Origin of the sequence: Marinobacter sp. (genome assembly GCF_040882185.1) — a bacterium.
Classification (GTDB): domain Bacteria; phylum Pseudomonadota; class Gammaproteobacteria; order Pseudomonadales; family Oleiphilaceae; genus Marinobacter.
This window is the reverse complement of record NZ_JBBEBW010000020.1, coordinates 1-113196: the sequence shown is the minus strand read 5'-3', so window position 1 is coordinate 113196 and position 113196 is coordinate 1. Positions and strand designations below refer to the sequence as shown.

The following is a 113196-nucleotide window of genomic DNA, read 5'->3' as shown; positions in this document are numbered from 1 at the left end:
AGTTTTGCATTTCAACCCATCGTGGATGTGACAGATCGCTCCGTCTACGCGTATGAGGCGTTGGTCCGTGGATTGGGAGGCGAAAGCGCCTGGAGTATTCTGTCCCGGGTAACGTCTGAGAATCGCTATTCCTTTGACCAGATTTGCCGGGTCAAGGCAGTCAAACTGGCGTCACGGCTGGGCATGCAGTGCCGTCTGAGCATTAACTTCATGCCCAACGCCGTTTACAAAGCAGAGTACTGTATCCGGACCACCCTGGCAGCAGCCAAAACCTACGATTTCGATACTAGCAAAATCATCTTCGAGTTTTTGGAGTCTGAGGATCTGCAGGCATCCACCGATCACATTACGTCCATTATCAAGGCTTACCGTGAAATGGGGTTTCAGACCTCAATGGATGATTTCGGCGCGGGTTATTCACGCCTCAACATTATGGTCGCCAGTCCGCCGGATCTTTTGAAACTGGATATGGCCCTGGTTCGTAATATTGATGCCGAACCCAATAAGCAGGCGGTGGTGAACGGTATTATTACCATGATGAATGAATTGGGTGGCCGGATCGTTGCAGAAGGTGTAGAAACCGAGGAAGAGTATCGTTGGTTGAGATCCCGGGGCATTACCCTGTATCAAGGTTATCTGTTTGCCAGGCCTGGCTTTGAAACTTTGCCTGAACCCTGGTTTCCGGAGTATCCAGCCTGAATTCCCCTGTTGTAAACCGGGAGTAAGTATCACGTGTTCTATCGGATAGTGACATTGGCTGGCGGTATCGTATTCGTCGTCCTGCTTTTCTTGTTGATCCTGTTGTTTTGCCGCAAATTTCTCGCGCATCACGGAGTCGTTGAAAACCTGTCGGACCGCGCCATGGTGCTGGCTACCTGGACCTTTGCGGGAGTGAGCCTCGGGTTGGTGTTCGCGGTAGTAGGGGCGTTTGTACTGGGCCCCTGGGCATTTTACCGAACCTTACGCCCCTTTGATTTGCCTGTCTCCGGAGGCGCGGCTATCTGGTGGGGCTTTGGTATTGTGAGTAGTGCTCTTGCAATCACCCTCGCTGCCTTTGCAGCATTTCTTTATGCTGTGGGTGCACTCTGACGTCTGCGGGCTGTATCTTCAGGCGCTCGCGCCTGTCTGCCTGTCTCATGTCGTTCACTGTCAGCCCCCGGCGACAGCGTGTAACTGGTCCCGGAACCAGATCAGCGCCGGTTCTTTCTCGTAAGGTTTATGCCAATACAAATGCACGTCGATACCCGGCAGCTCCGCTGGTGGCGTCATGATATCCACTCGGGCATGTTTGGAAATAATCCGGGCATAGGTTTCCGGCATGGTCAGTAGCAGGTTGGTATTCTCCACCACGCGACAGGCGGCGTAATAATGCTGGCAACGTAAACGAATCTTTCGTTGTACCCCCATTCGCGACAACTCGAAATCCTCGATGCCCGGGCCTTCCGCCCTCGACGACACCAACACATGCTGGGCGTGAAGATACTCGTCCATCGTTAATGCGCGCGCTTGTTCCCCGTCCGCCAAAGCTTTTGCGATCACCACCAATCTGTCCTTACGAAGCAATTCGTGAGAGGTCTGAGTGCTGATTGGCAGCAGTACGTCAACCGCGAAATCCAGTTTGCCAGCCGCAAGCATCGTCTCCATGTCGCGCCTGGCGATGCGCTGACTGACTATCTCGATATCAGGGTACGGGTCCAGTCGAGGCATCAATTGCGGCAGAAAGGTCGATTCCAGAATATCCCGCAAAGCGAGGGAGTAGGTTTTCCGCTGGTTGGCGGGATCAAATGCGTGGAACTGGTTTACTGCGCTCTGGATCTGGGTCAGGCCCGGCCGCATCGATTCGGCAAAGCGACGGGCCAAAGGCGTGGGTACCATCTGATTGCCCTGGCGGGTAAACAGGGGGTCATCAAAGTGTTCCCGCAACCGTGCGAGGGAGTGACTCACCGCTGGCTGCGTCAGGTGTAGTGCATGGGCTGCGCGGGTCAGGCTACCCTCCCGGAAAATCGTATCAAATACGTGCAGCAGATTAAGATCAAGGCGGTTCAGCGCCATCGTGAAGCTCGCTTGGCAATAAGTAGACCTAATGATAAACGATAAGAATAATTCAGTCGCGTAATAGAGAGGGCGTCTTTAGACTGAATTCCATATCAGAACGACAACCGCCGGGGACAACTGTCATGGATTTTACCTTCTCTGAGAAAGGCCAGGATTATCTCAACCGCGTTAAAACCTTTATGCAGGAGGAAATCTTCCCCATCGAGGAGCAGTATCACAAGGATCTGATGGCCCAGGACAACCGCTGGGTAGTTCTGCCGATCATCAGGGAACTCAAGAAAAAGGCCAAAACCCAAGGCTTGTGGAACATGTTCTTCCCGGATGAAAAACACGGCTGCGGCCTTCTCAATTCAGACTATGCGCTGATTGCAGAGGAAACCGGCCGTAGCTTTATCGCACCGGAAATCTTCAATTGCAACGCGCCAGACACCGGCAACATGGAAGTGCTGATCCACTATGGCTCGGAAGAACAGAAAGCTGAATGGTTGCCCCGCCTGCAAAGCGGTGAGGTGCGCTCAGCCTTCTGCATGACGGAGCCTGCGGTAGCCTCATCGGACGCCACAAATATGGAAGCTACAGCCACTGTTGAAGGCGATGATGTGATACTTAATGGTCGCAAATGGTGGAGCACCGGCGTCGGACACCCCGATTGCAAGGTGGCCATTTTCATGGGCCTGACGGACCCGCACGGCCACAAACATCGCCGCCACTCCATGGTGTTGGTGCCGATGGATACACCGGGCGTTAAAGTGGAGCGTATGCTGCCAGTATTCGGTGCTTACGATGAGCCCTACGGACATGGTGTGGTTGCGTTCGACAATGTACGCCTGCCGAAAACTGCTTTTATTGCGGGCCCCGGCCGCGGTTTCGAAATCGCCCAGGGCCGCCTTGGGCCGGGTCGCGTACACCACTGCATGAGAGCGATTGGTGCAGCAGAGCGTACTCTCGAATTGATGATCAAGCGCGCTACGACGCGCGAGGCATTTGGTCGCCCGATTGCGAAGCTGGGTGGTAATCCGGATATTATTGCTAATGCACGGATGGCTATCGAGCAGGCTCGTTTGTTGACGTTGAAGTGTGCATGGGCGCTGGACACTAAGGGCATTGCAGGTGCACTGCAGGAAGTGTCGATGATCAAGGCGGTTATCCCCAAAATGCTCCAGCAGATCGTCGACGACGCGATTCAGATCCACGGTGGTGCGGGTGTCAGCGATGACGACTTCCCGCTGACTCAGCTGTTTGCCTATGCCCGAGTTCTGCGTCTTGCCGATGGTCCGGATGAGGTTCATCGTGGGATGGTGGCTCGGCTTGAGTTGGCTAAATACCGAAACTGATGTTTGGGTGCCTGTAATTTTTAAAGCGTGGCCTCGCGATGAGGTGCCTGGAGACGGCGGGAAGGTGTTTCAGAAACACGCTCAAGCACATCCATGTGGCGCTTGGGCTCCGCCATCCATGGCTCCGCACAGTTTCTGAATCACCTTCCCGCCGTCTCCTGAGGACTTTCGGAGTTGGCCTGGGTGTTGAAAACCGAATATCGAGTACTGAATACCGGGTACCGAGAACAGCTTATTGGAAAGTGGATCGGCTGATTGAAATGTTCGGGGCCGGCGGTGGGGAGTCCTTCTGAAACCCTGCGGAGCCATGGATGGCGGAGCGGAGCGTACAAGGATGTATTCACAGCGTGTTTCAGAAGGACTCCCCATTGGCGGCTCTGGCACCAGATTCAAAATCACCAAAACCAGCGGAAGACAACGATGACACAAAGAGTATTTATAACCGGCGGGGCCAGTGGCCTCGGTCGGGCGATTGCGTTGAAGTATGCCAACGAAGGCGCCAAAGTCTGTATCGGTGACATTAACCCGGAGCAGGGGGCTCTGGTTGAGCAGGAGATCATCACTGCCGGGGGCGAAGGCTATTTTGTCGAATGTGATGTACGCCGGTTGACCGATCTCGAGAAAATCTGCAAAGACCTGACCAGCAAATGGGGTGGAGTGGACGTTGTCGTCAACAACGCCGGCGTTGCCTCCGCAGGTTCCATTGAAGATACCACCATGGCCGACTGGGAATGGATCATGGATATCAATGTGCTGGGTGTGGTTCGTGGTTGCAAGGCGTTTACGCCGCAGTTCAAGAAACAGGGCTCCGGCGTCTTCGTGAATATCGCCTCGATGGCAGGTTTGATGCTTGCGCCGCTGATGGACAGCTACAATGTATCCAAGGCCGGTGTGATTGCGCTCTCGGAAACCCTCAGCCAAGAGCTGAGAGACTCCGGTATTCACGTCAGCTGTGTGTGTCCGGCGTTTTTTCAGACCAACCTGACCAGCAGCATGCGGTCGGATATTCCCGGCATCCAGCAGAATGTCAACAAACTGATGAAGCGCTCCAGTATCTCTGCCGAAGATGTTGCCGGAGACATTGTACGCGCAGTGAAGAAAGGCGATTTCTGGGTTCTTCCCCATGTTAAAGAACGACGGATGTGGATGCTTAAACGCCATGCGCCCAAGGCATTTGACTGGTTGATGCATCAGGAAAGCAAACGCTGGATGAAAAAAATGGGTGGTGGGGCCTGAGTTGCTCTGATCCATTGAACAGAATCACCAAAAGGAGAGTCCGTAATGACTCAGATAGACCAGGCTGTTGATATCCGTGAAGGGGAGGAGCTGGATGCCCTCGCGGTTGATCAGTTCATGAAGCAGGCAATGCCAGGCCTCCCCGGCGAGGCCTCCATCCGTCAGTATCCTGGTGGTGCTTCCAACCTGACCTATCAGGTCGATTACGGTAACCAGTCATTCGTATTGCGGCGGCCCCCGGTTGGCAAAATCGCCAAATCAGCCCACGATATGCTGCGCGAAGCGCGGGTGATGAAAGCGCTCAAGCCGGTTTATCCCTACGTGCCAGAGATTATTGCAATATGTGATGATCACGAGGTTCTTGGGTGCGATTTTTACGTCATGGAACGGCTTCAGGGCATCATTCTGCGCCAGGATTTCCCCAGGGATTTTGAGCTGAATGAGCGCGATACCCGCAAGCTTTGCCTCAATGTGATCGACAAGCTGGTTGATCTTCACCGGGTGGACGCTAAAGTAGCGGGCCTTGACCATCTTGGTAAAGGACCAGGGTATGTGCAGCGCCAGATTGGTGGCTGGAGCGACCGCTTTCGCAAAGCGCGCACGGAGGATGTGGGTGATTTTGAAGCGGTGATGAGCTGGCTGAATGAGAAAATGCCGGAGGACGTTGCCCAGTGCGTTATCCACAATGATTTCCGCTTCGATAATGTAGTGCTCAGGCAGGATAATCCCTTTGAAGTGATCGGTGTGCTCGACTGGGAAATGGCCACCATTGGTGACCCCCTGATGGACCTGGGTAACAGCCTGGCCTACTGGGTCCAGGAGGATGACGACGGACCTTTCCAGATGCTCCGGCGTCAGCCAACCCATCAGCCAGGTATGCTGAGCCGGGAAGAGGTGATCGCATACTATCTTGAGCAGTCCGGACTGCAGGTTGAGCGTTTTGATTACTATGAAATTTACGGGCTTTTCAGGCTCGCGGCGATTCTCCAGCAGATTTACTACCGCTATTTCCATGGTCAGACAAAAGATAAACGTTTTGCCGCGTTTGGACACGCCGTCCAGTACCTGGAGAAACGGTGTCTGAAACGGGTAGAGGCAAGTGATTTATAATGGCTAGTCTTTATCTGATTCGACACGGCCAGGCCAGTTTCGGCAAAGCCAATTACGACGAGCTTTCCGAACGTGGCTGGGAGCAAGGTCGGGTGCTGGGGCGATGGCTATCCGGCAAGGTAACGCCGGGCGTTGTGGTGGGGGGCAACCTTCAGCGTCATCGGGAAACCGTGGAGGCGATGGCCAGTGGTTTCGCCGGGCAATTACCCGGCATGCAATCGATGATGGGCTTCAATGAGTTTGACCATACTGAGGTGATAGAGCGATTCCGGCCCGAGTGGGCGGATCGTGCGGTTATGACAAGGGATCTGTCGGCTTTCCCCAAACCTGCCAGGGCATTTCAGGAAGCCTTCGTGATGGCTGTCGAACGTTGGGCCGGTGGCCGTAATGATCGTGAATACACGATCACCTGGTCGCAGTTCAAGACACGAGTTCTGGCTGCCATGGAGGAGCTGATCGAGTTTGCGGACGGCGCCGATGTATTGATTTCCACTTCCGGTGGCCCGATCTCTGTGATGGTTCAGGACCTCCTGAATCTCGATGACCGTAAAACTCTTCAGCTCAATGAGGTTATAGCCAATACCAGCGTGACCCGTGTGCTGTACTCCGGTGGCCGCCGGAGTCTGTCCGGATTCAATAATTACAGTCACCTGGAAGCAGAAGATCCTGCACTGGTGACATTCCGCTGACAGGTACATTTTTTACTAGGGAGCTTGGCCAGCAGAAAATTCGCGTCAACGCCTTGCTGCCCGTTACGCTCACTGAACTGTGGTCGTGGAACCCGGCGCCTGGGTCAGGGCGGTTCCTACCGGCGGGCTGTAATAAAGCGAGTAGAGCACCCGGTCCAGCAGGGCCTGGCCATTCCAGGCCGGGGAATGGTTGACCATCCCCACAACTACCCAGGTAGTCTGGGACTTGTCCCTGGTGAAACCCGCAATCGAGCGGACATCTTCCAGATAACCGGTTTTAATCCGACCTTCGCCTTCAAGAGCGGTGTTCCGCAGTCGCCGGATCATGGTTCCGTCCATCGCGATCAAAGGCATAGACGCCATCAGATCCGCTGAAAACTGACTGTTCCACGCGCTTTGCAGTATTTGCGCAGTTTGCCTTGCGGTAATGCGCTCGTATCGGGAGAGGCCTGCGCCATTGTCGATCACCATGCCCCGCGTGTTGATGCCTTTCGCCGCCAGCCAGTTATATATTGCGCGAATACCGGACACTCGGTCATCTTCCTCGCCCTCAATCCGGTTTTCGGCGCCTATGGTCAGCAACAGTTGCCGGGCCATGACGTTACTGCTCCACTTGTTGATATCGCGCACGACGGTGACCAGATCCGGTGAGGTGGACCGCATCATCAGGCGGGCATCGTCAGGGGTGGCTTCGAATCGATTGGTACCGGTCAAGACGCCGCCCATCTCGCGCCAGAGGCTGCGGATCAGCGCCGCACTGTATTGGCGGTGTGGCATCAATGAAAGATAGGACGAGGTGCGGCAACCCTGGGGTAGCGCTCCGGTTACGCGAACGGTGATACTGTCGTCTTCATGGAAGAACGGCTGCCATTCAAACCCACGGCGAGCCGGGCAGGGTGCTGCGGCAGTGGCGGTTACCCGGTTATCGATCCGGATGTTAGCAAGGGCTGGCGTACTCCAGGCCTGGGTGCCGCGTTCATCGGCACGAACTTCAAAATGCAGCAGGTTGAGGTTGGTCAGGTAAGCAGAGGGTTCGACCAGGAAGGGCGCGAATGGGTTGTTGCCATTGTCGTCAAATACCGGCAGGCCCTCGGGCAGACGGAAATAGCTACCATCGAGTACCAGATCTCCTTCGATTCTATCCAGACCCATGGCGCGTAATTCCCGGATGACGCTCCACATACGTTCGATGGTCAGTTTGGGGTCCCCACCCAGCTTGACGTAAAGATTTCCTTTAAGCGTGCTGCCTGAGAGCACGCCGTCGGTGTAAAAGCGGGTTTCCCAACGATGAGTGGGCCCCAGTATTTCCAGTGCTGCGTAGGTGGTAACGAGTTTCATGATAGAGCCAGGGTTCATCAACTCATCAGCGTTGATGTACTGTTCGATGCCGGGGCCATTCATGGGAATGGCCGCAACACTCAGACCCTTCTCGTCAGTCAGGGATTTATTGGCGTAAGAGGCGACCTTACCACTCCACGTGCTCGGTGATTTGGTGCCATCCGTATCATCCGCTGAAGCGATCGACGGTATCCCCGCGATACAGGCGAGTAGCAAAAGCCTGCGAACGCATCGGGATGAGGACGTCGAAACCGACGCTGTAACGCGACAAAACATAAAAGGCCATCCGAGAGAGCGAAAAAGGTGCGTTAACGATAGCCCATATTCTGCCCCCAGACTATGGGGATAGCCTCTACATGACGTTAAAAAATGCCAGTAGGGGCATTGTTTGTACTGCAGTTTTGTCACCGCCTGTAAGTGGTCCCGTTAAGCAAGCGCTGAATGTGGTCTTTCTGTTCAGGCATTGTTACCTGTCACTTGTTAAAGTGTTATTCAGGGCGAGCTCAGGGGCCTTATCTGGAAGACCCCGATACTGGTGGATTAAAGGGAGGCGATATGAAGGTCCGGCTATCCAGACGTCATTTTCTCGCGGGTATGGCGGCCACAGGGCTCAGCTTGCGGGTGCCTGCTTTGCTGGCCAACACACCATCGGAGGTCCTGACCCGCGCGATTCCGTCCACGGGAGAGTCGTTGCCGTTGATCGGCATGGGTACCTGGCGCACGTTTAATGTGGGTGGCGACCAGAAACTGATGGCCCAGCGCACAGAGGTGTTGAAGACATTTTTTGACCTCGGCGGCACCTTGGTCGATTCATCACCCATGTACGGCTCTGCCGATGCTGTGATGGGGCAGGCTCTGACAGCTTTGGCCGCCCGGGACCGTGTGTTTGCAGCCACCAAGATATGGACCGGTGACGAAGGGGCCACCCGCGAACAGGCGGAGAGGTCGCGCCGCAAATGGCAAGTGCCACATTTCGATTTGTTGCAGGTCCACAACCTGCTGGGCTGGGAAGGGCACCTGGAAACCCTCAAAGCCATGAAAGCCGAGGGTGACGTACGATATATCGGCATCACTACCTCCCACGGCCGTCGTCACCGGGATTTTGAGCGTTTGATGGAAAGCGAGCCGCTGGATTTTGTTCAGCTCACCTACAATCTGCTCGATCGCGAAGTGGAAGAACGGCTCTTGCCCCTTGCGCGTGAGCGCGGCATCGCAGTCATCGTGAACCGACCGTTCCAGGGCGGTAGTCTGTTCAGACGCTTTGATTCAGAGCCTTTGCCGCCTTGGGCAGCAGAGGTTGGCTGTAAAAACTGGGCGGAGTTTTTCCTGAAGTATGTGGTGTCTCACCCCTCCGTTACCTGCGTGATTCCGGCAACCAGCCGTGTTGACCATATGCGCGAGAATATGGGCGTGCTGCACGGCCAGTTGCCGGATAGTTCCCAGCGGGAACGTATGGCCCGATACGTGCGCAACCTTTAAGGCAGAGGGAGGCATCGTCTGTGGACTGGTCGAGCTATTCGTTGGCAGATTTCCTAATGTTTGGTCCTGACGTTTTTTTGAGACTTTATGTCCGCACTAACCAGGATATCTGGCCATGGCCGTTGCTGGCTGTCGTGCTCTCGGTAGTCCTGGCATGGCTGCTCACCCAGAGGCAGGCCTGGGCGAAGCGGGCTGTGTTAGCGCTGTTGGGGGTGGCCTGGGCCTGGAGCGGGGCAGTGTTCATGCTCCAGTACTACGGTCCGATTAACTCCCCAGTGGTTTATTTTGGTTGGGGGTTTATTGCCCAGGGAGCCTTACTTGGATTAATTGCTCCGACATGGCGTCCAATGTCATACCGCCGCATCAGAGGCTGGGACTGGCGCATTGCACTGGTATGGCTGGCCACCGTGGCAGCATTGCCCTGGCTGGTTGTAATGGAATCCGGTGAGTGGCGAGCGCTTGCGCTGTTCGCCATCACTCCGGATCTGACTGTGCTGGCGTCGCTACCCTGTCTGCTCATGCTACCCCGCAAGCTTCGCGGTTTTCTGTTATTTTTGCCTGCCCTATGGGCTATTTTCAGCGCGCTCACGTTATGGACACTCGGCATGACGACATTGATGATTATACCGCTGGCGGCACTGGTTTTGATGCCCTTCGCTATTTTCCTGAATCGACGCTAGACATCATGTCCAGATATTAGTTATTCACCCCGTACCATAGGAGTTAATCCCACTTTGGTGAAAATGAGGGGTTTGCTATACGCTCGCCCCGGTCGAGCCTGTCAATGTCGGCGATTTCTTCCTCGCTAAGCCGGATTTTGAGAGCTGCCAGGTTGGCTTTCTGGTGTTTCGAGCGCGTTGAGGAAGGAATCGGGATCACACCACGAGACGCCACCCAGGCGATCGCTATTTGAGCGGGCGAGGCGTTATGGGCCGCACCGATGCGTATCAGCGTTTCATCCTCCATAACTTTCCCGACCGCCAGTGGCATATAGCCTGTTACAGGAATACCGAGCTTCTGGGCGTGTTCCACCACCTTTCGATTGGCCAGGAACGGGTGCACTTCAATCTGGTTGGTGAAGATTGGCGTGTCACCCAGAATGCCTTTAGCCTCATCCATTTGCGCACAGGTGAAGTTGGACAGGCCGATGTGATGGGTCAGGCCTTCTCGCTGGGCGTCTTTTAAAGCGCCAAGATAGTCAGCCATAGGTACCTGATCATTCGGGGAAGGCCAATGAATTAATGTCAGGTCGACATGATCAGTTTTCAGGCGGTCGAGGCTTTCGTGGAGACTGTTGATCAGCTCGCTGCCCGCCAGGCGGTCGTGCCATATTTTAGTAGTGAGGAATATTCCGCGGCGAGGGATGCCACTGGAGGTAATGCCATCACCCACTTCCGCTTCGTTTTCGTACATCTGGGCGGTATCAATATGACGATAGCCCAGAGAAAGTGCACTCTTGACGGCATCCCGAGCCAGATCACCCTTCAGTCTGAAGGTGCCCATTCCGATATCAGGAAGTGTTTCAAACGACATTTTATACTCCTCCTACCTTACTTGCAGAATTGCACAAAGGACGGCTTAAACTAGTGTCCCGTCTGGTTAATTCGTAGTAGGTCAACGAATTAACCAGACGGGACACTAGTCTATAAGGTGGTGGTTCGGCGGACGTTCTTCAAGCATCCGGGGTGAAAGTTTCTCCACCTGATGTGCCCGTGTCACTCTTCACCACTTTGCTGGCTGATTTAACCTATCGCCGTTGCCAGCAACCCACTAAGCTGAGGGTTGATTCAGGAGCTATTCCACGGCTTCGCAATTTATCGATCACCGGCAAGGGAGTGAATGCACATGTTAAGCGCTCAGTACGATAAACGCGGGCGTACTGACCCTCGTCCGGAGAATGACCCATGCTGACAGGCCAATGTTTGTGCGGTGGTGTCCGTTTTGAGTATCCGGGGCCTTTGGGGCCCATTGCCTTATGCCATTGTGGCCAGTGTCGGCGCGCTCATGGCAGTGCCTTCTCAGCCAGTGCGCCGGTGCAGAAACTGCACTTTCGATTCACGGCCGGAGAAGAGCTGATCCGGGAGTTCGAATCCAGGCCCGGGAAGTATCGGGCGTTTTGCGCTGAATGTGGCAGCCCGCTCTACAGCCGGGTTGACGCTATTCCGGGTATCCTCCGGCTTCGCATTGGGGTAGTCAACGAAGCCCTGGGTAAACAGCCAGCGTCCCATGTGTTTGTGGGGTCCAAGGCTGACTGGTACACCATCAGTGACGATGTTCCTCAGTACGATAAGCTGGAGCGCACCAACGACCCCAACTGAAGTGATCAGGGGCGCATTTGGAAGCGTGCCCAGGGGAACTTGTACGGATCAGGGTGTCGTCGGGTGTAGCCGGATAACCTCACCGTTAGACCCGTCTGTCAGCAGCCACAGGCTGCCGTCAGGTCCCATCCGGACATCCCGGATACGTTTACCGAAATCCTCCAGCAGGTCTTCCTCCTCTGTCACTTCGCCGTTTTCGATGCTGAGTCGCACCAGCTTCTGCATCTTCAGAGCCCCCACAAACAGGTCTCCCTGCCAGGCCGGGAAGTCTTCGCCAGTATAGAACGCCATGCCGGACGGCGCGATGGATGGGTCCCAGTAATGCAGGGGCTGGGCCATACCGTCCTGTTCGGTCTTATCAGTGATAGGCATGCCGCTGTAGTCGATGCCGTAGGTGATTTCGGGCCAGCCGTAATTAGTGCCCGCGCGAATGATGTTAATCTCGTCGCCGCCCCGTGGCCCGTGCTCGTGGCTCCAGACTTCGCCAGTCTCCGGGTGCACTGTCATACCCTGGATATTGCGGTTGCCATAGGTATAGAAAGTGTCCTGCACGGAGCTATCGTTGATGAAGGGGTTGCCTGGCGCTGGTGAGCCGTCAATGGTTAGCCGGTGTACGCCGCCGGCGTCATCGCCGGTATCCTGTGCACGTTCCATTTCACCCCGGTCTCCGACGCTGACATACAGATTTTGCTCCGCGTCAAAAACCATCCGTCCGGCGAAATGCTGGCCGGTGTCAGAACGTGGCTCGGCCTCGAAGATCACTTCAACGTTGCTCAGTTTGCCGTCGTGATATTCGGCCCGGGCGACTCGGGTGGTCATTCCAGCAGACGTTTGGTGAGCGTAACTTAACATCAGCAGCCGGTTATCGGTGAAGTCCGGGTGCAGGACGATATCCAGCAAGCCACCCTGGCCTGCGACTACGAGATCGGGCACGCCGGTGACCGGCTTTTCAACGAGTTCACCGTCGCGGATGAGCCGAAGACGGCCAGCGCGCTCGGTGACCAGCTGGTCACCGTTGGGCAGGAAGGCCAGCGCCCATGGGTGTTCGAGCCCTTCAGCAACACTGTCGAGCTGGAACTCGTGGTCTGATGAGCGGAACGTTTGTGCCGTCACCACCAGTGGGGTGCACACCAGAATCAGGGAAGCCAAGTTACCCAGACGCGCCGGAATGATAGCCATACGGATTATCCTCATTTGTCGTCAATGTCTTACATGAATACGCAAAGACTTCATGAACCAACAGCAAAATCTTACCTCTACAGGTTACCGTTCCTTAATCCCGTTTTGGATGCAGCTTTGTGAGCTATGCCATACTGAACATACAAATTCCCGAATGGAGGTGTCCATGTCAGATCATCACGTTTATAAAAAAGTAGAAATTGTCGGCTCGTCCAAAGTAAGCATTGATGACGCGATAAGCAACGCGATAGCGGAAAGCAGTAAGCGCATCAAGAACGTGGAATGGTTTGAGGTCCAGGAAACCCGCGGCCATGTTGAGAACGGCAAGGTGGGCCACTATCAGGTCGTGCTTAAAGTGGGTTTTCGAATTGAGAACAGCTAGGTAACGGCCGAACTCACTATCTACCTACCTAACTATCCACGACTTTGGGTGCCGCTTTTAGCACCCAAAGTCTGGATTTTCTGCTAGTAGACCTCTGACGGGGCCTCAGTTTTAATGGTGCCGGTCTGAACCTGCCATTGCGCGAGGTAACTGCCTCGCTGGCTGAGCAACTCATCGTGAGTACCGCGCTCCCGCACCTGACCATTCGCAATGACGGCAATCTCATCAGCGTGCACAATGGTGGACAGCCGATGGGCAATCATAATGACGGTACGGTTGTGGCCGATGCGTTGTAGCGAGCGCTGGATAGCGGCTTCTGTTTCATTGTCGACGGCACTGGTGGCCTCGTCCAGCACCAGAACTGGCGGATCTTTTAACAGGGCGCGGGCCAGGGAAAGGCGCTGGCGCTGTCCTCCCGAGAGTCTTATTCCCCGCTCGCCCACAGGCGTGTCCAGGCCTTGAGGTAGCGCCTCAATAAATGACCAGGCTTCTGCGGTGCGGGCTGCATTGGTTATTTCGTCGTCACTGGCGTCCGGTTTGCCGTAGGCGATGTTTTCACGGATGCTGCCCTCGAACAGGTAAACATCCTGGCTGACCAGGCCAATGGCCTGCCGCAATGAGTTCAGGCTGACAGACTGCACTGGCTGTCGATCAATCCGGATTTCTCCCTGGCTGGGGTCGTAAAAGCGCAGCAACAGTTTTATCAGTGTTGATTTACCAGAACCGGTGACACCCACCAACGCGAGCGTATGACCCGCAGGAACATGCAGGTCGATTCCGCTTACACCGGCGCCGCTGCCAGGGTATTTAAAGTGGATATTGCTGAACGTTACTTCGCCCCTGACAGGCTGACTGAGCGGTTGGGTGGCGTTATCCCGCACCAGAACCGGTTCTGCCAGCAGGTCCAGAATACGGCGAGTGCTCGCCATCGCCCGTTCGAACAGGTCGATGACTTCTGCCAGCCCGGTCAGAGGCCACAGCAACCGTTGGGTCAGGAACACCAGAACCCCGTAGGCGCCAACGTTCAATGTGCCCTCCAGGGCCATCATGCCACCAACGGTAAAGGTCGCCAGAAACCCTGCCAGAATCGCCATTCGGATGACCGGTATGAAAGCGGAGCTGATGCGTATGGCTTTGCGGTTAGCGTCTACATAAGCCTCACTGCTCTGTTTCAGGCGTTCAGCTTCGCGCTGCTCTGAAGTGAAGCTCTTGATGGTGGCGATACCGCCAAGGTTGTTTGCTAACCGACTGGACAGATCACCCACTTTTTCCCGGACATCGGCATACAATGGGCCAGCTTTACGCTGAAAGTAGAAAGCGCCCCAGATGATCAGGGGGATGGGGGTAAAGGCAAGTACTGCGATCAGAGGAGACAGCACAAAGAAAACCGCCCCGACAGCAATAACCGTTACCACCACCTGAATCATAGCGTTGGCGCCGCCATCCAGAAACCGTTCAAGCTGGTTGACGTCATCGTTCATGGTGGCGACCAGTTGACCAGAGCTGCGTGCTTCGAAAAAGCTCATGTCGAGTTTCTGGGCATGCTCATAAGCATCCTGGCGCAGGTCAGACTGCAGTCGCTGAGCGAGGTTGCGCCAGAGGATCTGGAAGAGGTATTCAAAGATCGATTCACCGGCCCAGATAAAGAACGTCAGGCCCCCGAGGATCATGATTTGATCTTGTGCTGACTCGAACCCAAGTGAGGCAACAAAGCTCTCTTCCTGATTAACCACCACATCGATGGCGATACCGATGAGGATTTCAGGTGCGATATCGAATAGTTTGTTAATGACCGAGCAGGTGGACGCCGCAATGATCTGCCGACGATAACCCTTGGCATAGCGAAGCAAGCGGCCGAGTGCTGCAAAACTGCTCGTGGTGTTGGCTGATCGCGTTGTCATGAAGCACTCCGGGCAGGTGAAAAGCCGCCTAGGGTAGCGGATATTACCAGAGCATAAAAGAGAATCATTATCGTTATTCTCAGGCCAGACCTCAGTTGGAGGATCGGGTATTCTTTTGAAGCCAGCGGTCCAGTTGATCAGCAAAGTGTTTGCGGTCGCTTTGAGAAAACTCTGATGGTCCTCCGGTGACTTGTCCGGCATTGCGCATTTCTTCCATGAAGTTGCGCATGGCAAGCCGCTGTCGAATATTTTCTCGGGTAAAGGCCACACCTCTGGGGTTGAAAACGTCCGCGCCTTTTTCTATGGCTTCGGCGGCCAGGGGGATATCCTGGGTAATAACAAGGTCGCCGTGGCGCAGCTGCTCAACGATTTCGTTGTCTGCGACATCAAACCCCTGCATTACTTGTCTGGCCTTGATGAACGGGCTTGGCGGCAGGCGGATCACATGGTTGGCTATAAAGGTGGTGGTGATTTCCCAGCGGTCCGCTGCCCGGCAGAGAATTTCCTTTACGGGGACCGGACAGGCGTCGGCATCGACCCAGATTGGCATGTCGGTTTTCCATTTGTTTACGTTGGTTGGGAGTTTATCGGTTTTTTGGTGAGCCTGGGAGTCTTGCCCTGCGTATTTTATGGCGTATCGGGGCTTTGGGTGTTTGGCATCACCGGGAATACCTTGGCAAAACTCGCCCGCGAGTACTTCCTTGTAGGGCTCGATTCGGGCCATCCATGGCCCTCTACGGTTTTGCCAAGGTATTCCCGGTGATGCCTTTGGAGCTCTGGTGGTGGTCCAGCACCAGTTTTGTTTGCAGGTGTAAGAGCGACGAATCAGTGGGTGCTTTATAGGAGGCTTGGCGATGTTTGCTCTGAAAGCGGTGAGGAGTTGTTTGCGGGTACTGTGCTTCGTCTGCCTGTTATCGGTCGGCGGGGCAAACGCGGAGGATAACCGGGAAGCTTGGCAGGCGTTGGCAAACGGTAGCGCCGTGCTGATCTTGCGCCACGCACTTGCGCCGGGGATCGGGGACCCGGGGGCATTCAAGGTCAATGACTGTTCAACCCAGCGCAACCTTAACGAAGCGGGGCGCGAGCAGGCCCGGGCCTGGAAGCCTTTGCTTGCAGAAAACGGTATCGATGAGGCAAGGGTATTCAGCAGTCAGTGGTGCCGGTGCCTGGAGACCGCACGTGAGATGGATGTAGGGCCGGTTGAGGAGATGATGTCGTTAAACTCTTTTTTCCAGGGCCGGGGCGACGGAGCCATGCAGACCCAGCAGACGATCTCGATTGTGAACGTTCTTGAAGCGGGGAAACCGGTGGTGCTGGTATCCCATCAGGTTAATATTACCGCGCTTGCGGACATTTACCCGACCTCCAACGAGGGTATAATTTTAGCGCTTCCGCTGTCGGAGAAACCTACTTTGCTGGCGCGCGTGGCGCCTTGATGTGCGCCGCCAATGGGCCAGGCCGCCGGAGGCTTGCGCTCATCTCCCGATCACGCAACACTAACGCCCCCAAACTAACCATCACCTTCGAGGCACTATGACCCGCGTAAGTTCTTTCTGCATTGCGGTTCTTTTAACCGCTATAGCTTTGCCTTCAATCGCTCATGATTATCGTGAGGGCGAGGTTGAAATTGCCCATCCGTGGAGTCGTCCGACACCCCCCGGTATCATGATGGGCGTGGGTTACATGACTATTCACAATACCGGCGACAGCGATATTGTGCTCAAGTCTCTGGAAACGCCGAGGGCGGCCCGGGTCTCCATCCACGAAAGTATGAGGAAGGACGGCATCATGCGGATGCGACCGCTGGAAGATGGCCTGACGATCCCGGCCGGCGGTTCCGTCGAACTCAAACCTTTGAGTTATCACTTGATGTTGGAAAAGCTCAAAAAGCCTCTGAAAGTTGGCGAGCGGATTCCGCTGACTTTAAAGTTTAACAATGCTCAGGTCATGGAGGTTGAGTTATCAGTTGACTCAATGGAGGCTGGCCAGGAGGAGCAGGGTGCGTCGGGGGATCACGGAACTATGGACCCTGAAAACATGGATCATGAAGGCATGGACCACGGCTCTAAAGGTCACCAGGGCATGAAGCACGATCACTGATATGTCGGAGGAGTCGGGGTTTTCCTGCACCGTATGCCGTGACGACCAGTTACGTTTGCTGGATATCATCAAGGGAATAAGGTATTGGCGCTGCTGCCGATGCGAAGCGACCTTGATGGACCCTGCACACTGGCTTTCAGCCGATCAGGAAAAAGCGGTATACGACCTGCACGACAACCAGGGCGATGACCCCGGTTACTGTCGTTTTCTGGCAAAACTCGCTAATCCGTTATTGAAAAAACTCTCCCCCGGTGCCCGTGGGCTGGACTTTGGTTGTGGCCCAGGGCCAGTGCTGGCAGGGATGCTGGAAGCGACGGGTATGGAGATGGCGATTTACGACCCGCTGTATTTTCCAGATACGTCGGTGCTGGATGCGCAATATGATTTTATTACCTGTACTGAGGTTGCCGAGCATCTGCATGATCCGCTGGCGACCTTCACCTACCTTGAGCAGTCACTTCGGCCCGGTGGATGGCTGGGAGTAATGACCTGTTTTCAGACCGATGATGCCCGGTTCGCTCATTGGCATTATCGGCGTGATCCTACTCATGTCGTGTTTTATCGGGAGCACACTATGGGCTGGCTGGCTCAGAATCTGGGACTAAGCCTTGAGATTCCGGCCAAGGATGTAGCAATTTTCCATAAAGAAGCCCGGTAGGGTCGGCGCCAAGCCCTCATGGCTAGCTACCGGGGCTTATTCAGTCAAAATATCATCCTATGACCGTGGTCGACGGTCGCCTTCCAGAAAGTTGACGACAAAAACGGCTTTACCGTAGGTGTCGAATGACCATTTCATGATCTCTGACAAAACGCCCATGACGTCTTCAAACTCACCAAAAATCTGGGTGCTCATCCGATTGGGGTGTACCTCTAGCCCACTTAGTTCAAGGCGTTTGATGATATCCTTAATGGGCGCTTTGTAGTCGTTCGTTAAAGGGTAGTAGCTGATCTGTGCTGACAGGTACATAAGACCTCCGCATCTTTGCTAATCGGACTGTTCAGACAGATAAGGTGCCCCTGGACGATCAGGTTTTCAATGGGCGTGGCACAAAAGATGGTTACGATCCGGTAAGGCAAGCGTTTTCAGAAAGTTGATAGTCCGGTTGTTTCCATAAACCGGTAGCGCCAATACCGAATTCTTGAGTGGTCGGCATAGGTTTCATAGGGCAGGCTGAGTGCGGGCGTTTTACCAGGGCCTGCTTGCCATTGCCGGTCAAAAAAGCTACTGGCGTTTTCGAACAGTGGGGTGATAGTCGAGCCCCGAACGAGGATGTCGGTCTCAAGATTCAGATCATCCAGATTGCGGCGGGTGAAGTTTGCCGAGCCCATCAGGAGCTGCCATCGATCATCGGGGTCATGGCGTATCAGCATCTTGCTGTGACATTGCTCACCATGAGTATTGCACCAGCGCACCGTGATGTCTGCTTGAGTCAATTCCATGGCCACTTGACGATTGGGAATACCACTTTTTTCATGCCCGAAGGCTTCCTTGTTCGGGTCCAGTAAAACCCGGACATTCACACCTCGATCGTGGGCCTCGATGAACGCTGTCACCAGTTCGCGGTGAGCGAGGTAAAACATGGCCAGATCCAATTTCGCACCCTTTGGGGCAGAATTTACCATCGCCAGCGCCGAGTCGAGAATTTTCGCTTCGGTAACTACCCGGGCGACGGTGTCTTCAACCTGTCCGGGGAAAGCGTCGGGTAGAACGTCCGCGGCCAGGTTCAATGTCGCACCAGATAACGCCAGTACTGCCTGCTCGCTCACGAGTAAGTCATTTACGGCAGGGCCGGTGAAGCTCAAGGCAACGTTGCTATGCTTGCTGCTGCCGTCGTGGGGGTTGGCGGACGTAATCACTCCCCGTAAACGTTCGGCCTCATCCACGATCAGGACTTTGCGATGGTTTGCTTTGAAGTTTGGCAGCGCCAGGTAGCTGCGTAGGGTAACCTCACCGCCGTCCATCAGGTTCGGCAGCCACCCGGAGGTATCGGAGTTCCCGAACCATTGGCAGCAGAGGCGCCAACCTGCGGACCACAGCGGGTTGGAGTCTCTGAGCTCGTTGAGGGCGGTCTCGATCACCGGAATGCCCGCGTCCCTCAGACGCTCGAAATAGGGCGACTTCTGGCCGCCGTAAAAGGTATTCAGTGGATCGGTAATAACGGCAATGCGGAGTCCGTCCACCTGTTGACCGCGGGCGATCAGCGCCTCGGTGAGTTGTTCTGACAAGGGTCGGTAACTGTCGTCTGGCCGGCTATCGTTGAACAGAAACATATCCACCACAATCAGCTTTTCGGCCTGGCCGATCAACCGGATGACCTCATCAAAGATCTCATGCTCCATCTGAACGCGACCGCTGGCGTCCCGGTAGGTCATATCGGTCAGTAACCGGGCATCAAGAAGGGGGCGCTCCGGGCCTCTGAAACTCAGGTCCTGGGGCAGCGGTTTAAACACATGGTAGATGCCGGTGCCAGTGGCCAGAATAAAAATTACCAGTAGTACAATTTTCAAAGACATTACTCGTGGACAGGTTTAAAAAAAGCCAGCAACTCGGCGACAACGGCTTCGGGTACCTCTTCCGGCAGGAAGTGTCCGCAGTCCAGGGCTTTTCCCTGCACCTGCATGCCTCTTTCGCGCCATACCTCCAGCACGTTATAGGTTCGGTTTACAAAGCCCTGCGAGCCCCAGAGAACCAACAAAGGGCATTGTATTTTCTTCTCGATGTCGTGCTTGTCGTGTTCCAGGTCGATCGTGGCAGCGGCACGATAGTCCTCACAGGAGGCATGGATGGCATCAGGTTGGCTGAAGCAGCGAACGTATTCGGCAACCACTTCCTCCGAAAATTCGGCTGCCGGGGCGCTCCAGCGCTTGAGTTTCTCAGTCAGGTAATAACCGGGATCTGCGCCAATCAGATGTTCGGGCAAGCCGTCCGGCTGGATCAGAAAAAACCAGTGGTAATAGCCGGTAGCGAAGTTCTGGTCAGTGTGGCGGAACATATGGAGAGTCGGTGCGATGTCCATAATGCAGGCTTTTTGCACCCGCTCGGGATGATCCAGTGCCATGCGATGGGTAACCCTGGCACCTCTGTCGTGGCCCGCAATCATGAATTCGTCGTAGCCCAGGGATGTCATGACTTCGACCATGTCCTGAGCCATGGCACGCTTGGAGTAGTTTGAATGGTCCGGCAGTCCACCCGGTTTGTCGCTATCTCCATAGCCGCGTAGATCCGGGCAAACCACATGGAACTGGCGAGCGAGGGTTGGCGCTACGCGATGCCACATAGCGTGGGTTTCCGGGTATCCATGCAGCAGTAGCAAGGGTGGCCCCGAGCCGCCAAGAGTTACATTGATTCCAGTTTTGCCAGCCAGAAACCGTCTGCTTTCGAAGCTTTGCCCTAGTGTCATTCCGTACGTTCTCTTCTTCTTGTTCTGGTTTTTTTGTAGACAGCGTCCGCGAGCCGACTTACCTCAGATTGTGCGAACCCAGAAGTGCCCGCTAACGGATGCCTCTTCGGTTGCCCGCTTGCCACGGATGCAAGCCACTTTAGCGTAGAGTGTCATGAGCTAACCGTCCACTGGGACGATTTTTTCGTATTAAGATTTTATGATTTACCGTCAGGGAATAGTAAATTGATCCGATTGGCCGTCATTTTCTTGATTCTTAACCTGTTATTCAGTGGTCTCGTCTGGACTGATTATCCCTACCTGCCGCTACTGGCTGTGGAAGTTCTGTTTCTGTCTGCAGTCTTTTCCTGTCTGGGACAGTCGGCAGCTCGTAAAGGCCTGGCTTACTTTACAGGTGGGATCTACGCCTTGCTGGCGGCGTGCGCTTCGGCCGATGCGTTGATACGGCAAAGTCTTGGGCGGCCATTGAACCTGTACCTGGATATTGAGCTCGCCAGCGCTATTGTTGACCAGCTCACGAGTAATCTTGGGCTTGTGCTCGCCTGTGTGATGTTCGCCGGTGTGGCCATTTTGCTTGGCGGTTTGGCGTTCCTTGTTGGCAAGCTTTTGCTGGGCTTTGGCCCCCATCGCAGATTGGCCTTACCTGGCCTGACCGGGTTTGTTGGCAGCGTTGTCGTGCTGGGGCTTATCATTTTCTTCATGCCGTCGTCTCTGCCAAAAAAAATAGCGGGGGCCCCTCTGGTTGGTTTTGCCACCAAACAGGTCGAAAGGGCGGCGGGAACCCTGGAGGCTACCCGGGCTTTCGAGCAGCGCATGGCGACCATAGAGGACGGTTATTCGGTCGAAGCCAGAGCGCTGGACCGGTTTAGCACTGCCGACGTTGTTCTTGGGTTTATTGAGTCCTATGGCATAACGACGCTGGCGGATGAGCGATATCGTCCGCAAATCTCGAAGCGCCTGGATATTATGCAGCAAGCTCTCGACGCTGCAGACCTGCATGTGGTGACCGGGCGGCTTCGCTCGCCGGTGCAGGGCGGCCAGTCATGGCTGGCTCACGCCACTTTGCTGAGCGGGCTGTGGATTGACAGTCAATTGCATTACGAAACATTGCTAGCCAGCGACCACCCCACTCTGATTGATGATTTCATTGCGACCGGACATGACGCCGTAGCAGTGATGCCGGGGATCACCATGGCCTGGCCGGAAGGTCGACAATTTGGATACACCCGAATCCATGATGCTGACACTATGGATTACGAAGGCCCACCGTTGAATTGGGTCACTATGCCGGACCAGTACACCTGGTCCTGGTTTCAGAACAATGTGCGGGCGCCAGCCACTAAACCGGTTTTTGCAGAGCTCGCCCTTATAAGCAGTCACGCGCCCTGGGTGCCAATACTGCCGGTTATTGAGGATTGGGGCAGCATCGGTACCGGTGATGTTTTCAATCAGTGGAAAGATACCGGGGAAACGCCGGTAAGCCTCTGGCGGGATACGGAGCGGGTACGTGACCACTACGTGAGGGCGATTGATTATGCGCTCAATGTCACAACGCAGTATGCCATTCGGCACGTCGATGATAACACGCTGCTTATTGTCCTCGGAGACCATCAACCAGCACCGCTGGTGACAGGCGAAGGCGCTGGCCGTGATGTACCCGTGCATATTATCAGTGGTAACCCGGCGTTACTCCAACCCTTTGTAGGCAAGGCAGGACTGGCAGGATTCCGGCGCGGCACGCTCCCGGCGATGAGCTCAGGTGGCGTTGGCATGGACGACTTGCGGCCCTTTTTACACCAGCACTTCTCCTCGCCGTTATCGTTGAGCGCCGTAAATTGACCGCTGCGACAAATTGATAGTTGCACCAATCCCGAACTACGGCTTCACTTAGGGAGCCTCTGATTAACTCCTGGATCGCCTCTGGTTGGTTAATCAGAGGCTCCTTGGGGCAGGCGGCCTGAGCGCTATTGCCTGCGGGCCAGCGGGAAAGACCAATAACAATGCTCCTGGATCTGGACGTTTTGGAGGGTGTGTTCACCATGAAACTGGGTATTCCAAAGGAAATTTTCAAAGACGAGCGACGGGTGGCGGCAACGCCCGTGTCGGTCCAGAAGCTGATCAAACTTGGCTATGAGGTCATCGTTGAAACCGGTGCCGGCGAAGCGGCCCACTATGATGATGATGCCTACCAGAAAGCGGGAGCCAGCGTGGCAGTCGATACCCGGGCTTTCTGGGAGGAGGCGGACTTCGTTCTGAAAGTCCGGGCGCCCATGCGCAATCCTAAACTCAGAAAACACGAAATAGACCTGATGAAAGAGGGGGGCTATCTCGCCTGTTATCTCTGGCCAGCCCAGAACCCGAAATTACTCGAGCGCCTCGCAGAACGGAAAATTACCGGCTTTGCAATCGACAGCTTGCCCAGAATCAGCCGGGCCCAGAAAATGGACGCGCTCAGCGCCATGGCCAATATTGCCGGCTACCGTGCGGTGGTTGAGGCTGCCAACCATTTTGGCCGTTTCTTTACCGGCCAGGTGACTGCGGCGGGTAAAGTGCCGCCTGCCAAGATCATGGTAATTGGGGCCGGGGTGGCGGGTCTTGCCGCCATCGGTTCTGCAAATAGTATGGGGGCGGTTGTGAGAGCCTTCGATACCCGCCTGGAAGTTCGGGAGCAGGTGGAAAGCATGGGGGCGGAATTCCTCAAGCTGGATTTTGATGATGAAGATGGCAGCGGTACCGGTGGCTACGCCAAACAGATGAGCGATGAGTTCATCAAGGCCGAGATGGCATTGTTTGCGGAACAGGCGGAAGAGGTGGACATCATCATCACCACTGCACTGATCCCGGGCCGTCCCGCACCCAAGCTGATTACCGAGGACATGGTGAAATCCATGAAGCCGGGCAGCGTCATTGTGGATCTTGCCTCCGAGCGTGGCGGCAACTGTGAACTTACCGAGCCCGGTAAAGTGGTTGAACAGCACGGAGTAACGTTGATCGGTTACACCGATTTGCCCAGCCGTATGGCGAAAGTGGCAAGTGATCTTTATGCCACCAACCTGATGCATCTGTTGACTGAGCTGACGCCTGAGAAAGACGGTAAGCCCCTCGTCAACATGGAGGATGAAGTTATCCGTGGCTTGACCGTGGTCCAGCAGGGCAACATAACCTGGCCACCGCCCAAGCCGGAGGTCCAGGCCAAGGCAGCGCCTCCACCCGGAACCGAGGAGCCCTCGCCTGAAGCCCAGCGAGCAACAGCCAAAGCCACTGAGTCGCGCCGCCGCACCGGGAAAATGGTGCTTCTCGCTGCTACGGCCCTGGCCCTTTACGGAGTGGGTGCCCATGCCCCACAAAGTTTCTTGAGCCACTTCACGGTGTTTGTGCTGGCCTGCTTCATCGGCTGGCAGGTGATCTGGAACGTGACCGCGTCCCTGCATACCCCTTTGATGAGTGTGACCAACGCCATCAGTGGCATTATTGTCATCGGTGCCATGTTGCATCTGGCCCAGGCCGAGAGCGCTGCGGTGGGCATTATGGCGTTCGTAGCCGTGCTGATCGCAAGTATCAACGTTGGTGGTGGGTTCCGGGTAACCTACCGCATGCTTAACATGTTCCGGAAGTAGGAGACGCTATTATGGGTACAGGACTAGTCAGCGTCGCCTACGTGGTGGCCAGTGTGCTTTTTATTCTCAGCCTGGGTGGCCTCAGCCACCAGGAATCTGCCCGGCGCGGTAACCTCTACGGCGTCGCCGGTATCATCATTGCGGTGGTGGCAACTCTTGCGAGCGTCGGTGATGGCGGTGTCGTCGCCATTATTATTGCTGTGCTGCTCGGCGCGGGTATCGGTATTCCCATCGCCAATAAGGTCGAAATGACCCAGATGCCGCAACTGGTGGCGTTGTTACACAGCTTTGTGGGGCTGGCAGCGGTGCTGGTGGGTTTTTCAGGTTATATCGAGCCGTTGATAGAAACCTTCGGCGCAGAGCACACCATTAAACTGGTCGAGGTATATATCGGGGTATTTATCGGTGCGGTCACGTTCACCGGCTCGTTGGTGGCCTGTGGCAAGCTGGATGGTCGTATCGACAGCAAGGCGCTAACTCTGCCGGGTCGCCATGTAATGAATTTGGTTGCTCTGGTAGTGACGGTTTTCCTGGGGGCCTGGTTCCTCGGCACTGACAGCATGGCTTCCGGTCTTGTAGCTCTGATTCTGATGACGCTTATTGCAGCTGTTCTCGGGGCTCATCTGATCATGGCGATTGGCGGGGCTGATATGCCGGTGGTGGTATCCATGCTGAACAGCTATTCCGGCTGGGCGGCTGCATCCATCGGGTTTATGTTGGGCAATGACCTCCTTATTGTTACCGGTGCCCTGGTAGGCAGTAGCGGTGCAATCCTTAGCTATATTATGTGTAAAGCGATGAACCGATCGTTTATCAGCGTCATTTTAGGGGGCTTTGGCCAGACCACCAGCAGTTCTGGCGCCGTCGCCAGTGATCAGAAAGTCCAGGAGTTCTCAATTGAGGATGTATGCGATGAGCTTCGCAATGCCGATTCGGTGATCATTGTGCCTGGATACGGCATGGCGGTGGCCCAGGCCCAGAATGGCGTCAGTGACATCACCAAGCTGCTACGGGAGCGGGGAGTTAATGTGCGCTTTGGTATTCACCCGGTTGCAGGTCGCTTGCCTGGCCACATGAATGTGCTGCTGGCCGAGGCTCATGTGCCCTATGACATCGTGCTCGAAATGGACGAGATCAATGACGATTTCCCGAGTACGGATGTGGTGCTGGTGATCGGCGCCAACGATACGGTGAACCCGGCCGCCGCGGAAGATCCCACCAGTCCGATTGCGGGTATGCCGGTACTTGAAGTCTGGAAGGCGCGCCAGGTGGTGGTGCTCAAGCGCGGTATGGCTACCGGTTATTCCGGTGTCGAGAACCCGCTATTCTTCAAAGACAACACTCGTATGTTATTCGGCGACGCCAAGGAGAGCATTGATAAAGTGGTAAGCGGGCTGCGCGGCTGAGTATCAGGCCTTAATCGTCAGGCTACCCGCCTCCGGGTGTGCCGGTAGCCTGGACGGTCACTCCCCTGCTGGTAGCTCGGCGTTGTGGTAGACGTTCTGAACATCGTCCAGATCATTGAGCATGTCCAGAAACTTCTCGAACATCAAAGCGTCGTCACCTTCCACCGGGGTACTGGTCTGGGGCAGGAACTGGATTTCATCAACATCGAACTCGAGCTCACCGAACGTGTCGATCAGTGATTGCCTGGCTTTGGCGTATTCGGTGTTGGGTGCAAAAACAGTAATCTTGCCGTCTTCATTTTCAATATCTGTGACGTCAACTTCGGCTATCATCAGGGCTTCCAGGGCAGCTTCTTCGTCATCACCCGGAAAGGCAAGTATCGCGCAGTGGTCAAACATATGGCTGACGCTGCCCGGGGTGCCGATCTTACATTTCGTTTTCGTGAAGCATTGGCGCACATCGCCAAAGGTCCGGTTCGGGTTATCGGTCAGGCAATCCACAATGACCATGCAATTGCCTGGGCCAAAACCTTCGTATCGGGCCGCCGAGAAGTCTTCACCGCCTCCCCCCCGGGCTTTGTCTATGGCTTTTTCAATTACGTGGGCGGGTACCTGATCTTTTTTGGCGCGGTCAATCAGGCCTCTCAGGGACAAGTTGCCGTCCGGATCTGTGCCCCCGGCTTTGGCACACATGTAAATTTCACGACCGTATTTGCTGTAGACCTTGGTCTTGGCGTTCGCGGTTTTGGCCATCGAATCTTTGCGGTTTTGGTAGGCTCTGCCCATTGCGATTTACTCGTCCATCGTCAGAAGTTGGCCGATTTTACACGCTGGGCATCCGGCAATCTATTCCCCTGTTTTCCGGGGTGAGGATAGCCATCTATAATCAGAGGCTCCTTAGTTCAATTGGCAACGGAAGGATAGGATTATGGCGGCATATCTGGTGGGACATATCAGGGTAAAACAGCCGGCCCTGTGGCAGAAGTATGTTTCCGGAGTGGGGAACTCTCTGGCGGGTCATGATGCAGAAGTGGTGTTCCGTGGACGACTGCAGAAGGTTCTTGCTGGCCATGATGAGCGGGACCAAGTGGTCATTATACGGTTTGCCGACCATACCGCCCTTGACAACTGGTTCGATTCTCCCGGTTACCAGTCGTTAATTGCTGTTCGAGATCAGGCAGCGGATGTTGTTATTACGAGTTATGAAGAATAAAGAATGTTATGCCTCCCAGGCGTTAAATTTGCTAACATCGGACAGTTTCCTGAGCCTCTAGTGCCCCGTCTGGCTAATTCGCAGTAGGTCAACGAATTAGCCAGACGGGGCACTCGTATAAGAGGAGCGTTGGTTTGGTAATTGGGTTGGCCAGAGCGCTTTTGCCCTGTAGATTTTCAGGGAGACCTATTCATTGACCATAGTTTGAAACAGGTTTTCCCTATCATGATTCGGGCTTTATGAAACGGTATCCCTCATTTATAGTCATTTTACTCGCACTGATTGGCCTTGGATTCTGTGCTGCGCTCAGCCGGGGTTTGTACCTGGAAGAAAACGAGGCGATCATCAAAGAATTTCATTCCGATGTGACCCAACTTGCTGCCGCCTTTGAGCGTGAGGTTTTACTCAACCTTGAAATCCTGTTTGCGCTCAAGACTGCAGTAGGAATCATCCCCGAGATGGACGCAGTGCTTTTTGAGAAGTTGACCAGTAGGGTGCTCGAACGCTCTCCGGCGATAGGGGCGCTTGCATGGGCGCCGTTAGTGAATCAGGAAAATCGAAATGAGTTTGAGCAACAACAGCAGGATTGGTACCCAGGATTCGTGTTGACCGGAATGTCCGATGGTGCACTGGCCTCACCTGAGGAAGAGCAACCATGGCTGGTCCCGGTGCAGTTCATTCAGCCAATTGCAGATAACCGGCCTGCAATTGGCTTCGATCTGTCCAGCGAGGAGAAGCGACGAGCCGCTTTGGTGACGTCAAGGGACACCGGTCGAATGGTCGCTACTGCCGCTATTAAGCTGGTACAAGAGTCAGCCGATCAGAAAGGCCTGCTGGTTTTTTCACCGTTGTATCGAGGAGACTCCGATACAACTTCGGAGGACCGGGCGTCACGCCATTACGGCTTTTTAAATGGCGTATTTCGAATAGGTGGACTGGTTAACCAATCCATCAGGATAGCCATTGACGGCAATATTCTTATTCAGATTGTAGATCGCACGGAGAGTAATCACGACGTAATTTATAGCACCGGTCGATCCAGTGATCCACCGTGGCTAAGAGACTTGGCATATGAGGTGCCGTTAGCTCCCGTCGCTGGCAGACAGTGGGTCGTTCAGGCCATGCCCGCTGAAGCCTTTGTGAGTGCAAGGCGTGGATATTTGCCCGCCCTTGTTATCGGCTTCGGGTTTTCCTTCATCGCCGTGCTGATGTTCTTTGCAGTGCGCAGCTTGCGGCAGAACGCAGAGCTGAATCTGGCCAAGCGTGAACTTGAAAAAATTTCACTTACCGACGCACTGACGGGCCTGGCTAATCGTCGGCACTTCGACTTGTACCTTGAGCAGGAGTGGGCAAGGGCCAAGCGTGATGACCATCCCATCGCAATGGTTATGCTGGATATTGATAGCTTTAAAGCTTTTAATGATGAGTATGGTCACCCGGCTGGAGACCAATGTCTGAGAGAGGTTGCCCATGCACTGGAGCAGGTGGTGCGACGACCCACAGATCTGGTTGCGCGTTATGGTGGTGAGGAGTTCGCGCTGGTGTTGCCAAATACCGAGAGTGCCGAGGCGGTGGCCGAGACGTGTCGGGCGGCTATTCAAGCACTTAATATTGTTAACGAATTTTCAGATGTAGCGCCGGTTATTACGATCAGTGCGGGTGTTCGTAGCCTGGTGCCCAGTTCGGGAACTTCGCCAGCATCGCTGATACAACAGGCTGATGAAGCGTTGTACATGGCGAAAGAAAGCGGCCGGAATAGAGTGGTGAACGCTGATCAGAGTGCTGATCAGAGTTCTCAGAAATATTAACACTTGGTAGCATGGCTATATCTTTAGTCAGATAGTTGCGATCATCCGCCACCGATTACAAACCGATTACAATACGGAGAGCGGTTGTTCATGAGTGAACAGGAGCGTCGCAGTGCAGATCAACCCTTCTCTCCAGCGCAGGATGAGCGCCTGAAGGCGCTAACTGCTGCCGGTGCTATTAATTTCCGCACCACGGCACCAATGATACTTGCCGTGCTGGCCTCGATCGTCTTCATTGATTGGGCACAATCTGTACTACTGCCTTTGGTTGCAAGTGTGCTGATCAGCTATTCTCTGGATCCACTGGTATCAACGCTAGATCGGATCAAAATCCCCCGGCCCATCAGTGCGGCTGTTGTACTCCTCGGTGTGATTGCACTGATGGTTTTGGCGATGATGCCACTGCAGCGCGAAGCCGTGGCCATGCTCGATAAGATTCCTACAGCTTTACATCAGTTTCAGAGCAAATCACCGGTGACACAGCGGATCGCTGATGAAAGCTTTATGAAGAAAGCCGAGGAGGCCGCCAAGCAGATTGAAGAAACCGCTAAAGAAGAATCGTCTGATGAAGATGAGGCATCCCGACCACAGGCCACGGCGGTCAGAATTGTAGAAGATCCCTTTAGTTTGCGGGATTATTTGCTGACAGGATCGGGAACCGCACTCGTTTTGTTCACGCAGTGTTTCTCGGCGCTCCTACTGGTTTATTTTCTGCTTTCAATTGGTTCACTTTATAAGCGCAAAATGGTTCGAATCTCCGGACCTTCCTTTACGAGAATGCGAAAAGCGGTCCGTATACTGAACGAATTCCACCAGCAGGTCCGGCGTTTTATATTTGTCATGTTGCTTGGGGCTGTGTTTGTCGGCTTTTTTACCTGGCTGGCGTTCTTCGTCATTGGGGTCGAGCAGGCTGTGCTTTGGGGCGTTGTTGCTGGTGTTGCCAGCGCCATTCCCTATTTGGGGCCTGTACTGGTATTGATCGGGACCGGTGCAGCAGCGTTTATTCAGTTCAGTGCACTTGATATGGCAATCATCGTGGGGGGCATTTCACTTGCGATTACCAGCATACAAGGCTATTTGCTGACACCCTGGCTGACCAGCAGGGTTTCGAGCCTCAACGCGGTCGCCATTTTCGTCGGCCTGCTGTTCTGGGGTTGGCTCTGGGGGCCGGTAGGCCTGATTGTCGCCACGCCGATCCTGATGATCATCAAGACCTTGTGTGATCATGTGGAAAATCTCAAGTCGGTGGGTGAATTGCTGGGGAAATGAACCCCAGCAGGTGATCAACATAATAACCCGTCAGTCAGCGCCGGTTCAGGCGTTTGCGTAGATGTCTTTATAGGTTTCACGGAGCTGGTTTTTCTGGACTTTACCCATGGTGTTACGGGGCAAGCTGTCCACGAAGAAAACTCGTTTGGGCTGCTTATACTTGGCCAAATGGCTTTTAAGAGCGGCGGTGACGTCAGCTTCGTCAATGCTGGCGTCGGGTTGCAGCACGATCACGGCGGTAACGCCTTCACCGAAATCCGGGTGAGGTACGCCTATTACCGCGGATTCCAACACTGCGTCCATATCATCAATGAGTTGTTCTACTTCCTTTGGATAGACGTTGAAGCCACCCGAAATAACCAGGTCCTTGTCACGGCCGACAATGTGAACGTAGCCGCGCTCGTCAATCATCCCGAGGTCGCCGGTGACGAAGAAACCGTCATCAAGCAGTTCGGCTCTGGTTTTCTCCGGCATCCGCCAGTACCCGATGAACACATTGGGCCCCCGCACCTCCAGCATGCCGATTTCGCCCTGAGGGAGGGGCTGGTGAGTGTCGGTCTCAGGGTTGGCGACCCGTAGCTCGACCCCCGGCAATGGCAGGCCCACTGTGCCAGCAATGCGGTCGCCCTCGTAGGGGTTGGAGGTGTTCATGTTGGTTTCAGTCATGCCGTAACGCTCAAGAATTGCGTGGCCCGTCCGCTTTTCGAATTCCCTGTGGGTTTCGGCTGTGAGCGGTGCAGAGCCGGAGGTAAACAACCGCATATGGCGAGTCAGTTCCGGGGTCAGGCGATCATCCTGCAGCAAACGGGTGTAGAAGGTCGGTACGCCCATCAGTGTGGTGCCAGTGCCGTCTGCCATCGCCTCAATCACGGTATCAACGTCAAACCGGGACAGAAACAACATGCTGGCACCGGACATCAGAATCACGTTGCAAGCGACAAACAGGCCATGGGTGTGGAAAATCGGCAGCGCGTGAATCAGCCGGTCAGCCTCGCTAAAACGCCAGGTTTCCATCAGGGTTTTGGCATTGGACCCCAGATTCCTGTGAGTAAGCATGGCCCCCTTCGAGCGCCCGGTCGTGCCGGAGGTATACAGGATGGCTGCCAGATCATTTTCAGCCCGTTCCTCGATCCTCTCAAAAGGCTCTGCGCTGGTCGCTGTCGCCATCAGCGAACCGTCGCCTGTGACGCCCAGCGTAGCCACCTGAGGGCAACCGGTGTCGGCGGCAATTTGGCGTGCATCTGCAATAGATTCAGGCCGACAGACAAATAATGCTGGCTCGGCATCGGCGAGAAAGTAGCCGATTTCGGCCGCGGTATAGCCGGTGTTCAGGGGCAGATACACACCGCCCATACGCAAACAGGCAAGATACAGCAGAATGGCCTCGGGGCTTTTATCCACCTGTACCGCGACCCGGTCTCCGGGTTTCACGCCAAGGGCAATCAGCCCACCCGCCAGACGGGCACTCAGGGACACCGCATCGGCGTAGGTGAAGTCGCGGCCTTCCGGAGTAACGATAAACGCGGACTGGTTGCGGGCATTCATTCGCCGGGCAAAGGTCTCAAACAGGTTGTGGTTCATTTTTCGGTTTCTCCCTTGAGCAATTTGCGGCCGCGTCGGCTCAGATCACGAACAGCGGAGGAGCACACGATGGTGCCATCGGTGGTGTACTGTTCATGGTTGCGTTCGATGTTGTCCAACACATACAGATAATTCACCATCAGCCCGGCGGACTGCTTCATACCCTTGCCGGACGTGTCACCCAACCAGTTGATGCGATGCAGCTCTGCGCCATTGCCGAGATGAAAGCGAGCCACCGGGTTGAGAGGCTCGCCTTTGGCGGTTTTCTCTTTCAGCAGGTAACGGGCAGCGAGAGGCTTAATGACGCTTCCCAGTCGCTCCCTCAGGGCTTCATTGCTGAACCATTCGGGATCGTTAAGGTGCTTGATTACTTCCTGGGCCTCGGGCTCAAGTAGGCCGATGTCGTCAAGGTACGTGCTTTCGAGCCAGCTTCGGAAAGCTGGCAGCGGGGAGAGGGTGACGAAATTTTTCAGGTTGGGGAGTTCCTGTTTGAGCTCTTTCACCACTTGCTTGAGGAGAAAATTGCCAAATGAAATACCTCGCAAGCCGACCTGACAGTTACTGATGCCAAAGAATGCGGCGGTGTCTGCCGACTCCGGGTCATCTATATCGTAGCGATCACTGGCGAGGATCGCCTGAATCTGATCCGGCAGACCTTTGGTCAAGGCGACCTCCACGAAGATCAGGGGTTCATCGCCGATGGCCGGATGGAAGAAGCCGAAACAGCGGCGATCCCTGGCGTCGAGGCGGCGGCGTAAATCGTCCCAGTCCTGAATTTTATGAACCGCTTCATACCGGATGATTTTTTCCAGGATGGTGGCGGGGGTGTTCCAGTCGATGCGTTTGAGTACCAGAAAGCCGCGATTGAACCAGGAACCGAACAGGTGAATAAAGTCGGAGTTAAGGGCCTTGGAGTCCGGGTGGTCCGCCATCAGCGCCAGCAGGTCCTCTCTCATTCGGACCAGCTCATAAGTGCCGCCGCTGGCCAGGTTCAGGCGTCGAAGCAATTCCTGGCGTAAGGGTTCACAGGCCTCGAACAGCGTTTCGAGGTTGTCGTTAGTGCGCTCCGTTTGGTAGGCGGCGTACGCAGCATCGATCTGCTCCGGTATGGCGGAGAACTTTAAAGCGAGCTGCTCAAAAAACAATCGCTTTTGCTGCTCGTCCAGCAACGCATAGATTTCCAGCACCCGGCTCGCCAGCGCAATACTGGAGGCCTCGCCATCACTTTGCAGCAGCGCCTGACAGGCTTCGGTCAAATGGCTGTGATCAAAGTGACTGTTTTTACCCAATCGGCCCTTAAGCAGGGATTCCCGTTGGGTAATATTATTAAACAGTTCCTGTAGAAAACTCATGTTCATAGTACTTCAACCTTTTATCAGGAACCCATAAGCAGGTCAGGTAACCAGGTGACAATGCCAGGGAAAATACATAGCAATACAATGGCCAGCACCATACACAAGGCGTAGGGCAGACTACCCAACAAAATGTCTCTCAGGGCAATGTCCGGCGCTATGCCTTTGATGATGAATAGATTAAGTCCCACCGGGGGCGTTATCAGACCGATTTCCAGGTTGATGGTAAGGATGACCGCAAACCAGTAAGGATCGAAATTGGCCGCCAGGATGATGGGCAACAGAATCGGGGCTGCCATGACAATAACGGCCACGGGCGGCAGAAAGAAGCCGGCCACGAGCAGGAACAGGTTGATAACACCCATCAGGACCCAGCGATTGACCTCAAGGTCGGCTATGGCCCCGGCTACGGTTTGAGTGATAAACAGAGAAGACAACGCAAACGCGAAAACTTCAGCGGTGGCGATGATCAGCATGATCATCACGCTTTCCCTCAGGGCATCCCGCATGATGAGGGTCACAGGTTTTACCTGCCACATACGGTAGACAATTATGGCGAGCGCCAGGCACAGAAACGCGCCCACGCCAGCAGCTTCTGAAGGGGTGGCAACGCCGCCGTAAAGCGCAAACAGTATCCCCATAACGACAATCAGGAACGGCAGCACTCGTACCAGCGCCTTCATGTTACCTTCGACATTGGCCTTGATATTGGCGGCAGCTTCCGCGACCGGGTTCGGGGTGTTGTAGCCACCGGCCATTTTGCAGGCGATTAACGTCCAGACCATGAACAGGCCCGCCAGCATCAGACCGGGGATGGCCCCTGCGATAAACAGCCGTCCGATCGAGGTTTCCGTTGAAATACCGTAGACAATCATGGTGACAGAAGGCGGAATGAGAATGCCCAGGGTACCGCCTGCCGCAATACAGCCTGCTGCGACACCGTCCGGATAACCGCGCTTGCGCATTTCCGGAATGCCCAGCTTACCAATGGCGGCACTGGTGGCCGGCGAAGATCCCGACAGCGCAGCAAAGATCGAACAAGCTGCGATATTGGAAATGGCGAGGCCGCCGGGTAACTTGCCCATCCAGAGATCAAGAGATCGGTAAAGATCACGACCGGTCGGAGAAGAGGCCACCGCCGCGCCCATTAAAATGAACATCGGAATGGCGACAAAACCAAAAGAAGCCACGTTGCCAAAAAAGGTCTCACCGAAATAAATAAGTTCACCCATACCCCTGTCGAGGACCAGGGCGCCCAGGGAAACGGCCCCGAGAGCAAACGCGATGGGTGTGCCGATGGCCATAAGGACCAGAAGTGCGATAACAACCAAAATGCCACTGGTAACGGGATCCATACTCAAGACTCCCCACGAAGAATTTCAGCCACGTATTGCAGCGACAGTTGGCTGATGCCTATGGCCATTGGCAGCACCGCCGGCCAGAGCACCGGATTCCATGCGGTGCCAGTGGTCCAGCCCATGCTGAAGGCCTCGTAAACGTAGTACCAGGAGCCGTAAGCGAGGGCCAGGCAGAAGCCAAGGCCGACCAGATGGGCGGCAAGTTGCATGATGCGTTTGGGCAACCCACTGAGAGAGTCTGGTAAGACGGTGACTGCCACGTGGCCACCGGTTTTCAGTACATAAGGTGTACCGAGCAGCATCGCAGCGGTAATAGCAAAAGTAGTGAACTCGGTCTGCCAGACGGTGCTTTCAACAAGGACATAACGAACAAACACCATGTGGACCACGGCCAGAACGCCGAGCGCGAGCAGGGTTGCGGCCAGTAGGGCAGTGGCGACAGAGAGCGTATCCATGCACCGGATATAATTGCCGATCATGCTGCGTTCTGAGGTTTTGGAAACATCATAGGGTTGGGACATGCGGACCCCCGGGAAGCCATCTGGTCAACGTACAGTCTGGTAGAGACGCACTCTGGCGGTTGGAAAAGGCCGGAGCCGAAGCTCCGGCAATAGGAGGGCTGTTCTTACTTCACTTGCTCTTACTCAACTGCCAGAGCGGCATCAATGAGTGCCTGTCCGTTTGGCACGTTCTCCGCGAAGGTTTTGTAAGCACTCTTCTGGGCGATATCGAGCCAGGCGTTGTAGTTTTCTGACGTCATATTGACGACTTCAACGCCGTTTTCCTTGAATACGTCGATCATCTTCTGATCAAGTCCTGCAGCCTCTTCGGCAAAGTAGGCTTCGGCTTTTTCACCGGCGGCTGTAAGCGCTGCCTGCTGCTCTTCGTTGAGTTTGTCCCAGCTTTGCTCGGAGATCAGAATCGGCTCATACATAAACCACAGCGCGTTCTCACCGGGGGCCATCAGGCAGGTGACCTGCTCGTAGATGCGGTAAGACACGAACGAGCCTGAGGAGGTATTGGCCCCATCGAGCACGCCGGTCTGCATGGCGGTGTATATCTCGGAGGACGGCATAGAGGCGATTGACGCGCCAGCAGTGGCCAACATTTCGTCAAAGGCGGGGCCCGCTGCGCGCAGGGTTTGACCTGACACCGTGTCAGGACCGGTGATGCAGCGTTCACTGGAAGCGAACCCACCTGCCAGCCAGGCATCCGCCAGTACCCGGGCGCCAGCATCATTGATCACCTTTTTGATCATGTCCATGAATTCGGAATCATTCAGGCGCTGGGCCCGTTCGTGATTGCGGACCAGACCGGGCATCAAAGTCGCAGAGAACTCGGGGTGGCGTCCGCTGGCATAGTCAAGAGGCAGGGCGGTCATGTCCAGACGCCCACGAACCAAAGCGCCCCACTGCTCGCCAGCTTTGAACAGGGACTGACCAGGGTAAACCTGGATTTCGAGATCGACATCGGCCGCGTTGACTTCTTTCGCCATCAGTTGGACCATTTCGTCCCGGACGTCGCCTTTGCCTCCGGGGAACTGGTGTGAAGCGCGTAGTACGGTTTCTGCGGAAGCGGCGCTGATCATGGCGAGGGATAGGCCAGCAGCGGCCGCTATCTTGAGGACAGGATGTTTCATTGTGGTCTTCTCCGAACGTTTTGTTGTTGTGTAATATTCATCAGAAAGACTGATGTATATATCAATAGCGCTTGTATATACTTGTGTCAATCTGTATCGACAAAAGTATGCTATGTATTTTGGCATTTGGTCAGCGGGTTCTAACCGAGGGAGTAGTCGTGAAGCGTTCTAACACACAGAAACTCAAGGATGCCCTTGAAGACGACATTATTAATGGTCGCCTGATGCCTGGTGCCCGGCTTGACCCGGAAGAACTGGCGCTTAAATTCGGGGTCTCGCGTACGCCGATCCGGGAGGCAATTCAGCAATTGGCTGTCAGTGGCCTGGTGACGGTGGAGCCCAAGAAAGGCACGTTCGTGGCCAAGGTTGGTATAGAGCAGCTCATTGAAATGTTCGAGGTGATGGCGGAGCTGGAAAGCATGTGTGGGCGGTTGGCGGCTCGCCGCATCAGCGCGGTTGAGCTTGAGAATCTCGCAACCGCTCTGGCACGTTGTGAGGAAGCCATCAAACAGGGTGATTCCGACGAGTACTATTACGAGAATGAGGACTTCCATAACTGTATCTACCGGGCGAGCCATAATGCCTTTCTGGCCGAAGAAACCCGACAGCTCAAGCAGCGCCTGAAACCCTACCGGCGCCTGCAACTGCAAGTGCGCCAGCGGATGGTGAATTCGATGCAGGAGCATCGTGAGATCTTTAGTGCAATCGAGTCAGGAGATGCGGCCGTGGCCGAAGACCGCCTGCGGCAGCATGTCTTGATACAGGGGGAGCGCTTCAGCGATTTTGCTTCCAGTGTGAAGAAGTTCTCGCTACAGGCTGAAAAAGCGGTTGAGGAAGCCAAAGGATGACGTCGGTTCACCAGCCCTCGACGACCTCTAACCTGGTGCTTATCGGGATGCCGGGTTCCGGTAAGAGTACAGTAGGTGTTCTGTTGGCAAAACACCTGGCTCTGGGGTTTGTAGACACCGATCTGTTGATCCAGGCGGCGGAAGCCTGCACCTTGCAATCCATCGTTGACGATCACGGATACAAGGTGCTCCGAGGGATTGAGGAGAGGGAATTGCAAGCATTGACGCTGCAGCACCACGTCATCGCCACCGGAGGCAGCGCCGTCTACAGCACCAAGGCAATGGCACATTTGAAGACGAGCAGCACCATTGTATTTCTCAAAGTGACGCTGGAGACCGTAGAGCAACGAATTGGCGATTTCAGTCTGCGGGGGATATCAAAGCGGGAAGATCAGTCTCTCGCAGAGCTGTTTGCCGAGCGGCATGAGCTTTATTCCCGCTCTGCGGACATCGTTATTGCCTGCGATGGTCTGAGCCATGAGCAGGTCTGTAATCAGATTCTTGAGGCGTTGGAAAGCCTCTGAAAATCAGAAGAGACACGGGAGTTGTTCAAAGTCTCTCCGTGAACGCGCCAGCCTCTCAGGCCAGCTTCGGAACGCGCTTCATGCCCCTGAGAAGTGCTTTTTCAAGGGCTGAATGAATCAGCGCGCCGGTGAAGGGAATGACCTCTTCGAAGGAAATGGTGTAGTGGATTTCAGTCTGACCTGCAAGGGTTTCCGAAAAGCGGATACGCCCCTGATGGTGTCTGATCGGACTCAGGCTGGTAATGGTGTATTCAATCAGACTATCAGGCTCGAACCCGGTTACGGTCTCCTCCAGAGCGATCGGCCCGATACCGATCTTGCGAACTGAGCCAAGGCCATTCGGGTCGGCTTCGTCACTGTCTTTGATGCGCTTTACCGGAGCGCCCAACAAATTGCCAAATCGCACGTGATCGGAAAATAACGCAAAAACCTTTTCTCGCGGAACATCAAAAGTGTCTTCGATCTGAATGATATAGGTCGCCATAATGGTGCCTTGTGTGGATGCCTGCTCTGATTCATTAATGAACAGCCTATCGAGTTATGGATAACAAAAAAAGCGGTCTTGTCTGCTTCGCCAATTCTGGTCTTTCAGCCCAGGGTATACCCGTTTCAGTGTCGGCTGGTGTGACGATAGTCGGTTGGCGACAGGCCCATCACCTTTTTGAACAGTCGCGAAAAATAATAATTGTCATCGTAGCCGAGCTGAGTGCTGATCTGGGTAAACGATTGGTCAGTGGTGTCCAGCATCTGGCAAGCATGCTCCACCTTGAGGTGCAGGAAGTGCTGAATCGGGGACACGCCGGTCAGCTCGCGATAACGGGTTGCGAAGTGCGTAGCAGACAGGCCAGTGAGGTCTGCCAACTGGCTGAGGCTGACCCGTTCATCAAGATGTTCCCGCATAAAATTGTGGATGACGTCCAGGTCGGGCTGTTGCGATCGATCGGATTCTCCCATGCAGAGGGGGATCGCAGCTAGCAATTGGCGCAACCGATTCGCCACATGCACTAGCCCCGGGGTCCGGAAACCGGTCTGTTGTACTGATAATAAACCGTTGAAGTCCACCAGCAAGCGGGGCTGCCGACCCAGGTGGAGAATCCGGACGCCATCCGTAAATCCCATGTGTCGGCGGAAATCAGCTGCCAGTGGACCGGTGTAATGTATCCAATGGATTGTCCAGGGGTTGTCCGGTACCGCCGTGTAGCGGTGCGAAGCCCCTGCAGGTATCAGCACCAGATCGCCCGCTTTGACCAGGCAGGGTTCGTCTTCAATACTGAGGAACGCCTCGCCTTCAGTGCACAGGATCAAAAGCTCATCATTATGTTTTTCACGATGCATGTGATGGCCTGCTGCCCGCCGATAGTGGCCGAAGGCGAGCGGATACAGATCCCGTGTCAGCGGATGCCGGGACAGAGTCCTGATGACGGGGTCCGGGATGACGTAACGGATGCTGTCCGTCGGCACCGGCCATTGCGAGGTTTTTGTCATTGAATACGCAAGTCTTGTTTTGATTTCGAAAGATAATCCATCACGGACGAAATTTAGTCAATCATGACGCGGTGTGGTCATGTGCTAGGATCTAGGAAAGCCTGAGGGCAATGCCCCCGAATGACCACTACAACAATGCTAGGGAACCCATTATGAAAACTGTACCCCTCTATATTGGCGGCGAGTTCGTCGAAAGCCAGACTGACCAGTGGATTGACGTCACCAACCCGGCCACCAACGAAGTGATTGCCCGTGCACCCTGCACGACCGATGCGGAAATGCGCCGTGCGATTGACTTCGCTGGCGAGGTTTTCAAGTCCTGGAAAGAAACACCGGTATCCGAGCGTGCCCGTGTGATGATGCGTTACCAGGCCCTGCTCAAAGAGCACCATGACGACATTGCCGAAATTCTGTCCCAGGAAACCGGCAAGACATTTGAAGATGCAAAAGGCGACGTCTGGCGCGGTATTGAAGTGGTCGAGCATGCAGCCAACATCCCCTCCCTGATGATGGGCGAGACGGTTGAGAACGTTGCCCGTGAAATTGATACTTATTCCTATATTCAGCCCCTGGGTGTCTGCGCTGGCATTACGCCGTTTAATTTCCCAGCCATGATTCCGCTGTGGATGTTCCCGATGGCGATTGCCTGTGGTAACACGTTTATCCTGAAGCCATCAGAGCAGGACCCGTTAACACCGACTCGCCTGGCGGAATTGTTTGAAGAGGCTGGGGCACCAAAAGGCGTGCTGCAAGTCGTCCACGGCGGTAAGGAGCAGGTCGATATCCTGCTGACCGACCCCGCCATCAAAGCGGTCTCTTTCGTGGGTTCTGTTCCGGTGGGTCGTTACATCTACGAAACCGGCACCAAGAACATGAAGCGGGTACAAAGCTTCGCTGGCGCCAAGAACCACATGGTTATCCTGCCGGATGCCGACAAGCAGCAAGTCGTCAACGCCCTGGTGGGGGCTTCCGTAGGCGCTGCTGGTCAACGCTGCATGGCCATTTCGGTTGCTGTCTTTGTGGGTGAGGCCCAGGAATGGATTCCTGATGTTAAAGAGGCACTGGCGGCTGTTAAACCCGGCGCCTGGGACGACAAGGGTGCCAGCTATGGCCCGGTCATCAGCCCGCAGGCCAAGAAGCGCGTGGAATCCCTGATCGCCCAGGGCGAAGCTGAAGGGGCGAAACTGCTGCTGGATGGCCGTGGCTGTGAAGTGCCTGGCTTGCCTGACGGCAACTGGGTTGGCCCGACATTGTTCTCCGGTGTCAAGCCGGAAATGGAGGTCTACAAAGAAGAAATATTTGGCCCGGTTCTGGCCTGCATGGAAGTAGACACCTTTGGTGATGCCATTGAACTGGTCAATAACAGCCCCTATGGCAACGGTACCTCCCTGTATACCAGTTCCGGCGGTGCGGCCCGTCGTTATCAGCATGAGATCGAAGTCGGTCAGGTAGGTATCAATGTGCCCATTCCTGTACCCCTGCCGTTTTTCTCCTTCACCGGTTGGAAAGGCTCTTTCTACGGTGACCAACACGCCTACGGCAAGCAGGCGGTCCGTTTCTACACCGAAACCAAGACCATCACTGCGCGCTGGTTCGCCAAAGACGCGATCGCGGAAACCAACTTCTCCATCCGTATGCGGTAAGGGGAGCTACCATGAACTTCGATCTGACCGAGGACCAGTTAGCATTCCGGGACGCTGCCAGAGCCTTTGCTGAGAAGGCCATGGCGCCCCACGCTGCACAATGGGATGCGGAACACGAATTCCCGGTGGATATGATTCGGGAAGCCGGAGAGATGGGGTTCTGTGGTATCTATACGCCGGAAGCTCAGGGCGGCATGGGGCTTTCCCGGCTCGATACCACCGTGATTGTTGAAGAGCTGGCGGCGGCTTGTCCCTCCACGGCGGCCTATATCACCATTCATAACATGGCGACCTGGATGGTCGCCATGTTCGGCAATACCCACGTGCAGGACACCATTGCGCCACGTATGGCCAGCGGTGAGTGGTTGGGCTCATACTGCCTGACCGAACCTGGCGCGGGTTCTGATGCCGGTAATCTGCGCACCAAAGCTGAGCTGGACGGGGACGATTACATCCTGAATGGCAGCAAGGTGTTTATCTCCGGTGCTGGCAGTACCCAGGTGCTGGTGGTAATGGCCCGGACGGGTGCTCCGGACAGTGGCGCCAAGGGTATCAGTGCTTTTGCGGTGCCAGCGGACAGCGACGGCATTCATTACGGCAAAGCAGAAGAGAAAATGGGGTGGAACAGCCAGCCCACTCGGCAGATTACCTTTGAAAACGTGCGGGTACCCTCGAAAAACCGCCTGGGCGAAGAAGGCGACGGTTTCAAGATTGCCATGAAAGGTCTTGATGGCGGTCGCCTGAACATCGCGACCTGCTCCCTGGGTGGCGCCCAGGCGGCGTTGTTGCGAAGCCGCAATTACATGCATGAACGCGAGCAGTTCGGGCAGCCTTTGGCGGGCTTCCAGGCGTTGCAGTTCAAGCTCGCGGACATGGCTACGAATCTGGTGGCGGCGCGTCAGATGGTTCGCCTTGGGGCCTACAGCCTCGACCAGCGCAACACTGAAGCCACCATGTTGTGTGCGATGGCAAAGCGGTTCGCCACTGACGCCTGTTTCGAAGTGTGTAACGACGCACTGCAACTCCACGGAGGGTATGGCTATATCCGGGAATATCCACTTGAGCGTTATGTACGAGACCTGAGGGTACATCAGATTCTGGAAGGCACCAACGAAATCATGCGGCTGATTGTTGCCCGCCGACTGTTGGAACCGGGGGTTGTTGAAGCCATTCAGTAGTCCCCGGAACAGTAGCTGACAAAACAAGAGAGAATCCTATGAGCGACCTGATTCAACTGGAAAAACGCGACCATATCGCGATTATCACCATCAATAATCCCCCGGCGAATACCTGGACACTGGATTCGCTGCATGCCCTTACTGAAACTGTCGAGGCCCTCAACGCCGACGATAATATTTTTGCTCTGGTGGTTACTGGCCAGGGTGAAAAGTTCTTTTCCGCTGGTGCGGACCTCAAAAGCTTTGCCGATGGCGATGCCGGTAAAGCCAACGTCATGGCCCAGGCCTTCGGCAAGGCGTTCGACGCACTGACCCGTTTTCGTGGTGTATCCATTGCGGCCATTAATGGTTACGCCATGGGCGGTGGGCTGGAGTGCGCCTTGTCCTGCGACATGCGTATTGCCGAGGAACAGGCCCAGATGGCGCTGCCGGAGGCCAGTGTTGGATTACTACCGTGTGCTGGCGGCACCCAGAATCTGCCCTGGCTGGTGGGCGAGGGCTGGGCCAAACGCATGATCCTATGTGGCGAGCGCATCAAGGCAGACCGCGCTCAGGCCATCGGACTGGTAGAAGAGGTCGTTGCTACCGGCACAGCCCTGGACAAGGCGCTTGAGCTGGCAGCCATGGCCTGTAAACAGAGCCCGTCTTCAACGGCCCGGTGCAAGTCGCTGGTGATGAGTGCCCGCGAGGGTCGCAGTCATACTGATGGTTGGCGCATGGAGCGTGAGCTGTTCATTGAGTTGTTCGACACTGAAGATCAGCGCGAGGGTGTCAATGCGTTTCTGGAGAAACGTGCGCCCCAGTGGAAGAATCGATAAGGAAAACAGGGCAAGCCTATGACTGACCAATCTGTAGTTTTTGAAGAGCTCTCTATAAACGATGGAGGCCGCATCGGTGTCGCGCGTCTGAACGTGCCGCGGGCCATGAACGCGCTGTCACTGGACATGATTCACCTGCTCAAAGACCGTCTTGATGACTGGGCGAAAGATCGCGAAATCAAGGCCGTTTGGCTGGAAGGTGAGGGTGACAAGGCCCTGTGTGCAGGGGGTGACATTGTCGCGCTTTATCGTGACATGACCGAGCCTCGTTCTGATCATCGCACCCCCAGTGTGGGCGAGCAGTTCTTCACCGACGAGTATGAGCTGGATTACCTCATCCATACCTACCCCAAACCGTTTATTGTCTGGGGTAACGGTATTGTTATGGGAGGTGGTCTCGGTTTAATGGCAGGTGCCTCTCACCGAATCGTAACCGAACAATCGAAGATTGCGATGCCGGAAATCAGCATCGGACTCTATCCGGATGTAGGGGCGGGCTGGTTCCTTAGCCGGATGCCAGGACGCACCGGGTTGTTCCTAGGTTTGACCGGAGCACGAATGAATGGAGCCGATGCGCTGTTTGGAGGGTTGGCGGACCGTTTCATTTGCCATGAACGCCGTCTCGAAGTAAAGGCTGCTCTGCAACAGGCGAATTTTCGAAATGGAGCTGATAAAGCCATAAATGAGGTGCTCAGACGGTTTGAAGGGGAGTCTCATGAAAGGCTGCCAGAATCGGTTGTTCGCAAGCATTTCGATGTTATCCAGTCGATAACAGATGGGGACACCTTGATCGATGTCGTGAATAATCTGGCTCTTATGCAGAGCGACGACCCGTGGCTCGTTAAGGCGGCTAAAACTGTGGAGGCAGCGTCCCCGACATCGCTGTCGATTCAATGGAAGCATTACCACGATACACCCCGTGACAGCCTGGCGGATGTGTTCCGAAAAGAACGCAGGCTTTCAATTCATTGCCTTAAAAAAGGCGAGTTCGCAGAGGGTGTCCGGGCGCTGCTCATAGATAAAGACCTGAAACCGCGCTGGCAATATCCGACTCTTGCCAGTATTGACCCGATGTGGGTGGACGAGTTTTTTCTGAAAACCTGATCTGAACCCTTCAGCCCTGAATACCGAAAACGGAGAACAATAATCATGGCGAATATTACATTTATCGGACTTGGGAACATGGGCGGGCCGATGGCCTCCAATCTGCTCAAAGCTGGACATGCTGTTACGGTGTTTGATCTATCCGAAGACGCAGTACGCACACTGGTGGGTGAAGGTGCCAAGAGTGCTGCCAGTGCCGAGGAAGCAGCGCGCTCAGCCGAATGTGTGATTACCATGCTGCCGGCGGGTAAGCACGTCGAGTCGGTGTACCTGGGTGATAACGGCCTGCTGGCAAGCCTGTCGTCCAAAACGCTGGTTATTGACTCATCCACCATTGCGCCGGAAACTGCCCGTAAAGTGGCCGACGCTGCGGTTGAAAAGAATATTGCGTTCATGGATGCGCCGGTGTCTGGCGGTGTTGGAGGTGCAAAAGCCGGTGCTCTGACGTTTATTTGTGGCGGTGAAAAAGCAGCCTTTGATCAGGCCAAGCCGATTCTTGAGAGTATGGGAAAGAACATTTTCCACGCGGGGCCCCATGGCGCTGGCCAGACTGCGAAGATCTGCAATAACATGTTGTTGGCGATTCTCATGAGCGGCACGAGCGAAGCATTGGCGCTGGGTGTGAAAAACGGTCTTGATCCCGCCGTGCTGTCTGAAATAATGAAACAGAGTTCAGGTGGAAACTGGGCGCTGAACGTATACAATCCCTGGCCGGGTGTTATGGAGGCAGCGCCAGCATCTCGCGAGTACCAGGGTGGTTTCCTGGTTGACCTGATGAATAAGGATCTGGGCCTGGCAATGGACAATGCTGTGCAGAATCACGCTGCTGTTCCTATGGGCTCCTTGGCGCGCAATCTGTTCGAGTTGCACGCATCGCAAGGTCATGGCGCACTGGACTTCTCCAGCATCCAGCGCTTTTATTACCATCAACCAAGCTGAATTTTCGCGGCTGATCAGTGAGCGGCGACTCCATTTATAGATAGAGAAGGCCGCTCAGAACCCATGGAAGATCATCCCAATACTGATCAGAATACCGATGACGGGACCCCAGCCAATAAGCACCAGAACCACCGGCTTCAGGTCCCGTCGGATATCATAACTCCGCTGTATGGACTATTTGCGCTGGGGGTTCTGTATACCCTATACCTGGCTCATGAAATTATTCTGCCTATTATTCTGGCCTTCCTGACCAGCCTGCTATTGTCCCCGCTGGTGAAAAAGGCCTACCACCGGTTCGGTATTCCAAGGGTAATCACCTCGCTGGTGCTTATCCTGTTGCTGGTGGCGGCGCTGGCAGGACTGGGGTGGACGGTCGCCAAGCCCGTCACGGAATGGGCCGGTAAAGCGCCGGAAGGCATTTCAAAGCTGCTGGTGGGCGAAAGCGCGTTCAAAAAGCAGATCGAGAAAGTGACTGAGTCTGCAGCCAAAGTTGAAGAGTCCGTTGAAGAACTCTCGGACAGCGATGGCGCCGGAACTGAAACTACCAGTACGGTCGTTTTGCAGACCGACTCATGGCGTACGAAACTGTTTAACAAGGTGAAAAATGGTCTGGCTGGCCTCGCTCTCGCCTTGGCGCTGACTTATTTCCTGCTGGTTAGCGGTGATCGTCTGGTTCAGAATTTTGTGCGCCAGTTGCCGCGGGGACAGCGGCGTAACGCTCTGCATATTGTCCGTGACGCCCAACACGAAATTGCCCGGTATCTCGCGGTTATTGGACTCAGTAACCTGTTCGTCGGGATTGCTACCGGCTTGCTCGCCTGGGCCGTAGGGCTGCCATCTCCTGCCGTGTGGGGGTTGGTCGCAGGGTTGGCGCGGTTTATCCCTTATCTCGGGGTAATACTGACCATCTCCCTGTTGGCGGTGGTGTCTGCCACCAGTCTTGATGAACTCTGGAAGATGGCCATAGCGCCGGTAGGATACCTGGGCCTGACAGCGATAATCGGCTTTTTTCTGGAGCCCTATATTCATGGTTTCCGTATGGCGATCAATCCCGTCGTCATTTTCGTGTCGATCTTTTTCTGGGGTTGGCTCTGGGGCCCAGTGGGCGTTTTGCTCGCGGTTCCGCTGACAACGGTCATTCAGGTGGTGTTGAAGCAGATACCCCGGCTCAAGCCAGTGTATCGGGTCATTGCGCGCTAAGGAACTGACGTAGAGCAAAAAATGACCTATCCTGAGCTGATATTCGATGGCACAGGAGCAGGCATGCGATGATTGCGAAGAATGTGAGGTCTCGCGAATTCAAGCGGTGTGGAGTCTGGTGTGATAAAACAACTGTTTAGCTACCAGAATCATGAACGTATGCGCGCCGTTGAGCTGGTCGACATGCAGTCCGGCGGAGATGTCAGTCGTATAGTCACCAGGGGGGTCAGCCACCTACCGGGGGGTTCGGTACTTGAGCAAATGCGCTATATACAGAAGTATGGCGATGGCTTCCGCCGTTGGCTCCTGAATGAACCCTATGGTGATCCGTTCATGTCAATCGACCTGATCGTGCCGCCGGATAATCCGAAAGCCCAGGCCGGTTATATTATCATGGAAGCGATGGGGTACCCCCTGTATTCCGGCTCCAATACGATCTGCACCGCCACTGCGATTCTTGAAAATGGCATCGTCCCCATGGAGGATGGCGAGCAATTGCTGATTCTGGAATCTCCAGCGGGCCTTGCCTATATCAACGCCCACAACCGAAATGGGCGGGTTGAATCCATTACCACCCGCAGTGAACCAGCGTTTGTTTATGCGCAAGACCTGGTCGCGGACGTGCCAGGCTTTGGTCGAGTGCCTTTTGATCTGGTCTGGAGCGGGGCCTACTTTGCCATGGTGGACGCCAGCGCCCTCGGATTCGGGTTGGTATCGGATGAGATGCCCGCTATGGCAGCCTTCGGTCGGGCATTTGTCGAGGCTGCACGCCCGGCAGTGACTCAGGACCATCCGACTCTGGGCCACGTCGGCCCACTGCCGTTTGCACATTTGATGGGACCGGTGGCGCGCACGGATAATGGGGGTTGTCGTTCCCGTTCAGCGACCTATGTCCACCCCGGTGTGATCTGCCGTAGCCCAACCGGCACGGGTACATCTGCCCGATTAGCGTTGATGTATCACCGGGGCGAAATACGGGACGGTCAACGTCTCGAAACGATATCGCCACGGGGCAGCATGTTCACCGGCACCGTTCTTGGTCCTGCCCAGGTTGGCTCCTATCGCGGTATGAACAGCGAAATAACGGGCCGGGCCTGGACCATTGCGCGCTCAGAAGTGCTATTGGATCTGGATGATCCGATGGTGGATGTGTCTGACCTGGAAGGCGTGCTCAATTCTCATCAAGTGTAGCGTCCGTGGCTCCCGCTCCAGAGTTCCCGTGCCTGAAGGTTCCCGGAACTGTTTTTCTCCCACCCGTTCGAACTATTGGTCTACCGATGTGGCATTAAAGTTGCGTTCAGAAGATGACTGACACAGGCAGGAAGCCGGATCAGGAAATCTCCCCTCCTGCGCTCCTGTTCAGTGCATACGCCGGTAAACACGTGACCAATGAGGATTTAATCATGATGACCAAGGAACTGATGACCGCAAAAATACTGGAAGCCAAGGCCACCAAAGGCATTAGCTGGGAGGCACTGGCGGAATCCATCGGGATGTCGCCGGTATGGACAACATCTGCCTGCCTCGGGATGAACAGCATGAGCGAAGACAAAGCCTTCATGGCCTGTGAAACCCTCGGTCTGGATAAGACCGTGGCAGAAACCCTGCAACTGTGCCCCTATAAAACCTGGAATCAGGCGGTGCCGCAGGACCCGCTGGTATACCGGATCTACGAAGTGGTAGGTGTATACGGAGATACCCTGAAAGAATTGATTCACGAAAAGTTTGGTGACGGCATCATGAGTGCCATCGATTTCACCATGACGGTCGACAAGGAAGAAAACCCGAAAGGCGACCGCGTGGTGGTTACCATGAACGGTAAGTTTCTGCCATACAAAGCCTGGTAGGTAAGCGACACAGAGTCTCAGCTTTCACTGGTGCTGGTCGTCCCGACATGGGCGCCAGCGTTGTTGTATCCGTCGTCTGAAGCCGAGTCTGTGCAATTATTGTGGGCGAGCAGCCGTATGATACATAGATGTGTAGCGGGTATTGGAATTGGATACGTTTTGTCACTGACATTCAGCGCTAAACGAGTAATCATGGTTTTGTTGGCAAAAATGAACAAACTGACTGACCTTAAACGCCAGCGGATCGTATTAACAATGGTAAGGTTTGCGACATTTTCCGATTTAAAGCGAACCACCACGAACTCCAGTGAATGAGGAAACTCGAATGTCCATCCGTTCAGGCTGCAAGAATCCTACTGTGCCGTTTGCCAGCCTCAGCACTCTGGCAGTTACTTTGTTTATGGCGTCTGCCCCTGCAGCAGTAGCGGATGAAAAGCTCTACATTTTCACCGAAAACTACCCTCCCTATAACGCCTCGACAACCGGTCAGGGCTTTGCTCATAACGAAGAAGACATAACTGGTATCTGTACCGATATGGTCAAGGCGATGATGGCCAACGTGGATTATGAATACATCATGAAGATGCGAGCCTGGAGCCGGGCTTACGATTGGGTCCAGGGCCGCGAGAACCACGCCCTGTTCTGCACCGCGCGCACCGATGAGCGTGAAGATCAGTTCCAGTGGGTGGGGCCATTGGCGCCTATCAAGTGGACTTTATTTGCTGCGCCGGACTCCAATATCACCATCAGCTCCCTGGCTGAAGCCAAGCAATACCAGATTGCCGGTTACAAGGGCGACGTAATGTCTGATTACCTCGTCAGTGAGGGCTTTAATGTCACCATGAGCGTGGCCGGGGACCAGAATCCGCGCCGCTTGGCTCTGGGTCAGGCTGATCTTTGGGTAACCGATGGTCTTGTCGGTCCGTTGGTCGCGGAGGAAGAGCACGATATTACCGGCCTCAAGCCGGTGCTGGTGTTCCGGGAAACCCCGATGTACCTGGCCGTCAGCAACCAGACCGATCCGGCCATCGTGGAAGATCTTCAGCGTGGGCTGGATAAAGCAAAGGCGGACGGGGACATTGAGGCCATCGTGAAGCGCTATCGGCCTTGATGTCGGTGTACAGAGCCCTCCTCGTGGTGGCACACCTGACCCAGAGCCTGCCTGGGGATCAATCTTTATATTGCTAACCCCGATAACCGATCTCTATATTCTGAAGCTGTTTAAGCCGGACTAGGTTAGCGCAAGACGATCTTAGAAGGCTGCCGGAAGTTGATCAAATAGTAGTCTTCGCCTTCTATACTGTGAGTGAGGTAACGTTCATCTACTCTGCGCCAGCAGTGGAGGTCAGCTATGAAACGATTATTTTATCTCGTGGATTCCATAGACAGCGTGCAGGATATATCCGACGATCTGCATGAAAAGGGCATCACCAACTGGCGATTTCATATCATCAGTAAGGATGAGGCGGGCCTTTACACCCACCACTTGCACGGTGCCTCGGTGTTGGACCGCACAGATCTGGTGAGATTCGTGGAGCGGGGCGCGTTGATCGGAGCAGTGTTCGGGCTCGCTTTCGTTTTACCCATGGCCATGTTCAGCGACCTGGCCTGGCCGACCCTTGCCTGGGTCGCGATGTTCGTCTTCGCTATCGTTGCGGGAGCGTGGCTTGGGGGTTTCGGCGGTATCTCCAGCGAAAATTACCGGATTCGGCGCTTTCACAAGGATATTGATACGGGGCGGTACCTGGTTATGGTGGATACGCCAAAAGCTCATGTCGCCGAGATGAAAGCGTTAATGACCAAGAACCATCCGGAAGCAGAGCTGCAGGGGGAGTCATCCAGTTTCAACAATCCTTTTGCGGGTACGGACGGCAAGGTTCACGTGGTGTAATGGTCTGGTCACCTCAAGTCAGCACCTCGGCCATGGCAACAATAGAGCGAGCGACATCGGGCAGTTTTTTGCCCTGACTCATGGCGAGCTGCCTTAGCAGCTTGTGGGCTTCATCATTCGAAACCTGACGGTGATTCATTAGAAGCTGCACAGCCTTTTCCTGGGTTTTCCTGTCCTCCAGTGCTTCCTTCGCGGCCTTTAATTCATCACTCATTTGCTGCAGCCGTTGCGCTTGCTGCTGGACGAGATCGAAGATAGAGCGACCGAAGCGCTGGCTGACACCTTCACTCTGAACGGCAGCTGCGTGGGGGTCTTCTGGTTGTGGGCCACAAACTACAAGCATGGGTTCCGGTGTGTGGTCATGCTGGTCCAGCGAGGCGATCAGGGTTTCCTGGTGGGCCAGTGAGTTTTTCGCGCCCGTGTATTTTTCAATACAGCGGGTATGGAAATGGGATTCCAGGCTGTCTTCAATGGACTTGAGTTCATCGATGCGCTGGGACATCAGCTCGAACCAATGGTCAGCCAAGTCCGGATCAAGGTCTTTGTAGCGACCAATGGAACATCCCAGTTGGCGGAGCCGTTCAACTTCATCTTCCCGCTTGCTGGCATTGGCGTGACGCCAGAGCGCGAGAGAGTGGGGGTCGGCAAAGTTGGCAAACACCTCAAAACACCGATTCTGTGCCTCAATAAGGTGCGCCATGCGCTGGGAAAGTGCGTCGTCAAAGCGCCCCCGGGAAAAACCCGCAGACCCGACCGCACGCTCCTGCCCGGCCAGCTCTTTACCGTGCATGAGGTTGAACATGGCCACCAGAATACCCGCAATCGTTGGGTCGACTGCGTCATTAGCAGCCTCAAACACCACGGCCAGTAACATCTGAATGCTGTCACTGTAAGCGCTAATAGCATGCTCTGAACTGATATCAAGTTTGCTCACGCGCAGGCGTCGAGACTCCAGGCCAGAAAGGTCATGCAGCACACAAGCTATATGATTCAGCAGCCGACTGCTGCCCGGGTGCACGGAAATCTCATTGTAGATATCGTGCAAGGCCTGCTCAAAATGCTGACGTTCGAGATTCGAGGCGGAGATATAATCAAGTCTCTGGCCCTTGAAGCGTTTACCCGCTGACCCGATAAAAATATTGGAAGCGCCCCGTTCTCTTTGCAGCGCGTGAATCAGATTGCTGATGCACAGCACCAGACGCCCCATCTGGAGAAAATAGGCCAGACTCTGGAGTTCACACTTTTTTGATGCAATGAGGTAATCCGCAGCCTTGGGGTGAGGTAATGGCTCAGCATAAGATTTTGCACGCATGCAGTGCTCTCCTGGTACAAAACGATGATTTAATTCTTAATGAGCAAATACCGCGCCATCGAAATTCAGGAGTTATTCAGACGTCCCTTAGTGCGGGCAATCGGATTGTCACTTGTGAAAAGTGACTATGAGTCATATTATGACCGCCGGTCACAAGACCTTTACTAACGCACGGATCAGGACATGAGTCATTAGTACATGAGCTATCAGGATGAGGTCTTTGCCCAGCGCGAGCGTTTGCTGCTGGATACTGCGCTGGAGTTGTTTGTTCAGCGGGGGTGGGAGTCGGTTACAGTGGCAGAAGTGGCCGCGGCCGCAGGTATCGGAAAAGGCACGGTGTATAAGCATTTCCCCACCAAAGACGCGATTTATGCGCGGCTGGCTCTGGAGTTTTCCCGTCGTTGTCTCTCCCGATACCGGGCTATATCCGGGGTTGGCAGCCCGCTGGTGGCGATGCGGGCGGTAATCAGACTGGCGTTTGATCTGATGGCCCAAAGCCCGATTGAGGTCCAGCTCTGCCTGCACTGTGAGCGACCAGAGTTTCTGGGACGGTTAGGCTGCGAAATCCAGTCTGAATTTCGGCAACTGGATGCGGAATATACCAATATGTTCCACCAGTTTATCGACGCCGCGGTGGCCCATGGCGAGCTCAGAATCGCCTCGGTCGAAACAGTTTACTGGGGTATCGAGGCGGGCTTTCAGGGAGTTATGTCCCGAATTGCCGCCGGTGGTTTCGGCCCCCGCAGCCATACCACCACCTTGCCGACTTACTTTGATTACGTTGCAGATTTCATGATTGCAGGCCTAGTTGGCGCTCCGGCGCTTGGCTCTGCACCGTACATTCAGGATGAAAAATAATGACCGATGCAAAGAACAAATTCTGGGGGCCCGTTGCTCTGGCGGTATTGCTCACCTTCGGGTTAATACTCTGGATGATCAGTGGTGATGTCAAAACCGCCCGGGAAGACGTGGACGAGCGCCAGAAAATCACCAGTGATGGGCCTGTCCGGGTAGAGGTAGAGCGTTACAATGCCACCACATATCAGCCAAAAGTGATGATCCAGGGGCAGATTGAGCCGTGGCGGCGGGTTTCCATCAGTGCTCAGGTTGAGGCGACCGTTGAGGCGTTGCCAGTTCAGCAGGGCCAAGAAGTCCGGGCAGGGGATGTGTTGGTCAAACTCTCGGAGGAAGACCGGCCTGCTGCTGTCGCTCAGGCGCGTGCGCGTTTCCGGCAGCTCGATGCAGAGCTGAAAGCTGCGGAGCGTCTGCGCTCAGGGAATCTAGTATCCGAGTCCGAGAAGCTACGTCTCGAAAGCGAGCTTTCGGCGGCCAAAGCCGCGCTGGAGCAGGCCCAACTGGCGTTACGACACGTTGAGCCGACAGCGCCGTTTGACGGCGTGGTGAACCAGCGTAATGCCGAGCTCGGAGAGTATGTCGCAAAGGGCCAGGCGCTGCTGGAACTGGTTCAGGTGGATCGTCTGAAAGTGGCGGGCAACGCCCCGCAACAATCCGTGGCGGGCCTCAAAGAAGGCCAACTGGTAAGTGTGGAGCTTCTCGATGGTCGTTCTCTGGAAGGCCGCTTGAGCTTTGTGTCCAGTGCTGCGAATTCCGAAACCCGCAGTTTTTATGTAGAAGCTGAAGTACCGAACCCTGACGGGCTGAGAGTCGCCGGGGGCAGTGCCACCCTGGGCATCTCGCTATCCGAGCAACAGGCAATGTTTCTGTCGCCGGCCTATCTCAGCCTGGGCGATGACGGCAAGCTCGGGGTTCTGCACGTAGACGACGCTGATACAGTCCGCTTCACAACGGTCCGGTTACTAAGTGCGACCACAGATGGTGCCTGGATTACAGGCTTGCCAGTCAGTGTCAGACTGATCACACAGGGCGGGGGATTTGTCGCCCCCGGGCAGACGGTTACGCCGGTTACGGGCTCCTCGATCAGTCCCCGGTCCAGGGCTGAGGGCTGACCGATGCGCACCCTGATCTACGCTGCCCTCAATCGCAGCCGCACCACATTGCTGACGCTTATATTCCTGATTATGGGAGGCATCGCGGCGTTCCAGATCATCCCCAAGGAAGCTAACCCGGACGTCACCATTCCAATGATCTACGTCTCGATGACGCTGGAAGGAATCAGCCCAGAGGACGGCGAACGCCTACTGGTTCGTCCGATGGAGCAGGAGTTGAGATCTCTTGAAGGCATCAAGGAGATGCGGGGGACCGCATCCGAAGGCCATGCCTCAATCATGCTGGAGTTCGACGCCGGCTTTGATCCGGATAAAGCCTTGCAGGATGTTCGCGAAAAGGTCGACACCGCCCGCGCTAAAATTCCATCGGAAGCCGATGAGCCGAGGGTAAATGAGGTTAACGTTTCGCTGTTCCCGGTGTTGTCCATCGGGCTGTCCGGCCCGCTTTCCCAGCGTGAACTGATTACGGTGGCACGGCGCCTTCAGGATGCCATCGAGGGTATTCCCGAAGTGCTTGAAGTGACCATTGGCGGGGACCGGGAAGACGTTCTGGAAATCGTAGTGGACCCCCAGGTGCTGGAAAGCTATGGCATTGATTATGACGAGCTCGCCACCCTGGTGACCCGTAATAATCAGCTGGTTGCAGCGGGGAGTCTGGACACCGGTTCTGGCCGCATGGCGATGAAAGTGCCGGGAGTGATCGAAACCATCGAAGACGTGATGTCGATGCCGATCAAAGTGAATGGTGATGCGGTGGTCACTTTCGGAGACGTCGCCACGTTACAGCGTAGCTTCAAGGACCCGACCGGTTTTGCCAGGATCAACGGCGAGCCGGCGGTCGTACTGGAGGTGTCCAAGCGCACCGGCGCCAATATTATTGAAACGGTCGGGCAGGTCAAAGCGCTGGTGACTGGCGCCGAAGATCAGTTTCCCGCGGGACTTGATGCAAGCTACATAATGGATCAGTCCACGGAAGTGCGGGACATTCTACGCGACCTGCTGAACAACGTACTGACCGCTATTGTACTGGTCATTATCGTGATTATCGCGACTATGGGTCTGCGCTCCGCGTTGCTGGTCGGCCTCACCATTCCGGGTGCATTCCTCGCGGGTATCCTGTTGATCTGGGGTCTCGGGTACACCCTCAATATTGTCGTACTGTTCAGTCTCATTCTGGTGGCTGGCATGCTGGTCGATGGTGCCATTGTGGTGTCGGAACTGGCCGACCGTAACCTCCACGAAGGCCTCCCTCCCGGCGAGGCCTGGGCGGAGGCAGCAAGCCGCATGGCATGGCCGGTGATAGCTTCCACCGCCACCACGCTCGCGGTATTCCTTCCGCTGCTGGTCTGGCCGGGGCTGGTCGGCGAATTCATGAAATTCCTGCCGATCACTGTGATCCTGTGTCTGCTGGCCTCCCTTGCGATGGCGTTGATTTTCCTGCCGGTTCTTGGGGGCATCAGCGGTGGGTCCCGGGCGCGCGTGCCAGTTGAATCCGGTCGGATGGGGCAACGCTATCGTTCCGTGTTGGCAACATTGCTGCGTTGGCCCGGTGTCACGCTGCTGGGGGTAATCGTTCTGGTCGGACTGATTTACGGTGTTTACGGTCGCTTTAATCACGGGGTGGAGTTTTTCCCCAGTGTTGAGCCCGATTCTGCCCAGGTCTGGGTGCGTGCGCGGGGCGACCAATCCATTTACGAACGCGATACGCTGGTACAGCAGGTTGAGGCGCGCTTGCTGGGTATGCCGGAAGTCAAAGCTCTATATGCGCGTTCGCTGATCAGTCCGGACTCACAGATGGCGCCGGATGTGGTCGGGGTGCTGAACTTTCAGTTCACTGACTGGTTCGACCGTCGGCCTGCGTCTGAGATTCTGGCAGATTTCCGGGCTCGTACCGCCGACATACCCGGCATCGTGCTTGAATTTCGGGAACAGCAGGATGGCCCGGGTGCTGGCAAACCGGTGGAGCTGAAAGTCAGCAGTTTGCAGAGTGATGCCCTCGACGACTATGTCGACACCTTGCGGGCGACTATGGACGACGTAGGCGGTTTCGTGGATGTGGAAGACGATCGCAGTCTGCCAGGTATCGAATGGCGCCTCGAAGTCGACCGGGAGGCGGCTGCGCGCTTCGGCACAGATGTCCTGAGTGTGGGTAGTGCAGTGCGACTGGTAACTAACGGCCTGGTACTCGCGACTTATCGTCCGGAAGATGTAAGGGATGAAGTAGACATCGCGGTGCGGGTGCCAAACAACTGGCGTGAGTTGGACCAGTTTGAGCGTCAGACCATCAATACCAGTCGGGGACAGGTGCCGCTGTCCTATTTCCTGAGTCTGGAGCCGGCGCCTAAAACCGGCATTATCCAGCGTGTGGATGGCCAGCGCACTATCACCGTCAAGGCTGATGTTGCTGAAGGGATGCAGGCTGATCAGCAACTGCAGGCGCTACGGGATCGTATGCCTGAAACACCCGCCAACATCACAGTGCGATTCGGCGGCGAAGATGAAGAGCAGCAGGAAGCGGCGACCTTTCTTTCCGGTGCGTTCATGGTGGCGTTGGCACTGATGTTGTTGATCCTGGTTACTCAGTTTAATTCGGTGTATCAGGCATTGCTGATTCTTTCCGCCATCGTTCTGTCGACTGCAGGTGTACTGCTCGGGTTGCTGGTGAATGGCCAATCCTTCGGTATTGTTATGGTCGGGATGGGTATTATTGCGCTCGCGGGGATTGTAGTGAATAACAACATTATTCTGATCGATACCTACAACCAGATGCGTAAAGATGGCCTTAATGCGTTCGAGTCAGCGCTGGAAACGGGGTGCCTGCGTCTGCGCCCGGTGTTGCTGACCGCCATTACTACAATTCTTGGTTTAATGCCGATGGTACTTGGGGTCAATGTGGATCTGTTGTCCCCCTCCCTTGGTTTTGGTGCTCCTTCCACCCAATGGTGGACGCAATTATCGAGTGCGATTGCTGGTGGTCTTGCGTTTGCAACATTGCTGACACTGTTGCTGACGCCAGCCTTACTGGTACTGGGAGATAAAATGGCGCACAAGCTACGGAGATCAAGCGCAAATCAGATTCCCCTGATTGCAAATAATAATTAATCGCATTAACATTACGTTCTTTCAGGTTCCATATTATTGTCCTTCGGGGCAAGCAGGAGAGCGTAATGTCAGTGAGTTCGGAAGTTCATGAAGGGATCAAAATTGCGGCTGTAGCCATCGCGGTCACCGTTAGTTTTGGGTTGTTGTCCTTCGCCAGTGGTGCACGTGCTCAGGGATTGAGCGCGGAACAAGACACCACCCGCACGTTGAACGCGCTTGAAGTAACAGGCGAAAAGCAGGAAAACCCGACGGCGCCTGTTGAGGGGTACCGCGCAACGACCAGCCTGAGTGCCACCAAAACAACGACACCGATCAGCGAAACCCCACAATCCATTTCCGTGGTTACCCGTGACCAGATGCGTGATCAGGGCGCCCGGTCTGTGCAGGAGGCCCTGCGTTACTCCGCCGGTGTGGGTGCCGAAACTTTCGGACTGGATAGCCGGGGAGACTGGCAGACCATCCGCGGGTCAGACCCGGTCATCTTCCAGAATGGCTTGCAGAAGACATTTGGTTTTTATCAGAGTCCTCGAACCGAGCCCTATACTCTGGAGCGAATTGAAATCGTGCGAGGTCCCTCATCTGTGCTGTACGGGCAGGGTTCTGTCGGTGGCATCGTGAACCTCACCACCAAGCGGCCTCTCGAGCAGCAACAGACCGATATCAACTGGCAAGTGGGTAACTTTGACTATAAACAGCTGGCGCTGGACAGCACCGGGCCTTTGACAGACGACGATTCCCTGTTTTACCGCGTCGTCGTACTGGGCCGGGACAGCGACACCCAGGTCAAACAGGTAGAAGACAACCGAACGGTGATCGCACCCTCGATTACCTGGCGTCCGAACGAGCGCACCGAGTGGACATTGCTGGGTAATTTCCAGGAAGATCGCGGGGGCTCCACCACCCAGTTTCTGCCCCATGCAGGCACCATCAAGCCCGCTCCTGGCGGCTTGCCACAAATTCCCATCGATGTCTTTATGAGCGAACCGGGGTTTGACGAATACGACACCAGGGAAGCGGCGGTTACGTCATTGCTTACTCATCGGCTTGATGATGTCTGGACGCTGCGCCAGAACATACGCTACGCCGAAACGGAAGTTAGTTACCAGACGCTATACCCACAGTTTCCTCCAACGCTGCGAGCAAACGGAGATATCGACCGGGTTGCCTACGCCAGCAAGCCTGACCTCGATGCGCTCACTATAGACAACCAGGCTCAGGCACTGTTCTCCACCCCGGGCATGGAGCACACGCTGTTGTTCGGGGTGGATTATCAGCATGCAGTCAGTAATGCTCGCACGGCGTTTGACGCCGATGCCGGCACTCTGAATCTTTATGATCCGGTTTATGGCAACTTTACGCCATTCACCAAAGCGGATTATTCCGAAAGCCCCGAAAATACGGTGACTCAGCTGGGTTTCTACCTGCAGGATCAGATCACTATCGCGGACCGTTGGGTTACCGTATTGGGTTTGCGTAGTGATCAGGCGAAGAACCGCACGGAAGGTGGGCGCACCTTTGACGATGACGCCATCACCGGTCGCGCGGCGCTGATGTATAAGTTTGATATGGGGCTATCGCCTTACATTAGCTATTCGGAATCCTTCAAGCCGATTGTGGCGCTGAATGCTTTTAATCAGCCGTTCGAACCGTTGGAAGGCGAGCAGGTAGAAATAGGCGCGAAATATCAGCCGCCAGGCAGTGAAAGTTTTATTACCGCAGCGATTTACGATCTACGTGAGAAAAACAGCCGCGCTCCGGATCCGGACAACCAGAACAACCAGATCCAGAACGGTGAAACTCGTGCCCGGGGTATCGAGTTGGAAGCCCTGGCGGAACTCAATCCGAACTGGAACCTGATCGCCAATTACGCCTACACCGATACTGAGGTGCTGGAGGGCAATAACGAAGGTAAGCGTTTTGCTTCCGTACCGGAACATCTGGCCTCACTCTGGAGTCAGCATCGGGTCTCCATCGCGGGCATCCCAGGGTTCCGGGTCGGTGCGGGTGTGCGTTACGTCGGAGCCAGCTATGACGGCACCGACGAACTCAAAACTCCTGCGGTTACCCTGTACGACGCCATGGTGGGCTACAGCGTCGGCCAATGGGACTTCAATCTGAACGTCAATAACCTGGAAGACGAAACCTACTACACCACCTGCCTGGCGCGAGGTGATTGCTTTGTAGGAACCAAACGCACGGTGGTCGGGTCTGTGAATTACAGTTTCTGAGGCTCACGGTCCACCATGATGGGGGTGCCTGGCGCCGTGCATCCCTTGGCGCAGCATTTACCAGGTTGTTTGTTCTGGCTGATGGGTCGGTTAGGATCATCAGCCAGGCCACGGTCCAGCAATCGCTCCACCAGTTCCACTTTGCTGCCAATGGGGTAGTTGCGATAGATCTCCTGTTTCATGGCCGCCGGTGAGCCGCCGCCGTGCAGACTGATAACCGAATACCAGCCACCCTGATAGGACGCGGTCAGGTCCTCAATAAAACGCGCAGTCTGGATGCGCTTGTCATAGGGAATATCGGGGTTGGCTCTTAATACATCGGCCATATTGGCAGCCGTTTCCGGATTGTGGTCTTCGTCCGGGCCGGGCAAAGCAACAATCAGGCCGCCGGAGACGTAGTGAGCAATCCTGTGCATGTCATAGATTTGCGTAGACAGCAGTAACTTACCGATGTTGGCATAGACCGGATCAGGCACGAAACTTTTCGAATGCTCATCCTCGGTGGCGTAAACCGATGCCGCCACCCCGCAGGCATAGAAGCCTTCGGTAATCTTGATCAGATCCACCATCTGCTCCCGCAGGTGGCCTTCCTTGGCAGGATCAAACCCGTTGGCCTCACACATCAGACTGCCCGCACCAATCAGCAAGTCACCGAACCCTGCACGGGCACCGATGCAACTGTGGCGGTGGTGAGTGGCGTAGTTGTAGGTCATATAGCCTGAGTGCTCCCATTCGCCAGCGTAGAATACCTTGTCCCAGGGCACGAACACTTTATCGAACATCAGCACACCGGTGGACTGACCATAGCGGTTGGAAAACAGGGCGGCTTTTTCGCCAGGTCTTCCCGCAGGGCGGGCAACAATCGTGAGTCCCTCGGCATCAACAGGCACGGCGCAGCACACCGCAAAGTCCGCGTCCTCCTCGGACATATTGCGACAGGGCATCACCAGAAATTCATGCATGTAGGGCGCACCGGTGACGATGGCCTTGGTACCGGAAATCACAATGCCTTTGCCATTGCGTTCCACAATGTGAACGTAGGTGTCCCGGTTGCCTTGCTGATGAGGGCGTTTGCTGCGATCGCCCTTGGCGTCAGTCATTGCCACACCGAGCGTCAGGTCCCGGTCCTGAATGTCGTGAAGGTAAGCGGTGAAGCGTTCCGAATGCTCTCGGGTGCCCCGGGCATCATCCAATCTTGCCGACACCTGATGAATGGCATTGACTGCATCGTGGGTCAGGTAACGTTGGGCGCAACCGGTTTCCTGGCAGACCAGTCTTACGGCCTCCAGTTTATTGAGCAGGTCGCCGGAACTGGTGTTGATATGCAGAAGCCGGTTCACGGTCTTGCCGCTTGATTGTTGGGTTGCCGTCATGACAGACGCAAATTCCTCACGCAGTGCGTAGTCATAAGTCAGGCCCACAGCATTTACGCCGGGCTCGAAACCGGGTTCGTCAGCGACCGATTCGACTTTGCGACCGTCAAGATAAACGGTGGGATTGTACTGGCGAAGTGACTCCCGGTATTCGGCGGCAGACATCATCATGGGCGGGCATCCTTTTTGTTTGTATTTTGATCATTCAAACAGTGTTCAAATAATTGGTCAATCGGGATCTTTTACGGTTTACTCGACCTAACCGGAGCAATTACTTCAACGCTATGGAGAACAGCCATGCTGATGTCTGCCGATGATTCCTCTGTTGTGCTGGTGGATCTGCAAAAAAAACTGATGCCAGCCATTTGCCAAGGGGATGCGGTGTTGTCTCAATGCCTGCGTCTTGCGGGTATTGCCAAAACGCTCGAAGTGCCTGTTATAGGTACCGAGCAAAGCCCGGACCGCCTTGGCCCGAATGCGGCGGAGATCTGGCAGGCGTGCAATCAAACGGTTGTTAAAAGCCACTTCGACGCCTGTGTTGACGGTTTGGTGGCGGCGTTGGGGCAGCAACGCAAAACGGTTGTAGTGGCCGGCTGTGAAGCACATGTCTGTATGTTACAAACCGCGCTGGGACTGATAGACGCTGGCTTTCAAGTCTGCGTTGTGGCGGACGGAGTAGGCTCCCGTAAAGTGTCTGACCGTGATGCAGCGTTGAGTCGCCTGCACCAGAGTGGCGCACAGATAGTGACAGTAGAGATGGTGGCTTTTGAATGGCTCGGATACAGCGATCACCCGAGATTCCGGGAGGTTCTCAAGCTCATCAAGTAGTTAACTGAAAGGTAGTGTCTGAAGGCTAAAGTTTACCTTTACGTAAACAGTATGCTGTGATAAACCTTGGCGCCATATTTCGTCGATAACGACAACTGATAACAAAAACAGGAGCTGATAATGAACCTGCCGGATTATGCATCTGTATACGAAAACTTTGACCCCGAACGCCTGGAAGCCGAGGTGCTTGAAGGCCGTCTCGAGACCGGCCTCAATGTCTGTAATGAGATCTGCGACAAATGGGCGCAAGATCCCCAGCGCGTGGCGCTTTATTATGAGAAGGACGGCGGTGGCTCCGGTCAGTTGACCTTTGCTGAGCTGCAGTCGGCCTCCGCACGTTTTGCCAACTATCTGAAATCCCAGGGTATTGGTAAGGGCGACCGGGTCGCCGGTTTGTTACCCCGCAGCCCGGAGTTGTTAATTGTGATTGCAGGCGCATTGCGTGCTGGAGCAGTTTATCAGCCCCTGTTCACCGCCTTCGGGTCAGGTGCCATTGAATATCGGTTTGAGCGTGCGGGCACCAGGCTTGTAGTGACCGATGCGGTCAATTATCCGAAGCTCACCGATGTTAAAATCTGCCCCCCCGTACTGTGTGTGACAGCTGCTGAAGCAGGCCCGGATGTGAGCGACTTCCATACCACTCTTGACCAGCAGTCTGACCAGTTTGAACCAGTCATTATCAAAGGGAATGACGCGTTTCTGCAGATGTTTACTTCCGGCACAGTCGGTAAGGCCAAGGGCGTTGCGGTGCCTGCCAGGGCCCTGCTGTCGTATTACGTTTACATGAAGTTTGCTATCGGCTTAAGGGAAGATGACGCGTTCTGGAACGTCGCGGACCCGGGCTGGGCCTACGGTTTGTATTACGCCGTGGTAGGCCCGCTGTTGATGGGGCACGCCACGCATTTCAACCCGAAGCCGTTTACCCCTGAAACGACCTACGACATGATCCGCAAATACAAAATTACCAATCTGGCGGCGGCGCCGACGGCCTATCGCCTGTTAAAAGCTAATGACGACATCCTCCCGGAAGGCGAAATCCTCGGCCTCCGAGTCGCAAGCAGCGCAGGCGAGCCGCTGAATCCGGAAGTGACCAATTGGGTGACTCGTCGTCATCAATGCCAGGTTATGGATCATTACGGTCAGACTGAAACTGGCATGACCTGCTGTAATTTCCACGAACTCGACCATAAGAAGCGCGTGGGTTCCATGGGTTATTCGTCCCCCGGCCATCGAGTCGTAGCGCTCAACGAGAACAATGAAGAAGTGGGAGCGGATGAAGTTGGCCAACTGGCGGTTGATGTGAAAGCGTCCCCTCTGTTCTGCTTCGACGGCTATACCTGGGGCGAGAAAGACCCGTTTGTGGCGGGTTATTACCTCACCGGTGACATGGGGATTGCCCATGGAGATGGCAGCTTCTCATTCAGTGGGCGAGATGATGACATTATCACTACCGCTGGCTACCGGGTCGGTCCTGCGGATGTCGAAAGCACCTTGCTGGAACATTCTGCTGTTGCCGAATCCGGTGTGGTAGCCAAGCCTGACGAGAAGCGCGGCTCCATCATCAAGGCTTACGTGGTTATTCGTGCAGGGCATGAGCCAGAGGGCGAAGAAGCGCTCAAAACCGAGCTTCAGGAGCTGGTAAGACGGCGTCTCTCTACTCACGCTTACCCCCGCGAAATCGAGTTTGTGGATGAGCTGCCAAAGACCCCCAGTGGCAAGATCCAGCGGTTTATCCTGCGCAACCAGGCTAAAGAAGAAGTCAGCGAATGAAGATAACGGCTGAAGAGTTAGAAGATTTTCTGACTGAGCAGTTCCCCCAGGGTGCGCGTTACGGAGCCCTGGAGCGCCTGGGGGACGGCTGGGCTGATATGAAGCTGGAGGTTCGCGACGAACACCTGAGGCCGGGGGGCACAGTCTCTGGTCCGGCACTGATGGCGCTGGCTGATGTCGCATTATACGCCGCCCTGTTGTCGCAGATCGGGCTGGTGCCGCTGGCAGTCACCAGCAACCTGAATATCAACTTTCTGCGCAAGCCGGTGGCCAACTGTGCGGTGATTGCCAGCGCCCGTATGTTGAGAGTGGGCAAGGCCATGGGTGTGGGGGAAGTGTTTCTGCGTTCGGAAGGTAGCGAGGCTCCTGTAGCTCACGCGACAATCAGTTATGCCATCCCTGCCGAGCGATGATGTCAACGATGCAAACACTTGATTTTTCAGTTAATTTTCAAGAAAGCGTCAAGCTCCAGGTCCGCCATATAAAGCATTCGGGTGATGGCGGGCCTGCAATCGTGTTGCTGCACGAAGCGCTGGGTACTATTCCCCTGTGGCGACAGTTTCCCACTCAGTTAGCTGAGGCGACGGGGCTGGATGTCTTTGTTTACGAACGCAGAGGCTATGGTCAGTCCTCGTCAGAAGCACTGCCGCGCCCATTGGATTACCTGGAGCAGGAAGGCGAGGTGTGGCTACCCCGGTTGCTGCAGGCGCTGGGTCTGAATGATGTGATTTTGCTGGGCCATAGCGATGGTGGCTCCATCGCATTGATCACCGCGGGAACGATTCCTCACCAGGTAACCGGGCTGGTGACCATCGCGGCCCACGTCATGGTTGATCCGCTGACGATTCACGGCATTCGTGCCACTGGCGAGCGTCATCGCACCACCGATCTCGGAGAGCGGCTGGCGCGCCACCATGGCGAGCGCGGCAAGCTGCTGTTTGATGCGTGGCAGGAAACCTGGCTCCGGGAGGATTTCCAGCAAGCGATGAACTTTCAGCCCTGGATGTCAGAAATTCGCTGTCCGGCGTTGATACTGCAGGGGGAGAACGACGAATACGGTCTTCCTCAGCAGGTCACTGACATCGTCAGTGGCATTGGCCCCGGTGCCTCGCCGGTATTTATTCCCGATGCCGGGCACTTTCCGCATTTTGAGCAGCCAGGCGCAGTCATGGCGCTCCTGAGCGAATTTATCCGCTCAGTCACTCGTTAAATGCGAATGCAGGGACTATACAGAATAGGGAAGGGCGGCCGGAACACCTGCGCAGTAGGCATACCGGACCATTGCTTAGCTTTACGTTTACGTTGACGTTAATTGAAAATGTGATATAGTTTTCACATAAAACAAAAACAAGAGGTTGCACGGCGACATGAGTGACCAATTTGTTCTGGAAACCCAGGGTCTGGTAAAAGAGTTCAAAGGCTTTGTGGCAGTTGACGATGTTAACTTGAAAGTTAATCGCGGCCATATCCATGCCCTGATCGGCCCGAACGGTGCAGGTAAAACCACGGTCTTTAACCTGCTGACCAAGTTCCTGGCGCCTACCCGCGGCAAAATACTCTTTAATGGCAAAGATATTACCCCGATGAAATCCGCCGCCATCGCCCGTATGGGGGTGGTGCGTTCGTTTCAGATTTCCGCTGTATTTCCTCACATGACTGCATTAGAGAATGTTCGAATTGCCTTGCAGAGCTTTGAAGGCAGCAGCTTCCATTTCTGGAAGTCCGGCGGCAGCCTTGATCGCCTCAACGAGCGTTGTATGGAGCTGTTGGACTCCGTGGGCCTGGTGGAATTTGCAGACACCCTTACCGTCGAGCTGGCATACGGGCGCAAGCGTGCTCTCGAGCTGGCGACGACGTTGGCCATGGAGCCCCAGTTGCTGTTACTGGATGAGCCGACTCAAGGCATGGGGGGGGAGGACGTTGACCGGGTGGTGGAGCTGGTACGGAAAGCCGCCGAAGGCCGAACCGTATTGATGGTCGAACATAACCTTGGCGTAGTGAGCAAGCTGTGTGATCGCATCACTGTGTTGTCCCAGGGTGCGGTACTGACCGAGGGTGACTATCAGTCGGTCTCCGATGATCCCCGGGTCCGTGAGGTTTATATGGGTACCGAATCGACCTCTGCGGAGGTAACCGAATGAGTACCAATGTCGATAAAGACTACGAACAGCTTCGAATTTCCGGATTGCATGCCTTCTACGGCGAATCCCACATTCTTCATGGCATCAATATTGTGGTACGCCGGGGTGAACTGGTCACGCTGCTTGGCCGCAATGGTGCCGGGCGCAGCACCACCCTCAAGGCTATTATGAACATGGTAGGTCGGCGCACCGGTTCCATCATGATCAACGGTACCGACACCATGTCTTGTGCGCCCCACCAGATTGCGCGCCTGGGCGTCGGGTACTGTCCAGAGCACCGTGGCATATTTGCCAGTCTCAATGTTCAGGAAAATCTTACCCTGCCTCCAGTAGTTCGCAGTGGCGGCATGGCGCTGGAAGAAATTTATGGCATGTTCCCGAACCTTTATGAGCGCCGTTTCAGTCAGGGCAGTAAACTGTCGGGTGGCGAGCAGCAAATGCTCGCGATGGCGAGAATTCTGCGGACCGGCGCCAACATGCTGTTGCTGGACGAAATCACTGAAGGCCTTGCTCCGGTTATTGTGCAGAAACTGGCCGAGGTGTTACTTAAGCTTAAAGAAAAAGGCCTGACCATCGTCCTGGTTGAGCAAAATTTTCACTTTGCAGCACCCCTGGCTGACCGTCACTACGTGATGGAGCACGGCCAGATTGTTGAAGAGATCAGCGCCGATGAGCTTGAATCCAAGCAGTCGCTGTTGAATGACTATCTTGGCGTCTGACGCCTGGTAGGCAAAGAACGGAACCGGCTGGGTAACGTGCTCCACAGGAGGCTTAACGCGGTATCAGCAGGCTCCAAGTCAGAAGAAGAGAACGAAAACAAAGACATTAACGGAGATACAACAATGACAATTATGAAAAAGCTCCTGACGTCGGCCATTGCCTCTACCATGTTGGTCGGTGGTGCGCAGGCAGCCATTTCTGACGAAACGGTTAAAATCGGCTACCTGGCAGATATGTCCGGTACCTATCGGGATCTGGCCGGTCCCAACGGTGAGGTCGCGCTGAAAATGGCGATCGAAGACTTTGGTGGCACAGTGAATGGCGCCAAAATCGAAGTGGTGAGCTCTGACGACCGCAACAGCCCCGACGTAGCTTCAAGCACCGTTCGTCGCTGGGTGGAGAACGAGCAGGTGGATATGGTGGCCGGCCTCGTGGCGTCATCGGTTTCTATCGCGGTGAGCAATATCCTCAAAGAAAATGACCGGCTCGGCATTGTCTCCGGTTCTGCCGCCTCCAGTATCACCAACGAACACTGCACACCCAACCACATTCACTACGTCTACGATACCTATCCGCTGGCTAACGGTACCGCCAGCGCGGTGGTGAAAGAGGGTGGTGATGAATGGTTTATCCTGACGGCCGATTACGCTTTTGGTCATGCCCTGGAGGCTGACGTAACCGCCGTGGTGGAAGCCAACGGTGGTAAAATACTGCAGGCAGTGCGCCATCCGTTCCCGACTTCTGATTTCTCCTCGTTCATTTTGCAGGCCCAGTCTTCCGGTGCCAACGTGGTTGCCCTGGCGAATGCCGGTGCCGATACCACTAACGCCATCACCACGGCAGGCGAATTCGGCCTGACACAGTCCGGCCAGACTCTGGCGGCGTTGTTGTTGTTCCTCACCGACGTCCATGCACTGGGTGTTGAGAGTGCCCAGGGTATCCAGCTCACAACGGGTTGGTACTGGGATATGAACGATGAAACCCGTGAATGGTCTGACCGTTTCATGGAAGAAACCGGCGTTCGGCCTACCATGGTTCATGCCGGCATTTACTCCAGCACCATGCAGTATCTGAATGCCGTCAAGGCCACTGAGTCTGACGACGCACAGACCGTTCGCAAGCAGATGATGGATACGCCGATCAACGACATGTTTGCCAAGAACGGCATCATTCGCGAAGACGGCCGCATGGTTCATGACATGTACCTTGCAGAGGTCAAAACGCCGGAAGAGTCTACCGGTGAGTGGGACCTGTACGATATTGTCCGGACTATCCCTGCCGACGAAGCCTATCGTCCTTTGTCTGAAAGCAAATGCTCTCTCGTAACCAAGAACTGATGTACTGACCGGTATTGCTGCTGTCTCCTCCGGGCCCTGCTCCGGGGGAGTAGCCCTGAGGGGAGGGCGGCAATATTCACGTTTCAATCTGCTGACCGGTTGTGACAGCTGAGTTGCTTTTGGAGTTCTCGACATGACCATGATTTTGGGAGTGCCAGTGGCTGTGCTGTTTGGACAGCTGCTGCTAGGGGTGATTAACGGTGCCTTCTACGCGCTGCTAAGCCTGGGTCTGGCCGTTATATTCGGTCTGCTGAAAATAATAAATTTTGCCCACGGCGCCCTTTACATGCTTGGCGCCCTGAGCACAGTGGTGATGTTCGATGCATTCGGCGTCAACTACTGGGTTTCACTTTTTGTGGCGCCCCTACTGGTGGGGTGTTTCGGCGTCTTGATTGAATACTTTCTGCTGCGCCGGATTGCCCACGAAGATCATATTTACAGTTTACTGCTGACCTTCGGTGTTGCGCTCCTGATCCAGGGGATTCTGACCAATATCTACGGCGTTTCCGGCTTGCGCTACTCCATGCCGGACGTATTTTCGGGCGGTGTGAATCTTGGCTTTATGTTCCTGCCTTATTACCGGGCCTGGGTCATTGTGGTGGCCTTGCTGGTCTGCTTTGGCACCTGGTTCATGATCGAAAAAACCAAACTTGGTTCTTACCTTCGGGCGGGAACCGAAGACTCTCAGCTGATGCAGGGTTTTGGCATAAACGTGCCCCTGCTGGTCAGCCTGACCTACGGCTTCGGTGTCATGCTTGCGGCGTTTGCCGGGGTGCTGGCGGCGCCAATTTATTCAGTTTCGCCGGTGATGGGCGGCAATCTCCTAATTGTAGTTTTCGCTGTTGTGGTCATCGGTGGCATGGGCTCAATAGCAGGTGCCGTCATCACTGGGCTGTTGATGGGCGTTATCGAAGGGCTGACTAAAGTGTTCTATCCCGAGGGTTCAGCTGCAGTGATATTTCTCGTGATGGTGGTTGTTCTGTTGATTCGCCCATCGGGCCTGTTTGGTAAGGAGGCGTAGTGATGGCGGAATCTGCGAACGCATCAGATATCAGGGCCAGTATTGTTCAGCAGAGAAAAGCAGAAAATCGCAAGAAGCTGATTGTCAATCTGGTGTTGCTGGCAATATTGTTGATTGCACCAGCAATCATGTACCCCGTATTTCTGATGAAAATACTGTGTTTTGCCTTGTTTGCGGTGGCTTTCAACCTGCTGTTGGGGTTCACCGGCCTACTGTCTTTCGGGCATGCGGCGTTTCTGGCCACCGGCGGGTATACCACGGGTTATCTGCTTTCGACCTACGCCAGTGTCACGACGGAAATGGGCATCATTGCAGGTACTACCGCGGCGACGTTACTGGGGCTGGGTTTCGGCCTGGTCACCATTCGCCGCCAGGGCATCTATTTCGCGATGATTACTCTGGCACTGGCGCAGCTGGTGTTTTTCTTTCTGGTCCAGGCGCCGTTTACCGGTGGTGAAGACGGTATGCATGGAGTGCCCAGGGGTTACCTGTTTGGCATGATAGACCTCGAAAACAACACCGCGATGTATTATTTCGTGCTGGCGATCTTCCTGTTTGGCTACATCCTTGTGCAGCGCATCGTCAATTCGCCTTACGGCCAGATACTGAAAGCCATTAAGCAGAATGAGCCGCGTGCCGTCTCTCTGGGTTACAACGTCAACCAGTACAAGTTGATCGCGTTCGTGATCTCAGCAGGTCTTGCGGGCCTTGCCGGATCTGTCAAAACGGTGGTGTTCCAGTTGGCGTCACTGAACGATGCCCACTGGCATATGTCTGGTGAAGTCATACTGATGACCCTGATCGGGGGTACCGGCACTTTGCTGGGGCCGGTCGTTGGCGCGACGTTCGTAGTGAATCTGGAGTATCAGTTGTCGCAGGGGGCACTCGCAGACTGGGTAGATGCCATTCTGGGCGGTATCTTCATTCTGACGGTGCTGGCTTTCCGGTCCGGTATCGTGGGTGAGATCCAGAAGTTCATGAAGAAAAACCTGGGCTGATTGCTTCAGGCCAGGTCTCATTCATCTGATCAGTCAGGCACTACTGGCTGATCAGGTGGATTCTTTCGTCGGTTCCCGGACTGTCGCGCGGGTTTCCCGATCCAGGGAAATCTTCGACATGTCTGATTGCAGTTTTTTCAACAGGTGCAAAAGACTCACCCCATCATCAAAACTCGTGCCTTCCAATGCCTGTCGATAGAACTGGCAGATGGTATCTTGCAGGCCATCCCAGTAAGCCCGGCCCTTGTCGGTCAGCTTTACCATCCGCGCTCGGCGGTCATCCGGGTGGGGCAGTCTGACCACATGCTGGTCGCGCTCCATGCGCTTTAGTACGCCATCAAGGTTCTGGCGGCTGACATAGAGGTATTCGGTAAGCTGGTTGAAGGACGTGCCCGCCTCAAAGCCTTCCCGGGACAACGCCCCCAACACCGCCCACTGGACGGCGCTGATGCCCATCTCGTTCTGAACCTGACGTTGCAGTATGTTGCCGGTCTGGAACAGACGAAAGAACAGCCGGTTCGGAATGCCCCCGGATTCATTAACTAGCATGGTTACTCCTTGTAGTCTTCCAGACGACGGGGCTGTCACCTGGGTAAGTACTCTCTGGCGATGATATTCTTCATGATCTGAGCGGTGCCGTCACCAATTTGCAGCCCCAGCACATCCCGCAAACGCTGGGCAAAGGGCAGATCCTCTCCCCAGCCGGTATGGCCATGAGCGAGTAAACACTGCTTTACCACATCGAATGCCAGCTTCGGCCCCCACCATTTGTTCATGGCTGCCTCCGCATTATGGGGCAGTTTGTTGTCCTTTAACCACAAGGCGTGAAAACACTGCAATCTGGCCGCCTGCACATAAGTCTGGAACTCGGCCAATGGATGAGTCAGGCCCTGAAAGGCAGACAGGTGCTGGCCAAAAGCCTGGCGCTCGGTCAGCCATTTCCAGGTTTCATCCAGGGATTGCTGCGCCACCGCCAAACACTGCAGGCCAATCAGCGCACGGCTGTAATCAAAACCCTGCATGACCTGCTTGAAGCCTTTGCCCTCAGCGCCCATCAGGTTGCCGGCGGGCACCTCCACGTTGTCGAAGAAGATGGACCCACGGCCGATGGCGCGTTGGCCATTGTCTTCAAATCGCGTGGTGGTGATACCCGGCAGGTCCATCGGCACCAGAAAGGCGCTGATGCCCGAGGCGCGCTGTTCCACCGTTCCGGAGCGTGCAAATACCACTGCAACATCGGCCTGGTCTGCCATGGAGATCGAGGTTTTTTCGCCGTTCAGCACGTACACATCGCCTTTGCGCTCAGCCTTCAAACGCAGGTTTGCCGCATCGGAGCCGCCCTGGGGTTCGGTCAGGGCGATACAGGGGATATTCTGACCCGCGATGATGTCTGGTAGCCAGGCATGGGCCAGCTCAGGCGTAGCATGGCTGGCGATGATCTGTCCGTTGAGGGAAACCAGCAAAGGCAGGTAGCCCACGTTGAAGTCACCCCGGGAGATTTCCTCTACAATGAGGCCGCTGGTAATACAGTCTAGCCCGCTACCGCCGAATTCTTCCGGGAGCTCGCCGCCCAGTAAACCCATCTCGCCCAGTTGGCGGATCAAAGGGCGTTCGATAACGCCCGCCCGGTCCCGCGCGCGATAGCCCGGCGCAAGTACATCGGCGCTGAATCGGGCAACGCTTTCGCGGATCGCATCCTGTTCTTCAGTGAATGCAAAGTTCATGATTTTCTCCACTAAAACTTACTTGTAGTACTTCCTGAATTCGGGCTTGCGCTTCTCCTTGAAGGCGCGCACACCTTCCTTTGACTCCTCGGTGTCGTAATACAGGCTCAGAGCCTGCATGCCGAGGGCACCAATACCCGCAATGTTGTCGCTGTCGGCATTGAATGAGCGCTTGGCAATGGACAGCGCTGTTGGGCTCTTTTCCAGGATTTCATCGCACCACTTCTGAACTTCGGCATCGAGTTGCTCCGGGGGAACTACGGCGTTACACAGGCCCCAGTCCATGGCTTGCCGGGCACTGTATTTACGGCACAGATACCAGATTTCCCGGGCTCGCTTTTCGCCCAGCACGCGCGCCATATAGGCGGTCCCAAAGCCCGGATCAACCGACCCCACCTTGGGGCCGACCTGGCCGAACACTGCGTTATCAGAGGCGATGGTGAGGTCACACAGCAACGCCAGCACATGGCCGCCGCCAATGGCAAAACCCTGAACCCGGGCAATCACCGGTTTGGGTACTTCACGGATCAGGCGCTGGAGCTCTTCCACGGGCAGACCAATCAGCCCACGGCCGTCGTACTGGCCTTCGTGGGCGCCCTGGTCACCGCCGGTGCAAAAGGCTTTATCGCCGGCACCGGTAAATACGATAACGCCGATGTCCTTGTTCCACCCGGCGCGGTTGAAAGCGTCAAGCAGATCCATACAGGTCTGGCCGCGAAAGGCGTTATAACGATCAGGACGATTGATCGTAATGGTGGCGACGCCGTCGGTTTCGTCATACAGAATGTCTTCGTAATTCATGATGTTTTCTCCGTTGTGCTGGGACGGGCCGTATGGCCGGTCTGGATTGATCGGATTAACCGGCCATCGTCAGGCCGCCGGACACGCTGATAACCTGCCCGGTAATGAAGTTGGCATCGTCACTGGCCAGCATGGCAATGATGCCGGGGTAGTCTTCTGGTTGAGCCAGCCGACGCATCGGAATGGCATTGCGAAAAGCTTCCAGCAATTTCTCTGGGTTGTTTGATGTGGCGGCGACGCTCTTAAGCAGTGCCGTATCTGTCGGTCCGGGGCAAACGACGTTCAGGCAGACGTTCTTGCTGGCCAGTTCCCGCGCCATGGTTTTGCTGAAGCCCACCAGTCCGGCCTTACAAGCCGCGTAGACCGCTTCACCCGAGGAGCCCACACGGGCGGCGTCGGAGGCTATATTGACCACTTTCCCACCGCCTGCCGCTACCATCTTCGGTAGCACAATGTGGTGCATGTTAAGAGCGCCGGTGAGATTGATCGCAATCAGTTGCTCCCACATAGACGGTTCGGTTTTCAGAAAGGGCATGAAACGGTCAAACCCGGCGTTGTTCACCAGAATGGTGGGTACGCCGAGAGTGTCCTCGATGGCGGCCAGCGTGCTTTCGATGGCGGCGTAATCGGTGATGTCCGTGGTATAGGCCGCCGCTTTACCGCCCGTCTCAGTAATCAGATCCGCCGTGGTTTGAGCAGCGCTTTGATCCCGGTCGAGCACTGCAACCAGGCAGCCTTCTTCTGCAAAGCGCAGGCAGACTGCGCGGCCGATGCCGCCCCCGCCCCCGGTAATAATCGCTGTTTTTCCGTTCAGTCCTTTCATAATAAGTGTCCTCCGGTTGTTGGACTTAAAGGGTTATTGGGCTTAAAGGGTTGTTGCGCTTAAAGTGCCAGTCGCCTTTCGAAAACTAGCGGGATTTTGCCGGTTCCAGTTGCACGGCTCTGGCCTGCTCCCGCAGCTTGAATTTCTGAATCTTGCCAGAGGGCGTGCGCGGCATGGCCTCGATGATCTCCAGGTACTCCGGCAGATAGCTTTTGGAAAGCTGATGGGTCAAAAGATGCGTCTTGATGTCTTCCAGATTGATACCGGAAGAGCTGTCATCGAGTGTAATATAGGCACAAAGCCGCTCACCCAGTCGCTCATCGGGGCAGCCAACCAGCGCGACATCCGCTACGCCGGGGTATTTGTAGAGCAGATTTTCCACCTCTACGACCGGTATGTTTTCACCGCCGCGAATCACCACATCCTTGGTGCGCCCGGTAATCCGGATATAGCCGTCGGCGTCCATCCGGGCAAGATCGCCGGTGGCAAACCAGCCATCCTCGTCGACACCGTAGAGTTCAGGGCGCTTGAGATAGCCCACAAACAGGCTGGCGCCACGTACCAGCAGATTGCCTTCCTCGCCGGGGCCAAGGGTTTTGCCATTGAAGTCGGTAATCCGCAGATCCATAAAAGGTACTGCCCTGCCGTCCGACTGACTGGCTCGCTCCGCCGGATCTTCCGGACAGGTCATGGTGACAGCGCCGTTTTCGGTCATGCCCCAGGCAGACACAATGCGGGCTTTCAGGACTTTACCTGCCTGTTCAACCAGGGCACTGGGAATCGGTGCGCCTGCGGATACAAAGATCTTCAGACTGTTCAGGTCATCACCGTAATTAGGGGCGACTTTGACCAGATCGGCAAGAAACGGTGTTGCCGCCATGGTGAACGTTGGTTTCTCGGTGGCGATGACCTTGGCCAGATAATCTGCATCCCATATGTCCTGCAGGATTGCCGAGGTGCCAAGATAAACAGGCATCATCACGCCATAGAGAAAGCCGGTCTGGTGGGCCAGGGGAGAGGCCATTAACACGCTGTCGTCAGTAGTCAGGTGCAAGCGGTCCGCGTAGGGACGCACATTTGCGAACAGTGTGTTGGAAGTGTGCAGGACGCCCTTGGGCTCGCCGGTGGTGCCCGAGGTGTAGAGAATCTGGATCACGTCATCGGCGGTGGGGCGGCGCTCGCTGAACAGGGCGTCAATGTCTTGCTCCTGTTCCCAGGGATGATCCAGAAGAGTTTGTTCAAAACTGTTATTGGTGGTGTTGTCACCGCCAATTACCAGAACCTGCTCCAGTGTAGGCAAGTCTGCTTTCAGACCATTGACCATCGCTTCATAATCGAAATTGCGAAACAGCTTGGGAATCACCAGCACCTTACTTTCCGCATGGCCCAGCATGAAACGTAGTTCCCGCTCCCTGAAAATCGGCATCAGCGGGTTTAGCACCGCACCAATTCGCATGCAAGCCAGGTGCAGTGCAGTGGTTTGCCACCAGTTTGGTAGCTGGCAGGACACCACCTCCCCCTTGCCAACACCCATGACCGCCAGGCCGCCTGCTATCCGCGTCACCTTCTCATCTAGCTCCCGGTACGTCAGTTCAGTCCGGCTATCGGCTGTTACCTGGTAGCTGACAATAGCCGCGCGGTCGGGGTGGGAGGCTAAAGCATCCTCCAGATAATCAAGAATGATTTTGTCGTCCCAGGCGCCTGACTTGATCATGTCGGTGCGACGCTCGGGTTGCGGAATGATGCCTGTATCCATCTGAGTCACCTCGGTGCTGGAACGAATTTTTGTTGGAAGCCAGTTTAGCCGGGCCGTACTAGCCAACATACTCCCTTATAAAATTATATGTCAACATGTTGTCCTAATGTTTTGTAACTGGCTTTAATTGCCCCTGTAATGAGAGTTATAACGGCGCTTGGTTGTAGATTTTCGATTCCCTCCGAGGAATAAATGGCAATATGTTGATTTAAAAGAGACATGGCATGATGCTTTGCGCAAGTCGGTATCGCTTGTCATGCGCTGGCGTGGTATATCAGCAGGTTTGGAATAACACTTTCATTTCCGGAATCCGACAACATGCCAAAAGCCAGTGAAATCAAGAAAAATTCAGCCGTTGAATATGACGGTAAAGTCTATTTCGTAAGGGATATTGAGCGTTCAGTGCCTCAGGGGCGTGCGGGTGGCAGTCTTTATCGCATGCGGATGTACGATGTCGTCACGAACCAGAAGAAAGATGAAACGTTTAAAGACTCAGACATGTTGAATCTGGCAGATCTGGTCCGTCGCCCGGTGACGTTTTCCTACGCAGACGGTAACGAATGTGTCTTCATGGACAGTGAAGACTACACGCCCTATAGCCTGAACCGGGAGGCCATAGTGGACGAGCTGTTGTTTGTCAGTGAAGAGACTCAGGGCCTGCAGGTGATTCTCGTAAGCGACGCCCCGGTAGCGCTGGATCTGCCGCCAACCGTTGATCTTGAAATTCTGGAAACCGACCCGTCTGTGAAAGGGGGCTCAGCCACAGCGAGGACAAAACCGGCCAAACTTTCAACGGGGCTGGTGGTGCAGGTTCCTGAACACATTTCTATCGGTGACCGGATTCGGGTCAACGTGGATGAGCGCCGATTTTTGAGTCGAGCCTAGAACCGTGAATCTCATCATGGTGGGTATGGGCATTTGGATGCCGCTACGGATGTATGTGCTGTGAATCAGGCCTGGTTAAACACAAAAGTGTCCATGGCCAGCACTCCATGTCGGATTCCCCCCTCGATAACCTGTGCGGTGCCTCTTCTACCTGAGGCACCCAGGGCAATAAACAACGGCAGCAAGTGCTCCGTCGTCGGATGGGCGCGCAGGGCGTGAGGTGCACAATTCAAGGTGTCCAGTAATTGGCTGTGCCGACCCTGTTCAACGGCTTCGCGAACCCAGTTTGCGAATTCCCGCACATACGCTTCGCCATGTCGGTGCTCCATGCTGACTTCCCCCAGATTGTGGGTCAGGCTTCCGGAGCCGATGATCAGGACACCTTCGTCTCTCAAAGGCGTCAGCGCCTGGCCAAAACGATAAGCAGACTCTACGTCCAGATCTGACGGCATCGATACCTGAAACGCCGCCACATTTGCGTTTGGGTACAGATAAAGCAATGGCACCCAGGCTCCGTGATCAAGCCCCCGACGTTCATCCGCCGTTGTGGGCCAACCGCTGGCTGTCAGGAGTTCGATAGCTCGCGCAGCAAGTGTCGGTTCACCGTTAACCGGGTACTGGATCTCGTAGAGCTCCGGCGCGAAGCCACGAAAGTCGTGGAGGGTGCCGGGTCGGGTTGATGTGGTCGCCCTTGCAGCCGGTGTCGTCCAGTGGGGTGAGACAACCAGTATGGCCTTTGGAGTGGGGAGTGCTTGGCCCAAAGCCGTGAGTTCCGGGCCAGCGAGGCCCGGATCAATGGCAAACGTCGGGGCGCCATGAGATACGAAGAGCGTAGGTAAGCCTGTCATTTTAATCTCCTGCTGACGAATGGTTGGTTCACCCGCGTTCGTTCGCCTTACCTCAGGCCTTAGCGAGCAAAGCGTCCACGGAGCCGCGACCGGCACCACTAAACATAAGTGATACAGACACTGCTAACAAAGCCAGGCCGAACTCATAACCGTTGTTACTCATGAACAGGCCGTTACCTATGTGGACGCTGACTATGGCGATCAACATGGCGAAGGCCAGTATCGCACCCGCCGGGCGGACCAGCAGACCGATAATCAAAGCCAGACCACCGAAAAATTCGGCACCGCCAGCCAGCAAAGCCATCAGGTAACCCGGGCTGAGGCCAATGGAGTCCAACCATTGTGCTGTGCCTTCCAGACCATAGCCGCCAAACCAGCCAAACAGCTTTTGAGCGCCGTGCGCAGCGAAAATAATGCCGACCGGAATACGCAGCGCCAGGGCGCTCCAGCTTGGGTTGGTGGTGATGACGCGATTCAGTAGTTGTGTGCTCATGTTTGCGATCTCCTCTGGGGCTTCGGGCTGAAACCATGTATTGAACTTTACTCATCGCCCTAACTGAGATAAATATGGCTATATAATATTAACTGTACCGGAATTCGGAACAATGGATCGATTTCTTGAAATGAAAACCTTCTGCACGGTTGTGGATGCAAAGAGTTTCGTCCGGGCGGCGGAAGCTATGGGTGTCTCCAAGGCGGCTGTGTCCCGCTATGTGAATGATCTGGAAACGCGACTCGGCACTCGTCTGTTACATCGCACCACGCGCCGGCTCTCCCTGACGGATGAAGGGGAGGTGTTTTATTTTCGCTGCCGGGAGTTACTGGCCGGGGTGGACGAGGCGGAATCAGAGCTGGATGTCCGCAGTGGCGGTGTTCGGGGGCTGGTTAGACTCAATGTGCCGGTGAGTTTTGGGATCGGGCATCTGGCGCCGCTGTGGGGAAAGTTCCACGAGCGGTACCCGGAGGTGCGGCTTGGCATCAATCTGGCGGATCGCATTGTGGATATTGTGGAAGAAGGCTTTGACCTCGCCATCCGGATTGCCACGTTGCCGAGTTCCACGCTTATCAGTCGCAGGATGGGCACCACCCGGGTAGTGCTCTGTGCGTCACCGGTCTATCTGAAGACCCATGGCCTACCCGCCCATCCTGCAGAGCTCGCGGACCACAAAATCATTGCGTATAACAACCTGGCAACTCGGCATGACTGGCATTTTAAGAGCCCGGAAGGCGAGGTAAGTGTGCGCGTCAAGCCCTGGATGGATACCAACAATGGCGACACCTGCCGGGCCGCGGCGCTCAGTCACCAGGGCATCATTCTGCAACCGGATTTTTTGGTGGGAGAGGACCTGGCTGCTGGCAGACTGGTAGAGATCTTGCCGGATCACAGATCTGTCGAACTGGGGATTTATGCGGTCTATCCCACCCGGAAATTTGTGACGCCCAAGGTCAGGGCGCTGGTGGACTTCCTGACTGAAGAACTCGACGGTGAACCCTAGGTGAACCTTAAGAGAAGTCCGGAGCCAAACGGTTTGCCAGCGGGGTTATCTATCTTCCTCTTCCGCCCTTTCCTCCGCTTCGACTTCAGCCTTCCGCTTTTGGATTTTTTTCATCTTTTCCGGTGAAATCCGTATTTTACCGCCCCGAAGCATGAACAGACTGCCAATGACCAGGGCGAAGGCGAGAAAAATGGCGATCCATCCAATGATTGGCATGTTTGTGGCTCCCTTATTATTCTGAATTGCTCTATCGTGGACCCGACTGATGCAGGCGATAACCTGATTATAGGACAACAACCTATGCCTTTCTCCCGAATTTATGAGTATGCCTTAGCACGTAAGGGCGGTGAACAGGAGTTGCGTTCGCTGCTGCCTCCTGTGGCAGAGCCTGGAGCCCTGGAAGCAATGGGTGATGATCGTTACCTGGCCGAGGTGACGCGCTGTGTGTTCAAGGCGGGCTTCGTGTGGCGGGTGATTGAAAACAAGTGGCCGGGTTTTGAGGCAGCGTTCGAAGGGTTCGTGCCGGTATACTGGCAGCAGGTTCCGCCGGACGTGCTGGAAACATTGGTGCGGGATGAGCGTATTGTGCGAAATATGCAAAAGATCCGCACGGTGCCTGAGAATGCCCGGATGATTGTGGACGCCTCAAAAGAATACGGTAGTTTTGGCGCCTTTTTGAGCCATTGGCCCTCAGATGATCAGGTTGGCCTGCTGATGTGGCTCAAACGCCATGGCGCGCGGTTAGGAGGCGCTACCGCCCAGTATTTCCTGCGCCGGGTTGGCTACGATGGCTTTATTCTGTCGTCTGATGTAATCACGGCTCTGCGTCGGGAAGAGATGATGGATGCTTCTCCGGGTAGCAAGAAAGCTCTGATACAAGCGCAGAAGGCTTTCACAGACTGGCACCAGGAAAAAGGGCTGCCTTATAGCCACTTGTCGCGAATTCTCTCGTATACGGCGGGGGATTGATCGAGTTTCCAGAATAGTATGCCTGGGGAGTATTCCTATGCCGCTGATCCATATACGTTTTGTTGTGTCGCTTCTGACGGCCGTACTCATTGCCTTGGCTGCCCCTGCCTCTGGTAAGACAATAGAAGCGCCGCTGGATGCGTTAGGTTTATCGGCGTTGGCGGAGCGGCCTGCTTATCTGGACCGGTTGCATGCCTTACTGGTTGCGGTCGATGGTGAGCCGGTGCTGGCTTATGTGTATGAAGGCCCGGGTATGAACGCCCCGGTCAACATCAAATCTCTATCCAAAACGGTGTTGTCGGCGGTGGCTGGTATTGCGATTGAGAAAGGAGTGCTGGACAGCGAGGACCAGCGTCTCGCCGACTTGCTGGCCATTCCGGCTGGCGTGGATGAACAAGTAAATGACATTACCGTTGGCCATTTGCTCTCCATGCAGGCGGGTTTGGGGCGGACGTCTGGCCGCCATTACGGCGCCTGGGTGAGCAGCGACAACTGGGTAGACTACGCGCTGCGTCGACCCTTCGCAGATAAGCCCGGTGGGGCGATGCTCTATTCCACCGGCAGTTATCACCTGCTGGGCGCGGCTTTGGTACAGGTGACGGATCAGAACCTGTTGACTCTTACCCGGCAATGGCTTGGCCAGCCCCTTGATGCAGACATTCCGTCCTGGCCTACGGACCCGCAGGGCATCCATTTTGGGGGTAACGACATGCGAATGTCCCCGTCAGCCTTGCTTGCCTTGGGAGAACTGTATCGCAATGGTGGCGTTTATAACGGCGAACGCTTGCTCTCCGAAGCCTGGATCAGGAATGCCTGGACCCCCCGAGGCAAATCCCGCTATACCAATGATGATTACGGCTACGGCTGGTTTGTGACCGAATTGAGCGGTTACCGCGGCTATTATGGGCGCGGTTACGGGGGCCAGATGCTGTACGTTATCCCGGAGTTGGCACTGACTGTGGTAATGACGGCAGATCCGTCGCCGCCAGCCTCACCTTCATTCATGCGAAAACAGAACCGGTTGATGGAATCGATATTGATTCCGGCAGTGGAAGCCGCCCGCTGAACAACGAAACGAGATTGAAGGTGAAGTTGGAAGTTGTCTGACGGTTTATATAACGGAGTTATGGACGTTGAAGCAGCAATCGCTTGAACAGTATCAAGTTTTCATTTACCTCGTTGCGATTGGCTGCGGGTTGCTTTTCGGCACTGTTTTTCCTGGTTCGGTTGGCGTTCTGGAATTCGCCTTGTGGCCGCTTCTCGGTGTCTTGCTTTACGCCACTTTCACGCAGGTTCCCCTGGCACACCTGGGGGAAGCCTTTAGCGGTAGCCGATTCATGGTTGCAGCGGTAGTCGGTAACTTTCTGGTTCTGCCTATAGTCGTGTGGGCGCTCATGCAACTGGCCCCCGCCATACCTGCCGTGCGACTGGGTATTCTTCTGGTGCTGCTGGTGCCGTGTACGGACTGGTTTATCACCTTCACGCATCTGGGCGGCGGCGACACCCGGCGGGCTATCGCGTTCTCACCAGTAAGCCTTATTCTGCAGCTACTGTTACTGCCGGTGTACCTATGGGCATTCTTTGGCGCAGATTTCGCTATTAGTGTTGCTCAGCGGGAAATGCTGATGGCATTTTTCGGACTGATTGTGCTGCCGTTAATAGCAGCCTTCCTGACAGAGAAATGCATAGAAATCGATAAGCTGAACGAGCGCCTGGCAAATCGGCTGGCCTGGTTGCCGGTACCCTTGCTGGCGTTGGTGGTGTTCTCTATTGCCGCGACCCAGGTCGGAACCGTAGTGGAATCTGCGGGCCTGCTGGGGCATTTGCTGGTGATCTTCGTGATATTCCTGATAATCGCCGGGCTGCTCGCCCGTGCCCTCGGATTGCTATTCCGGCTTCCGGCAGATCAGGGCAGGGTACTGGCGTTCAGCCTGGGCACCCGTAATTCGTTTGTGATGCTACCGCTGGCCCTGGCCCTTCCAGGGCACCTTGAACTGGCGGTGGTGGTAATCGTGTTCCAGTCCCTGGTCGAACTCTTCGGGATGGCGGTGTATTTGTGGTGGGTGCCGAACAGGCTGTTTCCCATCGTCGGCTCACGTTCTCGAAGTAAAAACGCCCAATCAGGAGGCTGAATGAGCTACCCGATAGAACACAAGCTCGTTATTGCAGTGGCCTCCAGCGCGCTGTTTGATCTTAGCGAATCCGACCGCGTATTCCGCGAAGAGGGACCGATCGCCTATCGCGAATTTCAAGAGGCCCATCTGGATGACCCTCTGGCCAAGGGCGTCGCCTTTCCCTTTGTGCGGCGCTTTCTGAGTATCAATGATCGTTTCCCTGAAAAGCGCCCGGTGGAAGTGGTGCTGCTCTCCCGAAACTCAGCCATCACCGGCAAGCGTGTCTTCCGCTCAATCCTTCATCACCAGTTGGATATTTCAAGGGCGGCGTTTCTGGAAGGGAAGTCGCCGTATCCCTACATTCCTGCCTTCAACGCGTCGCTGTTTCTTTCAGCCAATGAATCAGACGTACTTCAAGCCATCGATTTTGGCTACCCCGCTGGCACCGTGCTACCCACCAGAGTAGTGGACGATCTGGACGACGGTGAACTGCGGATTGCCTTCGATTTTGATGGCGTTATCGCCGATGACGCCTCCGAGAAAGTGTTCCACGTAGGCCAGCTCAGCGCCTTTCATAGTCATGAAACCGAAAAATCCCACATCCCTCATTCACCGGGGCCCCTGGCAGACCTTTTTCAGAAGCTGGCTTTCCTGCAGCAGCTTGAGGATGACGCGGTCAAAGCGGATGAACATTACAAACGGGTCCTGCGTATGGCCATCGTTACCGCTAGAAACGCGCCGTCTCACGAACGGGTTATCACCACCCTCGAACATTGGGGCGTAAGTGCCAACGAAACCTTTTTCCTCGGCGGCATGGGCAAACACAGGATTCTGGAAGTGCTAAAACCTCACATGTTCTTCGACGACCAGAAAAGCCACCTGAAATCCGAGGGCGGGCAGGTGCCGATGGTGCATATTCCGTTCGGTGTTGCCAATATTGAAAATGTGGAAGATTAGAGCGCGCCAATAAAGCTTGCGACCTTTTTACTTTCCTTCGTCTATTGAGGTAAGACCGGAATCGTCCGGGCCAGCCAACTCAGACAGAAGGGAAGATCATGAAGCGATTTCATGTGCACGTTGCGGTAAAAGACCTGAACAAAAGCATCGATTTTTACAGCAAGCTGTTCGGCCAGGCCCCTGCCAAGCAGAAAGACGACTACGCCAAGTGGTTACTCGACGACCCACGCATCAACTTCGCGATTTCCAACAGATCGGCCATCACCGGACTGGACCATTTCGGATTTCAGGTGGATGATGAGGAATCGTTGGCCGAATTGAAAACGCGCGCTCAAGAAGCCGGAACGGCCATTCTTGACGAGGGGAGCACCCAATGCTGCTATGCCCGCAGCGAAAAGCATTGGACCGTGGATCCCCAGGGCTTGGCCTGGGAGCATTTTGTGACGATGGCCGACGCGGTGGAATTCGGGACGGATCGTGTCACCGAGGCCGTGGCGAAAACCAGGGAGCAGAACCGCGATGGCGGAACAAATGCCTGCTGTGGCTGAAAGTATGCACCGGGGTGGGCCATCCACCCCGGGCCTGCAGTTGGCCGAATCCTACCGGGAGTTCCGGGCGGGCTTGCTGGGCTTTTTACACAGTAAAGTCAGTAATCCGTCCGTGGCGGAAGATATACTTCAGGAAGTCTTTCTGAAAGCTCTCATCGCCCTGGAGCGGGGCGCTACCCCGGCAAACCTGCCAGCCTGGCTGCAGCGTATTGCCACTAATACGGTAATCGATTTCTATCGTACCCGACGCCAAACCGTGCCTGTGCCCGATGATCTGCCAGCGCAGGAAGGTGTTTACGCGCCATCAGCAGAACAGACCCTGGCGTTGTGTCTGAAACCGTTTATCAACGAGCTACCCGATATTTACCGGCAAGCCATGCTGGCCACCGCGATAGAAGGCCGCAGCCTGGTGGCTGTCAGTGAAGACGAAGGGCTGACGGCCTCCGCCGTCAAGAGCAGAGTGAGTCGTGGCCGTCGAATGCTCCGCCAGAAAGTGCTGGATTGCTGTCACGTGGAAGTCGCGCGGTCGGGGGAGGTTCTGGCGTACGTAAAGCGGGACTGATCTGTTAATTGTGGTATTTGCAGAACATTCTCGGATCAATCCGGTAGAACTTCTGAAGCGCTTCGTAAACCGCTGGCTGAGCATTCGAAAGGTGCTGCGGCTGCTGGAAGAAAGTTTCTGTGAGCACTGCAAAGAACTCCGCCGGTTCTGTGGCGCCGTAGGGATCAAGCCAGCTTTCTGACTGGTGGCTTAGCGATTGCCGTAGTTGCTCATAGGCCTGGGTCATTGTTTGCTGCCATTGCTCAGCCTGTTCACCACTGAGCGGTGGTGCGCCATCCGCCGTTCCATCCAGATAGTCGAGCTGGTGGGCGAACTCGTGCAGGATCACGTTATGGTGACTGCCCGGTCTGGTCGCGCTTTCTTCACACTGGCTCCAGGCCAGTACCACCTGGCCGAGAGAAGACGCCTCTCCGGCGCGTACCTGGTCGCTGTGAGTCACTACCAGGCCATCCTGGACCTGTTCCTGCACCCGGTAAACGTCCGGATAAACCAGAATGCTGCGAATTTCATCATAGTCAGAGTAGGGGCGGGCCAATATCAGCAGACAAGCGTGACCCGCGATGGTCAGCCGAACCCGCTCGTCCACCTCAAACCCGTCGCAGCCATAAAAGTTCTTTTCAGTCAGGAACAGCTGCACGTGCTGCTCGAATTGGCGCTTGAGGTCCGACGTAAGGCCGCGATAGAACGGCACCTGAGCCTCAAGAACCACAACCCAATGCTCCGGGAAACCCTGCTCAAGGTGCTGTTTACGACGCCAGCTCCGGTAGAAGAACAGGTAAAAGCAAGCCCCGGCGAGTAAAGCGGTGACGAACACCAGATAGATAAGCATTGATGACATGTGTTGCCTTTTCACCGTTTGCTCCGGCCACCGTATTGGTGAACAGGGGATTGGTCGGCTTTACACCGGATTGGTGGCCAGAATTTTTTTCAGGAAGTCTTGTGTTCGCGGGTCTTTCGGATTGTGGAATATTTCGCTGGGCGGTCCCTGTTCCACGATCCGGCCACCATCGATAAAGATCACCCGGTCGGCCACATCCCGGGCGAATGACATTTCATGGGTGACCACCATCATGGTCTGGCGCTCGGACGCGAGCTGCTTCATCAGCCCCAAGACTTCCTCCACCCATTCGGGGTCCAGGGACGATGTCGGCTCATCAAACAGGATCACTTCGGCCCCCGCTGCCATCGCGCGGCCAATTCCGACCCGTTGCTGCTGACCTCCGGACATGGACGCGGGATAGGCATCCGCCTTGTCACCGAGGCCGATCCGCTCCAGTATTTCCCGGGCCCTTTGGTAAGCTTTTTCCTTGGGCCACTTGTCGACCACCAGCAAACGTTCGGCAATATTCTGAAGCGCTGTCTTGTTGGCAAACAGCGCGTAGTTCTGGAAGACAAACGCAGTTCGCCGCCGCATTGAGAGCATTTCCGCCCGGCTGGCCCGGTTCACGTCCACCGTTAAGTCGCCCACAGTCATCGTGCCCGAAGTCGGTTGTTCGAGAAAGTTGATGCAACGCAGCAACGTGGATTTCCCGGTTCCCGAGGGACCGATGATCACCACGATTTCGCCCTTCTCAATAGTAAGATCGATGCCGTCGAGGACTACCGTCTTGCCAAAATGCTTGCTTAACGATGCCAGGTTAATCATCGGCTGTAGGCCTTGTTCAGGCGCATTTCCAGGTAGTGCTGAAGCTTGGAAAGCACTTCAACCACTATCCAGTACATGATGGCGGCGACAATGAAAGCCTCAAAGTACAGAAAGCTTCCGGCGGCTTCTTTCTGGGTGGCGCCCATCAGTTCCGTGACGCCCAGGGTGAATGCCAAGGAGGTAGCTTTGATCATGTCGATGAAGTAGTTCATCAACGTGGGTAGCGCCACACGGGTAGCCTGGGGCAATATGATCCGTCGCATCAACTGGCCATTGGTCATGCCGATCGACAGGGCTGCCTCGGTCTGGCTGCGATCAACCCCCACGATGGCGGCACGGATCGATTCCGCCATATAGGCGGAAAAGTGCATAGTCAGCCCCATAATGGTCGCCGTGATGCCGTCTATCACCGTTAACGCGCTGACCAACTGCGGCAGCCCGTAATAGAACAGGAAAAGCTGCACCAGCAGCGGTGTACCCCTGAAGAAGGAAATGAACACAATCGTCAGTTGATTGAGTACCGGGATGCGCAGTACGCGGACGACCGCAAACAGGCAGGCGAGGATCAGCGCCAGCACCATCCCGACACCCGCCAGTTGCAGGGTGAGGGGCAGATAACTGAGCAGAACAGGCACCAGCCCAAGCATATACTCGACGTTTAACACATCCATAGGAAGTCAGGCCTCGGTGCGCCCCTCAGGGCTGGGTGATGTCTGTACCGAACCACTTTTCGGAAATGGACGCCAGGGTTCCGTTGTCCCGCAAGGTCGAAAGGGCCTTGTTGACTTCATCCCGAAGGGCTCTGCCAGCCTCGGTGTCGTGGAACGGGTAGGCGTTAGTGATCTCGGAAAAGGTGGGGCCGGCCAGTTCAAGCGGCAGGGGCTTTTCCTTGATGACCTGGCTGGCGCTGACCCGGTCCATCACGAAAGCGTCCACGCGGCCCAGCGCGGTGTCCTGCTCCAGATTGCTCTCATACGTTTTTATATTGATTTGATCGGCGTAGGGAAGCTCCTGTAATAGTGCTTCAAAATTGGAGCCCAGGTTCACTGCCACGGTTTTCCCTTTCAGGTCTTCCACACCCTGAATATCGGTATTACCTTTCTTGACTACTACCTGGGCGCCGTCATAGACATAGGGATCGCTGAAGATATAGGCCTTCTGGCGCTCTTCAGTAATCGTAATCTGATTGGCGACGGTATCGATGCGACCGGCTTCCAGCATACCGAACAGGCCCGAGAAACTGGCGGTTTCGAACTTGACGTCACGCCCCATTTCCTTGGCCAAGGCGTTCATGACATCGACGTCAAAGCCTCTCAGTTCATCCTGCTCGACAAACGTAAACGGGAAATACTGACCGGACATCCCCACACGCAAGGGATTCTCCTGCGCCAGCAAAGGTTGGCTCACCAGCAGCGCCAGGTAGACAACGGCATTGATTAAAAGTGATTTCATAAAGCCTCCCACGGAAACATAAAAACCGGCCCAAGCGTTCAAAACGCTTGAAGCGAATGAATATTCAATACACTACATATGACGCCGGAACAAGTTAAGTACCAGAAGACAGAGCGGGTCAATTCGACCGCGCCAGAACAGGTCCCCCATCCGCCTGTAAAAACCGGCACATCAACAGGATACACGGGTCACTGACCATGTTCCGTAGACCCTTCGAGCTCACTCCGGTTACGTCTACCTGGCTGTATCTGGTTTGATTTTTTTCGGGTTCGGCGCACGCAAGGCTCGCAGGCCAGCTGCGATTGCTTCGAGTTCTGAGCGTGCACCTGTCCTCTGCATCGCCTCGTTAGCCAATACGCCGAGATTGACCTGTGCGTCGGGAAGACGCGTTATGCGCCAGGTAAAAGTGTAGTCGGGAAATCCGGCGCAGATCTCGCCGGGGCAGGGGTCCAGCGCTACGGTTTCGATCAGGTCGTTGCCAACGTTAGGCAGCGCGGCCTCGAGCTCCTGCGTTGAATAGTCAATTCGGGCGTTGCCAATAAAGTCATCCCCGGTGCCGTCGTTCGCACAGTGCGGACCACCGTGTTCGCCCGGCCTGGGAGTGGTAGGGATACAGAATCCTGCTGGCAGGAAGAAGTCTTTCTCCCAGAACTCGACCCTGAAAAACATGGGTGCGGGTTCGCCGATCTCCTCGCACACCGACGACTCGCCAAGCACAGCGACACCAGGACGTACCGCAACGACGCAACTTATCGCGGGGTCGAAGCTGTGGGTGTCGCCCGAATCAATGTCACCGATCTCGTTGGAAACAGTCGAACCTTTGGCATCGTTGGTCTGGATTATCACCTCGTCGCTGCCCAACCAGTCGATGCCGGTTTCGTCTCGCGCCTTGAATCGCACCGCCTCGATCTTGTAGCGCCGTTCGACCCATTGAATGGTGTCCCAGGGGGTAGTTCTCGACATCCCCTCGGCGGAGGGGAGGCCTGCGCCTTCCTGTCGCTGCGATGCCGGTTTGTCCTGCGTGAACGCCACCTGGGGCCACCAAAATCCAGCCACCAAACCAAAGCAACCCGTTATGAAACATCTGCGTGAGATCATCATCGATGCCCTCCTTGGTGAGACACCTCAAGACAAGATCACAATAAAACGCAGAGACACAGGCCCGTGTGAGGCACTCTATGCCGATTTCTCAATATTGTGCTTTAAGCATTATAGCTGCTATTAATCTTTCTGTTTCCTGCCTTGAAGTCAGTAGAGGGAGCATTTGCCTCCAACGCGACCTCCGCGAACCACAATGTAGCGCTGATCTGACGCAAAGAGTTGCTTCGCCGGCTTCTCACCGTTCAGGCAACACCGGTTCCGGTTTCAGAAACGGTACCGGATCAACCGGGCCGCCGGAGTAAATCCCAAAATGCAGGTGAGGCGGGGTAGTCCTCGCGTTGCCGGTGTTGCCCACGTGTCCAAGTACGTCGCCTTTTTTAACCGAGTCGCCGGATTCTATCGCGAATGAATCCAGGTGGGCGTAGTAGTAGCGTGCGCCGCCGAGGCCCAGCATACCGCCCGTCAGCCACACGTGTTTGCCGCCGATGCCGCCTGTGCCGGTTCGGACACGGCCATCAGTCACTGCAGTAACGGGTGTTCCTTTGGGCGCAAAAATATCCACGCCGTGGTGAATGCGCGCTCCCCCATCGCGAGGCGCACCAAAGGGGCTGCCGATATCGCGCAGCAAGGCGCCATCCACCGGTAGCGGCAATGAGCCGCCATTGGCGATAGCCAGCGAATACTCCAACCCGGCGAACAACTCCGGCTGGAGAACGATACGGTAGTCGCCAGAGGAGGACACAACCCGGCTCCTGGTTGCGCCCTCCGCGTCCAGTGCCGTGACGGTTGACCACCCCTGTCCGTCACCTTCGTGCCGCTCCAGGCTGGCGTAAAACCGACTGCTGGCAGTATCCCGGCGAGAGAGTTGCCAAATCAGTTTTTCTCCCCGCTCAAGCGAAATCTGATAAACATGTGCCTCAATATCATCGTCTGCAAAGACTTCAGAGATGCGGTACTGCCCGTCGACCTCCACAGGTTGGTCACTCGCCCGTTCAACGGCCTGGGCCCACCGCTGCCCCAATGGGCTGTCCAATAGTCCGGCCAGGCGCAAACGCCAGACAAATAGATCTCTCGGTGACCAACCCAACATATCGAAGGTGAAGTAACGGACGGTTTTTTCGCCGCTTTCAGCCGCGTCTTGTCGCAGGTCATCACGAACAGTAATAAGAACGACCAGCAGGGCTAACAGGATAAAAAGTAGCCAGGGACGCAGGGCAGGTTTCCCTGACGTCATAGGGGGCTGGTCAGCGCTATCTGTATAAGCAGTTCCAGAGACCGACGTTTGCTGGCTCTCGGATGCCTTGGATGAGTCACTCATACCAACATTCGCCGCATTGTCGTCGTGGGTCGTTTTCCATAGCCCAGTTTACGATGGAATCGACGAATTGGAGCAGAATGTTGTTTTTAGGCCGAGCCTACTGGAAACGATTGGCTTCGATGTTATCCATGGTGCCAGCGGACGAGCGATACCAGACCGCGAGGCCCTTGCCACTGCCATCCAGTGCAACCTACGGACTAAAGGCATCGCCTTCATCGTCGGCTTCGATCAATTCTGCGGTGCCCCAACCGACGCCCGTTACATAGCGGTTGGCCCAGATGTTATTACGGTCACCATCGGACTGGTTCCACACGGCAAGGCCGTTACCATCGGCATCCAATGCCACGTGAGGAAACCTGGCGTCGCCTGCTGCGTCGGTTTCGATAAGCGCCGCGCTGCCCCATGCACCGTCGGTGGTGGTGAATGACCAGCTGTTATTGTTGGCGAGTGGGTTACCGTGAAGATCGGTGATGGCCGTACTCAGTGTAGCGGTGTAAGTCGTGAGCAGTGACAGATTTGTTGCCGGGGTAAAAGTGGCGATATTGCGGGTGGCGTCGAAGCTGGCTGAGCCGGCAACGCTGTCCAGATTCGACGTCAGAGTATAGCTGTCATTGTCGACCGTGACTGCAAAAATGTCTTCGTCAAAGCTGGCGTTGATCACGGTATCATGGGCCACACCGGTGGCAGAGTCTGCAGGTGAGGTGCTGGTGACGGTTGGTGCTGTGGTGTCCGCCGTCGGTGCTATAGCCCTTGTGGAATCACCCGAGTTGTCACATCCGGACACGGCGATCATTATTGTAAACATCAGTGCGATGATGACTGCTTTACATGGAATGCGCATCACAATACCTCTTACATTTACCAGACAAACCTAAGGAAAGGTGCTTAAACACTGAGCTGGACTGAGAGCCTTTAATTAAAACCGAGTCAAGAAGGGTTGGGTGTTCGCTCTCATGTTCAAGAGCGGCGGATTGTGCAGGTAAGAGCTCGCCGATTATGGGTTGATGGGGGCGCCTTCGTGGTGGCACATGCAAAACCGGGCACAGAAGATGATTACTCCAATACACCAAGTCTATGCCTTCAGACTTGGTACTTTTACAATGTATATCATCGAATATGGAGGATGATTCCCGATTCTGCAAGAAATTAGGATGGTTTTCCCTAGCGAATGCGCACGAACTGTGTTAAGCGATGCAATATTCCGAATACTGACTGATTGGAACCATAAATAAACAGTATTGAAAGATGAGATTTATCCCGGTCGGTTTTGCGGTTGAAACAAAGTTTCACCTGGATAATTTTGGTATTTCGTGCGAAAAACTCGGCAAAGCCTCCAGGGAAATTGAACTGATCATTTCCGTTGAAGGCATTTGCCAATAAACCACAGGGCGCCCCTCCTTGGGAACGGCGGTAAGTCAAACTTTGAAGCGGCCCGTCGTTAGTTTAAGCTCGCTGGCGTAGCCGTCGAGCTTCGTGCTGATAGCGTTGATATTGCCTGACCGTCGCGAGCTTTCTGAAGCGAGTTCGTTGATGTTGACGATGTTGCGATTGATTTCTTCAATTACCTGAGTCTGCTCTTCCGTTGCCGAGGCGACGCTGGAATTGACATCGCTGATATTGTCCATGGATTCAAGAATGACGTTCAGCTCTGTTTCCGCGTCTGCAGCCAGTTTCTTTGTCTCTCCGGCCTGCGCGCTGCCGGTTTCCATCACATTAACAATATCCGAAACGCCAGTTTGAAGTGCGGTGATCATGCGCTGAATATCTGCAGTCGACTTTTGTGTACGCTGTGCAAGCGTTCTCACCTCATCGGCGACGACCGCAAAGCCACGCCCCTGTTCACCAGCCCGGGCTGCTTCAATGGCAGCGTTAAGCGCCAGGAGATTGGTTTGCTCCGCCACCCCGCGAATCACATCCAGCACTGACGTGATGTTATCTGAGTCTTCTGACAGCTTGCGGATAACCTCGACGGCCTTTGAAATCTGGTCCGCGAGTGCTTGCACCTGCTCTGAGGAGCTTCGAAAGATACGGCCGCTTTTCTCCGTGGTATCCCGGGCCTGAATGGTAACCTCTGCAGCTCGTGACGCATTGCCTGCGACTTCCTCAATTGCACTCTGCATTTCATTGATGGCGGTAGCGACCATTGAAATGAGATCTGCCTGCTGGTTAACGCCATCACGGTTGTCCCGAGCTGATGTTGCGAGCTGGCTGGCTTCGTTGCCGAGGTTTTCACTGAGATTCTGGATGCTGCCAATCATGTCCTGCTGATTGGCTAACACCTTGTTGAAACTGTCTGCCAGTGCGCCGAGGTCGTCGTTTGTCTCGACCGGTACTCGTTGGGTCAGGTCACCTTCGCCCTGAGCAATGTTGTCTAATTGGACTTTTAATTGGCCGACAGCGCCAACAATCAGGCGAAGGAAAATTACAAACAGAGAGACGCAGACCACAACCGTGACAACGCTAATGGTCAGAATTAAAAAGGAGCGACTTGAGGCTTGGTCGGCAGCATTGGCGGCGGACATCTGGGCCTGCTCATGAGCATGTACACCAATGACGTCATAGTAATTTCGGAGTTCGCCAAATGCGGTACGGCCTTCACCTTCCAGAATTGACTGGGCTGCAAGCCTTGAACGGGACTCTGAAAAGTCCATGGACTCATTTGCGGCATCTATCCAACGTGTATAGGCTGCCTCGAAACCATCGACCTTTTCCGACACACCCGTGCCCCGCAGCCGCTCGATGGCAAATTGCATTCTATCGAAGGCCTGTTGGGTATTTTCGTCGAATGAGGCCCGTTCTTCGTTTATATCTCTACCTAAAAGCGCCGCGTTGACTGCGGCATTCTGATCGACGAGGGCTTGATAAAGGTCTCGATCTCCATTGAGCACTTCGGTAATGGCAGGCAGGGAATTTTCAGTAATATCGTTAGTGTCAGCAATCAGATCCTGAAAAGTCAGTGCGCTGACGACTCCAATAATAACCAGAGCAATGGCGGACAGGGCAAAGGGTAGACAGATTTTTGTCCTTAGCCCAAATTTCTTGTTCAAATTCATTCAAGAACCCTCATTGTTGTTTTGCTATTGGAATGGAGCCATCGGCGCAAAGGAAAGGGCATCGCCATACCTGCACTGAATATACTTGCAGTCCATTCAGGCGCGTTTTCACCGAATCAATAACGACATACTGGCTCATAATACCCATGCTCACGGTATTTTATGAGAAGTGCCCCACAGCCTTGATGGCTGCAACAATAATGGCTGCGCCAAGAAGTGAAACGCCGACCTGCAAAAAGTGGTATTTGTATGAAGCGAAGACGAAAGCGGTACTGGTAATAAAGACTCCAAGCCAGACCTTTCTGTGCGCAGAGCCTTCTCGGTGACCAGATCGACAGGGTTACCAAGCAAATCCTCCAGATAAAATTGCACGCCAAAATAACGTTTAGAGGTTGCCGGGCCATCGAAAGCCACCGACACATCAATGTCGCTGTGAATGGTTGCTGTATCGCGAACAGTCGAACCAGAAGCTCCTCCAGAGGCGGCGAATTGTTATGACATATTCGCAGATTCCGGCTCTTGGACAGAATCCCGGACAGATCTAATTTTCGTGGGCTATGGGCACAATTATCGAGAAATCAGATATGTCCCGGTTTTCCCCTAACCGGAACTTCAGCGTTTCGGGGCGTGCAGGATAAACATTGCGGCAATGGCGAGCAAAACGATGGCGCCAGCCTCGTAAAGAATGTTCAGAGGATCCATCTCTTTTCCCTGCAGTACGATCAGGCGGGCAAGAGCGGTGATCGCAATGAAAATAGGATAGATGAAGGGTGACCCTTGCCCGGTGTAGAAAACCGCGACCATGGCGATCACCTCGGTGTAGAGGAACATCAGCAGGATATCTGCCAGTTCGACGGTTCCGCTCTGGTAAACACTGATAACCTCAAAGCTGGCGGCAACAATCGTCAGTAGGGCAGTCAGAATCAACATCAGTTTTTCGGCGATCCGGAAACCGCCGACCGCAAGAGCGCGCTCGGCGTGGCTCATGGCGGCGGCGTCAGGTTCTTTCAGTTCCTGATCCTGGATTTGCTGATCGCGGTCGAGCCCTGAGTCTTGCATAACGGAACCTTTTAGCGCTAAATTTTTGAACTTATGAGAAAGCTTTGGCATGACTATAGCCCCGAAATACTAAACCGGCACGGACATTATGCCCTTTGCTGAGGATCTCGGATCTCGCCTAGCCTCAACAAATAACCGGGTTCTTGAGGCCGAAGTATTACAGAGGCCGCCAATTACTTAATTAACCCCATCTCCTCGATAGAAATCTCCCGCAGGACGTAAAACTGGGCAGTATCGGCGTCTCGTGATTCAAAGCTATGGCGCACCGGGCGCAGAGCCCTGGCGCACGCGCCTTCCTGAACGTAACGGTGACCAGCAGCCTTGTGAAAGGATTCGCGGTGTTGTGGTTCCGCTTCCGTGGTCTGTTACAACGGAAAATAAATCTGTCTTGATTGTAGTCGTTGGTGCGCTCGAAGGAGGAGGGTAGAAGTTGTCAGAGCACACTTTAGTTCTCACCTGCCACTCGGCCTATCCGGTCCAATGCCTGGGCGCGCCGAATTTCCCCAGCGTCGAACGACTGCTCCTGCAGGCGCTGGATTTGTGTCGCGCGGTCCTGCTCGGCCAAACCACTCGCGAGGATGGTTTGGCGTTGCCGCCGATAGTCGCTGTAACGTTGGTCCCACTGCGTCCGCTGCTGGTCAAGTCGCTCCAGGCGGTTAGCGGCCTCAACGCCGAAACTCCGCACCCGCAATGCGCTGATTTCCGCCTCGCTGGCACCCTGCTCGCGTAGCTTTGCCACCTGCTTATCCATCTTTAGGGGTGCCTGAGTGGCGGTCACCATGTGCTGAAAGGTTCGGGGTAGGGCATCGGTCAGGGATTCAAGCCGTTGCTGTTTTTCCGCTTCGGTCAGAGCGCTGTTCTCCACGATTTCCCGCCGGGACAGCTGGAATTCGTCATAGGCGTTTTCCGGCCCATAGAAGGCATCGTTGGTCTCGAGGTCGAACCAGCTTTGGCGCAATGCCTGGCGCTGCATCATGACAGTGCGCATGCTCTCCAGGGTACCGTCATAGGGCGGCAGGTCGGATAGGGCCTCCTTGAGGCCCATGTATTGACCGAACAGCGCCCACGCCTGTTGCGCCGCTTCCGGCGGAAGATGGCTGTCGATGTAGCGCGCCAGCCTGGACTTTACCATTTCGAAATCCTCTTCACCGATTGTTGTCAGGAAGTAGTCGAATACCCGCCGCACGCCCGGGGAGATAATAAGTTGCCCATTGTCGTCGGCGCTGAGTTCGCCATCTACGGTGGTACCGCCCAGGGATTTTGGACGTTCCCCGAGTCCACTGCCGGTGGACACATAGCGCGCCAGTGAGTCGCCTTTGCTCCGTGGCACCACGAGGTCGGACGTACTGTTTGGGGTAGCCGCGGGCGGGACGACGGAAGCTGAGGCTGATGGCTCCCGTGGCGGCGAGGCGGCGCCCATCAGGTAAAGCAACACCCCGACAACGATGGCCCCCAGGGCGAGCAGGGAAAGGCCTGTCGTTATTACCTTTGTATTCATTGGAACTCTCCCTGACTAAACCAACTCAAGTGTTCGAAAGGCCAGGCGACACGATGTTGATTAAGTCATGTCTCCTTCACCACCAAAACCCAGGGCATCGGACAGGTCCGGGTCGGACTTGATCATTTGCCAATCGGCCTCGTTCCCGAGCAGGGCGAGGCATACCCGCCCCATGGTCCTCAGGTAAGCCGGCATCTCCTCCGGCCCGGCGTTTTTGCAAAACTGGTGCCCCAGGTACTCGACACTGTTGAGCAGTGCCTTCAGCGCCACCCGTTCGGGCACCGGACGGCCATCGGCGACCAGCATGTCACTTAGCAGGCCTGTGAGCCGCTTGTTATGTTCGGTTCGATGAATACCGACCGGGGAGTTCAGGTCGTGCAGCTCGCGAAACCGGGTTTCCATCAGTTTTCCCAGCGAACGCCCCCAGTTCAGATAGGCCGCCAGTACTACCGGCAGATATTGAACGGCGCTGTCCCGGCGCACGGAGAAAATTTCAGCGAACACCGCTTCGAGCTCCTCGTGGCAAAGCAAATCCACCGCATCTACCGCTTCCCGGGAAGACGAGAAGTATTTGTAGAAGGTTGGGCGTGAAATCCCGGCGGAATCCAGGATGAGCTCTACAGTGGTGCCATGGAACCCGCGTTCGCTGTAGACCTCCCGTGTTGCGTCGAGAATGCGCGTGCGCATTATTGGGCCTGTGCTTCCGGGCGGACGCCCTCTTCCCCTGCTGGCAGACTGCTTGACCGCCATTATCGTCTCCATTATGAGTTAACACTAATGTTAATTTATTTGCAAATCGCATTACGGGCCAAGTGTATCAAACAGGCGGTTCGGCGGCAGCGTAGTACGTTAGGCAGCAGTATTTGGGGGACTTTTTCCGCCTGTAAAGACAACTTTTTTAAAAATTAACATTAACATTAGTGTTAATTTTAAAGTTAGTCTAACCTTGGAAGCGCGTGCCTTGGGCAATCTCTCTGTGTCCCGGGCATTCGAACTTCGAACAATAACAAAATCCAGGAGAAACACATGAAAACAAAAGTCTATCTAGGTCCCGCGCTTGCTCTGCTGTTGGTGGCGGGTGCTGCTCCCGCCCAGGCCAGCTTGTTTGGCTGGTTCTTGAGTGAAGACACCTACACCGAAACCCGTTACCCCATCGTTCTGGCCCACGGCCTGTTCGGCTTTGACGACATCGCGGGCTATGGTTACTGGTATCGCATTCCTGAAGAATTGCGCCGCAGCGGTGCTGAGGTCTACGTCAGCCAGGTCGCGGCCGCCAATAGTACGGAAGTGCGCGGTGAGGAGCTGGCGCGACAGGTGGAGACCATTCTGGCGGCCACCGGTGCCGAGAAAGTAAACCTGATGGGCCACAGTCATGGTGGCCCCACCAGTCGCTATGTGGCCTCGGTGTACCCACAGTACGTCGCGTCCGTAACCACCATTGCCAGTCCGACTATCGGCGGCGCACTGGCTGCGGATATGCTGCAGGGCGTCACCGAAACGGTTCCATACTCCGGCGCTGTGCTCGGCGGCATGGTTAACGCGTTTACGGGTTTGGTGGACCTCCTTTCCGAAGGCGGGTACGAGCAGGACTCCCTGGCGGCCATGAATTCTTTATCGACGAGCGGTATAGCCGAGTTTGGTGCCAATCATCCGCAGGGCGTTCCGCCCACTTTCTGTGGTGAGGGTAAAGAGCTTGAGGACAATGGCGTGCGCTACTACTCCTGGTCCGGAGCCAGCCCCGCAACCAACATCCTGGATATCAGCGATGGTTTGATGGTGGGAAACTCCCTGATGTACAGCTTGCAGGGGCTGGAAAGTGACGGTCTGGTGGGGGTGTGTTCCAGCCATCTGGGCAAAGTGATCCGGGACGACTACCGTATGAACCACCTGGACGAAGTGAACCAGATATTTGGCCTGGTGAGCCCTTTCGGAGCGAATCCGGTCTCGGTGTTCCGTCAGCATGCCAATCGGCTCAAGACGAAGGGGCTGTAGAGAGTCTGTCCGTTCGGGGCATCACCGCCAACGAGTTCCGACTCGGCGGCGGTGCATTGCCATCCTCTAGGCGAAAACTGTGTCTGGGCTATGCGGATTTCCGATTGCCCGTCATAGCATTTCGAACAGCACATTGGCACCGCAAGCCAGCCACAGATTCTCGATGGTCCCGTAGTAAGGCGTGAGGCCTGGGGCAGGTCGGGCCGGGCAGTGGTTTGGGAGTGAGTGAACAGGATTACAAATAAGCCCCCGGTGTCAGCCATGCCGTTGCCGATAAGCCCGCGGTGTCATACTTGTCCAGCGCATGAAGCTACGTGTAAAAGCACTATGTTCGGAGTAGCCCAATAGCAAAGCAATATCCACTAACCCCAGCCGAGTTTCGCGCAGATAGCGTTCAGCAATTTCCTGGCGCACCGCCGCCACCTCCTTCAGAAAGCTGGTGCCGGCCACAGTCAACTGACGTTGTAGGGTACGCACAGACAGGCCCATGCCTTTCGCAACTAAGGCAATCTCCGGACCGGTCTCAGGCAACTGGCGTCCAATGCGACGACGCATTTCATCAATCAACGGGGACTGGCTTGGCAGGCGTGCAAGCAGGGCGTCCGCCTGTTCTTCCAGAATGGCCAGCATCGCTGGATCTGCGGTATGAAGAGGCTCCAGCAAGGTCTGCGCGTCCAGACGTATCTTCGTGTCCACTTGCTCAAACTCGACCGGGCAGCCGAAAAATGCCGTGTATTCACTAATAACGGCGGGTGTTGGGTTGATGAAAGAAACATAAATCGGAGAGAACCCCGGGCGCGTCAGCCCCCGACACAGGTGAACCAAACCGGTTATAGCGGTTTCATCCACCAACGGTCCCGGCTGGCCATGCTCTGCATCCCATACAAGCTCAAGGCCAGCGCCGTTTGCCCGTATTTCCAGGGGGGTTACGTCATAAACCAACCGTTGATACCGATCCAGACGATTCAACGCCTCCCCCAGATTCTGCGAGGCCATGATCACGTAACCCAGTACACCAATATGACGAAGGCCCAGAGTTTGTCCCAGGTGAAGCCCAAGTAGGGGGTCGTCAAGGTGGCCTGCTGCGCACTCCAGAAGCGCACGCCAGTCATCAATCGGCAAATCAGCATTCAAGGCGATGTTTGCCGGTGGCCGGGATTGTGGCAGCAATGCATCACTATTCAGCCCTTTAGTGTCCAGATACTCATACAGAGCCAGAGCGAAGCTGGCCGGTATACGGCGTCGATGGGGGACAGTCATTGGCATCTTGATGTCAGGCAACCCTTTTGGCGTAAAGTGTTAAACCGATGGCAGCCCATGTCAAGCAACCTTCCAGCCATTTAGCCAAAGTAGCCCTACGACACATAGATTCCGAGGATCGAGACATGCAGCTATTGGTTACCGGCGCAGCTAACGGTATCGGTGCGAGCGTTACTGAGCTCGCCACGGAGAAAGGGCACCAGGTTATCGCGATCGATCTGGATATAAAGGCGCTGAAGCAACGCTGGGAAAGCCAGCCGTCGGTACGCTGCGAAGCCCTGGATGTGCGCGACGAAGCACAATGGCAAAGCCTGATCCGCAAGCTTGAGGGCGAAGGTCAGGCCATCGACGTGCTGGCGAATGTGGCAGGCGTCTTGCGCAGCGGGCGCACGGGGAACCTCAAGGGCGAGGACGTTCGCCTGATGCTGGAGGTGAATGTACAGGGTGCCATTCTGGGCGCCAACGCCGTTGCCGCACATATGATCGCGCAGGGCATCCAAGGCCACATTATCAATGTCGGCTCACTTGCATCTCTCTATGCCACGCCGGGCAATACCATCTACGCTGCCAGCAAGTTTGCGATTCGGGGATTCAGCATTGCCGCCGCTGGCGATCTTCGCCCTCATGGCATTGCGGTCTCCCTGGTAGGCCCTGGCCCGGTCAAAACCGGCATGCTGGAACAGCAACGGGGCGATGAAGATGCTGCACTGACCTTTGCCGGGCAAAGGGCCCTTACAACGGAAGAAGTGGCTGAAACGATTCTTGGCCCGATATTGGCGAGACGCCCACTGGAGTGCTTCTTACCCTGGCATGAAGGTATCGTCGGTAAGGTTTGCAATGCCATGCCGGGCCTCTTTTTGCACATGACCCAACGCGCCTTTAACCGCGGCCGCAAAAATTTCAGTTCCGACAGCTTCTGAAGAACGCAGGGAGAAAATACGAATGACCACATTCAGGCAAATCGCCGATTTCGACCAGTCACGCAACGCCTATGGCCAGCAGGCCAGGGTGGAAGACACACGCGCTGCGGCGGAGACGTTCCGTAAGGCCATGCTGGCCGGGCCCAAGGTTCGCTACTTTCGCTCTTTTGATCTGATCAAGGTTCCTTACCCGTCCCGTTTCGGCCTGCGCAACGCTTTTTCGAGGGAAAAATGGGTGGAATTCATGCACATTCAGAACCGCCTGTTTGTGGTGCAGTTTGACACCCCCGAGGGAGTAAAGACCCTACTGGTCTCACCTTCCGACCACGAAAGGGGTGGCGAAACCCCGTTTTTCCGGCGCTTACAGGATAAGAATCCGGACTTTCTTACCAAACTGATCACCCAGCGCCAAAACACCGTTCCGGACATCATCGCCAGCATAGGCCTGAAGCCGGAAGATATTGACTACATCACTTACGACCACCTGCACACCCAGGACCTGCGTCGCTGGCTCGGCACCGATACGGAGTCCGCCATTTTTCCCAATGCCAAGCTGCTGGTGCACTGGCGGGAATGGGCATCCACCCAGGATCTGAACCCCTATCAGGCGGACTGGTATTGCCCCAACGGCATCGCCGGCATTGCCGAAAGCAAAGTGGTCCAGTTTGACGGTTCCATCATGCTGGGCGACGGCGTGGCGCTGGTACACACACCCGGCCATACCGAAGGTAACCATTCCATCGTGGTCCATACCGACGAGGGGCTTTGGGTCACCAGTGAAAACGGGGTAAGCGTGGATGCCTACGCGCCGCACCTCTCCAGTGCCAGCGGCGTAGCTGAGTACGCCAAAGCGCTAGGCGCGGAAGTCATCATAAACGGCAACACCCTGGAAAACTCCATTGACCAATACATCTCCATGGTGCAGGAGAAAACCATAGCTGGCCCGTCGCAAAGGGATTCACGTTTCCCGAACATGTTCCCTTCTTCGGAAATGACCCCTTTCTGGGCCTTCCCCGGAACCAGGCCAGCATTCTATGTGGGGGAGGCGCATCATGGTGAGCTATATCTGCCGTAAAACTAATAATCCCGCACATCAGGTTTGGCTATGGTTGTACGCCAAAGCTGATAAATCCCCGTATTCCGGCAAGATTGTACCGAAGAAGCCATTGCCTGCCCTGGCTGAAGAAGCATTGAACAAGTTAGGGGTGAAGGTGGTTGCCATAATTTCCTCATAGTATTTAACGCCCGGCTCACGCGGGTTTAGAGCCGCGAGGCGGCGGAAAATCGGTCGCTGTGCAGCCGATTGTTATGTTCTCCCCGAAACGCTAGGTTGTGTATAGAAATCAATCTCCATACACATAGGTGCCACATGAGAACGAACATCATCATTGACGACCAGTTGATGGCCGAAGCCCTCAAAGCCTCCGGCTACGAAACCAAAAAAGAGACCGTTGAGCAAGGCCTGAAAGTTCTGGTCCAGCTTAGCAAGCAGCAGGAGATTCGAAAGCTGCGAGGCAAAATCAAGTGGGAAGGCGACCTGGATGAAATGCGGAGCGCCGGATGATGCTGGTGGATACCAGCGTCTGGATCGACTATTTCAACGGAGTCAAAAATCCGCACACTGACCTGCTGGATGCCTCGATAATCCAAGGGTCAGTCGCTATCGGCGACCTCATATTTCTGGAAATCCTTCAAGGCATCCGCAACGACAAGCAATACCGTCAGACCAAACAAAGCCTGCTGGAGTTGGATCAATACGAAATGTTTGGCAAAGAAATGGCTGTCAAGTGCGCTGACAATTATCGCGCGCTTCGTAAAAGGGGCATCACGATCAGAAAAACTGCCAATGTGATCATCGCGACTTTCTGTATAGAGAAAGAGCTGTCATTGCTGTTTTTGGATCGCGACTTTATCCCTTTTGTTGATCACCTTGAGCTTGAGCCTACTCTGAGAGAAACATAACGACCCCGTGGGTTTTCCACTGTCGATCACATGGCCCTTGCAAACACGCCGAAGGGCAGGGCCTTCAATACGTAACTCAGCGGTGTCCAGGGCCACCAGGGCACATAGGCGCGGCGTTTTTCGGATTCGATGGCCTTCACCAGCGCCTTGACACCGGTGTCGAGGTCCACCCGGAAGGGCGCACTTTTAGCATCACGGTTGATATCCGTCAGAATGTAACCGGGCATAATATTGCTGACGTTGATGGGTTTGCCTTTGGTATCGAGTTGCAGGCCCTCTGCCAGCGAAGCCACGGCGGCTTTGGTGGCGGCATAAACATTGAGGGGGCCACGGAAACCACGAACACCGCTGACCGAGGACATCAGCACCAGATGGCCGCTGTTCTGTTCCCTGAAAATTTCCATGGCTGCCTCGCTTTGGGCGATGGCCGCCACAAAGTTGGTTTCGGCGGTCAGGCGGTTGGCGATAAAGTGCCCCCGGCCAATCGGCTGGGAGCTTCCGATGCCCGCGTTTACAACCACGCGGTCAAGACTGCCCAGTTCATGGCTGAAACCACGGAAAACCTCGAAAACCTGATCGTAATCGCATACATCCAGACCACGTACCAGAACTCGAATGCCGGGGTTAGCCTGCTGCAATTCCCGCTGCAGCGCTTCCAGCTTATCGGCCCGCCGCGCGCAAAGCGCAAGATTACAGCCTCTGGCGGCCCATTCGCGAGCCAACCCTTCGCCGAGTCCGGTGCTGGCACCGGTAATCAGAATGTTCTTCCGCATCAGTTACGCCTTGTTTCGGTCGGATAGTGGGATATTAGTTTTCCATGAATGGATGATACTGGAATGGGTGGACTACGGGGGGTTGGCTACATGGTCTTCAGAACTATTTTTCAGCAACGGGCGGAGAAAATTCTTCAGGCTTGGGAACTTAAAGTAATTCCGAGCGTTCTTAGCATTCTGGCTTCTTGCGCCGCATTCCGGGAGCCCACATACAAAACGGGGACAGAATTATTTAAGCAAGTACGACAGGCCTACAATAAATATGTCCCGGTTTCTCTCAGCTGAAGAACTGATAACCTTCCTCACCTCGATGTTTTACTTTATACATCGCGACGTCTGCACGCCGCGTGAGTTCCTCCGCGGAACTGGCGTCCTCGGGATACAGGGCAATGCCGATACTCGCGCCCAGGGAGAAGCAGATTTCTTCGCGTTCGATATGAAACGGCTCTTTCAGTGAATGAACCAATTTGTCAGCGACGGCTCTTACGTCTTCCCTGGTACGCACGACAGGCAGCAAAATAGTGAATTCGTCGCCGCCAAAGCGAGAAAGCGTATCGCCTTCTCGTAGACAGCCTGCCAGCCGCAGGGTGACGCCTCGTAAAAGCTGATCGCCTACGGCGTGTCCGAAGGTGTCATTTACAGCCTTGAAACGGTTAAGGTCCAAAAACAGGATGGCAAGCTTCTGTCTGTTGCGCCCCGCCTGGGTGATCGCAAGTACAAGCCGGTCCATGGCCAGGGTCCGGTTTGGCAATCCCGTCAGTGAATCGTGAGTGGCGTGAAACTCCATCGAACGTTCGAATTTTCCGCGTTCGGTGATGTCACGGGCAAGGGCGAAAATATGAGCTGGAGCAGATGCAACTACGGGCTTGGCGGGAACTTGCAGGGAGTCCGCCTGGAATGGAAGCACCACCACTTCGAACTCGCGATCGGCCGTCTGGCGACCCTTGCTTTGCAACCGAAACCGCTCGACTATCGGCTCATCAAGGCTCGTGCTGCTTCTCTTGAATGCCACAGATGCCCTGGTGGCGTCCGCCTCTTCGAACAAGTGATGCCAGGGCTGCCCTATCAGTTCATCCCGGCGATATCCCAGAAGGTCTTCGACCCGGTTATTCAAAAAATGGAAGCGTCCCTCCCGGTCGAGCGTAAAAACGATATCCGGCAGATTATCCACGGCGCGGCGATAGAACTCTTCACCTGCGCGGAAATACAGCTGCATGGCAGCGTGGGCCCGGTCCTTCTTGTGCTTGCTTAAAGCCTTGCGGACAGTCGCAATCAACCCATCAACATCGTAGGGTTTCCGGATGTAGTCATAGGCCCCGCCACGCAACGCCTGACGCACGATATCGAAAACGGAACTGCCGCTTATTACCACAACCGGAATGTCAAAGTCGGCCTTTCGCAGCCACGACATGATTTCCAGGCCACCCATTCCGGGCATAAATATGTCGAGCAGTATAAGGTCATAGCATCCCGTTTGAATCCGTTGGCAAACGGCCGCCCCGTCCAGTTCGGCCTCCACCTGAAAGCCATTTCCTTTCAGTATCGAGCACAGGCTGGTAGTCAACCTCGGATCATCATCAGCGACCAGCAGGCGAGCCTCTGCCTCTCCCACACTGCCGTTCAATCCCTGCATTGTATCCTCCCTCAATGACTCCGCTCCCTCCATTATCCGAGTGGGGAGTGAGTAACCATGCGTGACATGAAATTCCCTCAGGAGCTACAACAGAATCAAACTTTTGAGGATTTGAAAACAGGCGGACCATCTGGTTTGTTGTTAATCGTGAAATTGACTAAACAGACCAGAGGTAATCAACCAGCAACACAGTAACGTGACAGAGCGGGCGGGTCGAGAGGTAACGTGGATCCAGGAAAAAAATTGCTCGCGGCTCACAGGGATTGTCAATGTTGGCAGCTTGGTGAGCAACTAAACCGGGACGGAACTATTCAGGCAGAACTATTCAGGCAATTGCCTGTTGACTCTGGATGGCTAATGGGTGTCCCGGTTTATTAGTATTATCCCCGACGCGCTGCCTCTATCGCCGCCACATCAATCTTGCCCATCTGCATCATGGCCTCGAACGCGCGCTTGGCGGCCGCGCGGTCGGGGCGTCCGGAGGTGATTTAGCGATGTGGGTCGCAGCTTCCCCAATCAATTCCAGGTTACGTAGTGTGGCGTCATAGGTCAGCCCGTTATCCACGAACCCCGCTTGATCGAGCCCTCTGGTGTATTCCAGAACCTTCCCGGCAAACTTGATCATGTCGTCGAGGTAAAAGCGCCATTCGCGTTGGCTGGAATCAGACACTGACTTGCTCCCTTTCGATGTACGGGCGCAATTCAGGGCGAAGGGCCTTCTCGGTGACCAGGTCGACCGGGCAACCAAGCAAATCTTCCAGGTAAAACTGCACGCCAAAATAACGTTTGGAGGTTGCAGGACCATCGAATGCAACCAGCACATCAATGTCGCTGCTGCTAGTTGCTGTGTCGCGGGCGGTGGAGCCGAACAACGCCAGTCGAGTTACCCCAAAACGGGCCTGTAGTTCCGGCTTACTGCGAGTCAGCAATTCGAGAGCTTGCTTCTTGTTCATCGCTCAACCTCTGGGACGCATTTCCGATGGTCTATTTCGCATTAGTCTATCAAAAAGCACTTGTTACGGTCGGATTCAATTCTTAACCATACTGAACCCTGCATAGAACGCCATCTCAGAATTCGTGTTTCAGGCTAGAAATAAAGTGGTGCGACGTGTTGCCATCAGAGTGAATAGCCCATTGGCGCCAGATTTTTGGGGCGTATCATCACCCAGATCTATCCACATCCGCAGCCAGGTAAAACGGGTTGAATTGGTCGCGATGCTGTGGTTTTATCCAGTATTATGGGTGAACGAAACGCTAAAGGATTAGCATGACCAGACCTCGGGAACAGCTCATCTCAATATCCGACACGCCGTATTACCACGTTGTCTCTCGTTGTGTCCGCCGCACCTTCCTGTGCGGCGTGGATCATCAGTCTGGTAAGAGCTACGAACACCGCCGTCAATGGATAGAAGAACGGGTCCGGCTGCTGTCGTCCTTATTCGCCATCGACCTGTGTGCCTATGCCGTGATGTCGAACCATTATCATCTGGTAGTCAAACTGAGGCCGGATCAAAGCGAAGGGTGGAGTGGTGATGAGGTTCTGGCAAGGTGGGCCAGTTTGTTCAAGGGACCGCTTATCGTCCAGAGGTATCTGAAAGGGGAGACTCTGGCGGATGCTGAACGCCGGTTCATGGAACGTACGGTCGCCATATACCGAGAGCGCCTTGCCGATCTGAGCTGGTTCATGAAGTGCCTGAACGAGCCCATCGCCCGTGAGGCGAACCGGGAAGACGAGTGTACCGGCCATTTTTGGGAATCCCGCTTCAAATCCCAGGCTTTACTCACGGAGCAGGCCTTGCTCAGCTGTATGGCATACGTCGACCTCAACCCAGTGCGTGCGGCTATGGCCGGCACCCCTGAGGAATCGGACCACACCAGCATCAAGGAGCGGCTCAAGCCACAGTTTGATCTGGCCCAGGCCATCCAGAACCAGCTGGATGCGGGGTATCTGCGTCAGTTCCACATCTCGCTGAAGCCGCTCCTGAATTTCGAAGGGAATCAGCGGAACCAGGTACAGCGCGGTATTCTGTTCAGCCTCTGGGATTACATAGAACTAGTGGACTACACCGGGCGAGTGATTCATCCGTCAAAGCGCGGATACATTCCCGACGACACACCACCGATCCTTCAACGCCTGGGCCTGTCCCAGGACGAATGGCTGCAAGAAGCCTGCGAATTCGAAGCCCGCTACACCCAAAACCAACGGGCAGAGCAGGGCAGGCGACGAAGGGCGGCCTGATTACCCTCCCACCCGAGCAAATTGTTCTGACAGGGCGGTAGCCAATAGTTCCGCTTGGCCTGAATTCAAGGAAATTGAACCGAGTTCGATGAAGTTGGTATAAGCGCAGCCGCCAGCGCTGAAACTGGCTCTGTCCGGTGGCACTTTGCAGCTATGACATTCCGGTTTCCGGCTTTTTTCGTATTCTTTTTTATGGGTGCCTGTCCCAGCCATTACTGTTCCTTTTTATGGGTGCCTGTCCCAGCCATTTAACCCAGTCCCGGATTACCCACAGATTTCTAGCTAGATTTGCAGTCGAAAGTTACTTCTATGCCTGCTCCAGTACTTGTTCCTATCCCAAACACTTTCGCAGATGCGTCAAATGTAAAATAAACTTTAACTGCGGCATCTCCTACAGACGAGCATATAGTCGATTTCACATTCCTTATTGCGCTCTCCAACATTCTTCCTTCTACTTCTGTCGTGATCTGCTGTAGTTCTTGATAAGCAGGAGAAGTGCTGGCTGACCATTCTTCAGTTTCGCTCACTGAAATGGGTTTATTTGTGATTACATATATTGAGTTATCTTCAGCATATGAAGTTCCGTAAAAAACCAATCCAACGACCAATAAAATTAATTTCCGCATTGCTTTCTCCTTTAGCAAACAGCGGTCTTATAGCATTAAACCGACCACATGGATTAAACCATTTCACCACTCCACATTTATCTGTAATCTAAATTTTAAAGTAGTACAAATTGAGCATCTTGCAAAGCAATCCCCCAGTATCTCTGTCGATCACTACACATTAACGAAGCGCTCTCAATGATTATGATGCGGCTGAGAGCTTTTTATTGCCCGAAATAGATCTGTCCCGGATTTCCCACGGAGGTACGAGCGGACCAGGGAAGGGATTACTTCTTCAACCCCGTCTCCTCAATAGAAATCTCCCGCATTTTGAATTTCTGGATATTTCCGGAGGATGTTTTCACCGCCGGTGAAATTTGAACCAGGTCTATTTTTCATGAGCGGCGGGCGGAAAGGTTCAGAAATTAGATCTGTCCCGGTTTTACTTCGGTTTTACTTGGGTCGGCTTTTTAGCGGGCTTGGTTCGCTTGACGTAGTGTTAATCAAAGCTACGGTTAATAATAGTTGTTAAAAGTTGTAGAAACTAAATACTGCCAACCAAGCACATCTTACGGAGGGAACCGATCATGCAATCTTTTAAGAAACTCTCAAAGTTTAGTGGTCTCGTAATTACGCTGGTCGCTCTGAGCGCCTGTTCTGAGGGTCCCTCTGCGTCCGATGCGCAGAAGGCCGTAGAAACCAGGTTAAATGAACTTAATTCCTCCCAGGGTACTGATCGCCTCAAAATCGATGATGTAAAGGTTATCAATTGTGCCTCAGGAGAAAGCCTCCCGAGCTACACTTGTGATATTGAGTACAGTGTAACGCCGAACTACGGCCCATACGAAGGCCAAACCGAAATGAATGCTCAACAGTTTAAACTGGCTGAAAGCAGTAATGGTTGGATCGTTATGAATTAAGGTTTCATAATAGTCACTACCTAAAAATACGTGATGTGTGGCCCCGTGGGTGCGAGGAATGAGCAAAACGGGGACAGGATTATTTAAGCAAGTTCGACAGGCCTGGAAAATAAATCTGTCCCCGTTTTCCCCTGGCGGATGCTGAACGCCGGTTCATGGAACGTACGGTCGCCATATACCGAGAGCGCCTTGCCGATCTGAGCTGGTTCATGAAGTGCCTGAACGAGCCCATCGCCCGTGAGGCGAACCGGGAAGACGAGTGTACCGGCCATTTTTGGGAATCCCGCTTCAAATCCCAGGCTTTACTCACGGAGCAGGCCTTGCTCAGCTGTATGGCATACGTCGACCTCAACCCAGTGCGTGCGGCTATGGCCGGCACCCCTGAGGAATCGGACCACACCAGCATCAAGGAGCGGCTCAAGCCACAGTTTGATCTGGCCCAGGCCATCCAGAACCAGCTGGATGCGGGGTATCTGCGTCAGTTCCACATCTCGCTGAAGCCGCTCCTGAATTTCGAAGGGAATCAGCGGAACCAGGTACAGCGCGGTATTCTGTTCAGCCTCTGGGATTACATAGAACTAGTGGACTACACCGGGCGAGTGATTCATCCGTCAAAGCGCGGATACATTCCCGACGACACACCACCGATCCTTCAACGCCTGGGCCTGTCCCAGGACGAATGGCTGCAAGAAGCCTGCGAATTCGAAGCCCGCTACACCCAAAACCAACGGGCAGAGCAGGGCAGGCGACGAAGGGCGGCCTGATTACCCTTCCATCCGAGCAAATTGTTCAGACAGGGCGGTAGCCAACAGTTTCGCTTGGCCTGATTTCAAGGAAATTGACCCGAATTCGATGAAGTTGGTAAAAGCGCAGCCGCCAGTGCTGATGCTGGTTCTGTCCGGTGGCATTTTGCAGCTATGACATTCCGGTTTCCGGCTTTTTTCGTATTCTTTTTTATGGGTGCCTGTCCCAGTCATCTCCCAGAACTAGTGGACTACACCGGGCGAGTGATTCATCCGTCAAAGCGCGGATACATTCCCGACGACACACCACCGATCCTTCAACGCCTGGGCCTGTCCCAGGACGAATGGCTGCAAGAAGCCTGCGAATTCGAAGCCCGCTACACCCAAAACCAACGGGCAGAGCAGGGCAGGCGACGAAGGGCGGCCTGATTACCCTTCCATCCGAGCAAATTGTTCAGACAGGGCGGTAGCCAACAGTTTCGCTTGGCCTGATTTCAAGGAAATTGACCCGAATTCGATGAAGTTGGTAAAAGCGCAGCTGCCAGTGCTGACACTGGTTCTGTCCGGTGGCATTTTGCAGCTATGACATTCCGGTTCCCGGCTTTTTTCGTATTCTTTTTTTATGGGTGCCTGTCCCAGCCATAACCTGCTTGGCCTGAATTCAAGAAAATTGACCCGAATTCGATGAAGTTGGTAAAAGCGCAGCCGCCAGTGCTGAAACTGGTTCTGTCCGGTGGCACTTTGCAGCTATGAGATTACGGTTTCCGGCTTTTTTCGTATTCCTTTTTATAGGTGCCTGTCCAAGCCATCGGCCATCCTTGATCCTGATGGGTGTCTGGTGCGGATCAGTCCGTAACCAAAGTTGAAATAGTGGGTGTGCATCTGAGGGAACCAGAAACCGCAACAAAAAAGCGGTCAGGCCTTTTATTGTGTCTTGACTCCGGCTGGCTAATGGGTGTGCCGGTTTTCCGTGGCCTTGTTAGCGCTTCAGAGTAGCTGCCGTTGTAGCAAGTCTGCTGAGTGGGCTTGATTAAAAGAGTCAGACGCGACTATTGCTATGAAGTCGCTTTGTGATCTTAATGCAAGGTTCAGGGAACCCAGTTTGATTAGAGATACCATTAGAGCACACGTTCTGGCTTGACAATTTATTGATTTATTTGGGTTAAATTCGATATCACTGAATGCTGCGTAGGAATAAAGGCGCTTCAAGAAATCTTGGTGAGGCTCAAGGGCCGTGAGATAAAGCCAATCATAGAAAGCTGTCTTTGGAATAAGTGGCCATTTTTGGCCAAAATAATCAAACCCTATCAGCGGGCCAGAGTTTTTTAGGCGCTCATCCCTTTTTGCTGAACGGCTCTCCATTTTGTAGATATCTGTATAGGGCCCACCATTCTTAAAAACCTTACTACCCTGGAAAGCTGACTCGATGCTGATGGCACCAACTTCGGTTTCAATTTTTAAGTTAAAGGCACTCAATCTTTGACCTAACTTTGCCTCAGACTTTGTCGACACCTCTAGAATTGGATAAAGCCCCTTTTTTTTTGCTGCCTCGTGGAGTGCTAAAACGTTCCTCTTTTTTTGTACTGGAGCAAACCCCGGGCTCCAAGGGAAATCGATCAAGATTTCCTGGACTAGGTGCTGTGGATCACCGAGTGCTACAAATACAGGGCGGCTAGCCATTTTTGTATCCCAAAATTTTCTCAATTGGCACAAAGTCGGGAATCAGTATCTCAGACTTAATGGCGACACGACGTCGAGCTTGGACTTCTGGGTCTTTCCAATCCAGATAGGTAAACAATACCTCGAAATCGATTGCGTCAACAGCCTCTGAAGGTGTAAGTATCTCAACCCCAGCCTTATTAGACACGTCGCATGTAAACCTGACGTTCGGATCAAACAGAACAGACGCATCAATTTTCAGCCATACTGGCTCAGTGATTCGCCCATCATTTTTTGCAAAATAAAGCATAGGATGATCGTCCAAGAACGCTAAATGCACGTACTCGTGGACTCCTTTCAATCGATCAGCATCATGACTCCATTCATTCCCGCCTGGCTTGGGAACAGGAATTTTTTGCTCTTGCGCCTGCGCAAATGACAACAGCCCTCCATGTTTTTTAATTAAGCCCAAATTCGATTTGTCCGTGAAGTGCCAGATGCCGTCAAATTTGTATTTGTCGATTATCACTTTCATTTTCTGACTTCCATGATTAATTTTGGACGAAATCTATTTGCGCTAACGCCGCAATCACGCGCTTGTCGCGTGCATTGCATTGTTAGCAACAAGGCTAACGGCATGGTGATAAATTTTAGCGGCAGCATGACGGTGGTACTGCTCAGATGGGGAAAAATGGATTTCATGCTGATGAGTTGGCCATTGGCCTGAATGCTGCCGACAAATAAATGCTACTTCAGCTTCGATAGTACCCATCTCTCCGAGCGGAGCGTGTACCCCGTGTAGCTTCGCCGTCCAAACAGAGAGCTTTAACGTTGCTTCAAGGAATTTCCATTTGTAGCCGTGATACCCTCCCTTTCCATTCGCCTTAAAACCGTATCCCATACGAATAGACATCCGCTGCTTAGTTATCCCCACATATAATAGAGAATCGTCACTTGAAATCGTGTACAACTTCGCGATCCCTGAAGTGCAAGCCGGAGCTGAGAATTTGCAGTTTTGCGAAGACTGTGAAAGACAGTACCAACCGTCTGAAAGTGTCAATTCAAAGTCCTGTGGCTTTTCAAGCATCTTTAGTTCCAATTATTGCTAACGCCTCAAGCAGAGGCGCCAGCATCGCTGGCGTCCTGCTGACTTGATTTGTTAGGCTCGCCTTGACCGTCTTGCATTTTTTTATGTATTTCAACCATCTCGGTGTGAAAATCTTCCTTATATTCAGGATAATATTTAGTCATAATCTCATCATAGATTCGATCAACCTCAGAGATATATTCTCTGTCGGGATTATATAGCTCCAATACTTCGCGTCTTATTGCCCACGAACCTCCGCCGTAAGGCCTAGCCTCGACTTTTAGTTTTGCTTTAAGGTGATCAGAGACAATTTTTGTAGCCCCAAGACGAACACTCTCCTCGTCATCAATGAAATTTGATGTGGTGACCTGCATAATCCCCAATGTCTTTGCCAGTCCTATTCGGAAGAGAATATTTTCAATAATTCGGTATACCTTAGGCCGATTAAAGGCTTCATAAATTAGAACAGCGTATATCAAGGCTTCCTGCCCTTTAGTTTCAGCTTTCTCTTCTATTATTGCACCGTAAATCGATTTGTACTTTGAATATCTATTGTCTAGGTAGTTTTCTTTGCGCGTTTTTGTTCGCTCATCAGATAGTTTCACATTATTAAATGTATAGTAAGCGTATGCCACAATAGCCAGCCAAACAGCGCTACCAAGTTCTTTCGCTGTTGGAAAAAGGAATTCCTTGTGGATTATTAACTTGTCATATACGTAATAGGAAACCGGAACTGATACCAATACATATGCAGCCTGCGTCATCCAGTTTAATAGCAAGCCTCTCCCAGTCATTAGGTTAAATAAAACCCTAAACAAAAAATAATAAACGACAACTAAATAAATATCTTGGATAAGCCATTCTTGATCAGTTTTGTAAAAAATAGCAGATGCAACTGTTATAAAAGCAACCGGCGAAAAAGCTCTGTATAGAAAATTGAAGGCAGGTGCCTCATCAGCTTTTGCCAGAATTGACATCCTGATATATCCCGCATGAATGGAATGGCTCCCAATCCAGTTCAGCAGGAAAAATAAAATAATCGCCAGCCCAAAGTGGTAAAATAAAATACTCAATTAATACTCCTTTTCTAGGGCAGTTTATTTTCCTAACGCCGCGCTCTTCTGCAACTTTGGAGCGTAGCGGCAAAGTTGCCCGGCAACAGCGGCTTGTTGGGTGTTGCTCAATTTCTGACAGGTCCGAATCGCACATCATAAGCAACCTGGCTCAGAACGAGCCGGTTAATACATTTTACCTTCAGCTTTCCTTCCGCAATAGGATGGCCAAATATCGCGGCGTTTGGAATAGCAGTATATTGCTCATACTTCTGATATTGAGGAATTCTTCTATGCGACAGACCGTAAGTCGTCGGAAACGGCATAATACCAAGGCGTAGCAAGCTAAAATACGAAGGGTAAATGATACCGTCATAGCCGTTTTCCTTTGCCGCTCGAGATATCATTCTCGTTATCGGGTAGGCATGTGAGGCAGCTAAGAAGAGCATGTGAATAGCGATATCTAAACTTTCAAACTCTGTGACATGCTCTTCCTTGATAAGGACCGTAAGATCAAGCATTTTCAACTGAGCGATCGGCTTTAACGTAGCCAAATAGATTTCATCTTCAGCGGTAACGCGGCATTCATGTAAACAAACATCTAAATCCTCTGAGGTATACAGAGCGGGAAATCCTTTATCATCCAGTCTCCCAGATCCCGAAAACTTTACAGGGGGACTATCGTATTCTGTGGCCGATTCAGGTGACTCTGGCGATTTCCGTATTCGATATAGCTCATGAGAGCTATCAACAATTCTTGTCGGGTACTCTCTGAAAATTCGTTCGATTGTCCCGTGCTGGCCCTGGCCTCTCTCATCCTGGAGGGCTTTTAAAGGCTCTACCTCGCCTAGCATCCATAGTCTCGGGCCGTAGTGAAAGAATCCCACTCCTAATAGGCTTTCGAACAGCTGAACATCGTTTCTTAGCCACTGCGACATATTTATCGATGTTTTTTGGTGCTGGTTGAACTGGATTACTGGTGCAGCCCCAAAATCAGACTTATGTAGTGAACCCCAAACAAAGAATCTGTGGGCAAGGTCAGCTAACGATTTTTCACCGAGTTTCTTTCCACCACGTTCGCCACAAATTGGGCACTTCAACTCGTCTTCTTTCCCGAGACGCCACGCATCCAATCGTAACCCCTGATCTTCAAAACATTCTGAGCAGGCTATGTGGTTGATGTGGTGATCTCCTGTTTCTAATACCTAACATTTGTATATAAGTCCCCACGACCATTCTGCCCACGACTCATATTTCCAAAAAGTAATGTTCAAGCTAGGCAAAAAATTCCGGTAGGTCAATGAGTTCTGGAAATATCGACCAATTCGCTACCTGAAAAAGTGTTCATCGCGCCTACTATTCCCAGTTTTCGTTGGTTTGATAAGTGGTTGATTCGGCATGAGAATTAATGAATTTTAAGTCTTGTGCCGATTCATGGTCACAACGATTGTTTTCCCATCTGTCTATGGCTGCGAGGAACCCTACTGACACAAAAAAGCGCCGTGCAATGAAGCAGGGCGCTTTTCAGTAAGCCGGGGTTACAACTCAAACTCGGCCTCAATAGTCAGCCAGGTCTGAGGTACGAGCGGACCAGGGAAGGGACTACTTCTTCAACCCCATCTCTTCAATAGAAATCTCCCGCATTTTGAATTTCTGGATCTTCCCGGTGACGGTCATGGGGAAGTCTTCCACAAACTTGAAGTTGCGGGGGATTTTGTAGTGGGCGATTTTGCCTTTGCAGAAGGCTTGCAGGTCTTCCGGGCTGACTGCGCCGGCTTCGGGTTTGAGTTTTACCCAGGCGATCAGTTCTTCACCGTACTTGTCGTCAGGGATGCCGGTTACTTGCACTTCAGCCACGGCCGGGTGGGTGTAGAGGAATTCTTCGATTTCTTTCGGGTAGATGTTTTCACCACCGCGGATGACCATGTCCTTGATGCGGCCGACGATCTGTACGTAGCCGTCTTCGTCCATTTCTGCCAGGTCGCCAGTGTGCATCCAGCCGGCTTCGTCGATGGTCTCGCGGGTTTTCTCTTCGTTGTTCCAGTACTTCAGCATCACGCTGTAGCCACGGGTGCAGAGCTCACCAATTTCACCCCGGGGCAGTATGGCGCCGGTGGCGGGGTCGACGATCTTGTTTTCAAGATGCGGCTGGGTGCGGCCAACGGTGGTGACCTGTTTTTCGAACGGGTCGGTGGAGCGGGTCTGGGTGGACACCGGGCTGGTTTCGGTCATGCCGTAGGCAATCTGCAGGTCTTTGATGTGCATTTTGCCGTTGACCTGCTTCATGACTTCGGAAGGGCAGATGGAGCCCGCCATGATGCCGGTGCGCAGGCTGGACAGGTCAAACTGCTCGAAATCCGCATGGCTGAGTTCGGCGATAAACATGGTGGGCACACCGTAAAGTGCGGTGGCCTTTTCTTTATGCACGGCTTCCAGCACCGAGCGTGGCTCGAAGCCTTCACCCGGATAGATCATGGTGGAACCGTGGGTCACGCAGCCCAGGTTGGCCATGACCATGCCGAAGCAGTGGTATAGCGGCACCGGAATAACCAGCCGGTCGCGCTCATTGAAGTTCATGCTCTCGCCAACGAAGTAGCCGTTGTTGAGGATGTTGTGGTGTGACAGCGTCGCGCCCTTGGGAGCGCCGGTGGTGCCGGAGGTAAACTGGATGTTGATGGGGTCATCAAACTGCAGGGTGGCCTGCACCTCGTCAACTTGTGACTGATCAAATTCGTCGGAGTGCTTGAGGAAATCCGCCCAGGAATACATGCCTTCATGGGCCTGGGTATCGAGGTTGATGATGCTTTCCAGTTGCGACAGCCGTTCGGACTGCAACTGGCCAGGGCGGCAGTTTTTCAGCTCGGGTGCCAGTTCGTACAACATGCCCCGGTAGTCAGAAGCCTTGAATGCATCCGCTGTTACCAGAATCCGGATGCCGGCCAGGTTAAGGGCGTATTCCAGTTCATGAACGCCGTAAGCCGGGTTGATGTTGACCAGAATCGCGCCGATTTTGGCGGTGGCGAATTGGGTGACGGTCCACTCGTAGCGGTTGGGCGACCAGATGCCGACACGGTCCCCGCGTTTGGCGCCTATGGCCAGGAAGGCACGGGCACAGCGGTTCACTTCAGCCTGGAACTCGCGGTAGGTCCAGCGAATGTTCTGGTGCAGGGCAATCAGGGCGTCGTTATCGGGGAATTGCCCGGCGGTGCGGTCGAGCATATCGCCGATGGTCATACCGAGCAGCGGTTTGTCGGAGATACCGCTGGTGTAGCTGGGAAGTATCGGATTCATGGACTGCCTCCAGTTGTTTTTGTATTGGATATCCAGCGGGTTTATTCCCCCGGCTGGCGGCTCTGGCTGTGATATTCAGGGTTCGGCCGCATGTCACTGGCAATCGCTACGCGGTTGGTCATGTTGTAGAAGCCGACAATGTTGCTCAGATCCCAGATCGCCTGGTCACTGAAGCCAGCCTGGCGCAGGGCGTCGGTATCCGCTTCGGTCACGGTGGCCGGGGACCGGGTGAGGGCGGATGCGAAATCCAGCATGGCCCGGTGGCGGGGGCTGAGGTCGGCACTGCGATAGTTCATGACCAGGTGCTCGCCCAGCATCGGGTCGCCGCTGTATTTACGAACGGCGGCTCCGTGGGCTACCAGGCAGTAGAAGCACTTGTTTTCAGACGACACCACCACGGCGATCATTTCCC

General features: G+C 54.6%; 111 protein-coding genes and 3 pseudogenes (1 of these 114 only partly in view). 61 read left to right on the top strand and 53 right to left on the bottom strand.

What is annotated here, in order from left to right; all coding sequences use genetic code 11:
- Both WEB64_RS11235 and WEB64_RS11230 read left to right on the top strand, forming a co-directional pair.
- Positions 1–699, top strand: partial view of an EAL domain-containing protein gene (locus tag WEB64_RS11235; RefSeq protein ID WP_368061356.1) — the 3' portion only. 78 nt of this gene lie to the left of the window's left edge; only the last 699 of its 777 coding nucleotides appear in the window; its start codon lies off the left edge, out of view; it ends in the stop codon at positions 697–699.
- Between the two features lie 33 nt (positions 700–732).
- Positions 733–1089 carry a hypothetical protein gene (locus WEB64_RS11230; protein ID WP_368061357.1) on the top strand — a complete coding sequence of 119 codons (357 nt, stop codon included), beginning with the start codon at positions 733–735 and terminating at the stop codon, positions 1087–1089.
- 60 nt (positions 1090–1149) lie between these two features.
- Here WEB64_RS11230 and WEB64_RS11225 read toward each other — a convergent pair whose 3' ends face one another.
- The gene (locus tag WEB64_RS11225; RefSeq protein WP_368061358.1) at positions 1150–2052 is read right to left on the bottom strand and encodes a LysR family transcriptional regulator; all 903 of its coding nucleotides are present in this window, start codon (positions 2050–2052) and stop codon (positions 1150–1152) included.
- A gap of 125 nt (positions 2053–2177) precedes the next feature.
- Between WEB64_RS11225 and WEB64_RS11220 the strand changes: the two genes are divergently transcribed.
- The 4 genes from WEB64_RS11220 (at position 2178) to WEB64_RS11205 (ending at position 6424) form a co-directional block, all read left to right on the top strand.
- Positions 2178–3389, top strand: a complete 1212-nt coding sequence (locus WEB64_RS11220; RefSeq protein ID WP_368061359.1) for an acyl-CoA dehydrogenase family protein — start codon at positions 2178–2180, stop codon at positions 3387–3389.
- 420 nt (positions 3390–3809) lie between these two features.
- Positions 3810–4625, top strand: a complete 816-nt coding sequence (locus WEB64_RS11215; protein WP_368061360.1) for an SDR family oxidoreductase — start codon at positions 3810–3812, stop codon at positions 4623–4625.
- Positions 4626–4670: 45 nt separating this feature from the next.
- Positions 4671–5735: a phosphotransferase family protein gene (locus WEB64_RS11210; RefSeq protein ID WP_368061361.1), complete on the top strand. Its 1065-nt coding sequence runs from the start codon at positions 4671–4673 to the stop codon at positions 5733–5735.
- Positions 5735–6424 carry a histidine phosphatase family protein gene (locus WEB64_RS11205; protein WP_368061362.1) on the top strand — a complete coding sequence of 230 codons (690 nt, stop codon included), beginning with the start codon at positions 5735–5737 and terminating at the stop codon, positions 6422–6424. The genes WEB64_RS11210 and WEB64_RS11205 overlap by 1 nt, the downstream gene beginning before the upstream one ends.
- A gap of 69 nt (positions 6425–6493) precedes the next feature.
- Here the strand turns inward: WEB64_RS11205 and dacB are convergent, their stop codons facing one another.
- The gene (gene dacB / locus WEB64_RS11200) at positions 6494–8038 is read right to left on the bottom strand and encodes a D-alanyl-D-alanine carboxypeptidase/D-alanyl-D-alanine-endopeptidase (RefSeq protein WP_368061363.1); all 1545 of its coding nucleotides are present in this window, start codon (positions 8036–8038) and stop codon (positions 6494–6496) included.
- A 279-nt stretch (positions 8039–8317) separates the two neighbouring features.
- Between dacB and WEB64_RS11195 the strand changes: the two genes are divergently transcribed.
- Both WEB64_RS11195 and WEB64_RS11190 read left to right on the top strand, forming a co-directional pair.
- On the top strand, positions 8318–9241 hold the full coding sequence (locus WEB64_RS11195; protein WP_368061364.1) for an aldo/keto reductase: 924 nt from the start codon (positions 8318–8320) through the stop codon (positions 9239–9241).
- 20 nt (positions 9242–9261) lie between these two features.
- Positions 9262–9921, top strand: a complete 660-nt coding sequence (locus tag WEB64_RS11190; protein WP_368061365.1) for a DUF6064 family protein — start codon at positions 9262–9264, stop codon at positions 9919–9921.
- 43 nt (positions 9922–9964) lie between these two features.
- Here WEB64_RS11190 and dkgB read toward each other — a convergent pair whose 3' ends face one another.
- Positions 9965–10774, bottom strand: a complete 810-nt coding sequence (dkgB, locus tag WEB64_RS11185) for a 2,5-didehydrogluconate reductase DkgB (RefSeq protein WP_368061366.1) — start codon at positions 10772–10774, stop codon at positions 9965–9967.
- 371 nt (positions 10775–11145) lie between these two features.
- On the opposite strand from dkgB, the gene WEB64_RS11180 reads away from it, so the two are divergent.
- On the top strand, positions 11146–11559 hold the full coding sequence (locus tag WEB64_RS11180) for a GFA family protein (RefSeq protein ID WP_368061367.1): 414 nt from the start codon (positions 11146–11148) through the stop codon (positions 11557–11559).
- A 48-nt stretch (positions 11560–11607) separates the two neighbouring features.
- On the opposite strand, the gene WEB64_RS11175 is transcribed toward WEB64_RS11180, so the two are convergent.
- Entirely contained in the window at positions 11608–12738 is a 1131-nt protein-coding gene (locus tag WEB64_RS11175; RefSeq protein WP_368061368.1) for a PQQ-dependent sugar dehydrogenase, read from the bottom strand.
- 166 nt (positions 12739–12904) lie between these two features.
- Here WEB64_RS11175 and WEB64_RS11170 point away from each other — a divergent pair, with 166 nt between their 5' ends.
- Positions 12905–13120, top strand: coding sequence for a dodecin (locus WEB64_RS11170; protein WP_368061369.1), 216 nt, complete (start codon positions 12905–12907; stop codon positions 13118–13120).
- An 83-nt stretch (positions 13121–13203) separates the two neighbouring features.
- Here the strand turns inward: WEB64_RS11170 and WEB64_RS11165 are convergent, their stop codons facing one another.
- Together WEB64_RS11165 and WEB64_RS11160 are read right to left on the bottom strand one after the other, a co-directional pair.
- Positions 13204–15021 carry an ABC transporter ATP-binding protein gene (locus WEB64_RS11165; protein WP_368061370.1) on the bottom strand — a complete coding sequence of 606 codons (1818 nt, stop codon included), beginning with the start codon at positions 15019–15021 and terminating at the stop codon, positions 13204–13206.
- Between the two features lie 91 nt (positions 15022–15112).
- Positions 15113–15571 (bottom strand): YaiI/YqxD family protein, encoded by a 459-nt coding sequence (locus WEB64_RS11160; protein WP_368061458.1) that lies wholly within the window; start codon positions 15569–15571, stop codon positions 15113–15115.
- Between the two features lie 304 nt (positions 15572–15875).
- Here WEB64_RS11160 and WEB64_RS11155 point away from each other — a divergent pair, with 304 nt between their 5' ends.
- The 3 genes from WEB64_RS11155 (at position 15876) to WEB64_RS11145 (ending at position 17779) form a co-directional block, all read left to right on the top strand.
- Entirely contained in the window at positions 15876–16457 is a 582-nt protein-coding gene (locus WEB64_RS11155) for a histidine phosphatase family protein (protein ID WP_368061371.1), read from the top strand.
- Positions 16458–16554: 97 nt separating this feature from the next.
- On the top strand, positions 16555–17121 hold the full coding sequence (locus tag WEB64_RS11150; protein ID WP_368061372.1) for a copper chaperone PCu(A)C: 567 nt from the start codon (positions 16555–16557) through the stop codon (positions 17119–17121).
- Between the two features lies 1 nt (position 17122).
- Positions 17123–17779: a class I SAM-dependent methyltransferase gene (locus WEB64_RS11145; RefSeq protein WP_368061373.1), complete on the top strand. Its 657-nt coding sequence runs from the start codon at positions 17123–17125 to the stop codon at positions 17777–17779.
- 57 nt (positions 17780–17836) lie between these two features.
- Here WEB64_RS11145 and WEB64_RS11140 read toward each other — a convergent pair whose 3' ends face one another.
- The 3 genes from WEB64_RS11140 to WEB64_RS11130 form a co-directional block, all read right to left on the bottom strand.
- Positions 17837–18088 (bottom strand): YkoF family thiamine/hydroxymethylpyrimidine-binding protein, encoded by a 252-nt coding sequence (locus WEB64_RS11140; RefSeq protein WP_368061374.1) that lies wholly within the window; start codon positions 18086–18088, stop codon positions 17837–17839.
- A 116-nt stretch (positions 18089–18204) separates the two neighbouring features.
- Positions 18205–19635: a phospholipase D family protein gene (locus tag WEB64_RS11135; protein WP_368061375.1), complete on the bottom strand. Its 1431-nt coding sequence runs from the start codon at positions 19633–19635 to the stop codon at positions 18205–18207.
- Positions 19635–20522, bottom strand: coding sequence for an alpha/beta fold hydrolase (locus WEB64_RS11130; RefSeq protein WP_368061376.1), 888 nt, complete (start codon positions 20520–20522; stop codon positions 19635–19637). Before WEB64_RS11130 ends, WEB64_RS11135 begins: the two co-directional genes overlap by 1 nt.
- A gap of 225 nt (positions 20523–20747) precedes the next feature.
- On the opposite strand from WEB64_RS11130, the gene WEB64_RS11125 reads away from it, so the two are divergent.
- The 3 genes from WEB64_RS11125 to pntB all read left to right on the top strand — a co-directional run bounded on the left by WEB64_RS11125 (position 20748) and on the right by pntB (position 25545).
- Complete coding sequence (locus WEB64_RS11125) at positions 20748–22361, top strand: hypothetical protein (RefSeq protein WP_368061377.1); 1614 nt, start codon at positions 20748–20750, stop codon at positions 22359–22361.
- 200 nt (positions 22362–22561) lie between these two features.
- Positions 22562–24139 (top strand): Re/Si-specific NAD(P)(+) transhydrogenase subunit alpha, encoded by a 1578-nt coding sequence (locus WEB64_RS11120; RefSeq protein ID WP_368061459.1) that lies wholly within the window; start codon positions 22562–22564, stop codon positions 24137–24139.
- An 11-nt stretch (positions 24140–24150) separates the two neighbouring features.
- Complete coding sequence (pntB, locus tag WEB64_RS11115; RefSeq protein ID WP_368061378.1) at positions 24151–25545, top strand: Re/Si-specific NAD(P)(+) transhydrogenase subunit beta; 1395 nt, start codon at positions 24151–24153, stop codon at positions 25543–25545.
- A 57-nt stretch (positions 25546–25602) separates the two neighbouring features.
- Here pntB and WEB64_RS11110 read toward each other — a convergent pair whose 3' ends face one another.
- Positions 25603–26331, bottom strand: coding sequence for a YebC/PmpR family DNA-binding transcriptional regulator (locus WEB64_RS11110; protein ID WP_368061379.1), 729 nt, complete (start codon positions 26329–26331; stop codon positions 25603–25605).
- 142 nt (positions 26332–26473) lie between these two features.
- Between WEB64_RS11110 and WEB64_RS11105 the strand changes: the two genes are divergently transcribed.
- The 3 genes from WEB64_RS11105 (at position 26474) to WEB64_RS11095 (ending at position 29835) form a co-directional block, all read left to right on the top strand.
- Entirely contained in the window at positions 26474–26758 is a 285-nt protein-coding gene (locus WEB64_RS11105) for a DUF1330 domain-containing protein (RefSeq protein ID WP_368061380.1), read from the top strand.
- Between the two features lie 239 nt (positions 26759–26997).
- Entirely contained in the window at positions 26998–28566 is a 1569-nt protein-coding gene (locus WEB64_RS11100; RefSeq protein WP_368061381.1) for a diguanylate cyclase, read from the top strand.
- A gap of 90 nt (positions 28567–28656) precedes the next feature.
- The gene (locus WEB64_RS11095) at positions 28657–29835 is read left to right on the top strand and encodes an AI-2E family transporter (RefSeq protein ID WP_368061382.1); all 1179 of its coding nucleotides are present in this window, start codon (positions 28657–28659) and stop codon (positions 29833–29835) included.
- 45 nt (positions 29836–29880) lie between these two features.
- Here the strand turns inward: WEB64_RS11095 and WEB64_RS11090 are convergent, their stop codons facing one another.
- From WEB64_RS11090 to dctP, 5 genes are all read right to left on the bottom strand, one after another.
- A complete protein-coding gene (locus tag WEB64_RS11090; protein ID WP_368061383.1) occupies positions 29881–31416 on the bottom strand; it encodes a malonyl-CoA synthase in 1536 nt (511 codons plus the stop codon).
- Positions 31413–32768, bottom strand: a complete 1356-nt coding sequence (locus WEB64_RS11085; protein WP_368065601.1) for a malonyl-CoA decarboxylase — start codon at positions 32766–32768, stop codon at positions 31413–31415. The genes WEB64_RS11090 and WEB64_RS11085 overlap by 4 nt, the downstream gene beginning before the upstream one ends.
- A 23-nt stretch (positions 32769–32791) precedes the next feature.
- Positions 32792–34123 (bottom strand): TRAP transporter large permease, encoded by a 1332-nt coding sequence (locus WEB64_RS11080; RefSeq protein ID WP_368061385.1) that lies wholly within the window; start codon positions 34121–34123, stop codon positions 32792–32794.
- A 2-nt stretch (positions 34124–34125) separates the two neighbouring features.
- Positions 34126–34647 carry a TRAP transporter small permease subunit gene (locus WEB64_RS11075; protein WP_368061386.1) on the bottom strand — a complete coding sequence of 174 codons (522 nt, stop codon included), beginning with the start codon at positions 34645–34647 and terminating at the stop codon, positions 34126–34128.
- Between the two features lie 119 nt (positions 34648–34766).
- Entirely contained in the window at positions 34767–35765 is a 999-nt protein-coding gene (dctP, locus tag WEB64_RS11070; protein WP_368061387.1) for a TRAP transporter substrate-binding protein DctP, read from the bottom strand.
- 158 nt (positions 35766–35923) lie between these two features.
- On the opposite strand from dctP, the gene WEB64_RS11065 reads away from it, so the two are divergent.
- Both WEB64_RS11065 and WEB64_RS11060 read left to right on the top strand, forming a co-directional pair.
- Entirely contained in the window at positions 35924–36613 is a 690-nt protein-coding gene (locus tag WEB64_RS11065; protein WP_368061388.1) for a GntR family transcriptional regulator, read from the top strand.
- On the top strand, positions 36610–37137 hold the full coding sequence (locus tag WEB64_RS11060) for a shikimate kinase (RefSeq protein ID WP_368061389.1): 528 nt from the start codon (positions 36610–36612) through the stop codon (positions 37135–37137). Before WEB64_RS11065 ends, WEB64_RS11060 begins: the two co-directional genes overlap by 4 nt.
- A gap of 55 nt (positions 37138–37192) precedes the next feature.
- Here the strand turns inward: WEB64_RS11060 and WEB64_RS11055 are convergent, their stop codons facing one another.
- A complete protein-coding gene (locus tag WEB64_RS11055) occupies positions 37193–37621 on the bottom strand; it encodes an SRPBCC family protein (protein ID WP_368061390.1) in 429 nt (142 codons plus the stop codon).
- A 125-nt stretch (positions 37622–37746) separates the two neighbouring features.
- Positions 37747–38622 (bottom strand): AraC family transcriptional regulator, encoded by an 876-nt coding sequence (locus WEB64_RS11050; RefSeq protein ID WP_368061391.1) that lies wholly within the window; start codon positions 38620–38622, stop codon positions 37747–37749.
- A gap of 152 nt (positions 38623–38774) precedes the next feature.
- Here WEB64_RS11050 and WEB64_RS11045 point away from each other — a divergent pair, with 152 nt between their 5' ends.
- The 10 genes from WEB64_RS11045 to WEB64_RS11000 all read left to right on the top strand — a co-directional run bounded on the left by WEB64_RS11045 (position 38775) and on the right by WEB64_RS11000 (position 49242).
- Positions 38775–40265, top strand: coding sequence for a CoA-acylating methylmalonate-semialdehyde dehydrogenase (locus WEB64_RS11045; protein WP_368061392.1), 1491 nt, complete (start codon positions 38775–38777; stop codon positions 40263–40265).
- Between the two features lie 11 nt (positions 40266–40276).
- Complete coding sequence (locus tag WEB64_RS11040; RefSeq protein ID WP_368061393.1) at positions 40277–41443, top strand: acyl-CoA dehydrogenase family protein; 1167 nt, start codon at positions 40277–40279, stop codon at positions 41441–41443.
- A 38-nt stretch (positions 41444–41481) separates the two neighbouring features.
- A complete protein-coding gene (locus tag WEB64_RS11035) occupies positions 41482–42261 on the top strand; it encodes an enoyl-CoA hydratase (RefSeq protein ID WP_368061394.1) in 780 nt (259 codons plus the stop codon).
- 18 nt (positions 42262–42279) lie between these two features.
- A complete protein-coding gene (locus tag WEB64_RS11030) occupies positions 42280–43365 on the top strand; it encodes an enoyl-CoA hydratase/isomerase family protein (RefSeq protein WP_368061395.1) in 1086 nt (361 codons plus the stop codon).
- Positions 43366–43410: 45 nt separating this feature from the next.
- Positions 43411–44304, top strand: a complete 894-nt coding sequence (mmsB, locus tag WEB64_RS11025; RefSeq protein ID WP_368061396.1) for a 3-hydroxyisobutyrate dehydrogenase — start codon at positions 43411–43413, stop codon at positions 44302–44304.
- 63 nt (positions 44305–44367) lie between these two features.
- Positions 44368–45504, top strand: coding sequence for an AI-2E family transporter (locus WEB64_RS11020; protein ID WP_368061397.1), 1137 nt, complete (start codon positions 44368–44370; stop codon positions 45502–45504).
- Between the two features lie 120 nt (positions 45505–45624).
- The gene (locus WEB64_RS11015) at positions 45625–46695 is read left to right on the top strand and encodes a proline racemase family protein (RefSeq protein WP_368061398.1); all 1071 of its coding nucleotides are present in this window, start codon (positions 45625–45627) and stop codon (positions 46693–46695) included.
- A 212-nt stretch (positions 46696–46907) separates the two neighbouring features.
- A complete protein-coding gene (gene cynS, locus WEB64_RS11010) occupies positions 46908–47351 on the top strand; it encodes a cyanase (protein WP_368061399.1) in 444 nt (147 codons plus the stop codon).
- Between the two features lie 325 nt (positions 47352–47676).
- Entirely contained in the window at positions 47677–48462 is a 786-nt protein-coding gene (locus tag WEB64_RS11005) for a substrate-binding periplasmic protein (protein WP_368061400.1), read from the top strand.
- Between the two features lie 240 nt (positions 48463–48702).
- A complete protein-coding gene (locus tag WEB64_RS11000) occupies positions 48703–49242 on the top strand; it encodes a hypothetical protein (protein ID WP_368061401.1) in 540 nt (179 codons plus the stop codon).
- 13 nt (positions 49243–49255) lie between these two features.
- On the opposite strand, the gene WEB64_RS10995 is transcribed toward WEB64_RS11000, so the two are convergent.
- The gene (locus WEB64_RS10995; RefSeq protein WP_368061402.1) at positions 49256–50554 is read right to left on the bottom strand and encodes a nitrate- and nitrite sensing domain-containing protein; all 1299 of its coding nucleotides are present in this window, start codon (positions 50552–50554) and stop codon (positions 49256–49258) included.
- Between the two features lie 198 nt (positions 50555–50752).
- Between WEB64_RS10995 and WEB64_RS10990 the strand changes: the two genes are divergently transcribed.
- From WEB64_RS10990 to WEB64_RS10975, 4 genes are all read left to right on the top strand, one after another.
- A complete protein-coding gene (locus tag WEB64_RS10990) occupies positions 50753–51412 on the top strand; it encodes a TetR/AcrR family transcriptional regulator (protein ID WP_368061403.1) in 660 nt (219 codons plus the stop codon).
- A complete protein-coding gene (locus WEB64_RS10985) occupies positions 51412–52521 on the top strand; it encodes an efflux RND transporter periplasmic adaptor subunit (protein WP_368061404.1) in 1110 nt (369 codons plus the stop codon). Before WEB64_RS10990 ends, WEB64_RS10985 begins: the two co-directional genes overlap by 1 nt.
- Before the next feature lie 3 nt (positions 52522–52524).
- Positions 52525–55623, top strand: coding sequence for an efflux RND transporter permease subunit (locus WEB64_RS10980; protein ID WP_368061405.1), 3099 nt, complete (start codon positions 52525–52527; stop codon positions 55621–55623).
- A gap of 65 nt (positions 55624–55688) precedes the next feature.
- Positions 55689–57851, top strand: a complete 2163-nt coding sequence (locus WEB64_RS10975) for a TonB-dependent siderophore receptor (RefSeq protein WP_368061406.1) — start codon at positions 55689–55691, stop codon at positions 57849–57851.
- On the opposite strand, the gene WEB64_RS10970 is transcribed toward WEB64_RS10975, so the two are convergent.
- Entirely contained in the window at positions 57839–59395 is a 1557-nt protein-coding gene (locus tag WEB64_RS10970; RefSeq protein WP_368061407.1) for a 4-hydroxyphenylacetate 3-hydroxylase family protein, read from the bottom strand. The two genes, WEB64_RS10975 and WEB64_RS10970, sit on opposite strands and share 13 nt — an antisense overlap.
- A gap of 126 nt (positions 59396–59521) precedes the next feature.
- Here WEB64_RS10970 and WEB64_RS10965 point away from each other — a divergent pair, with 126 nt between their 5' ends.
- The 9 genes from WEB64_RS10965 to WEB64_RS10925 all read left to right on the top strand — a co-directional run bounded on the left by WEB64_RS10965 (position 59522) and on the right by WEB64_RS10925 (position 68039).
- Complete coding sequence (locus WEB64_RS10965) at positions 59522–60052, top strand: isochorismatase family protein (protein ID WP_368061408.1); 531 nt, start codon at positions 59522–59524, stop codon at positions 60050–60052.
- Positions 60053–60172: 120 nt separating this feature from the next.
- Complete coding sequence (locus WEB64_RS10960) at positions 60173–61822, top strand: AMP-binding protein (protein WP_368061409.1); 1650 nt, start codon at positions 60173–60175, stop codon at positions 61820–61822.
- The gene (locus WEB64_RS10955; RefSeq protein WP_368061410.1) at positions 61819–62235 is read left to right on the top strand and encodes a PaaI family thioesterase; all 417 of its coding nucleotides are present in this window, start codon (positions 61819–61821) and stop codon (positions 62233–62235) included. Before WEB64_RS10960 ends, WEB64_RS10955 begins: the two co-directional genes overlap by 4 nt.
- Positions 62236–62243: 8 nt before the next feature.
- Positions 62244–63032, top strand: coding sequence for an alpha/beta fold hydrolase (locus tag WEB64_RS10950; protein ID WP_368061411.1), 789 nt, complete (start codon positions 62244–62246; stop codon positions 63030–63032).
- Positions 63033–63189: 157 nt separating this feature from the next.
- The gene (locus WEB64_RS10945) at positions 63190–63963 is read left to right on the top strand and encodes an ABC transporter ATP-binding protein (protein ID WP_368061412.1); all 774 of its coding nucleotides are present in this window, start codon (positions 63190–63192) and stop codon (positions 63961–63963) included.
- Positions 63960–64682, top strand: a complete 723-nt coding sequence (locus tag WEB64_RS10940; protein ID WP_368061413.1) for an ABC transporter ATP-binding protein — start codon at positions 63960–63962, stop codon at positions 64680–64682. The genes WEB64_RS10945 and WEB64_RS10940 overlap by 4 nt, the downstream gene beginning before the upstream one ends.
- 123 nt (positions 64683–64805) lie before the next feature.
- Positions 64806–66020: an ABC transporter substrate-binding protein gene (locus WEB64_RS10935; RefSeq protein ID WP_368061414.1), complete on the top strand. Its 1215-nt coding sequence runs from the start codon at positions 64806–64808 to the stop codon at positions 66018–66020.
- A 133-nt stretch (positions 66021–66153) separates the two neighbouring features.
- Positions 66154–67041 carry a branched-chain amino acid ABC transporter permease gene (locus WEB64_RS10930; RefSeq protein WP_368061415.1) on the top strand — a complete coding sequence of 296 codons (888 nt, stop codon included), beginning with the start codon at positions 66154–66156 and terminating at the stop codon, positions 67039–67041.
- Positions 67042–67043: 2 nt separating this feature from the next.
- Positions 67044–68039, top strand: coding sequence for a branched-chain amino acid ABC transporter permease (locus WEB64_RS10925; RefSeq protein ID WP_368061416.1), 996 nt, complete (start codon positions 67044–67046; stop codon positions 68037–68039).
- A gap of 51 nt (positions 68040–68090) precedes the next feature.
- Here the strand turns inward: WEB64_RS10925 and WEB64_RS10920 are convergent, their stop codons facing one another.
- The 5 genes from WEB64_RS10920 to WEB64_RS10900 all read right to left on the bottom strand — a co-directional run bounded on the left by WEB64_RS10920 (position 68091) and on the right by WEB64_RS10900 (position 73143).
- A complete protein-coding gene (locus WEB64_RS10920) occupies positions 68091–68588 on the bottom strand; it encodes a MarR family winged helix-turn-helix transcriptional regulator (protein ID WP_368061417.1) in 498 nt (165 codons plus the stop codon).
- Between the two features lie 35 nt (positions 68589–68623).
- A complete protein-coding gene (gene aliB / locus WEB64_RS10915; RefSeq protein WP_368061418.1) occupies positions 68624–69763 on the bottom strand; it encodes a cyclohexanecarboxyl-CoA dehydrogenase in 1140 nt (379 codons plus the stop codon).
- A gap of 18 nt (positions 69764–69781) precedes the next feature.
- Positions 69782–70564 carry an enoyl-CoA hydratase-related protein gene (locus tag WEB64_RS10910; protein ID WP_368061419.1) on the bottom strand — a complete coding sequence of 261 codons (783 nt, stop codon included), beginning with the start codon at positions 70562–70564 and terminating at the stop codon, positions 69782–69784.
- A 55-nt stretch (positions 70565–70619) separates the two neighbouring features.
- Entirely contained in the window at positions 70620–71387 is a 768-nt protein-coding gene (locus WEB64_RS10905; RefSeq protein ID WP_368061420.1) for an SDR family NAD(P)-dependent oxidoreductase, read from the bottom strand.
- Positions 71388–71472: 85 nt separating this feature from the next.
- On the bottom strand, positions 71473–73143 hold the full coding sequence (locus WEB64_RS10900; protein ID WP_368061421.1) for an AMP-binding protein: 1671 nt from the start codon (positions 73141–73143) through the stop codon (positions 71473–71475).
- Between the two features lie 318 nt (positions 73144–73461).
- On the opposite strand from WEB64_RS10900, the gene yeiP reads away from it, so the two are divergent.
- Complete coding sequence (gene yeiP, locus WEB64_RS10895) at positions 73462–74028, top strand: elongation factor P-like protein YeiP (protein WP_368061422.1); 567 nt, start codon at positions 73462–73464, stop codon at positions 74026–74028.
- A 65-nt stretch (positions 74029–74093) separates the two neighbouring features.
- Here the strand turns inward: yeiP and WEB64_RS10890 are convergent, their stop codons facing one another.
- Both WEB64_RS10890 and WEB64_RS10885 read right to left on the bottom strand, forming a co-directional pair.
- A complete protein-coding gene (locus WEB64_RS10890) occupies positions 74094–74876 on the bottom strand; it encodes a dioxygenase (RefSeq protein ID WP_368061423.1) in 783 nt (260 codons plus the stop codon).
- A 52-nt stretch (positions 74877–74928) separates the two neighbouring features.
- Entirely contained in the window at positions 74929–75369 is a 441-nt protein-coding gene (locus WEB64_RS10885) for a DoxX family protein (protein ID WP_368061424.1), read from the bottom strand.
- Between the two features lie 112 nt (positions 75370–75481).
- On the opposite strand from WEB64_RS10885, the gene WEB64_RS10880 reads away from it, so the two are divergent.
- Entirely contained in the window at positions 75482–76372 is an 891-nt protein-coding gene (locus WEB64_RS10880) for a LysR family transcriptional regulator (RefSeq protein ID WP_368061425.1), read from the top strand.
- Positions 76373–76417: 45 nt separating this feature from the next.
- Here WEB64_RS10880 and WEB64_RS10875 read toward each other — a convergent pair whose 3' ends face one another.
- Entirely contained in the window at positions 76418–76588 is a 171-nt protein-coding gene (locus tag WEB64_RS10875; RefSeq protein ID WP_368061426.1) for a DUF2897 family protein, read from the bottom strand.
- An 84-nt stretch (positions 76589–76672) separates the two neighbouring features.
- On the opposite strand from WEB64_RS10875, the gene WEB64_RS10870 reads away from it, so the two are divergent.
- The 6 genes from WEB64_RS10870 to WEB64_RS10845 all read left to right on the top strand — a co-directional run bounded on the left by WEB64_RS10870 (position 76673) and on the right by WEB64_RS10845 (position 81522).
- Positions 76673–77341, top strand: a complete 669-nt coding sequence (locus WEB64_RS10870; protein ID WP_368061427.1) for a DNA-3-methyladenine glycosylase I — start codon at positions 76673–76675, stop codon at positions 77339–77341.
- 37 nt (positions 77342–77378) lie between these two features.
- Positions 77379–78407 carry a serine hydrolase domain-containing protein gene (locus tag WEB64_RS10865; RefSeq protein WP_368061428.1) on the top strand — a complete coding sequence of 343 codons (1029 nt, stop codon included), beginning with the start codon at positions 77379–77381 and terminating at the stop codon, positions 78405–78407.
- Between the two features lie 67 nt (positions 78408–78474).
- Entirely contained in the window at positions 78475–79473 is a 999-nt protein-coding gene (locus WEB64_RS10860; protein ID WP_368061429.1) for an arsenic resistance protein, read from the top strand.
- A complete protein-coding gene (locus WEB64_RS10855; protein WP_368061430.1) occupies positions 79474–80412 on the top strand; it encodes a 5'-nucleotidase in 939 nt (312 codons plus the stop codon).
- 98 nt (positions 80413–80510) lie between these two features.
- Positions 80511–80960, top strand: coding sequence for an ArsI/CadI family heavy metal resistance metalloenzyme (locus WEB64_RS10850; RefSeq protein WP_368061431.1), 450 nt, complete (start codon positions 80511–80513; stop codon positions 80958–80960).
- Positions 80932–81522, top strand: a complete 591-nt coding sequence (locus WEB64_RS10845) for a sigma-70 family RNA polymerase sigma factor (RefSeq protein WP_368061432.1) — start codon at positions 80932–80934, stop codon at positions 81520–81522. Before WEB64_RS10850 ends, WEB64_RS10845 begins: the two co-directional genes overlap by 29 nt.
- A 4-nt stretch (positions 81523–81526) precedes the next feature.
- Here WEB64_RS10845 and WEB64_RS10840 read toward each other — a convergent pair whose 3' ends face one another.
- The 12 genes and pseudogenes from WEB64_RS10840 to WEB64_RS10785 form a co-directional block, all read right to left on the bottom strand.
- Positions 81527–82360, bottom strand: coding sequence for a zinc-dependent peptidase (locus tag WEB64_RS10840; RefSeq protein ID WP_368061433.1), 834 nt, complete (start codon positions 82358–82360; stop codon positions 81527–81529).
- A 60-nt stretch (positions 82361–82420) separates the two neighbouring features.
- Entirely contained in the window at positions 82421–83167 is a 747-nt protein-coding gene (locus WEB64_RS10835; protein WP_368061434.1) for an amino acid ABC transporter ATP-binding protein, read from the bottom strand.
- Entirely contained in the window at positions 83164–83838 is a 675-nt protein-coding gene (locus WEB64_RS10830) for an amino acid ABC transporter permease (RefSeq protein ID WP_368061435.1), read from the bottom strand. The genes WEB64_RS10835 and WEB64_RS10830 overlap by 4 nt, the downstream gene beginning before the upstream one ends.
- A 25-nt stretch (positions 83839–83863) precedes the next feature.
- Positions 83864–84619 (bottom strand): amino acid ABC transporter substrate-binding protein, encoded by a 756-nt coding sequence (locus WEB64_RS10825; protein ID WP_368061436.1) that lies wholly within the window; start codon positions 84617–84619, stop codon positions 83864–83866.
- 234 nt (positions 84620–84853) lie between these two features.
- Positions 84854–85717 (bottom strand): hypothetical protein, encoded by an 864-nt coding sequence (locus tag WEB64_RS10820; protein WP_368065600.1) that lies wholly within the window; start codon positions 85715–85717, stop codon positions 84854–84856.
- Between the two features lie 238 nt (positions 85718–85955).
- On the bottom strand, positions 85956–87038 hold the full coding sequence (locus WEB64_RS10815) for a M23 family metallopeptidase (protein ID WP_368061438.1): 1083 nt from the start codon (positions 87036–87038) through the stop codon (positions 85956–85958).
- 190 nt (positions 87039–87228) lie between these two features.
- The gene (locus tag WEB64_RS10810; protein WP_368061439.1) at positions 87229–87879 is read right to left on the bottom strand and encodes an Ig-like domain-containing protein; all 651 of its coding nucleotides are present in this window, start codon (positions 87877–87879) and stop codon (positions 87229–87231) included.
- A gap of 574 nt (positions 87880–88453) precedes the next feature.
- Positions 88454–90091: a methyl-accepting chemotaxis protein gene (locus tag WEB64_RS10805; protein ID WP_368061440.1), complete on the bottom strand. Its 1638-nt coding sequence runs from the start codon at positions 90089–90091 to the stop codon at positions 88454–88456.
- Positions 90092–90241: 150 nt separating this feature from the next.
- Positions 90242–90547: pseudogene (locus tag WEB64_RS10800) on the bottom strand (nucleotidyltransferase family protein); the annotation flags it as partial.
- A 156-nt stretch (positions 90548–90703) separates the two neighbouring features.
- Positions 90704–91150: a phosphate-starvation-inducible protein PsiE gene (locus WEB64_RS10795; protein WP_368061441.1), complete on the bottom strand. Its 447-nt coding sequence runs from the start codon at positions 91148–91150 to the stop codon at positions 90704–90706.
- A gap of 445 nt (positions 91151–91595) precedes the next feature.
- The gene (locus tag WEB64_RS10790) at positions 91596–92648 is read right to left on the bottom strand and encodes a lipase secretion chaperone (protein WP_368061442.1); all 1053 of its coding nucleotides are present in this window, start codon (positions 92646–92648) and stop codon (positions 91596–91598) included.
- A 60-nt stretch (positions 92649–92708) separates the two neighbouring features.
- On the bottom strand, positions 92709–93335 hold the full coding sequence (locus WEB64_RS10785) for a TetR/AcrR family transcriptional regulator (protein WP_368061443.1): 627 nt from the start codon (positions 93333–93335) through the stop codon (positions 92709–92711).
- A 339-nt stretch (positions 93336–93674) separates the two neighbouring features.
- Between WEB64_RS10785 and WEB64_RS10780 the strand changes: the two genes are divergently transcribed.
- A complete protein-coding gene (locus tag WEB64_RS10780; protein ID WP_368061444.1) occupies positions 93675–94640 on the top strand; it encodes a lipase family alpha/beta hydrolase in 966 nt (321 codons plus the stop codon).
- Between the two features lie 255 nt (positions 94641–94895).
- Here WEB64_RS10780 and WEB64_RS10775 read toward each other — a convergent pair whose 3' ends face one another.
- Positions 94896–95906 carry an AraC family transcriptional regulator gene (locus WEB64_RS10775; protein ID WP_368061445.1) on the bottom strand — a complete coding sequence of 337 codons (1011 nt, stop codon included), beginning with the start codon at positions 95904–95906 and terminating at the stop codon, positions 94896–94898.
- Between the two features lie 119 nt (positions 95907–96025).
- On the opposite strand from WEB64_RS10775, the gene WEB64_RS10770 reads away from it, so the two are divergent.
- The 4 genes from WEB64_RS10770 to WEB64_RS10755 all read left to right on the top strand — a co-directional run bounded on the left by WEB64_RS10770 (position 96026) and on the right by WEB64_RS10755 (position 98782).
- Complete coding sequence (locus tag WEB64_RS10770) at positions 96026–96820, top strand: SDR family NAD(P)-dependent oxidoreductase (protein ID WP_368061446.1); 795 nt, start codon at positions 96026–96028, stop codon at positions 96818–96820.
- Between the two features lie 22 nt (positions 96821–96842).
- Entirely contained in the window at positions 96843–97895 is a 1053-nt protein-coding gene (locus WEB64_RS10765) for a hypothetical protein (RefSeq protein ID WP_368061447.1), read from the top strand.
- A 294-nt stretch (positions 97896–98189) separates the two neighbouring features.
- On the top strand, positions 98190–98384 hold the full coding sequence (locus tag WEB64_RS10760; protein ID WP_368061448.1) for a type II toxin-antitoxin system VapB family antitoxin: 195 nt from the start codon (positions 98190–98192) through the stop codon (positions 98382–98384).
- Complete coding sequence (locus WEB64_RS10755; protein ID WP_368061449.1) at positions 98381–98782, top strand: PIN domain nuclease; 402 nt, start codon at positions 98381–98383, stop codon at positions 98780–98782. Before WEB64_RS10760 ends, WEB64_RS10755 begins: the two co-directional genes overlap by 4 nt.
- Positions 98783–98808: 26 nt before the next feature.
- On the opposite strand, the gene WEB64_RS10750 is transcribed toward WEB64_RS10755, so the two are convergent.
- From WEB64_RS10750 to WEB64_RS10730, 5 genes and pseudogenes are all read right to left on the bottom strand, one after another.
- Entirely contained in the window at positions 98809–99555 is a 747-nt protein-coding gene (locus tag WEB64_RS10750) for an SDR family oxidoreductase (protein ID WP_368061450.1), read from the bottom strand.
- A 277-nt stretch (positions 99556–99832) separates the two neighbouring features.
- Positions 99833–101188, bottom strand: a complete 1356-nt coding sequence (locus tag WEB64_RS10745; protein WP_368061451.1) for a diguanylate cyclase — start codon at positions 101186–101188, stop codon at positions 99833–99835.
- A gap of 380 nt (positions 101189–101568) precedes the next feature.
- Positions 101569–101676, bottom strand: a pseudogene (locus tag WEB64_RS10740) (VOC family protein); the annotation flags it as partial.
- Between the two features lie 56 nt (positions 101677–101732).
- Positions 101733–101813: pseudogene (locus tag WEB64_RS10735) on the bottom strand (hypothetical protein); the annotation flags it as partial.
- Positions 101814–101850: 37 nt separating this feature from the next.
- Positions 101851–102141 carry a nucleotidyltransferase family protein gene (locus WEB64_RS10730; RefSeq protein ID WP_368061452.1) on the bottom strand — a complete coding sequence of 97 codons (291 nt, stop codon included), beginning with the start codon at positions 102139–102141 and terminating at the stop codon, positions 101851–101853.
- A 314-nt stretch (positions 102142–102455) separates the two neighbouring features.
- On the opposite strand from WEB64_RS10730, the gene WEB64_RS10725 reads away from it, so the two are divergent.
- The gene (locus tag WEB64_RS10725) at positions 102456–103427 is read left to right on the top strand and encodes a transposase (RefSeq protein WP_368065599.1); all 972 of its coding nucleotides are present in this window, start codon (positions 102456–102458) and stop codon (positions 103425–103427) included.
- 278 nt (positions 103428–103705) lie between these two features.
- Here the strand turns inward: WEB64_RS10725 and WEB64_RS10720 are convergent, their stop codons facing one another.
- Complete coding sequence (locus WEB64_RS10720; protein ID WP_368065598.1) at positions 103706–104053, bottom strand: hypothetical protein; 348 nt, start codon at positions 104051–104053, stop codon at positions 103706–103708.
- Between the two features lie 566 nt (positions 104054–104619).
- On the opposite strand from WEB64_RS10720, the gene WEB64_RS10715 reads away from it, so the two are divergent.
- From WEB64_RS10715 to WEB64_RS10705, 3 genes are all read left to right on the top strand, one after another.
- Positions 104620–104952: a hypothetical protein gene (locus WEB64_RS10715; protein WP_368065597.1), complete on the top strand. Its 333-nt coding sequence runs from the start codon at positions 104620–104622 to the stop codon at positions 104950–104952.
- Positions 104953–105107: 155 nt separating this feature from the next.
- A complete protein-coding gene (locus WEB64_RS10710; protein ID WP_368065596.1) occupies positions 105108–105716 on the top strand; it encodes a hypothetical protein in 609 nt (202 codons plus the stop codon).
- 153 nt (positions 105717–105869) lie between these two features.
- Positions 105870–106124: a hypothetical protein gene (locus WEB64_RS10705; RefSeq protein WP_368065595.1), complete on the top strand. Its 255-nt coding sequence runs from the start codon at positions 105870–105872 to the stop codon at positions 106122–106124.
- 558 nt (positions 106125–106682) lie between these two features.
- Here the strand turns inward: WEB64_RS10705 and WEB64_RS10700 are convergent.
- The 7 genes from WEB64_RS10700 to WEB64_RS10670 all read right to left on the bottom strand — a co-directional run.
- Positions 106683–107375 (bottom strand): hypothetical protein, encoded by a 693-nt coding sequence (locus tag WEB64_RS10700; protein WP_368065594.1) that lies wholly within the window; start codon positions 107373–107375, stop codon positions 106683–106685.
- Positions 107368–107889 (bottom strand): DarT ssDNA thymidine ADP-ribosyltransferase family protein, encoded by a 522-nt coding sequence (locus WEB64_RS10695; protein ID WP_368065593.1) that lies wholly within the window; start codon positions 107887–107889, stop codon positions 107368–107370. Before WEB64_RS10695 ends, WEB64_RS10700 begins: the two co-directional genes overlap by 8 nt.
- Positions 107890–107943: 54 nt before the next feature.
- Positions 107944–108441 (bottom strand): hypothetical protein, encoded by a 498-nt coding sequence (locus WEB64_RS10690; RefSeq protein ID WP_368065592.1) that lies wholly within the window; start codon positions 108439–108441, stop codon positions 107944–107946.
- Between the two features lie 26 nt (positions 108442–108467).
- Positions 108468–109514 (bottom strand): hypothetical protein, encoded by a 1047-nt coding sequence (locus WEB64_RS10685; RefSeq protein WP_368065591.1) that lies wholly within the window; start codon positions 109512–109514, stop codon positions 108468–108470.
- A 107-nt stretch (positions 109515–109621) separates the two neighbouring features.
- Positions 109622–110626, bottom strand: a complete 1005-nt coding sequence (locus WEB64_RS10680; RefSeq protein WP_368065590.1) for an RES family NAD+ phosphorylase — start codon at positions 110624–110626, stop codon at positions 109622–109624.
- Between the two features lie 469 nt (positions 110627–111095).
- The gene (locus WEB64_RS10675; RefSeq protein ID WP_368065589.1) at positions 111096–112784 is read right to left on the bottom strand and encodes an AMP-binding protein; all 1689 of its coding nucleotides are present in this window, start codon (positions 112782–112784) and stop codon (positions 111096–111098) included.
- A 41-nt stretch (positions 112785–112825) separates the two neighbouring features.
- Positions 112826–113196, bottom strand: a 371-nt coding sequence (locus WEB64_RS10670) for a peroxidase-related enzyme (RefSeq protein ID WP_368065588.1), incomplete at its 5' end; no start/stop codon positions are given.

Bases quoted from the DNA above. Each gene is read 5' to 3' on its own strand.
- WEB64_RS11225 (WP_368061358.1), bottom strand. From the start codon at position 2,052: ATGGCGCTGAACCGCCTTGATCTTAATCTGCTGCACGTATTTGATACG.
- WEB64_RS11220 (WP_368061359.1), top strand. From the start codon at position 2,178: ATGGATTTTACCTTCTCTGAGAAAGGCCAGGATTATCTCAACCGCGTT.
- WEB64_RS11215 (WP_368061360.1), top strand. From the start codon at position 3,810: ATGACACAAAGAGTATTTATAACCGGCGGGGCCAGTGGCCTCGGTCGG.
- WEB64_RS11210 (WP_368061361.1), top strand. From the start codon at position 4,671: ATGACTCAGATAGACCAGGCTGTTGATATCCGTGAAGGGGAGGAGCTG.
- WEB64_RS11205 (WP_368061362.1), top strand. From the start codon at position 5,735: ATGGCTAGTCTTTATCTGATTCGACACGGCCAGGCCAGTTTCGGCAAA.
- dacB (WP_368061363.1), bottom strand. From the start codon at position 8,038: ATGTTTTGTCGCGTTACAGCGTCGGTTTCGACGTCCTCATCCCGATGC.
- WEB64_RS11195 (WP_368061364.1), top strand. From the start codon at position 8,318: ATGAAGGTCCGGCTATCCAGACGTCATTTTCTCGCGGGTATGGCGGCC.
- dkgB (WP_368061366.1), bottom strand. From the start codon at position 10,774: ATGTCGTTTGAAACACTTCCTGATATCGGAATGGGCACCTTCAGACTG.
- WEB64_RS11180 (WP_368061367.1), top strand. From the start codon at position 11,146: ATGCTGACAGGCCAATGTTTGTGCGGTGGTGTCCGTTTTGAGTATCCG.
- WEB64_RS11175 (WP_368061368.1), bottom strand. From the start codon at position 12,738: ATGGCTATCATTCCGGCGCGTCTGGGTAACTTGGCTTCCCTGATTCTG.
- WEB64_RS11170 (WP_368061369.1), top strand. From the start codon at position 12,905: ATGTCAGATCATCACGTTTATAAAAAAGTAGAAATTGTCGGCTCGTCC.
- WEB64_RS11165 (WP_368061370.1), bottom strand. From the start codon at position 15,021: ATGACAACGCGATCAGCCAACACCACGAGCAGTTTTGCAGCACTCGGC.
- WEB64_RS11160 (WP_368061458.1), bottom strand. From the start codon at position 15,571: ATGCCAATCTGGGTCGATGCCGACGCCTGTCCGGTCCCCGTAAAGGAA.
- WEB64_RS11155 (WP_368061371.1), top strand. From the start codon at position 15,876: ATGTTTGCTCTGAAAGCGGTGAGGAGTTGTTTGCGGGTACTGTGCTTC.
- WEB64_RS11150 (WP_368061372.1), top strand. From the start codon at position 16,555: ATGACCCGCGTAAGTTCTTTCTGCATTGCGGTTCTTTTAACCGCTATA.
- WEB64_RS11145 (WP_368061373.1), top strand. From the start codon at position 17,123: ATGTCGGAGGAGTCGGGGTTTTCCTGCACCGTATGCCGTGACGACCAG.
- WEB64_RS11140 (WP_368061374.1), bottom strand. From the start codon at position 18,088: ATGTACCTGTCAGCACAGATCAGCTACTACCCTTTAACGAACGACTAC.
- WEB64_RS11135 (WP_368061375.1), bottom strand. From the start codon at position 19,635: ATGTCTTTGAAAATTGTACTACTGGTAATTTTTATTCTGGCCACTGGC.
- WEB64_RS11130 (WP_368061376.1), bottom strand. From the start codon at position 20,522: ATGACACTAGGGCAAAGCTTCGAAAGCAGACGGTTTCTGGCTGGCAAA.
- WEB64_RS11120 (WP_368061459.1), top strand. From the start codon at position 22,562: ATGAAACTGGGTATTCCAAAGGAAATTTTCAAAGACGAGCGACGGGTG.
- pntB (WP_368061378.1), top strand. From the start codon at position 24,151: ATGGGTACAGGACTAGTCAGCGTCGCCTACGTGGTGGCCAGTGTGCTT.
- WEB64_RS11110 (WP_368061379.1), bottom strand. From the start codon at position 26,331: ATGGGCAGAGCCTACCAAAACCGCAAAGATTCGATGGCCAAAACCGCG.
- WEB64_RS11105 (WP_368061380.1), top strand. From the start codon at position 26,474: ATGGCGGCATATCTGGTGGGACATATCAGGGTAAAACAGCCGGCCCTG.
- WEB64_RS11100 (WP_368061381.1), top strand. From the start codon at position 26,998: ATGAAACGGTATCCCTCATTTATAGTCATTTTACTCGCACTGATTGGC.
- WEB64_RS11095 (WP_368061382.1), top strand. From the start codon at position 28,657: ATGAGTGAACAGGAGCGTCGCAGTGCAGATCAACCCTTCTCTCCAGCG.
- WEB64_RS11090 (WP_368061383.1), bottom strand. From the start codon at position 31,416: ATGAACCACAACCTGTTTGAGACCTTTGCCCGGCGAATGAATGCCCGC.
- WEB64_RS11085 (WP_368065601.1), bottom strand. From the start codon at position 32,768: ATGAGTTTTCTACAGGAACTGTTTAATAATATTACCCAACGGGAATCC.
- WEB64_RS11080 (WP_368061385.1), bottom strand. From the start codon at position 34,123: ATGGATCCCGTTACCAGTGGCATTTTGGTTGTTATCGCACTTCTGGTC.
- WEB64_RS11075 (WP_368061386.1), bottom strand. From the start codon at position 34,647: ATGTCCCAACCCTATGATGTTTCCAAAACCTCAGAACGCAGCATGATC.
- dctP (WP_368061387.1), bottom strand. From the start codon at position 35,765: ATGAAACATCCTGTCCTCAAGATAGCGGCCGCTGCTGGCCTATCCCTC.
- WEB64_RS11060 (WP_368061389.1), top strand. From the start codon at position 36,610: ATGACGTCGGTTCACCAGCCCTCGACGACCTCTAACCTGGTGCTTATC.
- WEB64_RS11055 (WP_368061390.1), bottom strand. From the start codon at position 37,621: ATGGCGACCTATATCATTCAGATCGAAGACACTTTTGATGTTCCGCGA.
- WEB64_RS11050 (WP_368061391.1), bottom strand. From the start codon at position 38,622: ATGACAAAAACCTCGCAATGGCCGGTGCCGACGGACAGCATCCGTTAC.
- WEB64_RS11045 (WP_368061392.1), top strand. From the start codon at position 38,775: ATGAAAACTGTACCCCTCTATATTGGCGGCGAGTTCGTCGAAAGCCAG.
- WEB64_RS11040 (WP_368061393.1), top strand. From the start codon at position 40,277: ATGAACTTCGATCTGACCGAGGACCAGTTAGCATTCCGGGACGCTGCC.
- WEB64_RS11035 (WP_368061394.1), top strand. From the start codon at position 41,482: ATGAGCGACCTGATTCAACTGGAAAAACGCGACCATATCGCGATTATC.
- WEB64_RS11030 (WP_368061395.1), top strand. From the start codon at position 42,280: ATGACTGACCAATCTGTAGTTTTTGAAGAGCTCTCTATAAACGATGGA.
- mmsB (WP_368061396.1), top strand. From the start codon at position 43,411: ATGGCGAATATTACATTTATCGGACTTGGGAACATGGGCGGGCCGATG.
- WEB64_RS11020 (WP_368061397.1), top strand. From the start codon at position 44,368: ATGGAAGATCATCCCAATACTGATCAGAATACCGATGACGGGACCCCA.
- cynS (WP_368061399.1), top strand. From the start codon at position 46,908: ATGATGACCAAGGAACTGATGACCGCAAAAATACTGGAAGCCAAGGCC.
- WEB64_RS11005 (WP_368061400.1), top strand. From the start codon at position 47,677: ATGTCCATCCGTTCAGGCTGCAAGAATCCTACTGTGCCGTTTGCCAGC.
- WEB64_RS11000 (WP_368061401.1), top strand. From the start codon at position 48,703: ATGAAACGATTATTTTATCTCGTGGATTCCATAGACAGCGTGCAGGAT.
- WEB64_RS10995 (WP_368061402.1), bottom strand. From the start codon at position 50,554: ATGCGTGCAAAATCTTATGCTGAGCCATTACCTCACCCCAAGGCTGCG.
- WEB64_RS10990 (WP_368061403.1), top strand. From the start codon at position 50,753: ATGAGCTATCAGGATGAGGTCTTTGCCCAGCGCGAGCGTTTGCTGCTG.
- WEB64_RS10985 (WP_368061404.1), top strand. From the start codon at position 51,412: ATGACCGATGCAAAGAACAAATTCTGGGGGCCCGTTGCTCTGGCGGTA.
- WEB64_RS10980 (WP_368061405.1), top strand. From the start codon at position 52,525: ATGCGCACCCTGATCTACGCTGCCCTCAATCGCAGCCGCACCACATTG.
- WEB64_RS10975 (WP_368061406.1), top strand. From the start codon at position 55,689: ATGTCAGTGAGTTCGGAAGTTCATGAAGGGATCAAAATTGCGGCTGTA.
- WEB64_RS10970 (WP_368061407.1), bottom strand. From the start codon at position 59,395: ATGATGATGTCTGCCGCCGAATACCGGGAGTCACTTCGCCAGTACAAT.
- WEB64_RS10965 (WP_368061408.1), top strand. From the start codon at position 59,522: ATGCTGATGTCTGCCGATGATTCCTCTGTTGTGCTGGTGGATCTGCAA.
- WEB64_RS10960 (WP_368061409.1), top strand. From the start codon at position 60,173: ATGAACCTGCCGGATTATGCATCTGTATACGAAAACTTTGACCCCGAA.
- WEB64_RS10955 (WP_368061410.1), top strand. From the start codon at position 61,819: ATGAAGATAACGGCTGAAGAGTTAGAAGATTTTCTGACTGAGCAGTTC.
- WEB64_RS10950 (WP_368061411.1), top strand. From the start codon at position 62,244: ATGCAAACACTTGATTTTTCAGTTAATTTTCAAGAAAGCGTCAAGCTC.
- WEB64_RS10945 (WP_368061412.1), top strand. From the start codon at position 63,190: ATGAGTGACCAATTTGTTCTGGAAACCCAGGGTCTGGTAAAAGAGTTC.
- WEB64_RS10940 (WP_368061413.1), top strand. From the start codon at position 63,960: ATGAGTACCAATGTCGATAAAGACTACGAACAGCTTCGAATTTCCGGA.
- WEB64_RS10935 (WP_368061414.1), top strand. From the start codon at position 64,806: ATGACAATTATGAAAAAGCTCCTGACGTCGGCCATTGCCTCTACCATG.
- WEB64_RS10930 (WP_368061415.1), top strand. From the start codon at position 66,154: ATGACCATGATTTTGGGAGTGCCAGTGGCTGTGCTGTTTGGACAGCTG.
- WEB64_RS10925 (WP_368061416.1), top strand. From the start codon at position 67,044: ATGGCGGAATCTGCGAACGCATCAGATATCAGGGCCAGTATTGTTCAG.
- WEB64_RS10920 (WP_368061417.1), bottom strand. From the start codon at position 68,588: ATGCTAGTTAATGAATCCGGGGGCATTCCGAACCGGCTGTTCTTTCGT.
- aliB (WP_368061418.1), bottom strand. From the start codon at position 69,763: ATGAACTTTGCATTCACTGAAGAACAGGATGCGATCCGCGAAAGCGTT.
- WEB64_RS10910 (WP_368061419.1), bottom strand. From the start codon at position 70,564: ATGAATTACGAAGACATTCTGTATGACGAAACCGACGGCGTCGCCACC.
- WEB64_RS10905 (WP_368061420.1), bottom strand. From the start codon at position 71,387: ATGAAAGGACTGAACGGAAAAACAGCGATTATTACCGGGGGCGGGGGC.
- WEB64_RS10900 (WP_368061421.1), bottom strand. From the start codon at position 73,143: ATGGATACAGGCATCATTCCGCAACCCGAGCGTCGCACCGACATGATC.
- yeiP (WP_368061422.1), top strand. From the start codon at position 73,462: ATGCCAAAAGCCAGTGAAATCAAGAAAAATTCAGCCGTTGAATATGAC.
- WEB64_RS10890 (WP_368061423.1), bottom strand. From the start codon at position 74,876: ATGACAGGCTTACCTACGCTCTTCGTATCTCATGGCGCCCCGACGTTT.
- WEB64_RS10885 (WP_368061424.1), bottom strand. From the start codon at position 75,369: ATGAGCACACAACTACTGAATCGCGTCATCACCACCAACCCAAGCTGG.
- WEB64_RS10880 (WP_368061425.1), top strand. From the start codon at position 75,482: ATGGATCGATTTCTTGAAATGAAAACCTTCTGCACGGTTGTGGATGCA.
- WEB64_RS10875 (WP_368061426.1), bottom strand. From the start codon at position 76,588: ATGCCAATCATTGGATGGATCGCCATTTTTCTCGCCTTCGCCCTGGTC.
- WEB64_RS10870 (WP_368061427.1), top strand. From the start codon at position 76,673: ATGCCTTTCTCCCGAATTTATGAGTATGCCTTAGCACGTAAGGGCGGT.
- WEB64_RS10865 (WP_368061428.1), top strand. From the start codon at position 77,379: ATGCCGCTGATCCATATACGTTTTGTTGTGTCGCTTCTGACGGCCGTA.
- WEB64_RS10855 (WP_368061430.1), top strand. From the start codon at position 79,474: ATGAGCTACCCGATAGAACACAAGCTCGTTATTGCAGTGGCCTCCAGC.
- WEB64_RS10850 (WP_368061431.1), top strand. From the start codon at position 80,511: ATGAAGCGATTTCATGTGCACGTTGCGGTAAAAGACCTGAACAAAAGC.
- WEB64_RS10845 (WP_368061432.1), top strand. From the start codon at position 80,932: ATGGCGGAACAAATGCCTGCTGTGGCTGAAAGTATGCACCGGGGTGGG.
- WEB64_RS10840 (WP_368061433.1), bottom strand. From the start codon at position 82,360: ATGTCATCAATGCTTATCTATCTGGTGTTCGTCACCGCTTTACTCGCC.
- WEB64_RS10835 (WP_368061434.1), bottom strand. From the start codon at position 83,167: ATGATTAACCTGGCATCGTTAAGCAAGCATTTTGGCAAGACGGTAGTC.
- WEB64_RS10830 (WP_368061435.1), bottom strand. From the start codon at position 83,838: ATGGATGTGTTAAACGTCGAGTATATGCTTGGGCTGGTGCCTGTTCTG.
- WEB64_RS10825 (WP_368061436.1), bottom strand. From the start codon at position 84,619: ATGAAATCACTTTTAATCAATGCCGTTGTCTACCTGGCGCTGCTGGTG.
- WEB64_RS10820 (WP_368065600.1), bottom strand. From the start codon at position 85,717: ATGATCTCACGCAGATGTTTCATAACGGGTTGCTTTGGTTTGGTGGCT.
- WEB64_RS10815 (WP_368061438.1), bottom strand. From the start codon at position 87,038: ATGAGTGACTCATCCAAGGCATCCGAGAGCCAGCAAACGTCGGTCTCT.
- WEB64_RS10810 (WP_368061439.1), bottom strand. From the start codon at position 87,879: ATGCGCATTCCATGTAAAGCAGTCATCATCGCACTGATGTTTACAATA.
- WEB64_RS10805 (WP_368061440.1), bottom strand. From the start codon at position 90,091: ATGAATTTGAACAAGAAATTTGGGCTAAGGACAAAAATCTGTCTACCC.
- WEB64_RS10795 (WP_368061441.1), bottom strand. From the start codon at position 91,150: ATGCAAGACTCAGGGCTCGACCGCGATCAGCAAATCCAGGATCAGGAA.
- WEB64_RS10790 (WP_368061442.1), bottom strand. From the start codon at position 92,648: ATGAATACAAAGGTAATAACGACAGGCCTTTCCCTGCTCGCCCTGGGG.
- WEB64_RS10785 (WP_368061443.1), bottom strand. From the start codon at position 93,335: ATGCGCACGCGCATTCTCGACGCAACACGGGAGGTCTACAGCGAACGC.
- WEB64_RS10780 (WP_368061444.1), top strand. From the start codon at position 93,675: ATGAAAACAAAAGTCTATCTAGGTCCCGCGCTTGCTCTGCTGTTGGTG.
- WEB64_RS10775 (WP_368061445.1), bottom strand. From the start codon at position 95,906: ATGCCAATGACTGTCCCCCATCGACGCCGTATACCGGCCAGCTTCGCT.
- WEB64_RS10770 (WP_368061446.1), top strand. From the start codon at position 96,026: ATGCAGCTATTGGTTACCGGCGCAGCTAACGGTATCGGTGCGAGCGTT.
- WEB64_RS10765 (WP_368061447.1), top strand. From the start codon at position 96,843: ATGACCACATTCAGGCAAATCGCCGATTTCGACCAGTCACGCAACGCC.
- WEB64_RS10760 (WP_368061448.1), top strand. From the start codon at position 98,190: ATGAGAACGAACATCATCATTGACGACCAGTTGATGGCCGAAGCCCTC.
- WEB64_RS10755 (WP_368061449.1), top strand. From the start codon at position 98,381: ATGATGCTGGTGGATACCAGCGTCTGGATCGACTATTTCAACGGAGTC.
- WEB64_RS10750 (WP_368061450.1), bottom strand. From the start codon at position 99,555: ATGCGGAAGAACATTCTGATTACCGGTGCCAGCACCGGACTCGGCGAA.
- WEB64_RS10745 (WP_368061451.1), bottom strand. From the start codon at position 101,188: ATGCAGGGATTGAACGGCAGTGTGGGAGAGGCAGAGGCTCGCCTGCTG.
- WEB64_RS10730 (WP_368061452.1), bottom strand. From the start codon at position 102,141: ATGAACAAGAAGCAAGCTCTCGAATTGCTGACTCGCAGTAAGCCGGAA.
- WEB64_RS10725 (WP_368065599.1), top strand. From the start codon at position 102,456: ATGACCAGACCTCGGGAACAGCTCATCTCAATATCCGACACGCCGTAT.
- WEB64_RS10720 (WP_368065598.1), bottom strand. From the start codon at position 104,053: ATGCGGAAATTAATTTTATTGGTCGTTGGATTGGTTTTTTACGGAACT.
- WEB64_RS10715 (WP_368065597.1), top strand. From the start codon at position 104,620: ATGCAATCTTTTAAGAAACTCTCAAAGTTTAGTGGTCTCGTAATTACG.
- WEB64_RS10710 (WP_368065596.1), top strand. From the start codon at position 105,108: ATGGAACGTACGGTCGCCATATACCGAGAGCGCCTTGCCGATCTGAGC.
- WEB64_RS10705 (WP_368065595.1), top strand. From the start codon at position 105,870: ATGACATTCCGGTTTCCGGCTTTTTTCGTATTCTTTTTTATGGGTGCC.
- WEB64_RS10700 (WP_368065594.1), bottom strand. From the start codon at position 107,375: ATGGCTAGCCGCCCTGTATTTGTAGCACTCGGTGATCCACAGCACCTA.
- WEB64_RS10695 (WP_368065593.1), bottom strand. From the start codon at position 107,889: ATGAAAGTGATAATCGACAAATACAAATTTGACGGCATCTGGCACTTC.
- WEB64_RS10690 (WP_368065592.1), bottom strand. From the start codon at position 108,441: ATGCTTGAAAAGCCACAGGACTTTGAATTGACACTTTCAGACGGTTGG.
- WEB64_RS10675 (WP_368065589.1), bottom strand. From the start codon at position 112,784: ATGAATCCGATACTTCCCAGCTACACCAGCGGTATCTCCGACAAACCG.